General features: G+C 42.9%; 130 protein-coding genes and 1 pseudogene (1 of these 131 running past the window's edge). 16 read left to right on the top strand and 115 right to left on the bottom strand.

The annotated features are described in order from the left end of the window. Nucleotides 1-35, bottom strand: the 5' portion of a protein-coding gene (locus A6049_RS03820; RefSeq protein ID WP_063563347.1) for an AraC family transcriptional regulator. Its footprint begins 850 nt before the window's first position; only the first 35 of its 885 coding nucleotides appear in the window; it begins with the start codon at nt 33-35; its stop codon lies beyond the left edge, outside the window. 125 nt (nt 36-160) lie between these two features. On the opposite strand from A6049_RS03820, the gene A6049_RS03815 reads away from it, so the two are divergent. From A6049_RS03815 to A6049_RS03785, 7 genes are all read left to right on the top strand, one after another. Beyond that, complete coding sequence (locus A6049_RS03815; RefSeq protein WP_063563346.1) at nt 161-1,450, top strand: Gfo/Idh/MocA family protein; 1,290 nt, start codon at nt 161-163, stop codon at nt 1,448-1,450. 108 nt (nt 1,451-1,558) lie between these two features. After that, entirely contained in the window at nt 1,559-3,376 is a 1,818-nt protein-coding gene (locus tag A6049_RS03810) for a cache domain-containing sensor histidine kinase (RefSeq protein WP_063563345.1), read from the top strand. Next, the gene (locus A6049_RS03805) at nt 3,348-4,913 is read left to right on the top strand and encodes a response regulator (protein ID WP_063563344.1); all 1,566 of its coding nucleotides are present in this window, start codon (nt 3,348-3,350) and stop codon (nt 4,911-4,913) included. Before A6049_RS03810 ends, A6049_RS03805 begins: the two co-directional genes overlap by 29 nt. Before the next feature lie 123 nt (nt 4,914-5,036). Further along, on the top strand, nt 5,037-5,951 hold the full coding sequence (locus A6049_RS03800; protein ID WP_063563343.1) for a carbohydrate ABC transporter permease: 915 nt from the start codon (nt 5,037-5,039) through the stop codon (nt 5,949-5,951). A gap of 5 nt (nt 5,952-5,956) precedes the next feature. Next, nucleotides 5,957-6,796 carry a carbohydrate ABC transporter permease gene (locus A6049_RS03795; protein ID WP_063563342.1) on the top strand — a complete coding sequence of 280 codons (840 nt, stop codon included), beginning with the start codon at nt 5,957-5,959 and terminating at the stop codon, nt 6,794-6,796. A gap of 88 nt (nt 6,797-6,884) precedes the next feature. Beyond that, nucleotides 6,885-8,201 carry an ABC transporter substrate-binding protein gene (locus A6049_RS03790; protein ID WP_063563341.1) on the top strand — a complete coding sequence of 439 codons (1,317 nt, stop codon included), beginning with the start codon at nt 6,885-6,887 and terminating at the stop codon, nt 8,199-8,201. Nucleotides 8,202-8,228: 27 nt separating this feature from the next. Beyond that, nucleotides 8,229-9,875, top strand: coding sequence for an MGH1-like glycoside hydrolase domain-containing protein (locus tag A6049_RS03785; RefSeq protein ID WP_063563340.1), 1,647 nt, complete (start codon nt 8,229-8,231; stop codon nt 9,873-9,875). 119 nt (nt 9,876-9,994) lie between these two features. Here A6049_RS03785 and A6049_RS03780 read toward each other — a convergent pair whose 3' ends face one another. Next, entirely contained in the window at nt 9,995-10,339 is a 345-nt protein-coding gene (locus tag A6049_RS03780; protein ID WP_063563339.1) for a hypothetical protein, read from the bottom strand. 120 nt (nt 10,340-10,459) lie between these two features. On the opposite strand from A6049_RS03780, the gene A6049_RS03775 reads away from it, so the two are divergent. Beyond that, on the top strand, nt 10,460-10,858 hold the full coding sequence (locus tag A6049_RS03775) for a hypothetical protein (protein WP_063563338.1): 399 nt from the start codon (nt 10,460-10,462) through the stop codon (nt 10,856-10,858). 237 nt (nt 10,859-11,095) lie between these two features. On the opposite strand, the gene A6049_RS03770 is transcribed toward A6049_RS03775, so the two are convergent. From A6049_RS03770 to A6049_RS03710, 13 genes are all read right to left on the bottom strand, one after another. Continuing rightward, the gene (locus tag A6049_RS03770; RefSeq protein ID WP_063563337.1) at nt 11,096-14,269 is read right to left on the bottom strand and encodes a bifunctional cytochrome P450/NADPH--P450 reductase; all 3,174 of its coding nucleotides are present in this window, start codon (nt 14,267-14,269) and stop codon (nt 11,096-11,098) included. A 378-nt stretch (nt 14,270-14,647) separates the two neighbouring features. Further along, nucleotides 14,648-15,202 carry a glutathione peroxidase gene (locus tag A6049_RS03765; RefSeq protein ID WP_063563336.1) on the bottom strand — a complete coding sequence of 185 codons (555 nt, stop codon included), beginning with the start codon at nt 15,200-15,202 and terminating at the stop codon, nt 14,648-14,650. A 259-nt stretch (nt 15,203-15,461) separates the two neighbouring features. Continuing rightward, entirely contained in the window at nt 15,462-16,187 is a 726-nt protein-coding gene (locus tag A6049_RS03760) for a LutC/YkgG family protein (RefSeq protein WP_063563335.1), read from the bottom strand. Then, entirely contained in the window at nt 16,177-17,694 is a 1,518-nt protein-coding gene (locus A6049_RS03755) for a LutB/LldF family L-lactate oxidation iron-sulfur protein (protein WP_063563334.1), read from the bottom strand. Before A6049_RS03755 ends, A6049_RS03760 begins: the two co-directional genes overlap by 11 nt. Further along, complete coding sequence (locus tag A6049_RS03750) at nt 17,691-18,419, bottom strand: (Fe-S)-binding protein (RefSeq protein WP_063563333.1); 729 nt, start codon at nt 18,417-18,419, stop codon at nt 17,691-17,693. The genes A6049_RS03755 and A6049_RS03750 overlap by 4 nt, the downstream gene beginning before the upstream one ends. Before the next feature lie 67 nt (nt 18,420-18,486). Beyond that, the gene (locus A6049_RS03745) at nt 18,487-19,248 is read right to left on the bottom strand and encodes a DeoR/GlpR family DNA-binding transcription regulator (RefSeq protein ID WP_063563332.1); all 762 of its coding nucleotides are present in this window, start codon (nt 19,246-19,248) and stop codon (nt 18,487-18,489) included. 1 nt (nt 19,249) lies between these two features. Next, on the bottom strand, nt 19,250-20,743 hold the full coding sequence (locus tag A6049_RS03740; protein ID WP_063563331.1) for a rhamnulokinase: 1,494 nt from the start codon (nt 20,741-20,743) through the stop codon (nt 19,250-19,252). A gap of 241 nt (nt 20,744-20,984) precedes the next feature. Next, a complete protein-coding gene (locus A6049_RS03735; RefSeq protein WP_240321300.1) occupies nt 20,985-21,500 on the bottom strand; it encodes a DUF2500 domain-containing protein in 516 nt (171 codons plus the stop codon). A 108-nt stretch (nt 21,501-21,608) separates the two neighbouring features. Continuing rightward, nucleotides 21,609-23,411 (bottom strand): oligoendopeptidase F, encoded by a 1,803-nt coding sequence (gene pepF / locus A6049_RS03730; protein WP_063563330.1) that lies wholly within the window; start codon nt 23,409-23,411, stop codon nt 21,609-21,611. Between the two features lie 399 nt (nt 23,412-23,810). Then, nucleotides 23,811-24,170, bottom strand: coding sequence for a winged helix-turn-helix transcriptional regulator (locus tag A6049_RS03725; RefSeq protein WP_063563329.1), 360 nt, complete (start codon nt 24,168-24,170; stop codon nt 23,811-23,813). A gap of 474 nt (nt 24,171-24,644) precedes the next feature. After that, nucleotides 24,645-25,208, bottom strand: coding sequence for a 6-phospho-3-hexuloisomerase (gene hxlB, locus A6049_RS03720; RefSeq protein ID WP_063563328.1), 564 nt, complete (start codon nt 25,206-25,208; stop codon nt 24,645-24,647). Between the two features lie 5 nt (nt 25,209-25,213). Continuing rightward, nucleotides 25,214-25,846: a 3-hexulose-6-phosphate synthase gene (gene hxlA, locus A6049_RS03715; RefSeq protein ID WP_063563327.1), complete on the bottom strand. Its 633-nt coding sequence runs from the start codon at nt 25,844-25,846 to the stop codon at nt 25,214-25,216. Between the two features lie 406 nt (nt 25,847-26,252). Continuing rightward, nucleotides 26,253-27,335: a lactonase family protein gene (locus A6049_RS03710; RefSeq protein ID WP_063563326.1), complete on the bottom strand. Its 1,083-nt coding sequence runs from the start codon at nt 27,333-27,335 to the stop codon at nt 26,253-26,255. A gap of 215 nt (nt 27,336-27,550) precedes the next feature. Between A6049_RS03710 and A6049_RS03705 the strand changes: the two genes are divergently transcribed. Then, entirely contained in the window at nt 27,551-28,480 is a 930-nt protein-coding gene (locus tag A6049_RS03705) for an AEC family transporter (protein ID WP_063563325.1), read from the top strand. Here A6049_RS03705 and A6049_RS03700 read toward each other — a convergent pair. From A6049_RS03700 to A6049_RS03675, 6 genes are all read right to left on the bottom strand, one after another. Then, nucleotides 28,458-29,048 carry a DUF2062 domain-containing protein gene (locus A6049_RS03700; RefSeq protein WP_063563324.1) on the bottom strand — a complete coding sequence of 197 codons (591 nt, stop codon included), beginning with the start codon at nt 29,046-29,048 and terminating at the stop codon, nt 28,458-28,460. The genes A6049_RS03705 and A6049_RS03700 overlap by 23 nt on opposite strands. A gap of 58 nt (nt 29,049-29,106) precedes the next feature. Next, entirely contained in the window at nt 29,107-29,565 is a 459-nt protein-coding gene (locus A6049_RS03695; RefSeq protein ID WP_063563323.1) for an OsmC family protein, read from the bottom strand. Nucleotides 29,566-29,584: 19 nt separating this feature from the next. Further along, the gene (locus tag A6049_RS03690; protein WP_063563322.1) at nt 29,585-30,352 is read right to left on the bottom strand and encodes a DeoR/GlpR family DNA-binding transcription regulator; all 768 of its coding nucleotides are present in this window, start codon (nt 30,350-30,352) and stop codon (nt 29,585-29,587) included. A 150-nt stretch (nt 30,353-30,502) separates the two neighbouring features. Continuing rightward, entirely contained in the window at nt 30,503-31,633 is a 1,131-nt protein-coding gene (locus A6049_RS03685; RefSeq protein WP_063563321.1) for an NADH-dependent flavin oxidoreductase, read from the bottom strand. A gap of 250 nt (nt 31,634-31,883) precedes the next feature. Further along, entirely contained in the window at nt 31,884-32,561 is a 678-nt protein-coding gene (locus tag A6049_RS03680) for an SOS response-associated peptidase (protein WP_063563320.1), read from the bottom strand. Nucleotides 32,562-32,671: 110 nt separating this feature from the next. Next, nucleotides 32,672-33,511 carry a helix-turn-helix transcriptional regulator gene (locus tag A6049_RS03675; RefSeq protein WP_063563319.1) on the bottom strand — a complete coding sequence of 280 codons (840 nt, stop codon included), beginning with the start codon at nt 33,509-33,511 and terminating at the stop codon, nt 32,672-32,674. 192 nt (nt 33,512-33,703) lie between these two features. On the opposite strand from A6049_RS03675, the gene A6049_RS03670 reads away from it, so the two are divergent. Then, on the top strand, nt 33,704-35,698 hold the full coding sequence (locus A6049_RS03670) for a beta-galactosidase (protein WP_095205947.1): 1,995 nt from the start codon (nt 33,704-33,706) through the stop codon (nt 35,696-35,698). Between the two features lie 117 nt (nt 35,699-35,815). On the opposite strand, the gene A6049_RS03665 is transcribed toward A6049_RS03670, so the two are convergent. The 3 genes from A6049_RS03665 to A6049_RS03655 all read right to left on the bottom strand — a co-directional run bounded on the left by A6049_RS03665 (nt 35,816) and on the right by A6049_RS03655 (nt 40,798). Beyond that, nucleotides 35,816-38,365 carry a beta-mannosidase gene (locus tag A6049_RS03665; RefSeq protein WP_063563318.1) on the bottom strand — a complete coding sequence of 850 codons (2,550 nt, stop codon included), beginning with the start codon at nt 38,363-38,365 and terminating at the stop codon, nt 35,816-35,818. 259 nt (nt 38,366-38,624) lie between these two features. Then, nucleotides 38,625-39,650: a LacI family DNA-binding transcriptional regulator gene (locus A6049_RS03660; protein WP_063563317.1), complete on the bottom strand. Its 1,026-nt coding sequence runs from the start codon at nt 39,648-39,650 to the stop codon at nt 38,625-38,627. A gap of 200 nt (nt 39,651-39,850) precedes the next feature. Then, nucleotides 39,851-40,798 (bottom strand): DMT family transporter, encoded by a 948-nt coding sequence (locus A6049_RS03655; protein WP_063563316.1) that lies wholly within the window; start codon nt 40,796-40,798, stop codon nt 39,851-39,853. A gap of 165 nt (nt 40,799-40,963) precedes the next feature. Between A6049_RS03655 and A6049_RS03650 the strand changes: the two genes are divergently transcribed. Continuing rightward, on the top strand, nt 40,964-41,839 hold the full coding sequence (locus A6049_RS03650; RefSeq protein ID WP_063563315.1) for a LysR family transcriptional regulator: 876 nt from the start codon (nt 40,964-40,966) through the stop codon (nt 41,837-41,839). A gap of 16 nt (nt 41,840-41,855) precedes the next feature. Here A6049_RS03650 and A6049_RS03645 read toward each other — a convergent pair whose 3' ends face one another. The 7 genes from A6049_RS03645 to A6049_RS03615 all read right to left on the bottom strand — a co-directional run bounded on the left by A6049_RS03645 (nt 41,856) and on the right by A6049_RS03615 (nt 47,008). Further along, complete coding sequence (locus tag A6049_RS03645; protein WP_063563314.1) at nt 41,856-42,059, bottom strand: hypothetical protein; 204 nt, start codon at nt 42,057-42,059, stop codon at nt 41,856-41,858. A gap of 47 nt (nt 42,060-42,106) precedes the next feature. Continuing rightward, nucleotides 42,107-42,589 (bottom strand): tetratricopeptide repeat protein, encoded by a 483-nt coding sequence (locus A6049_RS03640; RefSeq protein WP_063563313.1) that lies wholly within the window; start codon nt 42,587-42,589, stop codon nt 42,107-42,109. 183 nt (nt 42,590-42,772) lie between these two features. Next, nucleotides 42,773-43,630 (bottom strand): heme o synthase, encoded by an 858-nt coding sequence (cyoE, locus tag A6049_RS03635; RefSeq protein ID WP_063563312.1) that lies wholly within the window; start codon nt 43,628-43,630, stop codon nt 42,773-42,775. A gap of 158 nt (nt 43,631-43,788) precedes the next feature. Beyond that, a complete protein-coding gene (locus A6049_RS03630; protein WP_063563311.1) occupies nt 43,789-44,352 on the bottom strand; it encodes a hypothetical protein in 564 nt (187 codons plus the stop codon). A gap of 234 nt (nt 44,353-44,586) precedes the next feature. After that, nucleotides 44,587-44,940, bottom strand: a complete 354-nt coding sequence (locus tag A6049_RS03625; protein ID WP_063563310.1) for a DUF3243 domain-containing protein — start codon at nt 44,938-44,940, stop codon at nt 44,587-44,589. 116 nt (nt 44,941-45,056) lie between these two features. Then, nucleotides 45,057-45,611 carry an MFS transporter gene (locus A6049_RS03620; protein ID WP_063563309.1) on the bottom strand — a complete coding sequence of 185 codons (555 nt, stop codon included), beginning with the start codon at nt 45,609-45,611 and terminating at the stop codon, nt 45,057-45,059. Next, on the bottom strand, nt 45,608-47,008 hold the full coding sequence (locus A6049_RS03615; RefSeq protein WP_240321299.1) for an FAD-binding oxidoreductase: 1,401 nt from the start codon (nt 47,006-47,008) through the stop codon (nt 45,608-45,610). Before A6049_RS03615 ends, A6049_RS03620 begins: the two co-directional genes overlap by 4 nt. A gap of 174 nt (nt 47,009-47,182) precedes the next feature. Between A6049_RS03615 and A6049_RS03610 the strand changes: the two genes are divergently transcribed. Then, entirely contained in the window at nt 47,183-47,371 is a 189-nt protein-coding gene (locus A6049_RS03610; RefSeq protein WP_063563307.1) for a hypothetical protein, read from the top strand. Nucleotides 47,372-47,506: 135 nt separating this feature from the next. Here A6049_RS03610 and A6049_RS03605 read toward each other — a convergent pair whose 3' ends face one another. The 22 genes from A6049_RS03605 to A6049_RS03500 all read right to left on the bottom strand — a co-directional run bounded on the left by A6049_RS03605 (nt 47,507) and on the right by A6049_RS03500 (nt 65,900). Further along, nucleotides 47,507-48,436, bottom strand: a complete 930-nt coding sequence (locus tag A6049_RS03605; protein WP_063563306.1) for an NAD(P)/FAD-dependent oxidoreductase — start codon at nt 48,434-48,436, stop codon at nt 47,507-47,509. A gap of 197 nt (nt 48,437-48,633) precedes the next feature. Next, the gene (locus A6049_RS03600) at nt 48,634-50,265 is read right to left on the bottom strand and encodes an S-layer homology domain-containing protein (RefSeq protein WP_240321298.1); all 1,632 of its coding nucleotides are present in this window, start codon (nt 50,263-50,265) and stop codon (nt 48,634-48,636) included. 148 nt (nt 50,266-50,413) lie between these two features. Next, nucleotides 50,414-51,016, bottom strand: coding sequence for a nitroreductase family protein (locus A6049_RS03595; RefSeq protein ID WP_063563305.1), 603 nt, complete (start codon nt 51,014-51,016; stop codon nt 50,414-50,416). Between the two features lie 173 nt (nt 51,017-51,189). Then, nucleotides 51,190-51,435 (bottom strand): hypothetical protein, encoded by a 246-nt coding sequence (locus tag A6049_RS03590; RefSeq protein ID WP_063563304.1) that lies wholly within the window; start codon nt 51,433-51,435, stop codon nt 51,190-51,192. A 181-nt stretch (nt 51,436-51,616) separates the two neighbouring features. Further along, nucleotides 51,617-52,387 carry an acyl-[acyl-carrier-protein] thioesterase gene (locus A6049_RS03585; RefSeq protein ID WP_063563303.1) on the bottom strand — a complete coding sequence of 257 codons (771 nt, stop codon included), beginning with the start codon at nt 52,385-52,387 and terminating at the stop codon, nt 51,617-51,619. Between the two features lie 55 nt (nt 52,388-52,442). Beyond that, a complete protein-coding gene (locus A6049_RS03580; RefSeq protein ID WP_090949281.1) occupies nt 52,443-53,303 on the bottom strand; it encodes an AraC family transcriptional regulator in 861 nt (286 codons plus the stop codon). 159 nt (nt 53,304-53,462) lie between these two features. Then, nucleotides 53,463-54,011, bottom strand: coding sequence for a glutathione peroxidase (locus tag A6049_RS03575; protein ID WP_063563302.1), 549 nt, complete (start codon nt 54,009-54,011; stop codon nt 53,463-53,465). A gap of 99 nt (nt 54,012-54,110) precedes the next feature. Then, nucleotides 54,111-54,587 (bottom strand): GyrI-like domain-containing protein, encoded by a 477-nt coding sequence (locus tag A6049_RS03570; RefSeq protein WP_063563301.1) that lies wholly within the window; start codon nt 54,585-54,587, stop codon nt 54,111-54,113. Nucleotides 54,588-54,711: 124 nt separating this feature from the next. Continuing rightward, the gene (locus A6049_RS03565) at nt 54,712-55,182 is read right to left on the bottom strand and encodes a DUF6886 family protein (protein WP_063563300.1); all 471 of its coding nucleotides are present in this window, start codon (nt 55,180-55,182) and stop codon (nt 54,712-54,714) included. A gap of 56 nt (nt 55,183-55,238) precedes the next feature. Beyond that, complete coding sequence (locus tag A6049_RS03560; RefSeq protein WP_063563299.1) at nt 55,239-55,733, bottom strand: GNAT family N-acetyltransferase; 495 nt, start codon at nt 55,731-55,733, stop codon at nt 55,239-55,241. 38 nt (nt 55,734-55,771) lie between these two features. Further along, nucleotides 55,772-56,407: a hypothetical protein gene (locus A6049_RS03555; protein WP_063563298.1), complete on the bottom strand. Its 636-nt coding sequence runs from the start codon at nt 56,405-56,407 to the stop codon at nt 55,772-55,774. Between the two features lie 53 nt (nt 56,408-56,460). After that, entirely contained in the window at nt 56,461-56,904 is a 444-nt protein-coding gene (locus tag A6049_RS03550; protein ID WP_063563297.1) for a GNAT family N-acetyltransferase, read from the bottom strand. Nucleotides 56,905-56,969: 65 nt separating this feature from the next. Beyond that, on the bottom strand, nt 56,970-57,473 hold the full coding sequence (locus A6049_RS03545; protein ID WP_063563296.1) for a DUF1648 domain-containing protein: 504 nt from the start codon (nt 57,471-57,473) through the stop codon (nt 56,970-56,972). A 147-nt stretch (nt 57,474-57,620) separates the two neighbouring features. Then, nucleotides 57,621-58,262, bottom strand: a complete 642-nt coding sequence (locus tag A6049_RS03540) for a FusB/FusC family EF-G-binding protein (protein ID WP_063563295.1) — start codon at nt 58,260-58,262, stop codon at nt 57,621-57,623. 266 nt (nt 58,263-58,528) lie between these two features. Further along, nucleotides 58,529-59,386: an MBL fold metallo-hydrolase gene (locus A6049_RS03535; RefSeq protein ID WP_063563294.1), complete on the bottom strand. Its 858-nt coding sequence runs from the start codon at nt 59,384-59,386 to the stop codon at nt 58,529-58,531. A gap of 167 nt (nt 59,387-59,553) precedes the next feature. Next, nucleotides 59,554-61,020 (bottom strand): amidase family protein, encoded by a 1,467-nt coding sequence (locus A6049_RS03530; RefSeq protein WP_063563293.1) that lies wholly within the window; start codon nt 61,018-61,020, stop codon nt 59,554-59,556. A 56-nt stretch (nt 61,021-61,076) separates the two neighbouring features. Beyond that, the gene (locus A6049_RS03525; protein ID WP_063563292.1) at nt 61,077-61,598 is read right to left on the bottom strand and encodes a DinB family protein; all 522 of its coding nucleotides are present in this window, start codon (nt 61,596-61,598) and stop codon (nt 61,077-61,079) included. A 282-nt stretch (nt 61,599-61,880) separates the two neighbouring features. Then, nucleotides 61,881-62,822: a GNAT family N-acetyltransferase gene (locus A6049_RS03520; protein ID WP_063563291.1), complete on the bottom strand. Its 942-nt coding sequence runs from the start codon at nt 62,820-62,822 to the stop codon at nt 61,881-61,883. Nucleotides 62,823-62,901: 79 nt separating this feature from the next. Continuing rightward, entirely contained in the window at nt 62,902-63,960 is a 1,059-nt protein-coding gene (locus A6049_RS03515) for an alpha/beta hydrolase (protein ID WP_063563290.1), read from the bottom strand. A gap of 73 nt (nt 63,961-64,033) precedes the next feature. Beyond that, a complete protein-coding gene (locus A6049_RS03510) occupies nt 64,034-64,501 on the bottom strand; it encodes a hypothetical protein (protein WP_063563289.1) in 468 nt (155 codons plus the stop codon). A gap of 88 nt (nt 64,502-64,589) precedes the next feature. Then, entirely contained in the window at nt 64,590-65,144 is a 555-nt protein-coding gene (locus A6049_RS03505) for a GNAT family N-acetyltransferase (protein ID WP_063563288.1), read from the bottom strand. 219 nt (nt 65,145-65,363) lie between these two features. Next, nucleotides 65,364-65,900: a GNAT family N-acetyltransferase gene (locus A6049_RS03500; RefSeq protein WP_063563287.1), complete on the bottom strand. Its 537-nt coding sequence runs from the start codon at nt 65,898-65,900 to the stop codon at nt 65,364-65,366. A 316-nt stretch (nt 65,901-66,216) separates the two neighbouring features. Here A6049_RS03500 and A6049_RS03495 point away from each other — a divergent pair, with 316 nt between their 5' ends. Further along, entirely contained in the window at nt 66,217-66,564 is a 348-nt protein-coding gene (locus A6049_RS03495) for a hypothetical protein (RefSeq protein ID WP_063563286.1), read from the top strand. Nucleotides 66,565-66,583: 19 nt separating this feature from the next. Here the strand turns inward: A6049_RS03495 and A6049_RS03490 are convergent, their stop codons facing one another. From A6049_RS03490 to A6049_RS03230, 53 genes and pseudogenes are all read right to left on the bottom strand, one after another. Then, nucleotides 66,584-67,042: a GNAT family N-acetyltransferase gene (locus A6049_RS03490; RefSeq protein WP_481852108.1), complete on the bottom strand. Its 459-nt coding sequence runs from the start codon at nt 67,040-67,042 to the stop codon at nt 66,584-66,586. A gap of 37 nt (nt 67,043-67,079) precedes the next feature. Continuing rightward, the gene (locus A6049_RS03485; RefSeq protein WP_063563284.1) at nt 67,080-67,877 is read right to left on the bottom strand and encodes an aminoglycoside phosphotransferase family protein; all 798 of its coding nucleotides are present in this window, start codon (nt 67,875-67,877) and stop codon (nt 67,080-67,082) included. Nucleotides 67,878-67,889: 12 nt separating this feature from the next. Continuing rightward, on the bottom strand, nt 67,890-68,168 hold the full coding sequence (locus A6049_RS03480) for a hypothetical protein (protein WP_063563283.1): 279 nt from the start codon (nt 68,166-68,168) through the stop codon (nt 67,890-67,892). A 27-nt stretch (nt 68,169-68,195) separates the two neighbouring features. Then, nucleotides 68,196-69,002 carry an N-acetyltransferase gene (locus tag A6049_RS03475; RefSeq protein WP_063563282.1) on the bottom strand — a complete coding sequence of 269 codons (807 nt, stop codon included), beginning with the start codon at nt 69,000-69,002 and terminating at the stop codon, nt 68,196-68,198. A gap of 46 nt (nt 69,003-69,048) precedes the next feature. Further along, nucleotides 69,049-69,933, bottom strand: coding sequence for a hypothetical protein (locus A6049_RS03470; protein ID WP_063563281.1), 885 nt, complete (start codon nt 69,931-69,933; stop codon nt 69,049-69,051). A gap of 29 nt (nt 69,934-69,962) precedes the next feature. Next, nucleotides 69,963-70,517 (bottom strand): GNAT family N-acetyltransferase, encoded by a 555-nt coding sequence (locus A6049_RS03465; RefSeq protein WP_063563280.1) that lies wholly within the window; start codon nt 70,515-70,517, stop codon nt 69,963-69,965. A 60-nt stretch (nt 70,518-70,577) separates the two neighbouring features. Then, nucleotides 70,578-71,039 carry a GNAT family N-acetyltransferase gene (locus tag A6049_RS03460; protein WP_063563279.1) on the bottom strand — a complete coding sequence of 154 codons (462 nt, stop codon included), beginning with the start codon at nt 71,037-71,039 and terminating at the stop codon, nt 70,578-70,580. Nucleotides 71,040-71,144: 105 nt separating this feature from the next. Beyond that, nucleotides 71,145-71,546, bottom strand: coding sequence for an NUDIX hydrolase (locus tag A6049_RS03455; protein WP_062324469.1), 402 nt, complete (start codon nt 71,544-71,546; stop codon nt 71,145-71,147). Between the two features lie 124 nt (nt 71,547-71,670). Beyond that, a complete protein-coding gene (locus tag A6049_RS03450; RefSeq protein WP_063563278.1) occupies nt 71,671-72,558 on the bottom strand; it encodes a class I SAM-dependent methyltransferase in 888 nt (295 codons plus the stop codon). A 13-nt stretch (nt 72,559-72,571) separates the two neighbouring features. Then, a complete protein-coding gene (locus A6049_RS03445; RefSeq protein WP_063563277.1) occupies nt 72,572-73,003 on the bottom strand; it encodes a GNAT family N-acetyltransferase in 432 nt (143 codons plus the stop codon). Between the two features lie 33 nt (nt 73,004-73,036). Continuing rightward, nucleotides 73,037-73,459 (bottom strand): DUF1801 domain-containing protein, encoded by a 423-nt coding sequence (locus tag A6049_RS03440; protein WP_063563276.1) that lies wholly within the window; start codon nt 73,457-73,459, stop codon nt 73,037-73,039. Between the two features lie 15 nt (nt 73,460-73,474). Next, on the bottom strand, nt 73,475-73,699 hold the full coding sequence (locus A6049_RS03435; protein WP_063563275.1) for a hypothetical protein: 225 nt from the start codon (nt 73,697-73,699) through the stop codon (nt 73,475-73,477). Between the two features lie 5 nt (nt 73,700-73,704). Next, on the bottom strand, nt 73,705-74,127 hold the full coding sequence (locus A6049_RS03430) for a GNAT family N-acetyltransferase (RefSeq protein ID WP_063563274.1): 423 nt from the start codon (nt 74,125-74,127) through the stop codon (nt 73,705-73,707). A 143-nt stretch (nt 74,128-74,270) separates the two neighbouring features. Beyond that, nucleotides 74,271-74,744 carry a GNAT family N-acetyltransferase gene (locus A6049_RS03425; RefSeq protein WP_063563273.1) on the bottom strand — a complete coding sequence of 158 codons (474 nt, stop codon included), beginning with the start codon at nt 74,742-74,744 and terminating at the stop codon, nt 74,271-74,273. Nucleotides 74,745-74,847: 103 nt separating this feature from the next. Further along, nucleotides 74,848-75,300, bottom strand: a complete 453-nt coding sequence (locus tag A6049_RS03420) for a GNAT family N-acetyltransferase (protein WP_240321297.1) — start codon at nt 75,298-75,300, stop codon at nt 74,848-74,850. Nucleotides 75,301-75,372: 72 nt separating this feature from the next. Next, entirely contained in the window at nt 75,373-75,882 is a 510-nt protein-coding gene (locus A6049_RS03415; RefSeq protein WP_063563271.1) for a DUF1572 family protein, read from the bottom strand. Between the two features lie 237 nt (nt 75,883-76,119). Next, on the bottom strand, nt 76,120-76,848 hold the full coding sequence (locus tag A6049_RS03410) for an alpha/beta hydrolase family protein (RefSeq protein ID WP_063563270.1): 729 nt from the start codon (nt 76,846-76,848) through the stop codon (nt 76,120-76,122). A 198-nt stretch (nt 76,849-77,046) separates the two neighbouring features. After that, a pseudogene (locus A6049_RS34335) lies at nt 77,047-77,458 on the bottom strand (NUDIX hydrolase). A 68-nt stretch (nt 77,459-77,526) separates the two neighbouring features. Continuing rightward, the gene (locus A6049_RS03400) at nt 77,527-78,366 is read right to left on the bottom strand and encodes an aminoglycoside phosphotransferase family protein (protein ID WP_063563269.1); all 840 of its coding nucleotides are present in this window, start codon (nt 78,364-78,366) and stop codon (nt 77,527-77,529) included. Between the two features lie 104 nt (nt 78,367-78,470). Next, complete coding sequence (locus A6049_RS03395; protein ID WP_063563268.1) at nt 78,471-78,995, bottom strand: P-loop nucleotide/nucleoside kinase family protein; 525 nt, start codon at nt 78,993-78,995, stop codon at nt 78,471-78,473. Continuing rightward, nucleotides 78,996-79,514: a GNAT family N-acetyltransferase gene (locus tag A6049_RS03390; protein WP_063563267.1), complete on the bottom strand. Its 519-nt coding sequence runs from the start codon at nt 79,512-79,514 to the stop codon at nt 78,996-78,998. A 25-nt stretch (nt 79,515-79,539) separates the two neighbouring features. Next, entirely contained in the window at nt 79,540-80,088 is a 549-nt protein-coding gene (locus A6049_RS03385; protein ID WP_063563266.1) for a GNAT family N-acetyltransferase, read from the bottom strand. A 241-nt stretch (nt 80,089-80,329) separates the two neighbouring features. Further along, nucleotides 80,330-80,854 carry a GNAT family N-acetyltransferase gene (locus tag A6049_RS03380; RefSeq protein ID WP_063563265.1) on the bottom strand — a complete coding sequence of 175 codons (525 nt, stop codon included), beginning with the start codon at nt 80,852-80,854 and terminating at the stop codon, nt 80,330-80,332. Nucleotides 80,855-81,010: 156 nt separating this feature from the next. Beyond that, the gene (locus tag A6049_RS03375) at nt 81,011-82,006 is read right to left on the bottom strand and encodes a serine hydrolase domain-containing protein (RefSeq protein WP_063563264.1); all 996 of its coding nucleotides are present in this window, start codon (nt 82,004-82,006) and stop codon (nt 81,011-81,013) included. Between the two features lie 59 nt (nt 82,007-82,065). Beyond that, nucleotides 82,066-82,500, bottom strand: a complete 435-nt coding sequence (locus tag A6049_RS03370) for a DUF5662 family protein (protein ID WP_063563263.1) — start codon at nt 82,498-82,500, stop codon at nt 82,066-82,068. Nucleotides 82,501-82,632: 132 nt separating this feature from the next. Continuing rightward, entirely contained in the window at nt 82,633-83,034 is a 402-nt protein-coding gene (locus A6049_RS03365) for a GNAT family N-acetyltransferase (RefSeq protein ID WP_063563262.1), read from the bottom strand. Nucleotides 83,035-83,079: 45 nt separating this feature from the next. After that, on the bottom strand, nt 83,080-83,829 hold the full coding sequence (locus A6049_RS03360) for a class I SAM-dependent methyltransferase (RefSeq protein ID WP_095205945.1): 750 nt from the start codon (nt 83,827-83,829) through the stop codon (nt 83,080-83,082). Nucleotides 83,830-84,040: 211 nt separating this feature from the next. Next, on the bottom strand, nt 84,041-84,748 hold the full coding sequence (locus A6049_RS03355) for a GNAT family N-acetyltransferase (protein WP_240321296.1): 708 nt from the start codon (nt 84,746-84,748) through the stop codon (nt 84,041-84,043). 133 nt (nt 84,749-84,881) lie between these two features. Next, a complete protein-coding gene (locus A6049_RS03350) occupies nt 84,882-85,361 on the bottom strand; it encodes a hypothetical protein (protein ID WP_063563260.1) in 480 nt (159 codons plus the stop codon). A 313-nt stretch (nt 85,362-85,674) separates the two neighbouring features. Then, a complete protein-coding gene (locus A6049_RS03345) occupies nt 85,675-86,316 on the bottom strand; it encodes a DEAD/DEAH box helicase family protein (RefSeq protein WP_063563259.1) in 642 nt (213 codons plus the stop codon). Between the two features lie 242 nt (nt 86,317-86,558). Next, on the bottom strand, nt 86,559-87,179 hold the full coding sequence (locus A6049_RS03340) for a zinc dependent phospholipase C family protein (protein WP_063563258.1): 621 nt from the start codon (nt 87,177-87,179) through the stop codon (nt 86,559-86,561). Between the two features lie 75 nt (nt 87,180-87,254). Then, nucleotides 87,255-87,770, bottom strand: a complete 516-nt coding sequence (locus tag A6049_RS03335) for a phosphotransferase-like protein (protein WP_063563257.1) — start codon at nt 87,768-87,770, stop codon at nt 87,255-87,257. 117 nt (nt 87,771-87,887) lie between these two features. Next, complete coding sequence (locus tag A6049_RS03330) at nt 87,888-88,994, bottom strand: DUF3626 domain-containing protein (protein WP_240321295.1); 1,107 nt, start codon at nt 88,992-88,994, stop codon at nt 87,888-87,890. 285 nt (nt 88,995-89,279) lie between these two features. Continuing rightward, nucleotides 89,280-89,609 carry a hypothetical protein gene (locus tag A6049_RS03325; protein ID WP_145921894.1) on the bottom strand — a complete coding sequence of 110 codons (330 nt, stop codon included), beginning with the start codon at nt 89,607-89,609 and terminating at the stop codon, nt 89,280-89,282. A gap of 295 nt (nt 89,610-89,904) precedes the next feature. Next, the gene (locus A6049_RS03320) at nt 89,905-90,471 is read right to left on the bottom strand and encodes a histidine phosphatase family protein (RefSeq protein ID WP_063563254.1); all 567 of its coding nucleotides are present in this window, start codon (nt 90,469-90,471) and stop codon (nt 89,905-89,907) included. A gap of 180 nt (nt 90,472-90,651) precedes the next feature. Then, on the bottom strand, nt 90,652-91,203 hold the full coding sequence (locus A6049_RS03315) for a 2'-5' RNA ligase family protein (protein WP_063563253.1): 552 nt from the start codon (nt 91,201-91,203) through the stop codon (nt 90,652-90,654). Between the two features lie 167 nt (nt 91,204-91,370). Beyond that, a complete protein-coding gene (locus A6049_RS03310; protein WP_095205943.1) occupies nt 91,371-92,306 on the bottom strand; it encodes an acetamidase/formamidase family protein in 936 nt (311 codons plus the stop codon). A 704-nt stretch (nt 92,307-93,010) separates the two neighbouring features. Further along, entirely contained in the window at nt 93,011-93,598 is a 588-nt protein-coding gene (locus A6049_RS03305; RefSeq protein ID WP_063563252.1) for a histidine phosphatase family protein, read from the bottom strand. A 530-nt stretch (nt 93,599-94,128) separates the two neighbouring features. Beyond that, nucleotides 94,129-94,677: an ATP-binding protein gene (locus tag A6049_RS03300; RefSeq protein ID WP_063563251.1), complete on the bottom strand. Its 549-nt coding sequence runs from the start codon at nt 94,675-94,677 to the stop codon at nt 94,129-94,131. Nucleotides 94,678-94,963: 286 nt separating this feature from the next. After that, nucleotides 94,964-95,740, bottom strand: a complete 777-nt coding sequence (locus A6049_RS03295) for an isoprenoid biosynthesis enzyme family protein (protein WP_145921893.1) — start codon at nt 95,738-95,740, stop codon at nt 94,964-94,966. Between the two features lie 55 nt (nt 95,741-95,795). Beyond that, the gene (locus A6049_RS03290) at nt 95,796-96,224 is read right to left on the bottom strand and encodes an NUDIX hydrolase (protein WP_063563249.1); all 429 of its coding nucleotides are present in this window, start codon (nt 96,222-96,224) and stop codon (nt 95,796-95,798) included. A 291-nt stretch (nt 96,225-96,515) separates the two neighbouring features. Beyond that, nucleotides 96,516-96,893: a VOC family protein gene (locus A6049_RS03285; RefSeq protein WP_063563248.1), complete on the bottom strand. Its 378-nt coding sequence runs from the start codon at nt 96,891-96,893 to the stop codon at nt 96,516-96,518. A 245-nt stretch (nt 96,894-97,138) separates the two neighbouring features. After that, entirely contained in the window at nt 97,139-97,792 is a 654-nt protein-coding gene (locus A6049_RS03280) for a lysozyme inhibitor LprI family protein (RefSeq protein WP_063563247.1), read from the bottom strand. A gap of 264 nt (nt 97,793-98,056) precedes the next feature. Next, entirely contained in the window at nt 98,057-98,839 is a 783-nt protein-coding gene (locus tag A6049_RS03275) for a nucleoside phosphorylase (RefSeq protein WP_063563246.1), read from the bottom strand. A gap of 246 nt (nt 98,840-99,085) precedes the next feature. Beyond that, nucleotides 99,086-99,562 carry a GNAT family N-acetyltransferase gene (locus A6049_RS03270; RefSeq protein ID WP_063563245.1) on the bottom strand — a complete coding sequence of 159 codons (477 nt, stop codon included), beginning with the start codon at nt 99,560-99,562 and terminating at the stop codon, nt 99,086-99,088. Nucleotides 99,563-99,751: 189 nt separating this feature from the next. Beyond that, the gene (locus A6049_RS03265) at nt 99,752-100,219 is read right to left on the bottom strand and encodes a hypothetical protein (protein ID WP_063563244.1); all 468 of its coding nucleotides are present in this window, start codon (nt 100,217-100,219) and stop codon (nt 99,752-99,754) included. 176 nt (nt 100,220-100,395) lie between these two features. Next, nucleotides 100,396-101,046 (bottom strand): DUF1643 domain-containing protein, encoded by a 651-nt coding sequence (locus tag A6049_RS03260; protein ID WP_063563243.1) that lies wholly within the window; start codon nt 101,044-101,046, stop codon nt 100,396-100,398. Between the two features lie 204 nt (nt 101,047-101,250). Continuing rightward, nucleotides 101,251-102,348, bottom strand: coding sequence for a Gfo/Idh/MocA family protein (locus A6049_RS03255; protein ID WP_063563242.1), 1,098 nt, complete (start codon nt 102,346-102,348; stop codon nt 101,251-101,253). A 94-nt stretch (nt 102,349-102,442) separates the two neighbouring features. Next, nucleotides 102,443-103,615: a Gfo/Idh/MocA family protein gene (locus A6049_RS03250; protein ID WP_063563241.1), complete on the bottom strand. Its 1,173-nt coding sequence runs from the start codon at nt 103,613-103,615 to the stop codon at nt 102,443-102,445. Continuing rightward, entirely contained in the window at nt 103,612-104,526 is a 915-nt protein-coding gene (locus A6049_RS03245; RefSeq protein WP_063563240.1) for a sugar phosphate isomerase/epimerase family protein, read from the bottom strand. Before A6049_RS03245 ends, A6049_RS03250 begins: the two co-directional genes overlap by 4 nt. Before the next feature lie 231 nt (nt 104,527-104,757). Beyond that, complete coding sequence (locus tag A6049_RS03240) at nt 104,758-105,255, bottom strand: metallophosphoesterase family protein (RefSeq protein WP_063563239.1); 498 nt, start codon at nt 105,253-105,255, stop codon at nt 104,758-104,760. Nucleotides 105,256-105,291: 36 nt separating this feature from the next. Beyond that, entirely contained in the window at nt 105,292-105,723 is a 432-nt protein-coding gene (locus tag A6049_RS03235; protein WP_063563238.1) for an Rrf2 family transcriptional regulator, read from the bottom strand. Nucleotides 105,724-105,785: 62 nt separating this feature from the next. Beyond that, complete coding sequence (locus tag A6049_RS03230; protein WP_024630343.1) at nt 105,786-106,163, bottom strand: DivIVA domain-containing protein; 378 nt, start codon at nt 106,161-106,163, stop codon at nt 105,786-105,788. Nucleotides 106,164-106,368: 205 nt separating this feature from the next. Here A6049_RS03230 and A6049_RS03225 point away from each other — a divergent pair, with 205 nt between their 5' ends. Next, a complete protein-coding gene (locus A6049_RS03225; protein ID WP_063563237.1) occupies nt 106,369-106,935 on the top strand; it encodes a TraR/DksA C4-type zinc finger protein in 567 nt (188 codons plus the stop codon). A gap of 155 nt (nt 106,936-107,090) precedes the next feature. On the opposite strand, the gene A6049_RS03220 is transcribed toward A6049_RS03225, so the two are convergent. The 7 genes from A6049_RS03220 to A6049_RS03185 form a co-directional block, all read right to left on the bottom strand. Beyond that, nucleotides 107,091-107,774: an ArsR/SmtB family transcription factor gene (locus A6049_RS03220; RefSeq protein WP_063563236.1), complete on the bottom strand. Its 684-nt coding sequence runs from the start codon at nt 107,772-107,774 to the stop codon at nt 107,091-107,093. 110 nt (nt 107,775-107,884) lie between these two features. Beyond that, nucleotides 107,885-109,171 (bottom strand): MFS transporter, encoded by a 1,287-nt coding sequence (locus A6049_RS03215; protein WP_063563235.1) that lies wholly within the window; start codon nt 109,169-109,171, stop codon nt 107,885-107,887. 189 nt (nt 109,172-109,360) lie between these two features. Continuing rightward, entirely contained in the window at nt 109,361-109,636 is a 276-nt protein-coding gene (locus tag A6049_RS03210) for a barstar family protein (protein ID WP_063563234.1), read from the bottom strand. A 12-nt stretch (nt 109,637-109,648) separates the two neighbouring features. Beyond that, the gene (locus A6049_RS03205) at nt 109,649-110,089 is read right to left on the bottom strand and encodes a ribonuclease (RefSeq protein WP_063563233.1); all 441 of its coding nucleotides are present in this window, start codon (nt 110,087-110,089) and stop codon (nt 109,649-109,651) included. A gap of 286 nt (nt 110,090-110,375) precedes the next feature. Next, the gene (locus tag A6049_RS03200; RefSeq protein WP_063563232.1) at nt 110,376-111,383 is read right to left on the bottom strand and encodes a Gfo/Idh/MocA family protein; all 1,008 of its coding nucleotides are present in this window, start codon (nt 111,381-111,383) and stop codon (nt 110,376-110,378) included. A gap of 2 nt (nt 111,384-111,385) precedes the next feature. Beyond that, a complete protein-coding gene (locus A6049_RS03195) occupies nt 111,386-111,760 on the bottom strand; it encodes a replication termination protein (RefSeq protein WP_063563231.1) in 375 nt (124 codons plus the stop codon). Nucleotides 111,761-112,095: 335 nt separating this feature from the next. Beyond that, complete coding sequence (locus A6049_RS03185; RefSeq protein WP_063563229.1) at nt 112,096-113,241, bottom strand: acyltransferase; 1,146 nt, start codon at nt 113,239-113,241, stop codon at nt 112,096-112,098. 61 nt (nt 113,242-113,302) lie between these two features. On the opposite strand from A6049_RS03185, the gene A6049_RS03180 reads away from it, so the two are divergent. Further along, a complete protein-coding gene (locus A6049_RS03180) occupies nt 113,303-113,713 on the top strand; it encodes a YidH family protein (RefSeq protein ID WP_063563228.1) in 411 nt (136 codons plus the stop codon). 140 nt (nt 113,714-113,853) lie between these two features. Here A6049_RS03180 and A6049_RS03175 read toward each other — a convergent pair whose 3' ends face one another. Then, on the bottom strand, nt 113,854-114,456 hold the full coding sequence (locus A6049_RS03175) for a general stress protein (protein WP_063563227.1): 603 nt from the start codon (nt 114,454-114,456) through the stop codon (nt 113,854-113,856). A 121-nt stretch (nt 114,457-114,577) separates the two neighbouring features. Here A6049_RS03175 and A6049_RS33165 point away from each other — a divergent pair, with 121 nt between their 5' ends. After that, nucleotides 114,578-114,730 carry a hypothetical protein gene (locus tag A6049_RS33165; RefSeq protein ID WP_161490537.1) on the top strand — a complete coding sequence of 51 codons (153 nt, stop codon included), beginning with the start codon at nt 114,578-114,580 and terminating at the stop codon, nt 114,728-114,730. On the opposite strand, the gene A6049_RS03170 is transcribed toward A6049_RS33165, so the two are convergent. Then, a partial coding sequence (locus tag A6049_RS03170) for an ATP-dependent helicase C-terminal domain-containing protein (RefSeq protein WP_275078606.1) occupies nt 114,714-115,343 on the bottom strand: 630 nt, incomplete at its 5' end. The genes A6049_RS33165 and A6049_RS03170 overlap by 17 nt on opposite strands.

The following is a 115,343-nucleotide window of genomic DNA, read 5'->3' as shown; positions in this document are numbered from 1 at the left end:
GGATCATTGTAATCCGCTTGAAATGTCTGTATCATGCAGCTGCCCCCTTTAATTGAATTATAGCAAAATAAGCGGCATTTGAAAGCGATTACGCACAAAAAGCGGCGAATGAAGTGCTTCCTTGTTATAGTCTAGAGCTATATTCAAGGAGGCGATAGACATGAGTAACAAAAAACGCTATGTATTGGTCGGAACAGGCGGCCGTGCTGAATTTTTCTATGGAGCATTAGCCCAAAATTTCAGGGAAACATCCGAACTTGCAGCTTTTTGCGATATTAACCAGACACGCATGAATTACGCCAATCAGCTGCTGAGGGAAAAATATAAATACAATGAGGTGCCAACCTATACTGCAGATCAGTTCGATCAGATGATTGAGAACGAGAAGCCGGACTTCGTCATTGTAACCAGTATCGACCGCACCCACCACAAATACATCATTCGGGCAATGGAGCTTGGCTGTGATGTTGTGACTGAGAAGCCCATGACCATCGATGAGCACAAATGTCAGGATATTCTTGATGCCGTCAAGCGGACTGGACAAAATATACGCGTCACCTTTAACTACCGCTATGCGCCGCACCATACCAAAATAAGGGAATTGATTCAGAATGACACGATCGGAAAAGTGACTTCGGTCCACTTCGAATGGCTGTTGAATACGCGCCATGGCGCAGATTACTTCCGCCGCTGGCACCGGGACAAGCGTAATAGTGGCGGACTGCTCGTACACAAATCCACGCATCACTTCGACTTGGTCAATTATTGGATCGGTTCGCAGCCTGAGACCGTCTTCGCATTCGGCGATCTCATGTATTATGGTAGAGAGAACGCAGAGGAACGAGGCGTGACCCAGTTTTACACTCGTGCAACAGGCAACCCGCTTGCGCAAGAAGATCCTTTTGCCCTGCACCTGGATTCGGATGCACATCTCAAAGCCATGTATCTGGATGCTGAGCCGGAAGACGGCTACCAGCGGGATCAAAGCGTATTCGGAGATGGCATCAACATCGAGGATACGATGGGCGTTCTTGTCCAGTATCAGAATAAAGCCATATTGACCTATTCACTGGTTGCATACCAGCCGTGGGAAGGTTATCGCATCGCCATTAACGGCACCAAAGGCCGGATCGAAATGAATATTGTGGAACAATCCTATGTTAACTCGCTGGGTGACAAAAATCTTGAAGGTGCATTGATTGGGAAAACACTGCGAGTCCTTCCCATGTTCGATGCCCCATACGAGGTTCAGGTCGAGGAAAAAGAAGGCGGCCATGGCGGAGGTGATCCTGTACTTCTGAATGATCTGTTTGGAGAGCCAGCGGATGATCCCTACCACCGCGCTGCCAACCAATTCGACGGAGCAAGATCCATCCTCACCGGAATTGCAGCCAATCGCGCTATCGCAACTGGTTTACCTGTTCGCATCAACAATCTGGTTCGTTTCTAGGAACGCAAGGCAGCTCCAACCACATTTAATTCAAAGACTGCGTATAATACGCAGTCTTTTTCCCATTTTGACGACGGTCTTGAAGTCTATTCGCTTAAGGAGGAATCCATGTTTTTCTCATTAAAAAGCCGCCTGATCGCCTTTATCGTTGTGCTCTTCGTTCTTTGTTTTGGCACACTCTCCTTCCTACTCTTTAAGGAATCACGTACCGTGATCCGCTCTTACATTGAATCCTCTGCTCTTGAGAAGATGGAGGAATACGGCTCCTATGTCGATATGGTTCAAATGCAGATCTATGATGTAGCTTCTCTTGTTTTCAACAGCGATACCGCCAAGAACTGGGATAACGCGATGAGTGACCCCAACCTTCCTGAAGGGGAAAAGATGCTTGTCAATCTGGCGATGAGCCGTTTTCTGACCCAGGCTACGAACAGCTACACCAGTATCTCCGATGTATCCATCTATCGACGAAACGGGCTGAGGATTGGCAGTGAAAATCAAGTAACGACCGACCCTCTCTTCTTGCAAGAATTATGGTACAAAAATTTCTTTATCTCAGGGAATCACTGGCTGCCTGCACATACCGATCAACATGAAAATATAAGGGATCACGGCAACCCGGTAGTTAGCCTGCTGATGCCCATTGGGACCTTTCACCATGCTACAGCCCAAAATGTGATGAAAATTAATGTCAGCGAATCTTACTTTCTGGAACCGCTTAACCGAATCCATCTGGCCGAAAGCAGCACTATTTTTCTGCTGGGCGAAAAAGGAAGCCCTATTCTTTCCCAACAGGCCAATCAGCTTGGTGCCGAAGCTTTAGCAGAAATCGATCAGATTCGGAACAACTCGCTCAAATCGGGTGTGGTGTACCTGAACAATGATGAAGGACAGCGTGACATTCTGGTATACAAAAAGCTAGGGCGTACGGGCTGGATGCTGGCGGGTCTGGCACCGGAAAAAGAGCTATATTCTTCTCTTCACAAACTTCAGAGTACCATTCTGGTGGTCACCATTGTTCTCATTCTCGTCTCTTTGTTTGCCGCTACCTGGCTCTCTTATGGCGTCACCAAACCTTTAACACGACTGGTATTGGCCATGAGACAGGTACAACGCGGCGCATTCGATCAAGCAGAGTCCCTTCTACCTCCGGACAAAAATGTAAAAAGCGAAGTCAGTTATGTCATCTCCACTTTCCGCTACATGATCAGCCGATTGCGACAGCACATCCAGAATGAATTCGAGTTGAAGCTGCTCCGCCAGCAAGCTGAGTATAAAGCGCTGCTCATGCAGATTAATCCCCATTTTATGTTTAACACGCTGGAACTGGTGAGCAGTCTCGCCATGCAGCGCCGAACAGATGATACAGTTCAGGTCATTGAGGATCTGGGCAAAATGATGCGATTCTCCATGAATACAAGTGACGACAGGGTACAGCTTGCAGAGGAACTGGCTTATATCCGGCACTATATCTCCATTCTGCAAACCCGTTTCGGTCATAAGCAGGACATTACTCTGACACAGGAAGGCAGGCTGGATTCCCTGGTCATCATCAAATTTATTCTTCAGCCGCTTATTGAGAATGCCGTCAAATACAGCTTCCAGCATCAGACGACGGCAGAAGTACACATCCGGATCTCCAGACGGAATAACCGCCTGCATTTCAACATTTCAGACAATGGGCCCGGGATTCCAGCCGAAATCATCCAGAAAATTCATGATCCTGTTGAAGCATCTCAGCTCGAACCCCTATTGCGAAGCCAAAGCTGGCACATTGGGCTCGGTAATGTGGTTGCACGCTGCCGCTTGCATTACGGAAGTCTGTTTAACATTCAGATCGAGAACGGAGAGCATAACGGCACGTCTATTGAACTGATTCTACCCGCACAGGAGGAATATGATGTACAACGTATTGATCGCAGATGACGAGATCGAGGTTCGCGAAGGACTAAAATTGAAAGTGAACTGGCAAGACATGGGCTTTATCATTTCAGGTGAAGCAGCAAACGGCATCGAAGCGGAAGAGCTTCTGAAAGCTGAACATTTTGACTTGTTAATTACAGACATGAACATGCCTGTCATGGATGGCGTCCAATTGCTGGACGTTTGCCGAAGCCTTAATCCTTCCATTCAAATTATGATCATCACTGGATATGAAGATTTCCACTATGCCAGAGCAGGTGTGCGCAGCCAGGCCATGGACTATTTGCTGAAGCCTGTAACCCGGGATGAACTGAAAACCACTTTAAATAAAATCAAAGATGAGTTGGATAAAAAGAAACAGCTTCACGGCGATTCCGAAATGATGCAATGGCGTCTCTCCCAGTATTACAAAGAAATGAAGCAACGTTTCCTGCTTGATCTTGTTAGGGGGCATCGCCTCCCACCTTCTTCACTGCCAGAGCGGATGCGGCTGTTTCATGTGGAATCCTGGCAGGATCACAGCGTCTGTTTCATCACCGCTGGCATGCGAGACTCCGGTATACAGACTGCCTCAGTGGAACGTATTCCCGAAAAGCTCTACCTTCCCTTTGAGCTGCTTTGTCACGAAATGGCCCAGTCCTATCCAGATAATGTGCAAGTGTTCCATGACGGAGCCCACCCTGGAATTATGCATTTCATAACATTGGAAGGTATTCAGCACGAATTTGCTCAGCAGATCACAGCACAGACCCGCTCTGTTTTAACGATGGATGTACAAGTTGGATTGGGATTGTCCGTGTCTGGGTTTGAGCGCTGGAAAGAAGGCTATATTCATTCCCTATTGGCATGGAACTCTGCTGGACGCAAAGGTGCACAGGACCGTGTACCCGAAGTAGATCATAGTCCATTACTGCCTGAGGAAACCAGTCGCATGCTGCATCGTTGCCTCATTCGTGGAGAGCTGGATACCTTCCGCAGCGTGATTCGAAAGGAGCTTGCTTACTCATTTCGGATATCCACTTCCCATATGATCCGAAGCCTTTTTCAAATTTCATTATTGTTCGAACAGGAATCCTCGTGGATTTCCCCGGAATGGGTGCTTTGGCTAAAGACTCCAGACCAGGCAGAACTGCTGCTGATGCATTGGGCGGAAGATTTTGTGAATCAACAGCAGCCATCCGAGGTTGGAGAAGATACGGTCATTGAATCGGCCAAACGATATATCGAGGAAAATTACATGCTGGAACTGACATTAACTTCGTTAGCTGAGCAATATAACTACAACTCTACCTATTTTTCAGAGATATTCAAAGAAGCTGCCGGCATCTCTTTTATTCAATATGTAACCGAGGTGCGAATGAAACATGCCATACGTTTACTGAAGGAAACCCAACTAACCGTTTGGGATGTTACAGAGCTGACAGGCTTCCGTTCCCCAAGCTATTTCAGTTCAAAATTCAAAAAAATGTTCAACATAAGTCCTTCGGATTATCGTTTGCTGCATTCCGAAAAAATTGATAATCATGATCCGAAGAAATGAGATTCCGGCTTCTCCCCCTCCCCGGTATGATGAATTTACCAAGAAAATCACCGTAAATATTGTAAGCGGATTCAATTCTGCGGTGATCACGAATTCACATCCAACCCTGAAGGGAGGCCTATGATGAGAAAGCTGTCCAAGCCGTTATACGGCCAGCAGAATATGACTGCCTATTTGTTTCTGCTGCCCTGGCTCATCGGACTTTTCTGTCTGACACTCGGACCGATGGTTGCGTCGCTCTACCTGTCCTTGACGAAATTTAATTTGTTAACATCACCAACGTGGACGGGGCTCAGCAACTATGTCCAGATTTTTACCGAAGACGATACCTTTCGCAGATCTTTGGGGCTAACGTTTTATTATGTATTTCTATCCGTTCCGCTAAGGCTTGCCTTCGCCCTACTTGTAGCGATGGCGCTGAACAAAGGGATTCGGGGACTCGGCTTATACCGGACCGTGTATTACATCCCTTCCCTATTGGGAGGCAGCGTCGCTATTGCGATCGTCTGGCGTCAGATTTTTGAGGGAAGTGGTTTGGTCAATCAGTTTCTGAGCTGGTTCGGAATTACCGGACCCGCCTGGATTGCCCATCCCGATTATGTGGTCTATACGATCGTCACACTCTCTGTATGGCAGTTTGGTTCGGCCATGGTTATCTTTCTGGCTGGCCTAAAGCAAATTCCAGCCGATTTATATGAAGCTTCGGACGTCGACGGGGCAGGAAAGGTACGCCAATTCTTCGGCATCACACTTCCGATGCTCTCGCCTGTTATTTTTTTCAACCTGATCATGAGCATGATCAATTCGTTTCAAGCCTTTACACCCGCTTATGTGATCGGGGATGGACGTGGAGGCCCGCTCGACGCCACAATGTTCTATACCTTGTATCTGTATCTGAAAGGCTTCTCGTTCTTTGATATGGGTTATGCTTCTGCCCTGGCGTGGATCATGCTGGTCATTATCGGGGTATTCACCGCAATCGTCTTCCTCACCTCGAAATTCTGGGTGTTCTACGGCGACAATCAGGAAGGGAGATAGTACACATGCCACTAAAGCGACGTTTGGTTCAAGCCGGGAGGCATGCAGCCATTATCCTCTTCGGTCTGTTGATGTTGTATCCGGTGTTATGGTTAATTCTCAGTTCATTTAAACCGAATCATCTCATCTTCACCAATAGCAGCCTGATTCCAACCAGCTTCACCCTCGATCATTTTGTGAATGGCTGGAAAGGATTGCAAGGGGTGTCGTTTGGCCGCTTCTTCGGCAACTCGGCGCTGATCTCAGTCATGAGTGTGTTGGGAAATGTGATTTCTTGTTCCCTTGCAGCCTACGCCTTTTCCAGATTGAAGTTCAAGTTCAAAGGCCTGTGGTTCAGCATTATGCTGGTCACCATCATGCTTCCTTACCATGTAACCCTGGTACCTCAGTACATTCTGTATAACGAGCTGCATTGGATTAATACGTATTTCCCGCTCATTCTGCCCAAGTGGCTGGCACAGGATTCCTTCTTCATTCTGCTCATGGTTCAATTCATCCGTGGAATCCCACGGGAGCTGGACGAGAGTGCAACCATTGACGGTTGCGGGCAATCTCAGATTTTTTTCAGAATCGTGGTGCCTCTTCTCGTTCCTGCACTGATCACAACAGCGATCTTCACCTTCATCTGGAGCTGGGATGACTTCTTTAGCCAGATGATCTACCTGAGCAAAATTGATCTGTTTACCGTACAGCTGGGGATTCGGTCATTGTTTGATCCATCGGGACAATCGGATTGGGGCGCACTGCTCGCCATGTCCACGCTGTCTCTGCTGCCTGTGACCATCATCTTTCTGGTATTTCAGCGTTATTTTCTAGAGGGGATTGCAACGACTGGGCTGAAGTGATTACGAAATTACGAAAATACCTGTCCAGACGCAATACGTGTACAACAGATATTATATTTTTCATTATCCATCGTCAGGGGGATTTCTCATGTTCAAACGATTAATGATCACTGTTATAGCTTCACTCCTGTTATTGGTGACTGCCTGCTCTGGAACGGATCATACCGGCGCTGATGAGCAGACAGGAACAAAGATCGCGGAAGACGGGCAAGTCGAACTGCGCATGATGTGGTGGGGCGATCAAAAACGGGCAGATATTACGAACGAAGCCCTGAAGGTTTTTCAGGAGAAACATCCGAATATTAAAATTGTAGGTGAATTTGCCCCTTCCTCCGGATATTTCGACAAGTTGAATACACAGCTGGCGTCAGGCACAGCACCGGATATTTTCTTCCTTGGGGGTAATGTGGTTGACTATGCAAAAAAGGATGTACTTTTGAACCTGGACCCTTATGTCGGTAGTGAACTGAATCTGGATGGCATGGATGCCACCATGGTTGAATATGGGCGTCTTGATGGGAAGCTGCAGCATATTTCCGCAGGTGCGAATGCACGGGGTATTGTCGTTAATCAAGCGCTATTCGATCAAGCGGGAATCCCTTTGCCAGCTTCGGATTGGACTTGGGAAGATTATGCTGCAATCAGCAAAGAGCTGTCCGACAAGCTCGGTAAGGGCTTTTATGGAACCTATAATTTCACAGTTGACGGTATGGATATCTTTTTGAAACAACGCGGCAAACAGCTATATGATATGAAGAATGGCACGCTCGGATTTGCAAAAGAAGACATTTTGGAATGGTTCATTTACTGGGAGCAGGCTTCCAAATCCGGAGGTGTGGTCACGCCTGAATTGCAGGTTTCCAACCCACCGGATGATACGAGTAAATCCTTGCTTATTACGGGCAAGGCGGCTATGAGCCTGCTTCCTTCGAATCAACTGGCTGCTTTCCAGAGTCTCACAGAAGATAAGTTAATTCTTTTGCCTGTACCACGGGGTCCAAAAGGAACTGGGGTTGTATTTGAATCCAGTCAGGGGTTGTCCGGTTATGCGAATACCAAACATGCAAAAGAAGTCGCGATCCTGATGGATTTCTGGATTAATGATCCGGACGCAGCCAAAATTCTCGGCAACGACCGCGGCGTGCCCGTTACGGAAGCCAACCGCAATCTGCTTCAGCAAGAAGCGGGACCTATTGAAGAGATTGTATATAATTACACCAGCTTTGTATCTGAAGCTACAAAAACGGAGCCTTTTGACGTGAGCTATAATCCACCGGGATTCGCTGAATTCTCCAAGCTGGCCCAGACAACCAACCAGGAAATCGGCTTTGGCCGAAAAAGTGTGGAGCAAGCCGTGACTGACTTCTATAATGGCACCGTACGAATCTTTGAATCCAATCAATAAATAACCGCTAGCTATAAGGAGGTCGACATGACAGAAGCCCTGCCGAACAAGCTGCGTCAAACTTCGATCCACGATCATGTGCAGCCAGGTAAACCGGAAGATCAAAAGTTAATACTGGAATGGCAGGCGTCGGGTGTTCGATTCGCGGCATCCGGCGGACGATTGGAAGCGACTTATTATTCCGCATTGGAGAAGTTACTGACTTGCATTGTGCCCCTGAACGGCAGTGAGCCCATTCTTCAGGAAGGTGGCATCTATCTGGGTTGTTGGCTAGAGAGTACGGGCACCATTAATGCGGAGCTGCTGTCACGTCTAATTCCTTCCGTATCGGAAACGACCTATCTTGCTTTTGCCCGACACCAAAGAGAAGATGGATTACTGCCTTATAAGCTAACGGAGAACGGTCCATCCTTTCGCCAGATTCAGCTCGTTACACCATTGGCACGAAGCGTATGGAACCACTACCAACTTCATGGAAAGAACCGTTCTTTCCTGAAGACTATGTACAAGGCCATGGTACAATACGACGAATGGATTGCAACGTATCGCAATACCCGAGGGACCGGCTGTGTGGAGGCATTTAGTACCTTTGATACCGGGCATGATCTGTCCCCACGGTTCTGGCACGTCCCGGATACACCATATATGAATGATGCTGCGTCCTACCATCCGGACTCTCCGGTCCTGCCTTTTTTGGCACCAGACTTAACCGCCAATATATATTGCCAGCGCATGTATTTATCCCAAATGGCTGAGGAACTTGGGGAGTCTGGTGGTGATTGGAAAGCAAAAGCTGAAGCCAGTCTCGAAAGTCTCTTTCGCTACTGTTATGACGAAGAGGATATGTTCTTCTACGACCGGGATCGCAATGACGAATTCGTCAGGGTACAGTCCGATGTGCTGCTGCGCGTGATGGCCTGCGAGGTGGGCGACCGTGGATTGTTTGATAACATACTGCGCCGGTATTTGCTGAACACAAGTAAGTTTTTTGCCAAATACCCGTTCACCTCCATGTCGATGGATGATCCACGGTTCGATCCGTTCTCCTCTTATAACAGCTGGGGTGGAGCATCCAACTTCCTGAGTCTGATCCGTGCACCACATGCTTTTGAATATCACCATCGCTATGTGGAATTGACCTGGGTACTGCAACCCATCTTGTCGTCCCTTTCCAAAGCAACGCGCTTTGCGCAGGCTTTAAGCCCATGGACCGGGGAGGAGGGTTTTACGGAAACCTATTCCCCCTCCATTCTTTGCCTGCTTGATTATGTGGAACGGTTATGCGGCATCATGCCGGTTGGATCGGACCAACTGTGGTTTACCGGTCTTCTCCCCATCGACATGGATCATGGCGAAGAAGTCGCTGGTCATACGGCGTACAGCCGTACGGTGAATGGGCTGCATTTTGAATTGGTGAACACGCCAGAACGGGTAACGGTATATCAGGATGGTAAGATTCTTATGGAGGGGCCAGCAGGAATTCGGTTAATTACGGATCAGGGTGGACATTTGGAAGGCGTCATCGGAATGAGCGTGCGCACGATTGAGGGTGAACTGATCTATCGAGGGAATTCCATTCCGATTCGAATCAAAGGAAATGAACTCCAGCGGTATATAGAGGGAAGCTTGAAAACAGAACGAGATATCGGCATCATCTATCCTTCCTATCGATAGTGCGTTTCCCGATGAATAGTTGCAACGCCAAAAGCGCAAGTGGCAAGGGTAGCTCCCCTGTACTTGCGCTTTTACGATTTTACTATCCTAATGGACTGTCCACGAAAATGAGCCTTCGCTTATGCTTTCCGCTCCCACGCAGGGTGGCGATAGAACTCAATCGTATCTATATAGTTCACCGTGTACTTCTGTTCAACTTCCGACAGCTCCAACAGCTTTCTGTCCATTTGTTTCAAACCCATGACCACATCATGCCGGAGAAGGTCCATTGCAATTTTGCCTACAAAGCCGCCTTCCATCTCTTTATGTTTATTACGAAATTCTTCATTATAGATCAGTTCCGGTGTAAACGATGCTTCAACAAATGCGTTGACAAGCGTAAGCTCATTACCCTCTATCTGTACCGCGATATAATAGTTGCCACGTTCATCCCGAATGAGGTCTTTATACATTTCCACGTCCATCTGAATCACTCCCTATATCTTAAGTTGTACCTTATCATGAGTAACATGGGCGCCATTTTGCTCACCTCTTGCCCTCGTCCATTCATATAGTAGGTATAAATGGCGAACGGAGGATTGCTTATGAATTGGCACCAACTTCATACAGGAAAAACACTTCAGCAGCGTCTGGCCGAGTTCCAGGGACATCTGGCAGAACTGAATGCTCCATTGTCTGGTCTGGAACCTGGAATAATTAGAAAAGTATATCCGCGCAATTTTATCAAAGTCAATCGGCAGTTATTTATTCCACTCAGTTTGTTTTCCATTCGTGTATTTGATGTACCACGAGCACGGCGAGGCATACGGGTAGGCATCCGCACGGTATTCCCATCCGGAAACGCATTTAACAATATCCGACTTGTTGGTGTTGGACTGGATTACATTGAGCTGCAGGGAAAAGGTAAATTCTCCTCACGTATTCTCTTTCCGCTAACTCAGGTCGAATCGATCTATCGTCCAACGAATAAAAAGAAGAAATAATGAGACCAGACATCGCTGAATTCATATCTGTGCCAGCAATCGCCCAATGAGAGAAACGATCCATGCCCTGGGTCAACCCCATGTCATGATATGCATATTTCTATTCCCTAGTATAACTCATACCTGCATTGGTCTGCTCGGATATTGTGCCATAGCAAAAAGCGGTGAGCACAGAACCCTTCTGTGTCTCACCGCGCAGATGCCTATCAATAATCATTGGAATCAGGAACGTATCACTCAGATGCCTGTCCACACATCCTTGGCATAACGACCTTCCTGCTGCAAACGTTCTAACCACGCATCGGCTTCCTCTGTGGAGTTGCCGCTGACATCAGCGTACGCTTTCTTGAGTGTTGCTTCAACATCAGGTGCCATCTTGCTGCCATCGCCGCAAACATACAGATGTCCACCCTGTTCGAGCAGAGGAATCAGTTTGTGGGCATCATCCCTCATTAGATGCTGCACGTAACATTTCTCTTCCCCGTCCACGCGGGAGAAGGCGGTATGAAGCTGGACAAGGCCCTCTTGCTCCGCAGTTTCGAGTTCATTTTTATATAAATAATCATGTTCAGGGTTGCGACATCCAAAATACAGATGCGCCTCGCCAACCTTCTCACCCTGTTCCTTCAGTACACGTCTTGCCTGCAGGAAACCACGGAATGGAGCTACGCCCGTCCCCGGACCAACCATAATGATCGGAGCCTCTGCAGTTTCTGGCAGTTCGAACCCGGACTCAGGCGTGCGTATGAACATGACAACCTCTTCACCCGGCTTCAAGTTCGCCAGATAGTTGGACGCTATACCTTTATATTCTCCCTGACCACTCCACGCCGGAGCACGCACTACGCTGACGGTTATGCTGGCCTGCTCAGGCTGCACTCGCGGTGAACTGGAGATTGAATAATATCGGGCTTTCAGGGAAGGCAGCAGTTCCAAAAACCGTTCGAAAGGCAGCTCACATGCTTCGTATTTCACCAAATAATCCAGCATGGATATGCGTTTCTTACGCACTTCTTCCATGTAAACAGACTCATCAAGAAGCGCTTCGAGCTCCTTCTTATGCGGTGGGCACACCGTGTACGCCGCCAGCTCCCTCAGTTGGGCCCGAGTTGCCGCTTCCTGAAGCTCCACACTGTGACTGAGCAGATCGACCAGACTAACCGGTTGGTGCAATGGAAGATGAGCTGCGCTGCGACCAGAGGCATCCAGAACCAGATGTTCCGTACCTGTGAATCCATATCGTTTCAGTACTCGTTCTACGAGCTCAGACGGGTTTTGCGGCAAAATGCCCAGGTGATCGCCTTCTTTATACGTTGCGCCTTCAGGCAGTTTAATCTCCAGATGACGTGTGCTTCGTTCACTGCCCGCATCATGAAGTTCCCGATTCTCAAGCACTTCAGCAACATGTGCATCATACGTATCCGCGAGCGGCGTTACCGCCAGTCCGCTGACAAACTGTACTGACAAGGAACTGCGCTCACTACCTGAGCTTGTGTTCAACTTGAGGCCCAGAGTTCGTGCCAAATCCGGCCATAGTTGCTCGGTCCAGTCTCCAACCTGTTTCTCAAAGTCCCCGCTGGCATCACTTTCTCCGATCGGTGATAACCGTTCTGCTCCTTTGGAAGATAACTGCTCATCAATCAAACGCGGGATACGCTGGTACGTGCTGGCCCAGTTGTGATCCCCACATCCGAGAACGGAGAATCGAACGCCTTGGAATTCCCCTGCATCCGCATGTTCAATCCAATCGACGAAATCCTTGGCATTGCTTGGTGGCTGACCATTGTAGGATGCGCTCACAATGATGACGACGCCTTCCTTCGGAAGTTTGCCTACACGATCATCCAGGGTAGCCACCTCGCTACGGAAGCCCTGGTATCTTGCGGTATCTGCGATTTCACGCGCAATGCCTTCCGCTGTCCCGAGATTGGATCCATACAGGACAAGCATCGGGGTGTGATGGGCATTTGCTGTATCCGGCTCTTGTCTTTTGGCAACCGGAGTCGGTTCCTCCACGGCAACACCCGGCACAGCCATGACCGGTTGACCCCCGCGTGCACGAACACGAATCGTGAAGTTATCGGGTTTGAGCGTCAACGTTTCTTTCACTTTCAACTGATAGTCCGCATGATCGATGAATTCAAAATGCTTCAGGACCATTCCTAGCACAAGTGTTGCTTCCTGAAGGGCGAACTGCTGACCGATGCAGGCCCGCTGGCCATTACCAAATGGTTTATAGGCGTCATGTGGTACCTTGCTCGGATCTTCGAACCGTTCCGGTCGGAATTCCTCCACATCGTCACCCCACGCGTCGCGGTCCCGATGCAGCTTGGGAATGAGTACACTGACACTATCCCCTTTTTGCAAAGGATATTTCCCGTCCAGAATAAGGTCTTTCTTCGCGTATAAGGAGAATGCCGGAGCCGTAGGCCACAACCGCAATGCTTCGTTCAGAACCATGCGAACATATTTCAGATTGCGGACCTGATTGTATGTTGGAACCGGATCTTTCAGAACCTGATCTGCTTCAGCTTGAGCCTTGGCAAGGGTATCCGGGTTTTTCATTAAATAATAGATGGCAAAGGACAACAGGCCACTCGTCGTCTCATGTCCAGCAATCAGGAAGGTGATGATCTGGTAACGGATATTTTCATCGTCCAGCGTTTCCCCGGTTTCCGGGTCCTTGCCACTAAGCATATGGGACAACAGATCGTCCGCCCCTTCCTGGGGCTGCTCCTTGCGCTCCGCAATAATATGATCCACCAGAGAGTACATCGAACGGATATCCTGCTCAAACTGTTTCTTTTTGGTGATCATCAGCTTGTCTTGCAGACGCAAACGCTGCAACGAACTCATCGATTCGTCTAGTGCTCGAACCATACTGGTAATGAAGGGATGCGGTTCTTCCCGGTAAAAGCTGTTAAATCGGTAGTTGAATCCACACAATCCAATCGTATCCAGGGTGAGACGAGTCATATCATCAGGTACGTTAACCGTCTCATCCGGATTCAATCTGGACCACTTCTGCACGAGTTGTACAGCGAGATCAATCATTTTGTTGTGATATCCCTGCATCGCACGCTGGCTGAAGCTGGGCAGCAACACATTGTGAGCTTTTTTCCAATTCGGTTCTTGAGTCCAACTCGTAAACAGGCCATCTCCGGCAAATGCACGTACCTTCTCCAGCGGTGCCCATACACGTTTATCGAATTTGGATTCGTCGGTTACCTCGGCTACCAGTTCGTGACCTGAAATATACAATTCACTTCGGCCAGGATAATCCATTCGAAAAATGGGGCCATACTCTTCAGCGAGTTTCACCAGGGATTGTACAGGCTCATCGGTATTTAACTGTGGTAAGTTTCCTAAAGGCCCAAAAGTTTTGGGTTGGGGAACTGAAATTTGCGCCATAATACTCACTCCTCTTCCAAGTGTTACGTTCGACTAAAAAATAATACCTTCGTTCAACTACGACTTCAGATCAACAGACATGACTACATTTTCTGCAAATTTTCATATTTCATCCAGATAACCTGAAATTCATACCGGAACCAACTGACCAAAATGGTATATTGGTCAGTTTAGATTAAAAAAAATGGGTTCCTTCGTTATCTTTCTTTTACCCTAACATTCCCAGTCCTAATCTTCAACAGTCTCAAAGTCGTAGGACCAATGGGTATCCATCCGAATTGGCATGAGTAAATTTCCCCTTTGGTCCCTCCATATAGAGATTATTTGGCTCTGAACGAAAACTAGAATTTCGAAGATACACAGTTCATTAAACTCAAACTAGGCCTGTTTCAGCAGGTTCCGAATCGCGGACTCCATCTCTATCGGTGCAACCGTAGTCTCATAGCGACCACTCACTTCCCCTGTTCGATCAATCAGAAACTTGGTAAAATTCCATTTGATCCCGTCTCCCCGGTATAATTCGGGATGTTTCTCCTTGAGGAATTGATCCATCCACCGGCCTTCTTCCGATTCCATATCATAACCCTCAAATGGGACTGTTTCGACCAGATCGCGAAACAAAGGATGTATGAATGGTCCGGTAACCTCGATCTTCTCAAAAATCGGAAAGGATATATGAAAATGATTCCTACAATACTGAGCTATCTCATCATTGTTGCCCGGCTCCTTCTGATTAAACTGATCACAGGGAAACGCCAGGATCTCCAGCCCTTGATCACGATACTGCTCATACAGGTGTTGAAGCTCCGTAAATTGTCGAGAGTAACTGCACTTGCTGGCTGTATTCACGATAAGTAGCACTTTCCCCTCAAAAACAAATAAATCGCCCACGTGTCCATCCATGAATGGAACCTGATAAGAAAATATACTCATTCATAACGCCTCCTTGGTCGGTTCTCACATGAACCTATCTTGGAATGGATTATACGCCGCTTCTCTTGATAGGTTAAATATATAATAATTATAATATTAATAGTTTTTATCTATAGAATATTTTTATCTACTGCCATATGATTGAATGGCTCATTATCCCTTTCATAATGGACATACTAGACATAGAAAAAACTGCCCTTCGCAGACAAAAAGCTGCTTTTGGACAGTCATTCGTGAGGTTATGCATTTAGAAATGGTGTTATCCCATAATAAGACCATATACAATCCCCGGTCCATGTACCCCAATGGTCAAATCATTTTCAATATCGGAAGAACGACTGGGACCGGAAATAAAATGAATGCCTGCTGGAAGATTCTCTCTTCCCGCTTCATCGAAGCGATCCAGCGTTTCACCAAGTCTGGTGTAGAGCCGTTCGATCGGAATAATGATGATGAGTACGGTGGGCAATAGACTAACTGAGCGTCCCTTTTCTGGCGAAGAAAGCACCGTGACGGAACCCGTATATGCTGTAGCATAATCCGCCATCACTACACCGATATCTGACTCGGCTGCCCGTGCCTTCCAGTTCTCCTCTGCTTGGCTGTTCCATACAGAAATCTGCACATCGGGAAGTTGCTCTTCCAATCCAAGATCCGTCAGCGCCTGTTCATTCTGACGTATGATATATTTCGCACTCAATTCATGAGATTTATTAGCGATAAAGTCCGAAGCTTCGCCAATGTCTCTTACCCGTGCAATATGAGCACCTACACTCACAAAATTATCGGTAAATGCCTGTATGCGCTTATCTATGTCCCAGTCCAGATCCGTCCAGAATGCGGGTGCACCACGAAAAGGTTGAGTCGGAGCATGTGTCTGCCGAGGTCTTCTCAATTTGGAGGCGATGTCATTCATAAAGTTCTCTTGCTTCGCACGAGACTTCTTCTCCAATTGCTCCAGCCATTCCTGATGTTCAGTGTTCATGTTGACCACCACCCCCCTCGCGCTCACGAAGAATCTGTTCCATTCGGTCCCGAACGGAAGAATCCATTTCTTTCTTCTCCTGATTCAGCTCCTGATCCAACTTGTTCCATTGCTGCCGGAAGGAACGCTTCGCGAGGCTTGGCGCAACCCGATAGCTGTTCCAGCCCTTGAGGGGCCCAAGTTTAAGTGAAATTCCGTTATTCCGCACAACGGCTTTCTGACCAATCTGTCCGAGACGTATAGCCGCTCCGAATCGTTTAGAATTGGATACAACCGCTGCAAAACCTTTCATACCAGCGCTCTCAAGCTTATTGCCATGGCCCTTTTCCACCTTGCGTCTGCGTAAATATACGAGCATATCATGCAGCGGAATTTTGACCGGACAGGCTTCATAACAGGCTCCGCACAGGCTGGAAGCACCCGCGATGTCGTTCCATTCATCGATATTGCCATTGAGTGCAGGTGTAAGTACCGCTCCGATCGGTCCGCTGTAGGTTCCACCATAGGCATGCCCGCCGATATGACGATACACTGGACAAGCGTTCAGACAGGCTCCGCAGCGAATACAGTTCAACAGCTCCTGAAATTCGGGATCACCCAACTGAAGTGAACGTCCATTATCCACGATAATAATGTGCATTTCATCTGGTCCGTCCCCGTCTTCTGTTCGGCGAGGGCCGGTTATACCTGACATATACATCGTCAATTTTTGACCTGTCGCGGAGCGTGGCAGTAAGGTTGCCATCACCTCGAGATCCGTCCAGGATGGAATGATACGCTCCATGCCCATTAAGGTAATCTGTGTTTTTGGCACGGTGGATACCATGCGGGCATTGCCTTCATTTTCAAATAGGACCATGGAACCCGTCTCAGCAATGGCAAAATTGCAGCCGGTCATGCCTATATCTGCTTCAAGAAACTTCTCACGCAGCTTTTTGCGTACAAATCCGGCAAGTACGGTGGTGTCCGGTTCCAGAATTTCTCCCGCTTCCTTGGACAACAGGTCCGCAATCTGGTAACGGTTTTTGTGAATAGCCGGAATGACGATATGGGATGGGGCTTCACCCGCCAATTGAATGATATATTCGCCCAGATCGGTCTCTATTGCTTCAATACCTGCGGATTCCAATACATGGTTGAGATGCACTTCCTCGGACACCATGGACTTGGATTTTACCACGGTAGAAGCCTGCTTGTGAGCCGCAATATCAAGTGCAATCGCTGCTGCCTCTACCGAAGTATCCGCAAAATGAATATGAACCCCATTGGCACGTGCATTATTGACGAATTCATTCAGGTAATAATCCAGATGTGCGATCGTATGCAGACGAATCTGACGTCCACGTTCGCGCCATTCTTCCCAGTTGCCATGTTCTTCGGATGCGGACTTCTTGCCATTACGCAATCGCTCTGTCGTAAACTTGACGGCTTTCCGCAGGAAGTCATCATTCAAAGCCAGTTCTGCACGTTCTTTGACGGTAACATCCATTACACCGGGTTGACTCATCCTGTTTGCACCCCCTCATAGAGCAGTTCGGCCAAATGCATCACACGCACTGGTTCATTCCGATACCGCAGATTACCTGCGATATTCATTAGACAGGCCATATCCAGTCCTACCAATACTTCAGCTTCCGTTTCTTTGATGTGATCTACCTTTTCTGTGACCATGGCACCAGATATATCCGGCATTTTGATGGCAAAGGTACCACCAAAGCCGCAGCAATCCTCTCCGTAAGGAAGGGGAACAAATTCCAAACCTTTTACTGCCGAAAGTAATGCCATAGGCTCATCCTTTACGCCTAACAAACGGCTGCCATGACAGGAGGGATGGTATGTAACCTTATGCGGAAAATGTGCACCCAAATCCGTGATGCCAAGCACCTGAACGAGAAACTGTGTGAACTCGTAGGCTTTGGCTTCCAAGCGTTTAGCCTTCTCCAGCCATACAGGTTCATCGACAAACAGCTCGGGATAATGATGAATCATGTACGTACAGGAGCCCGAGGGACAGACGACAAAATCACTATCATCAAAGGCTTCCAGAATCGTTTTGGCGGCTACCCGTGTCTCATCCCAATACCCGCTGTTGTAAGAAGGCTGACCGCAGCAGGTCTGCACGGGCGGGAAATCCAACCGAACGCCATGAGCGGCGAGCAATCTCACCATCGCCTCCCCCACACGGGGATATATGGCATCGCTGAGGCAGGTAATGAATAAGGAGACCTTCATGATTACACGCTCCTATAACTGATGAATTGTTGTTATAACGCATATAAGTATCAAATACCGTATTGTTTTATACCCTTGTGATTGAGATATCATAGCTGTTCAGTCGTTCTATCAAATCATCACCAAGCGACTGATCCGTGATCACCGCATGAACCGCATTTAACCCGGTTACCCGGGCAAATGCACGAACCCCAAACTTGCTCGTATCTGCAAGCAAAATGACCTGGTCGGATATGCCGACCATTTTCTGCTTCAACCGTGCCTGAAGCTCATTGGATTCACTGATTCCTCCGCCTTCCAGATGCACACCTTTACAAGACAGAAACAATTTATCGACATGATATGTCTCCAGAGAACGTTCCGCGAGCGGTCCAACAAAAGACAGAGATCGTTGGGCCAGCTGGCCTCCAGTCGAGATGACTTCAATCTTTTCCCTGCTGCTCAGTTCAGTGGCTACCTGTATGGAATTGGTTAATACAGTCAATGGCATATCCGGCATATTGGCCGCCATATACCCTGCTGTCGTGCTGGCATCCAGTAGAATTCGGTCACCCGGACGAATCATGGATAGAGCCGATTGGGCAATTCTTTTCTTTTCCTCTGCATGTGTTGTTTCCCTTACCCGGTAAGGGATCTCCGGCTGCTCTTCCTTCACGCTGACAGCGCCACCATGGGAACGGCGCAGTCGCCCTGCTTGCTCCAGCCGGTCGAGATCACGCCGAATGGTCTCTTCTGTTACCCGGCAGTGCTCACTAAGCTCGGATACACGCATGCTGCCCTTAACATTAACCATCTCCACAATCCGGTCATAGCGCTCTGCTGCCAGCATGTTACACCTCGCTCCCGGCTTGTGATTTGGGCGAAGCCGTCAACCTTAGGAATCTGCCGTAGGCCTCTTCCCAGATGGGTCTGTCCTTTGGTTCATAATCAGTAACTGGGAATGAATCGCGAATGACCTTGCGGGCTTCCCATATATCCTTAAAGGCTCCGCTTGCCATCCACTGTACAGCCATGTTCCCGATCGCACTACCTTCTGCTGGCCCCGCCCATACCGGTTTGCCAATGGAATTGGCTGTCCACTGACATAACAGGCGATTCTGAATGCCCCCACCGACCATATGCAATCCATTAAAAGACTGTCTGGACAGTTGTTCTGTCCATTCCAGCACCCTCCGATACTTCAGTGCGAGACTCTCCAGAATAGTACGGGCAATGGCCCCCTGGTCTTGCGGCTCAGCCTGCCCTGTATCACGGCAATATTGTTGTATGCGAGAGGTCATATCCCCTGCTGGCATAAACCGCTCATCATCGGGATCAAACAGACTCGCAAATGGAGGAGCAAGTTCCGCCCTGCTCAGTAACTCCGCATAGCTAATTCCCTGTCCCTTCCGTTCCCATTCACGCATGCATTCCTGCAAAATCCACAAGCCCATGATGTTCTTGAGCAAACGGAACGTACCGCCTGCCCCGCCCTCATTCGTAAAGTTGAGCGCCAGACTCTCGGAACTGATGGCGGGCTGATTAATCTCCGTGCCCATAAGTGACCAGGTTCCGCAGCTTAGGTAAGCAAATGAACGCTCTGTTGCCGGAATAGCCACAACCGCCGAACCTGTGTCATGCTCTGCAACCGCAATAACCGGAATGGCAGATAAGCCAAGATCACTGCAAATGCTGCTGCGCAGCTGCCCCACTCGAGTACCTGGCATGACTACTTCTCCGAACAGTGTCTCCGAAATACCGATATGTGCAAGCAGTTCACTGTCCCAATGCCCTATGGTTGGATTGTATAGCTGTGTTGTGGTGGCGTTGGTAAACTCATTCACCGCTTCACCGGTCAGAAAGTAACGAAGCAGATCGGGGATCATGAGGAAACGCTCCGCTTCGTTAAGCAGTGGGGAGCCTTTCCGCTTAAGCGTAGCCAACTGGTACAGTGTGTTAAAGCTAAGAAACTGGATGCCTGTGCGTTCGAAAATTCGCTGAGAGGTCAATTCCTTACGCACCTGATCCATCATGCCGTTAAATTGTGCATCACGGTAATGATATGGATTGCCCAACAATTCACCATGACTCCCAAGTAGTCCAAAATCAACCGCCCAGGAATCAATCCCCAGACTTTCAGGCTGCTCTCCCTTTTGTTTAACAAGGTTCAGCCCTTCCAGCAATTCATGGTGCAGCCTCAATATATCCCAGTGCAGCCGCTCCCCCGCTTTTACCGGTTCATTCTTGAACCGATGGATCTCCATCGTTTCCATTCCCCGATCATTCAGATGACCCAGCAGTGCTCTCCCGCTTCCAGCACCCAAATCATACGCCAGCACACTCACCGCTCTTCACCAGCCCTTCATCCCATACTATATTTTCGCTCTTGAATATTTCTTGATTTTAATCATAGCTGCTCTGCACTTTATTCTTTATTTTGTTGTTTGTTTATTTTTGTTTTATACTGTTTTGCTTTATTTTACGAGTATATCATCATTGTAAGCGTTTGAATACCCTGTGATTGGTTTCTTTTACCCATACCAAAAACGACTCTCTCCACTCGGGAGGAGCCGCCTTCCTGTTATTTTACGTATAAAAGCTGTTTTTACTAACACCGGACTGGGGCTGCACATCTCTTTCAAAATGCTTAAACCTGGTCCCCTGATATGTCAGCATGCCTCGGTCATGTTCCACAAGCATACCGTAGTCACTCCCACCTACGTTCAGTTCTACCCGTTCACCGTTGTCGAGCTCAAATGTAATGTAATAGTAAGTGGAAGCCCTGCTGTCCCCTGTTCCCCCGCTAACTCTAGTTCGCTTTGCCACAATCGTTGAATGCAAGGTTAACAGAGCTGATGCATTATTCGATGACCATGTGCGTACCCCTGAAATAATGGCATAAACAATGACACCAGCAATGATGAGAAAAACGCCACCGATAAAAATGGATCCAAACGCACTCATTGCTCCAAACTCATTGAATCCAGCAAAAAAACCACTCTGATTGCCCTCAAATCCCGGAACATCATTCATGTCATCAAAAATACCGAAGCCATCCATGCTTAACCAGCCCAGTGATGAAGATATGCTCAATGACGTCATTCATCATCGTTCCCTTCTCCCTGCAAATTAAGATGCACCGCCCCCTGCCAAGGAGACGGTGCACGCAGACAACCCTACAAGCCTTGTCCGTATACTATATGAACCTGATTACGAATACAGACGTTCAAGTTCATCGACCAGACTGCCAACATAGGCAACAGCAGCACGAATCGGCCCAGGTCCAGACATGTCCACACCCGCAAGCTTCATCAGCTCTTGCGGATCAAGGCTTCCTCCCGCTTTCAATGCATCAAGCCAGCGATCCACGGCAGGCTGCCCCTCTTCCCGAATCAGCTGTGCAGCAGCGGTAGATGCCGTCAGACCTGCTGCATAGGTATATGGATACAATCCCATATAATAATGAGGCTGTCTCATCCAGGTCAATTTCGCCCCTTCATCAATCACCAGATCAGGCCCCCAGAACTCGGAGAGAATGTTGCCTTTCAGCTGACTTAACGTCTTCGCTGTGATAGGTTCATCCTTAGTTGCAAGTGCGTACACCTGACGCTGCAATTCACCTTCAAGCAGATGCGTAACAAAGTTATGGTAATACGTATTGAGCAATTGCAAAATGACCCAACGACGCATTCTCGGATTATCAGAACGTTTCAACAAATGATCTGCCAGCAGCATTTCATTCATTGTCGAAGGCGCCTCTATGAAATAGAGGGACGGTCGTGTATTCGTAAGACGTTGGTAATGCCCGGCAAGCATGAAATGTCCAGCATGTCCCACTTCATGGGCAAGTGTAAATGCTCCGCGCATATTGTTTGCCCATGAGATCAGGATATAGGAATGAGAACCATATATGGACGAACAAAAAGCTCCTGTCGATTTGCCCGCATTATCTGCGTAATCTACCCAGCGCTCACTAAATGCACGCTCCACAATGTCGCCATATTCCGGTCCCATCACGGCAAGAGCTTCACGAATGAGCGTGCAGGCTTCCTCATATGTAATGGCAGGGCTGAATTCAGGGTCCAGTGGTGCTTTCAGATCACAGAACATCAGCTTGTCCAGACCTAACTCACGTTTCTTGAGAGCTGCCAGTCTGCGCATGTGAGGTGCGAGTTCCTGCTGGATGATGTCCAGTACATTGTTATACATCTCTTTGCTTACCTGCTGCGGGCTGAGCAGCATATCTGTAACATCATCATATCCACGCAGCCTGGACATGACGACCTGTTTCTTCACTTCGGTTGCGTAACCTTCAGCAAACGTATTTTTGTAATCATTCAGCTTGGAGCTGAATGCAGCATACGCAGAGCGGCGCAGCTTTGTATCCGATGACATTTCATAATTATTCTCATAGAATGACCAGGACAGCGGGCGGTTATTGTCATCGCCATCAAGTGCATCGTCAAACGTCATGTCTGCTAATTTACCACGCAGATAGATCCGGTATGGCGAGTCCAGCACTTCCCCGAGGGAAGCGAGTACCTTCTCCGTTTCGGGCGAAAGACGATGTGCCTTTTCCTGAATTAGACGATCCAAACTGCGGGCATACGGCTGCAAACCCGGAAGTTCTTCAATATAACGTTTAACCGTTCCATCCGGAAGATCCACGATCTCGGAATTCACAAAAGACAAGGACGACGACAAATTCGATAAGATGTCTCCCGCCTTGGCTGAATTCTCAATATTCACGGGATTGGTACTGTCCTCCGACTGTTTCAGCCGGGCATATGAAGCTGTTTTGCTAATGCGTTCCTGCAAAGCTTCGCGGGCATCCAGACAGGCCAGCAGCTGCTCAGCGCCTTCGCCCAGATGTCCTTTAAATGTTTCGATATGGGCAGCAGCTTCAGGCAGTGATCTAAGCTCCTGCTCCCACTCTGCGTCTGTCCCAAACAAGTCTCGCAAGTCCCAGGTAGTCTCTTGGTTTACTTCATCGCGTGTACGTATTTTTTCCATCGTTAAATGTCCTCCTCCTTGCATTTCCAATATCTCTCATCGTATCATATTCGGAGCATTTATGCCTTACATATCCTAAAATGAGCCTTTTGGTTCAAGGGATTATAGATTGGACTAAAAAATATTCACACTTACCACTCCGACGGAAGAATAACCTTCCGATCGCTGTTATCCCCAGATTTTTTGATCCCTTTTCTAAAGGGGAAATCCGGGGATAAGCATATGCTTCCGATGCAGCTTTCTTTCAGAAGCTTTTAGGCTAACGCTTCGCTTCTTCAGGCTATTTCTGCCTTCTACGTTTCAAGAAAACTTTTTTAAAACTGTCAGTGAATTAGAGGGAAAGAAAAACCGCCAGGTAATGGAAGTGTCCATTTACCCGGCGGTTCGTCTGACTATAACTTATTCTGATTTCCAAATTACATTTTCACCATAGTTTTTACCCCAGTTATACATCGCATGCAGCACGGGCATCAGGCTCTGTCCGTGATCCGTCATCGTATATTCCACACGAGGAGGTACTTCTGCATACACCTTGCGCTCAATTAGCTTGTCTTCCTCCAGCTCACGCAACTGGTTGGTCAGCATCTTTTGGGTAATATGAGGAATCAATCGCTTCAATTCACTGAAACGTTTGGTGCCTTCAAGACCCAGATGCCATAAAATAATCAGTTTCCATTTGCCGCCAATAACAGCAAGGGTCAATTCTTTCTCACAGTTGATCTCTTTCAAGTTGATGCGTTCCTTGACTTCGGTTGCCATGGCTCCGAGCCCCCTTTTCTTCCACTCAATATTATATCGCTAAAATGCATTTCGCATATCACAAGAACACTCCGCAACAGGAGAACTTGCCGCTCCCTTGTATCATATAACGGGTTCATTGGTTCGATACAGCTTGTATACATTCTACTACAGCAAGACTCTGATGTTAAGCAAACCCCGAATCAGACCACAAACAACGATAGCAGAAAAGACCGGAACTCCCTCTTGTTTAAGGGTATTCCGGTCTTCCATCTATAAGTTGAACTAATGAATATTTACACTAGCCACTCCGATGACAGAACAATCTTCCGATCGCTGTTATGCCCAGATTTTTTCATCCTCTTTATCAAAAGTGAAAATCTGGTCATAAAGGCGAACGCTCCGCTTCTCCAGCTTATTTCTGTCCTCTACGTTGTTGTGTAAATGTTTAGTTCAACTTATATATTCTACTTCATCAAGTTTATGACATATGGTCTATTCCAGGTTGGCATGACGCCCAAACATGTCTGCTCCAGTCATACTCTTCATTTCCATCATGGTGAGCACCAGTGCATCCATGCTCATTAGCAGCCCCTGTTCAAACAGAGAGCCCATCGGCTGAATGGTCACTTCGGTTCCGGCGGTCGCCGTATCCTCTTTGGCAGAGGCAGTAAGACGAACCACGGTATCGGACAGCTGTCCAATGGTGGACTCTGGTTTAATTGTGATCAGACCCACAGGAGCACCTGCTTTACTGGCCTTCTGAGCCATCGCTGCCAGACTGCCTGTCTCCCCTGAGCCTGAGCATAACAAGAGGAAGTCTTTCGGAGAGATCCCTGGCGTAACGGTCTCCCCAACTACATATACCCGCAGACCCATCTGCATCAATCTCATCGCAAAAGCCTTTCCCATCAGACCGGATCGGCCTGCGCCTGCCACAAAAACCTGTTCGGCAGCCAGAATATGTTCCGCCATGGCCTGCATCTCCGAGTCGTCGATCTGGCTTAGCGTACGTTCCAGCTCCTTCAAGATGTCCACTGCGTATTGTCGGCTGCTCATCTGTCTTACCCTTGTTGAACCAAACGTTGCATCTCAGCTGCAACTTTAGCTTTGTCTGCTTGTCCAGTGATACCGCCACCCACAATCACCAGATCCGGTTGTGCTTTGATCACTTCAGGCAATGTTTCCAGCTTGATGCCACCAGCTACAGCTGTTTTTGCATTTTTCACGGCTTGTTTGATCGTTTGCAGATCTTCGAACGGGCTTTGTCCTTCAGCTTGCAGGTCATAACCTGTGTGTACACAGATGTAATCTACGCCAAGCGAATCAACTTCTCGAGCACGCTGTTCAAGATTAGGCACGTTGATCATGTCCACAAGAACTTGTTTGTTTTGTTTCTTCGCTTCTGCTACTGCACCTTTGATCGTACTATCATTGGTTGCCCCAAGCACAGTGATCAGATCCGCACCAGCTTCAGCTGCTTTCATGATTTCATAACCACCAGCGTCCATAATTTTAAGGTCTGCAAGAACTTGCAGATTAGGGAATGCTTCTTTCATCGCTTTTACCGCGTGCAAACCTTCATTAATAACGATTGGCGTACCAATCTCAACGATATCGATATATTGTTCAACTTCTTTAACAAGTGCAATACCTTCAGGGATGTTTACCAAGTCCAATGCCAATTGCAATTTCACGATTCATTTCTCCTTTTGTTGTTCGAGTATGAGTATATCCTGTAAAGGATGTTAAAATATTTAGCCTGCACCGTTCAGCCAGTTCAGATGCATGCAATGTTTGTCATGGCTACTCATTCATTGTAGAACCCGACTATCCGTTAAGGAAGTACGCACTTTGAAGTCAGGTAGTTACTTGCACGATACTATTGATTAAATTACATTGTTATATGAACTTAAATTTGAAAATAAGTTATCGTTCACAATCCACATATGTGGTTATCTGCGAATTCATGTGCTCTTCTTCTCATCAAAAAAGACCCCGCCACAAGGACAGGGTCTTTCCAAAGTATCAAGTCAACAAGATTATACAAATTGATCCTGAAAACGTATTTAAACCTCTCGGTTAATCATTCAAATCTTGGATTTACAGATAAACAGGTTTCACGCATACCGGCTTGGTTACACCTGTGCTGTGGCCTGTGTATTTCAGACGCCCGCTCTCCTGATCCACTGTAAAGGAAACGATATTGTTGGTATCGCGGTTAGCTGCGATCAGCAGTTTGCCATTCGGAGTCAAAGCAAAGTGACGTGGGTGTTCACCCTCAGCAGATACATGCTCAACCAGTTTCAAATGTCCTGTTTCAGCGTCTACTGCAAATACCACGATGCTGTCATGCCCGCGGTTCGAACCGTATACGAAACGACCATCGTTTGATACGGCGATTTCAGCTGTTGTGTTTTCACTGCCGTCATAGCCGTCAGGCAATGTGGACACGGTGGAAACCTCTGTCAACGTGCCTGCTGCTGCATCATAACGGAAAGTCGTAATGGAAGAATCCACTTCGTTAATAACATAGGCGAATTGACCGTTCGGATGAAATGCCAAGTGACGAGGTCCTGCACCCGGATGTGTTTTGGTTTCACTGTGCAGTACGAGTTCATTCTTGCCTGCATCAATGGAGTAGATTGCGATTTTGTCCGCACCCAGATCCTGTACCATCATGTATTTTCCATCCGGGCTGAAGAATGCAGAATGCACATGCGGCTTGTCCTGACGTTCAGGATGCGCACCTTTGCCTTCATGTTTCTTTTCATCCAGAAGCACGCCAACTTCACCGTTATCCGTCAGGGCTTGCAGACCCACCAGACCACCGTGGTAGCTGGAAAGGATCAAGTAACGTCCGGAAGGATCACGTTGGATATGACATGGTGGAGCCGAAATGGAGTCATGACGATTCAGCAATGACAATTTTCCTGTTGAAGGATCAATGCTCAGAGCTACAGCTTCAGACATTTTATTACCTTCGGCAGACGCCGTCTCACCGATCGCATACAGTTTATTACCTTCAGCATCCACGTTTACAAACGTTGGATTTTTCACGCCCGCGATGCCGTCAAGCTTGGAGAGGTTACCTGTATCCTCATTCAATTCATATGCGTAAATGCCCTCATTTTCCGCTTCGGCATAAGAGCCGACCAATACGAGCAAGCGTTTTGATTCACTCATTACAGTTTCCTCCTCTATGTGTATGTAATCTGGTTGCACCTCTTCTATAATAAATCTGCCATATCAAAATAGCAATCCACCGCCCCTGCGCATCCCATCAAAGAAGTGGCATTCACATCGCTCATGACGTAAGACAATACCAATATCCATTCCGACAAAGGTCAACTTCTGCTATGATAAAATAGGTTTTTCATCCAGAAAGGACTGAATTTCGATTGTTTAATTCATTTCTGCTCACGTTATATCATGTATTTCTGCCCATATCGCTTCCCGTGATCGGAGGCATATTGTTAAAACGGTTCAAAAATTGGGATACTCGGCCGCTGTCGACCTTTTCCCTCTATATTTTGAGCCCTGCGCTTATCTTTGATACACTGCTACATGCTGATATTACATGGACAGACGTAACCGGCACATTCTGGTTCTCCATCATCAATCTGATCGCCCTGTGGGCACTTGCTGAACTGCTGAGCCGAATATTCCATCTTGGGGCAAGCGAAAAAGCGGGACTTACCCTTGTCTCCACGTTTACGAACTGCGTGAATTATGGGCTCCCGCTTGTGTTGCTTGCCTTTGGACAGCTTGGATTGGATAAGGCTTCGGTATATGTCATCGGACAGATGATCATTGTAAACACAGTAGGTATCTTTTTTGCCGCCAGATCTGAATTCACGGTCAAAAATGCGATTCTGTCCGTCTTCCGTATGCCTTCCATCTATGCTGCTTCGATAGCCATCATCCTGCGTGCATCCAATCTGAGCTTGCCAGTGGCACTGGATGGAGGCATCTCCATGCTCGCAGCCGGTTACTCCCCTGTCGTACTGGCCATTCTCGGTGCACAGATGCTCAGAGCGCGTGGTTCCGTCGAACCTTGGAAACCCAACGTCCGCAAAGCGTTCTGGACTGGACTTATAGTACGGCTTGCTGCAGCTCCAGTACTCTCATATCTAATCCTGACTGCACTTCAGATTGAAGGAACGTTATTCAGTGTGCTGCTGATCCTAGCGTCCATGCCGACCGCAGTGAACGCCGTAATTTTGGCCGAGCAATTCAATGCGTCTCCGCAGTTTGTGTCCCGCTGTATTCTGTGGACAACTGCTGCGTCCATGGTCATTCTGCCGATCATGATTGTGATGTCTTCCTGATCAGCACGGAAGCTGAAGTTGGAGACATCGCTGCCTGCTTGCGTTTCTCCAACCGACGTTCAAAGCGACGTTTGAGTGCTCTGACATAGAAGAACTTGACGACAAAGTAAGAAATCACACCCAGGATGACTCCAAAGACGGACATACCTGCCAGAATATCCAGGCCACCCCGCAATAGTTCACTTAGCGCGGACCAGTTGCCGCGAAACAGCTCCATAAAGGCACTCTCATGAACAAGTCCCTGCCCCATGCTGTGCGCCGGCAATATCCAGGAACCAATTTGCTTGGCAAGCGGCATCAATATGATAGGCAGGAAAGTTAGCTTGCCGACCACATTGCCCACAATAGCCGCTGGCAGTGAACCACCGGACAAACGTACAATCGGATAGAACACGAGATATACCAGTGATGCTGTGGAAATGACGATCAATTCCAGACCAAAACCCAAAGCAAATCCGGTAGATACTTTATGTGCCCCGCCGGGAGCACGTAACAATTTGAGAAAATTAAGCTTCAAAGCACGTGTTAAACGCGCAAAACGTGAGTTTTTGCTTTTCTGTAGGTTCATACCGAACTTCCCCTTATCTTACACAAATGACGGCTCAAGCCGCCTACTCTTCAGTATATCACACCGCGTTAACGCCTGCTGTTATAATCACTGGCTGTGTCTCAATGGCGACGTTACCTGCTACCGCTCTGGAGATCATGCAGGAATCTTCTGCTTTATGTGCCAAGCGCTCCGCCTTCGTTACATCAGCATCAGATGCATCCGCTTTGAGCACAATGCGAGGTCTGTGTGTGATCCGTTCGTACGTAAATACGTTATTGGTAACATCCACCGTCGCTTCAGACTCCAGTGTCAGTTCATCTGGTGTAATATCCGATCGCTCCAGCATTGCTGCCAGTGTAATCAAATAACAGGTGGACGCTGCACCCAGCAGCATTTCATCCGGATTGGTACCGGTACCCGGACCACCCATCTCCTGTGGAATCGAAATGACTGTTTTTAACCCGCCTGCATCAATATGCCCTTCACTATTACGTCCACCATTCCAAGTAGCTTTCAGGTGAAAAGGATGTTTCATTATATTCATTCCTTTCTAATTAGACACGGACACATGCTATAGATTGTTCATTCAGTGCGTTAACCTGCTCCTCATCTAAGCCCAGATCAGTTATTACTTTTGCCACACTGCTGAGTTCAGCCACTCTTGTAAAAGCCTGCACGCCAAACTTGCTCGAATCCGCCAGCAATATAACTTCATCAGCTATGCTGATCATCTTCTGCTTCACCAGCGCCTGCAATTCATTCGACTCACTGATGCCCTTGGTCAAATGTACACCTTTGCAGGATAAGAAAACTTTATCCACATGATACGCATCAAGCGACCGTTCAGCTAGCGGCCCTACAAACGATAGGGACTTCGAAGCAAGCTGCCCGCCTGTCGCGATTACACGGATCTGTTCCTTGTTACTCAGCTCCGCTGCGACCTTAATGGAGTTGGTCAACACGGTGAGTGGTATGTTCGGCAGTCCAGCCGCCATATACCACGCAGTTGTACTGGCATCCAGCGCTATCCGGTCACCGTGCTCTACCATTTTCAACGCTTCGTCCGCAATTCTGCGTTTCTCTTCTGCATGAGTTACAGCCCGCTCCGGATAAGGGATCTCCGACTGCCCCTCTTCTTTATATTTTACGCTGACAGCCCCGCCGTGGGAACGTCTGAGCCTTCCCGCCTGCTCCAGCTTGTCCAGATCACGACGGATCGTCTCTTCCGTCACACCGCAGCGCTCACTCAGCTCGGTTACGCGCATACTTCCCTGGGAATCTACCCATTCCACAATTTTCTCATAACGTTCAGCCACGAGCATCTTCATTCACTCCAAACCGTTGATTATCCAAGATGAATCCTGTTCATCCCATCATACCACAGTGCCCACGGAAGGAGAATTTCATCGAGGGCGCACAGGGTGCAAAAAAGAGGGAGCTTACGCTCCCTCCATTTCGAATGAAATTGTGTCTTATTTATCGTCAGCCATAGGGAACCAGCCCGGTGTGTGAATAATTGCATTCCACAGACCGTCAGGGATAACCAGACGTTCCTGATCCGATTTGGTGAGAATCGTCTCAATATCTTCTTCACGTCCGCTTTCGATTTTCTCAACCCAGTCAGGCTCGATAATCAGCTCACGACCGATCGCAAGCAATGGCACACCACTTTGAAGAGCTTCGGCTGCCTCATCTGCCGTATGGATGGCCCCTACACCAATGACAGGCAGTTTACCATCCACGCGGTCAAGAATAAATTCAATTCTGGAGCGAGTATCTGCTTCACCACGTCTTGGCTTGGACCAGAACTCGTTGACGGATACATGCAGGTAATCCAGATTTTTATCTTTCAGCGCATCAACCAATGCATACGTCTCTTCCATGGTCAGTCCCGGTGTTTCCGGCTCTTCTGGGGAGAAACGGTATCCAACGATAAACGGCAATTTCGTATGTGTAGCTACAGCCTTCTGGACCTCATCCACCACAGCCAGTGGGAATGTGAGACGTTTCTCGATGCTTCCACCCCAACGATCTTCACGTCGGTTGGAATGCGGAGAGAAGAACTGCTGAATCAGATAACCGTTCGCACCATGAATCTCAACACCGTCGAAGCCAGCTTCAATGGCGCGGCGGGTTGCTTCTCCAAAGTCCTTGATGATGGACGTAATTTCGTCATCAGACAACTCTCTTGGTACAGGAGATCCCGGACGCTCACTGGCAACAGCGCTTGGAGCAGCGACTTGACCCGCTGGCACCGCTTGTTCTGGCGTGAGACGACCTGCATGGAAAATTTGCAGTACGGCTTTGGAACCTTGCTGCTTAATCGTATCGGCCAGACGTTTCAGACCGGGAATAAAGCTATCGTCATAACTTCCAAATTGAGCCGGAAAACCAATTCCATTCGCAGTTACATGGGTTACCGCTGTAACAGACATACCAGCACCGCCAGTACGACGTGCATAATAAGCAAGTTCAGCGTCTGATACAGTACCATCGGGATTTGAGGACATATGAGTCATTGGAGCGAGCACGATCCGGTTTTTCAGCGTAATGCCGCTTGGCAGTGAAACTTGTTCAAACATTGGGCTATACTTTGGATTCATTCGTGGTTCCCTCCTGATTTAATATCTCTTTTAATAGATATATGAATATATGCGTTCGCTCACTGTAATGATTATAGTTACGTTTCACTCACATTGCAACTTTTCATTTTCACCCCTTATCCATTCGATGCTTAAAGCTCACTGCTCCATTCACTCTCCGCCTTTTGTCCATTACACTTTTTTCTTCTTTCTCAACCCAAAAAGACGGAGTGTCTTACAACTCTCCGCCTCATAAAACTGCTTGGTTAGCTTAGAAACTGCGTACGTATGCCAGCTTCTGGTCCATTTCTTCCACACATTCATAGCAGTCATGCTCATCATTGGCTACCATCGGAGTAACCGGATACAGATTCATCTCTGTACTGTTGTAGGATTTCAACAACGGCAGCAGCTGTGTCACGCGTGTGTTCGCCGGATCCAGCCAGGTATTGATTTCTTCTTCAGACAGAATCGCCGGCATTTTGCTTCCAAACTCCCGTGTAACCATGTTCGCTCCCGCCATCAGCATCGTGCAGGTACGCAGTGGCTGTTTGCGCGTATCTTTCCATACCTCGTATAATCCCGCTATGCCAAACAATCCGCGATCCGGCATAACCACTCGGACTGCATAGCTTTTCTTGCCTTCTTGACGCCAGTAATACAAACCATTGCATGGGATAACACAACGCTTCGTCTCTACCAGCTTGTAGTAGGCTGGATTCTCATGCACCGTCATGAGATTGGCATTGACTGCATCGCGTCCCCAGAACGGAATGAATCCCCATCGGAACTCGTCCAATACCCGCTCACCATCCTGATGCAAAATAATCGGTGTATGCTGGGTTGGGCTGATATTGTAACGGTTTTTGTAATAATACATCACCCGTTGAATCTTAAAATGATCCCTGACCTCATCCAAATCGGCTGCCAATGAAAAACGGTTACACATGCTCAGGCACTTCCTTTCCCTGCTTGAATTGAATTTGATTGTATTGTTTGTAATAGCAGGGAAATTATGCATGCTTGTATAGAAAGCATTAGTAATCGTGTGAAATCTTCCTATTTCCCAGTGCCTGAGCTATAGAGAAGCCTGAATTGCTGCGGGGTCATCCCTATATAGGTCCGAAACATGCGAATAAAATAACTGCTGTGTGTAAATCCACACTGAGAAGCAATTTGTTTCACGGATAGTTCCGAGTCTACGAGCATTTTCTTCGCGGCCAGAATGCGGCAGTCCAGCAGATACCTGCCGGGCGGAACACCCATGATACTCTTGAACATGCGATTAAAATAATACACGCTGTATCCCGCTATATCCGCCATTTCAGCAAGACTTAGCGGTTGTGTGCAGTGACGACGAATATAATCGGCTGTTGAGCGGATTGTATCCTGATGGTTCAGTAATGACGTCCCTTCTATTGACTCCGAATTTCGTGCCAATTCAACTAGCAACTCATACAGTAACGCCGACAACTTCGGTTCATGCACACTCTCATAACCTTCACCGAGCTGGCATAATTGTTCATGCAACTCCTCGAAACGTTCCTCGCCAGAGAATGAAAAGAGCCACACTTTATCCGGATTCCGCAAGCCTAGCAGCCGCTCCAGATCGTGGGCTTGCAGATGAATCCATCTGATACCCCAGGGATCAGATGGATCGGCATAATACTGTTGCGCCTGTCCCGGCGCATATAGAAAACCTTGTCCAGCCGTTAATCGAACGCTACCCTGCTCGGTTCTCACTTCACCCTGTCCGTTGAAAACCAGATGCAAATTATACTCTCGTATTCCGTGCGGACGATGTTCCTTGTGCTCTGGATCGAGATATCTTCCGTAGGCTACTGGATAACATGCATACCCTGCATGCCCGGGCTCCGGCATAAACCAATGGTTTCGCATATGTTCTTCCCCCAAAAATAGCAAGATCATGATACCCTATCGCAACATGTTATTATATTCCCCTCTCATTATCCATTATAAAATGAAATAGACTCGACACTCTTCCACAAGATGATGATAGTGGAGTCATTAAGCACTGGCTTGAGCGTGCATGAAAATCATTATGTTCCAGACCAAAGGAGATTAGCATACATGAACCAAAACCGACCTATTCAAATGGGTGTTGATTATTATCCTGAACATTGGGACCCTAATCTGTGGGAGCAGGATGCCCAATTAATGGCCGATAGTGGTGTACGTATTGTACGTGTGGGTGAATTTGCCTGGAGTCGAATGGAGCCTGCCGATGGACAATTCGATTGGACATGGCTTGATCAGGCGCTCGATACCCTTCATCGCAATGGGCTCCAGGTGGTGATCGGTACACCAACGATGACACCACCACGCTGGCTCACCAAAAAATGTCCTGATATTCTGCCGATGCTGCCAAGTGGACAGTTGTACCATGAAGGAGTCCGCGGCCACCGCTGTTATAACAGTTCGAGCATGCGGACGTACAGTGCACGAATTGTTCAGAAGCTGAGCGAGCGATATGCAGGACATCCGGCTGTAATTGGCTGGCAGACTGATAATGAATTCAGTTTCACGGATTGTCAGTGTACTGCTTGTTCAGAGGCTTTTCGCGAGTGGGTTCGAGCCCGTTACATTTCACTAGGGCAGCTCAACCAGGCTTGGGGTACTGTTGTCTGGAGTGGAGAATACAGCGATTGGGAACAGGTGACGCCACCATATGGCGGCTCTCCGTTTCAGAATCCTTCGTTCCTGCTGGACTACTCCCGTTTTCAGTCGGATTCCATTGTGGCTTTTCAAAGCATCCAAATTGAGATCATTCGGCATAACTGTCCCGATCATTTTGTCACTCATAATTTTCATAGCTATCCGCAAAAGGCAGATCAATATAAAATCGGTCAGGATCTGGATTTCGCTTCTTTTGATTACTATCCCAACCCTTCACCTAACAAAACGGACACCGCACCTTACAGTGGCGCTTTGTCGCTAGATCTAACACGTGGCATCAAACGCCGCAATTTCTGGATTATGGAGCAGCTTAGCGGACCTCCAGGATGCTGGTTTCCGATGTGGCGTACACCCCAGCCCGGCTTCTTGCGTGCTTACTCATGGCAGACTATTGCCCGTGGAGCGGATGCGGTAGTGCATTTCCGCTGGCGCAGTGCCACTATAGGAGCAGAACAGTTCTGGCACGGACTGATTGATCACAGCAATGTTCCAGGGCGACGGTTCAAGGAGTTTCAGCAACTGTGTACCGAAGTGAACAGTCTGGGTGAACGCCTGCAAGGCTCAACATTGCAGAACGAAGTCGCCATCCTGCATTCGCATGATCAGTTAAACGCTCTACGAATTCAGCCACAGGCGGAAGCACTGGAGTACTACGAAAATATAAAAGTATGGCATCGTGCCCTAACCAAATGGGGAATTAGTACAGATGTTATCCATTCCTCGGAAGCGCTCGATGGCTACAAAATCATCATCGCACCGCACTTGTATCTGCTGGACGAGAGCACCGCGGAACGTCTGCAAGCTTTTGCAGCGGATGGTGGCATATTGGTCTTAACGCATCGCACCGGTGTCAAAAACGATAACAACGTCTGTGTCATGGAGCCACTTCCAGGTATGTTATCTTCTTGCTCGGGCGTGCGTGTTACCGAATATGATCCCGTCGGTGGTGACCAAATTCAGATTCGGGATGAGAAGGGCAATACATATGCTGCTTCACAATGGGCTGATGTGTTGGAAGTGGACACGGCACAGGCGATTGCGGTTTATGCGGATCAATTTTATGCCGAAAGTGCGGCTGTCACCCAAAACAACTGGGGTAAAGGTGCTGTCTATTATGTAGCGACCCAGCCGGATGAAGCTTATCTGAGCCAGTTACTGCAAAACATCGCTGAACAATGTGGCCTATCCGGGATTCAAACCCTGCCAGACGGTGTCCAGGTGACAACCCGCTCAGGACCGAATGGAACGTTTCGTTTCATCCTGAATTTAAGTCCTGAATCTGTCTTCATTCCGTTGCAAGCATCATACAAAAGTGCATTGAATGGAACTATGAAAGGACCTCGATTGGAACTGGAGCCGTATGATATCGAAATCTTGGAGATTCAATAATATGTAACATATCTGCGCTTAAAACAAAATGAACCATGAAAAGGCCCGGGTATGCACATCAAGTGCATCCGGGCCTTAAAGAATTGGGCGTTAACAACATAAACCAATCTTACTTGATTACAATTTGATAAAGTCAGCCATGGAACGAACCTGGATGGCCCCCGCCTTGGAGACAGTACCATCAGATCCCTGTAATTCCCCTCTGGAGGTGAACTTGACCTTCACAGGAATACCCGGAATGAGGTCGAAGAAATTGTCCGAGAACACCCCTTCTGCCTCAGTAGAAATCCATACTTGTTTTGCAAGTACATCGCTTTCCAGGACCAGATGCACGCCATCATTCTCGGTAACTTCGGTTACCTTAATTTGCGCTGGTTGCAATGTAATATCCTTTGAAGGTGCAAAATAATGTTCCTGTGTGATGTCGGATGCCCCATCCTGCTTCAGATCAATACGCAGCAATGTTGTTGCAGCATCGCGACCTTCCAGCCATTCCGCCTGGCTCAATGACAGCACCTGTTGACCAGAGTTGGATGCCAGAGCGACTTCATGCTCTTCCTCACGATATACCGTGCCATCAAAGCCAATCAGGCGTATCTGGAGTTTGCCTTTCACAGGTTCAAGCTGATCCGAGATGAGGTAAATATCTGTCACATCTTCCTTCGTACCATCTACCGATACCAAGATATCGCTGAAGCTGCGTTTCGCGTAATATTGCAATGCTTTCCAACGTCCGAAGTAATCCATACCCGCCCAGGAAGCCACCGGCCAGCAATCATTCATCTGCCAGTAGAGCGTTCCCATACAGAACGGTTTGCGACGACGGTGAGCCTCAATGGCTGTTTTCATCGCCTCAGCCTGAAGCACTTGGCTCATATAGAGAAAGGATGGGAAATCCTTCGGCTCATGCATGTACATATCCATGTATTGTTTAATCAGACGATTACCTGCCCCGTTCTTCTGATGCGCCAGCATGACTTCAGACTCCAATGCCAAATCCTCTTCCTCCGCATACTTGCGAACCGAATCATACTCAGGGAAGGACTGGAAGCCATACTCACTCATGAAGCGTCCAACATGAACGTTGTAGTTCTCAAAGGGCTCCACATTATGCCACACACCCCAATAGTGGATATCCCCTTCAGATGTGGATGGGTGAGCATGCTGTTTCTCGTCTCCCGACAGTGATACCAGTGGTGAAGAAGGCCAATAATCCACACCAGGAGCATAGGCTTCAACCACTTCAGGCAAAAGATCATGGAAAATAGCTTCGTAATCCGCCCAAATGCGTTCTCTTTGCTCCGCGTTGTAATCTTTTTTCCAACCCCAGCCGCCATCCTCAATGTAATGTGCCCACGCTGAATCAATCTCGTTATTACCACACCACAGCACGATGCTTGGATGATTACGCAGACGTTTCACATTATCAATCGCCTCATGCTTCACACTATTCAGGAAAGCCTCGTCTCCAGGATACATGCTGCAAGCAAACATAAAGTCCTGCCATACGAGCAAACCATATTCGTCACACAACTCGTAGAATACGTCTTCTTCATAGAAGCCACCACCCCATACACGGAGCATATTCATGTTCGACTCGGCAGCAGATACAATCTCATGCAGATAGCGCTCACGTGTCACTTCTGTTATGAAGCTGTCGTTGGGAATGTGGTTCGCACCTTTGGCAAACACAGCAACTCCGTTTAACTCAAAATAAAAGGATGCTCCCGCTTTATCTTTGTCACGAACCAGACGAATGGACCGAATACCCGTTTTGACTGTAGACTCAGCCACAGCCTGTTCGCCCTGAATCACTTTCGTATGGAAAGAATACATATGCGCGTCACCCAATCCGCGGCTCCACCACAACTTCGGCTCAACAATAGAGATTGGAACCTCCACAGTTTGGACGCCCGGTTTCAGGGTTACAGCCTGCTCCCAACTCTGTTCATCCGTTCCTACTCGAATAACTGTTTCTATCGATTGCGTAGACTCCACTTCCACGACCGCAGTGAGCGAAGCGGAAGCAGCGGTTACTTCATTTTGTTGAATGAATACATCATTAATTCGTACGTCCGTCCAGCCTTCAAGGCGTGCTTCGCGCCAGATTCCGCTGGTTACAAAACGTGGACCCCAGTCCCAACCATAGTGGTACGGGGCTTTCCGTGCAAAAATACTCACTCTTTTATCGCCTAATCCCCCCACGTCAGATTGATCATTCGATGCAGGCAGGGCATATCCTAGTTTCTCCAGCTTCGGCAGATCTTCATTGATCGGAGAACGAAAACGTATTCGGAGTACGTTGCCACTTGCCTTTACAACAGATTTCACGTCGACTGTCCACACCCGGAACATATTGTCTGCCGACAACAGATGTTGTTCATTCACATACACATCTGCATATGTATCCAGACCATCAAAGACCAGCTCCAGATGCTGCGACGACAATAGTGCCTCATTCACATCAAATTCCGTGCGATATTCCCAGTCTTTCTTATCGACCCATTGAATTTCTTTTTCGTTAGTTCCATAGAAAGGGTCCGGTATTTTACCCAGTTTCAGCAAATCCGTATGCACACAGCCGGGTACGTGAGCCGGCATCCATTCCTGATCCTCACAAGCCTTGAACGTCCAATTCTGAAAAGTCTGCGATTGTATTTTACTCATGACAGCCTCCGTTATCATTGAAGTATTTTTTTAAAAAAAACATTTTGTTATGTTTTGTTATTATAAAAACAAATAACTTACAAAACAAAATTAACATGATATGCTCAATTCAGTCAATCTGTTTTGTGGATTATTTCAAAAAAACATATCCGATAACAAAAAAAGACATGAAGACCAATCTCTCCATGTCTTTTCACCCCAAGTTTATAGGGTCCTGGCGTGTGTTAATATTACATTTCTAAATTTACGTTCGTTAGCTTCACGTTAAACTAGCATTGTACTCATCACGAATGATTAGTTCCGAATAGATCAGCTTTCTTTCAAAAGGCCCGTCCGGATGCTCCAACCGCCATAATAACTGGTCCACCGCACGTCTGCCCAGATTCTCCTTATCGATATGCACCGTAGCAAGAATAGGCTCATCTGCACGGGTATTATCAAACCCGGTTACTGCACAGCGCTCTGGCACCTCAATGTCCCTGCTTTGGAGTGCACCAATCACAACAGCGGCCATGTGGTCGTTGGCACATACCATCACTTCGGGGATATCCTCCATCTTCATGGCGATAATCGATTCCCGAATGTGATCCAGATCAGGTCCCAGCAAATCTGCTTGCTGCGAAACTTGCAGCTGCATCTCTTCCAGTACCGAACGATAGCCGAGCCATCGTTCTCTGAAACTGGCTGCATCAGGCAATTCGCCAGCAAACTGTAGCCGTCTGTAACCCTTTCCAACGAGCATCAACACCAGTTCCTGCATACATTTCATGTTATCTGTAAACACCGTATCTCCATGAATTGCCGGGTCTTCATGATCAACCATCACAAGTGGAATATGCAGTCGATAAATCTCGAGCAATACGGATGTGGAAATGGAACCGACAGTTATAATACCGCTGATGGCTTCAGGATTCAGCACCGAAAACATGCGATCTGAGGAAGGTTCCGTCAAGGTCAGGATATCCATGCCCTTCTCATTCAGGCGTGCAGATATTCCGTCAAAGATGGGACCCCAGTACAGGGAGGATCGATTCTGCGAACGAATGTTAGGAAACAAGATCAGAATAGTCCCCTGTCTGTCTATCTTCATCTCCTGTTCAGCAGGGGTTTCCACTAGGAAACGTTTCGGTTCAGCTTTGAAATATCCGAGCTGTCCTGCCGTTCTGACAATCATCTCCCGGGTATGTTCACTGACACCGGGTTTACCGGTCAACGCACGAGAAACTGCGAATTTGGATACCCCCGCAGCATCGGCAATTTGCTGCATGGTTACTCTTTTGGCCATCCTTCTCACCCGTTTTTCCTTTATTTTTCATTTAGTGTAGCATAAAAAAAGGGATTCAACAAAACAAGTTATGAAAAGTTTCATTTTGTTAGGTTGATAATTTGCTATAGATTCTGAATCTCTGCTGGATAAATAACAAAAAAGTTCCTCCACCTGCTTCACAATGAAGTTGATGGAAGAACTCTTGCTTTATTTCAAAGTTATACGCCCGGTGCTCCCTGATCTCCCAGTTCAGTCTGTAATGCTGTCCGCTTTCTGCGCCAGAATAACGGATAAGGGACTCTGATCTCTGTAATCAGAACACCAATGAGCATAAGTGCTGCACCCGCATACCCTTGCAGAGTAAGGGACTCCCCTTGAAAGGTAAATGCAAATGCTGCTGCAAACAGTGGTTCAAGTGAAAAGATCAGACTCGTTCTCGTTGGTGAAGCATGCCGCTGGGCAAGAGTCTGTAAAATGTAGCCAATGCCGCTGCACAGTACTCCCAGACCCAGAATGGCCGCCCAAGATTGAGGTGTTTCAGGTAAACGTGGTGTCTCCAGCACAAATGTAGCAGCCAGCCCCCACAGGGCTGCAACGCCCAGTTGCACCGTTCCCAGCGTTAGTGGATCATGCTTCGGCGTATACTTGCCAGCAATCATAATGTAGATCGCGTACATTAATGCTGCGAGAATGCAAAGGATATCCCCCATATGCAGGCTAAGCTCATGTTGGAGTGTCAACAATGCGAGCCCAATTACCGCCACGAGAATACTTATCGTTAACCGCAAGTCTGGCATTCTGCGATGCAGAATTGTCGTCAGGATGGGCACAAAGATCACTGCCAAACTGATCAAAAATCCTGCCTGGGAAGCCGTTGTGCGCTGTACTCCATAAGTGATAAATACAAAGGCCGCAAATAACGCTGTTCCCATAATAGCCCCTGCTGCAAGCGTTCCTCGATCCATTCTGAACAGTCGCCGATGGAAAAGGACAGCTGCCGCGATAAAGGCAATTCCAAACCGGAAAGCGACCAGATTCAATTCCTGCATGGACTCCAGTCCTGATTTCATAAACAGATAGGATGATCCCCATATTACCGTTGCGAGCAGCATCTGTAAATCCGCTCTTCTTGATGCTTGACCTTGTGGTGCACGTACTCCGTTCATCTTGCTTCTACCTTCATTCTATGTATTATAATCTATCCGAGGCTCTATCGAACTAACTCGCCTTGGCAAGTATAAACGATCTCTTTGCATTATAAAAATGAATATTTATAATAGTTAATATGAAATAAACTCATGTATTAAATGAAGAGAGGAACGGAATCTTTCATGTCATTGGTCAAATACGAAATTTTGAATGCCGTAGTGGAATACGGCAGCCTCACCAAAGCAGCAGAAGCATTGAATATTACCCAATCAGCGGTCAGTCATGCGATCGCCAGTCTGGAGACCGAGTGTGGTTTTTCGCTGCTGAATCGAGGCCGCTCTGGTGTACGACTAACTGCCGAAGGGGAACGGATTCTGGGCTATACTCGTGAACTTCTGCGTTGGACGGAACTGATGAACCAGGAAATTTCGTTGATTCGCGGCGCCGAGATTGGAACCGTTCGTATTGGCACATTCGCTAGTGTATCCACGCAGTGGCTGCCTGGCATCCTGAAGCAATTTCGCCTCGGTCATCCCGGAATCGAAATTAAGCTGTGGGAAGGGGACTACGCAGAAATTGAAGGCTGGCTGGCTGGAGGCGCCATCGATCTTGGCTTTCTGTCCCTTGGCGATTCTTCGCCTTTTGAGACAATTCCATTACAAAAAGACAGGATGATGTGCATCCTGCCTCTTGAACATCCACTCGCTACGGAGAAGTCTGTCTCATTTGATGTATTGCTGGAACAGCCCTTTATTTTGCCTAAATGGGGTGGTGATAACGAGATCGAACGGTTGATCCGACAGCATGCGGCCAAGCTGAATGTGGTCTATGAGGTCGCCGAAGATCAGGCCATCATGGCGATGGTTCGAAACGGTCTTGGCATCAGTCTTTTGCCTGAAATGGTTCTTCAACACCATACGAACGAGCTCGCTCTTGTTCCACTCACTGGAGATCCTTATCGTACCATTGGCATCGCTTGCCCGTCTCTCACCAATCTGTCCCCCGCTTCGCGTCGTTTTATTGAAGCGGTACAGGAATGGCTAACTCCATCGTTATAATTGGTCCTCCGTTGACTCAACCGCTACTACTAAAAAATTGTATAATGCCAATGACCAGCATGAGAACAAATACAACGGCAATCACAATTGCAAAACCAATCAGAAAGCGTACACCGGGTGAGCGTCTGTTCGCCTGTTGAGCTTCTGCCAGGTAATCCAGCTTCTGCTCAAGCCGTTCAAGTCTTTCGTGCACCTGTTCTTGTTCGTGATTCGATTTCATCCAATCATCTCCTTTAGATTAGGTGTTATCGCTCGAATACGTTAGGTTTAATCCCATACCCGATCCAGCTGGTCTGCATAGAAACGGATGGCTCTGCTGTAGTCGGTTATTCCCTTATCCTTTGATGTATCAGCCAGTTGTACCAGCAACCGCTTCATTGCCTCCGCATGCTCGCCCAGATTGTAGAGCACCATGGCAAGAAAAACTTCAAATTCCCGGTTCTCCGGGAATTCACTTAATCCCTTTTCAAACCAGGCCTTCGCCTGCTCATACTGCCCCAGAGTCCGATATGTGCTGCCAAGTCCGAGTATGGCACCTGTCCTGTCCTCAACCGAAAGCCCTAGACTTAGAGCCTTCTCATAATGCGGTACCGCTGCCCGCTCCAGTCCAAGTGAATCATGAGCCCAAGCCAGCTGGTACCAAACCTGTGCATTGTCTGGTTCCTGTAACGCCAGTTCCTGCAGCAGCTCTATCGCCTCCTGCATTTTCCCCTCCGTTCTCAAGAGGATAGCCTGCTGTAAATCCTTCATCTACTCCACTTCCCATTCTTCCAAAATCATTTTCCAAAGTATAATTATAGCAAAAAAACACCCCGAGAAGTATGCCGGAACAACCACAGGTTGTCCAAGTCTATTCTACAGCGTGCTTTTTCGTAAGGTGCCAGCTAACCTGGCACCTTCATATTCGAATATTTTACAAAAGTGATGTTTCGCTCAGGACCAGGTTGTGTTTGCTACCATGACAATGAATACAACCATGAGATAATTGACGGAGATCAGAAAGTTAACTTTGGCCCATTTCTCATCATCCTGAGTTTTCAATCCGCTTAGTGTATGGACAAACCAGATCAGACCACCAATGACGGATACAAGCAGAAACACAAGCCCAACGTAGTTGTAGTAATACAACAGAAATACAGCAGGAAGCAACAGAAATACATAAGGAATCATCTGCACCTTTGTGCGCTTCACACCTTTGACTACCGGCAACAGTGGGAAACCGGCTGCACGATATTCTTCCACTCTGCGAATCCCGAGTGACCAGAAGTGAGGTGGCTGCCACAGAAATAACAGCGCAAACAGCAACCAGGCACCTGCATCAATCTGATTGGTTACCGCACAATAACCGATTACAGGCGGCATCGCCCCCGCAATTCCACCCAATGATGTACTCCAGGTCGAGCTGCGTTTGAGCCACATCGTGTAGATCACGATATAAGCAAACCATCCGAGCAGTGCCATCCAACCGGATAACGGATTGACCAGGAAGTACAGCAGCACAAAACCAACCACACCAAGAACAATTCCATACCCCAATACAAACTTGGGTTTAAGATGATTGATGTAATCAATCCGTTTTTTGGTGCGCTCCATCTTCTGATCCAACTCACGATCCCAGTAGTTGTTAATAACACATGCCGAAGCGATGACCAAGGTTGATCCAATCAACACCATGAGCAGAGATATCCACGAGATATCCCATTTTGAAGCGACCCAGAACCCTACCGCTACCGCAAACACATTCAGCCGCAAAAGTCCGGGTTTCGTTAATGCAATCATGTCTTTAAGCATGAGAAGCCTCCTGAACTATGTAAAAACACCATTCCTATAATGATACATGTACATACCATGAATTACAATCTCCTTCATGAATTTGTCATAACCAAAAAGCATCCCTGCCGGTTCAATGGAACCGGAGGAATGCTTAACCGTTGCATTTTGATCTAATTTTATGGAATGTATTGCTGTACAATTTTGATCACTTTTCCGTCCTGTACAGTGAGGTGATACGGGAATACGGACAGATCAAGAATATTGGTATTGTCATACAAAGATTCGAATTTGCTGAGCGCCACGGACTCATTCCATTGAATAGTGGTGCCCGACACTGTACCATCGCGATCATATAACTGCATCAACACTTCAGCATTAGCACTTACTTCTACCTTTTCCTGCTCTTTGCTGTCATTGACAATATAATAACCATCAGGAGCACCATCTATACCAGAGCCCGGATTGCGTTGTTCAAAAACTTTATCAGCCTCTGCACCTTGGTACCAGCCAATCTTGTCTACAATCAAGTACAATTTACCATTCTCATGCTGTATGTCTTCCACATACGCTGTAAACATCTCGGAGTTTGCAGCCTGCGCTTTGGCAGAAGCCTGTACAGAGTCCGTGCTCTCCTCAGCGTTCGCTGGTGTAAGTAAATATGTAGCAAGCACAATCATGCCAAGCAAGGCAACAGCCGCACCCAGCATTCGTAATTTCCATTGTTTCGCCGCGTTCTTCATAGGCAGCATCTCTCCTTATTATGAACGTTACTATTCCTTAACCGGAAGGCTTTCTCTTCAAACGCTCATATGAATATTTAATCTTTCTTTTACTCTCCCTATCATACTGGGTGTACACACTGCAAAAGTATCAGCCAGATGAAAAATAGTTACAATAGGTGTCATCAAAAAGAAACCCTGAATGCCATGGCATCCAGAGTCTCTATTGGCTTAGCTTTTAATTTCAGCTCAATCTTAATGATTCGGGGCTGAACCTTGTGCCAGACGCACTAGCATATGAGCCAGCATATGGCGCTCTTCCTCTTTCCCGACATTCCACAGTTCTTGCAGCAACTTCTCTTCACGGTTACGCGGCTCTTCCCGGGCTGCCAAATAGTCGGCTACTTTCTCAGCGATTTTGGCCATCTGCTCCTCACCCAGTCCAATCGATTCTCCCATTGCAATTCGTTTGCCCAGATATCCTTTAAAGGCATCAAAGTTCTGTAAAATCTGTTCCCGTTCCTCCGGCGCAATCTTATCAATCGCATTGTCTACCTTGTCGGTTGAAACTTGTCCATCTTTATGGATAACATGATTTTGTTCATTCATCTGAAAAACCTCCTTGAGAATACTCGCTTTGTGGAATGTAAGCAAAATGCTTAATCATACCAGGTTATCTATAATATAAACTTCTCGCTGGAGATTAATCAGACCATTTCTATCCTTTAGCCATCAGCTGCTTCCTCAGAAATGCTACGTAATCGCCATACTGCCAGAGCTCCCCACATATACAGCATGGCACTCAGATAAAATAATACATCGATCGTCAGCCAATCAATCAGCACACCGCCAACAATAACCGCAAATCCTGAAGCAGCAGATGTCCAGAAATGATAGTTACCTACAGCTGGGCCCCGTTGCCCAGCCACCGTATAATCGGCGAGCAGCACCCGTTCACTCATTCGCTGCATCGCATTGCATGTCCCCATCATCATTTGCAGCAGCAGCACCCAGATGTAGGAAATGACCCACGGAAATGCAATCATGGCTGCGGCCATCCCCACCGAACTTACACTGAGCCACTGCTTGGCGTGTCGATCCATCCGGAGAGCGAGCCATTGCGAAGCAGCAGCCGAACTGATTGTAAATACGGCAAAGGCAAGCCCATATTTGGAGAAGCTGTTACCCAGATTTTTGAGAAACAAAAGATAATACGGATAAATCATGCCCGAAGCGAGCGTAACGATACTTTGAGATCGAACAAGCCACTTGATATTCATGGATGATTTCCTCCATACTGCTCCATAAAATAGTTCATAAATAAATGATTCGGATCCACCTTTTCTTTGGCTGCAAAAAACTCATTCTTCCGAGGATAAGCCTGTTCGAATTGCTCTGAAGTTGCATAACCTGCATAGGGCAGATAATATGTTCCGTTATATCGAAGGACTGCATCTATCAGCTGCTGCATACTGCCCTTGAACTTCTCTTGTTCTACCTCAGACAATGAAGCGTGAAATAAACAGACAAGGCCGAACATATCCTGCGTCGCATAGGAAAGCACAGCTTCTTCATCATGTTTCACAAACCTGACTGTAATGTTGAGCAAATCCAATTGCTCCTGGGATACAATCTCTCCCATCTCCTGTACAAATGCGGGGAAGACATCCACCGGAATAAAATATTCCTGCAGCAGATCATTTTCACCCGGCTGATGATACTCCATGAAGGAAGACGCAGAAGCCATCGCATTGTTGCGGCTGAGCCTCTTGCCATCCTGTGACTCGAAATACCGCTGTTGCAGCGGCCAAAACCAGGCCCGCCCCCATTGGAATTCACGGTTCAGGTTGAACAGAAGTTTGCTGGTAAGCACGCCTCTTTCACGTTCATCCAGATGATCATAATCATCCAGTGAAGCCATTGGATCAGAGGCATAATTCAATGCGTACATCTCGCGAAAATAGCCTTCACCGGGCTGAACTGAAATTCGGGCCAGATGCATACGCATCATCGGGTCTCCCAGGACATTCTTTTGAAAATAAGTCGGGTAGTCCTCAACCTGCACCTGCTCAGTTGTGAGACGATAGACTTCGTCATCCGTTAACGTCAACGTAACGTCCAAAATCACGCCAAACAGTCCGTAACCCCCAAGCACAAGAGGGAAAAGCTCTGCATTCTCCGTGCGACTCACTTGCCGAATCTGACCATCTGCCGTCAAGAGATGAAAGGAATCGACACTTTCAATCAAGGAACCCTGATGAAGCTCCCGACCATGTGCATTTACACTGATAGATCCGCCTACGGTGAAAATATTCTGGGACTGCATATTTTTGACCGCCAGTCCATATGGGTTAATGGATCGTTGTACGTCAGCCCAGGTCGCCCCAGCCTGCACACGTACCTTTTTGGCATCGGTATTGACTTCCAGCACTTTGTTATACGAGGTCATGTCTATGACAATGCCGTCTTTATAATAAGTGTGTCCTCCCTGACTATGGCGCTGCCCAGCAATCGATATCGTCAGATTCTGCTCTCGAGCTTCTTTGAGCAGTTCAACGAGCTGCTGCTCTTCATGACCCTCGACCACACGTTCAACCTTAACCGGATGAAGGCGGCTGTAGTCGGTAATCAAATACGGATTCTGATCATCGCTATCCGTTCTCCAATATGTCCACACACATAAAATCAGAAGTAACAGGAGCATGCTCGTTTTTTTGAACAGATGAACTCCTCCTCCCCTAACACCTAGCGTTTCAATTTGATTTGATTGGTTAATCGTTTACATATACATCACAAGGATTGGATATGTTAAGGAACACCTTAAACATACCCGAATAAGGAGGAATTTTCCATGAATGAACATAAAAAAGAACGAAAAAACAAGGATCTACAGCCTGGTGTGAATACAATTATTCAACCCGACCCGAACAACCCCGGCCCAACGGACATGATTGAAGAAGCCGTAGGAGAAATCGTAGACAATATCACCCATCCTCACAAAGCCAAAACAACAGAGACCCGCAATACAAACAGCAAATAATTTCAGACCATACTTTTGTAAACAGCTTGCGTACAACGCAAAAAGTCCTCCAACCTTTGTCTTAACGGTCGGGGGACTTTAAAATTGTTTTTTTCTATGAATGGGGCTGTTCACCATCTGCGTTTTAATTTGCGTTTAGATCTGCTTCACCTTATTTTCCTTTTTCATCTGTTGCAATGCCTTGTGAATCCAGATCGCGGCAATCGAACCTTCGCCCATGGCAACCGTAGCTTGTTCCGCGTGCAAGCCCAGATCTCCGGCAATCCATACATTAGGCGCGGCCTGCATGCTTCGCGCGTTGGCTTCGACGTGTTTATTATCCGCGATGACGGCTCCAAGCTGCTCTGCCAGTTCATAATGTACACGATTGCCTCCAAACGCAACAAATCCACGCTCTGACTCAAAAATCTGTCCATCTTCCGTCAGCACACCCGTAATATGGCCATCTTCCATCTGTTGCACTTCTTGGACGGCGGCCTCAAGGTAACGAACTCCTGCCTCTTTCATACTTCGATGAAGCTCAGCGGAGATTGGCGACTGCTCATGGTTGATATACAACAACTCATTGGTACGTTGAATCAAAACCATAGCCATATTTGCACCGGCTTCGCCTGCACCCAGCAATATCGTGCGCTGATCCTGAATCTCATATCCATCGCAATCCGGGCACACATATACTGTTCTTCCCAACGTAGGCCTTAATCCCGGAATCGCCGGTATCCTGTCCGTTAGTCCAGTTGCCAGTAAGACTGTTTTCGCCATATATTCAGAGCCGGAAGAACCGAACAATTGAATCTGTTCTCCCCGGCGTCCTGCCTTAATGATACGGTCTTTCTCAAAATTTACTCCAGTCTGCTCAGCCTGCATTCTGCCTTTGGAGCGCAGCTCTTCACCGGATACTCCATCGGGGAAACCAAGAATATTATGATAGGTTCGGCATAACGTTGATCTGCCTTCTCCTGCGTCCACTACCAACACCCGATGAGAAGAGTAACGCCCCATCTGAATAGCTGCCTGAAGTCCTGCGAGTCCTCCACCTACTATAATGCAATCATACTCTCGCATGCTCCATCTCCCTCCTATGCTTCTATCTCTTATATGTTATTGGACAGTTCACTATCCTTCTATCCATTTACACCGTTCAACCAAAATCAAACGTAATCCGTTACAACTTAGCTTTTACCAAAATAAAATAACCCAAACCATCCGTCTGAATAACGGTGTGTTTGGGTCGGTTTAAGAAAGAATTATAATTTCGGAATTTAGAAAATGTATGATTCAAATCGTGAAGCGTTCGAAATGGCATTCCATACATCTGCCGTCTCTCCGCCCATATACCAGTAGGCCAATCCGGCAATATTACGCTCTCCGCTCATCATTACTTTCGCGGACAATGAACGACTGTCCTCTGCCCATATATATCTCGGCGTACCGTTACTGTTATAGCCGATGACATATTGGACCAGATCTGCATCCCATCGTCTCACGGAACCTGAAGCTCGTGCACGAGTTCCCTGTTCTGCCAGGGTGATATCCCATGAACTGGCTGCCGGATTAGCGGAAGACCAATCCCGTGTATATAAGGGTAGAGCCAGAATTGTTTTGGCGCGAACTACCTCAGCGAGCATCGTATCCAAAGCCCTTTCAACCCAAGGAAGAGATGCCACAGACCCTGCTTGCGGATCGCCGTTCCAATGTTCCTCATATCCCATCAGTACCATGTAATCCGATACAGCGCCTAATTGCGCATAATCAAATGCATCGGTCCAATCTGTCCCCAGATCGGGTGATACATCTACAGACACAACAGCGCCTAGCGCATGCAGAGCCGTTGCCAGGGAAGTAATAAATGCGGTCATTCCTTCACGATCAGCTGGCAGTACGTTCTCAAAATCCACGTTAATACCATCCAGTTTATATGTTTTCACCAAAGAGGTGACCTGTGAGATCACCGACGCCCGGTTGGCTGTACTCGATAACATCTGGTGGGTAAGGTCCGGGTTAGAACGATTGCCAAGCAACGGCCATACCTGTCTGTCCGTAGCAGATGCCCATGATAATAACGATGTGTCCGTGAGATCCGTGACTTTCATGCTGCTATTCAGGAAGAACCAACGGGGAACCAGTGTGTTGGCTTCCGATTGTTCGATCTGTTTCTTGAACTCAGCTGTAGAGGCGTTATATTGCCATCCCAGCTGAATACCGAGCTGATCCTCACCTTTCAGCTGGTCTGACCAGGTTTTCTTTTGCAAAATGGCATCCAGCATCACTGCTGCCTCTTCTCTAGTCACTTGGTCATGCGGGCGAAACTTGCCATCACTGCCGCGCATCAATCCAAGCTGATATACGGTCTGCACATAAGGACGTGCCCAGTCAGATATCTCAGCTGCATCGTCATATGTGGATGAAAGAAGGTTCGTTGATTTGGAAGATTGTTTCAGCATCCTCACCAGCAGTGCAGCCGCTTCTTCCCGAGTAATGGAGGCGTTTGGCTGGAACACGCCCTGACTCTTGCCCTCAAGAATGGAAAGATTGGTCATGGCTGCAACGTTGCCGTAATACCAAGCGTTCATGCTGACATCGTTATAGGGATTAATATTGTTTTTAACGGGCTTCAAACCTAGCAGTCTCACGGCAAATGTTGCAAATTCAGCACGAGTGACTGCCTTTTTGGGTTCAAACGTATTCTCGGAGGTTCCGGCAGCAATTCCCGCCTTTACCAGATGTGCAATGGCATCCTTGGCATAACTGGAGGTTGTATCCTTGAACACCTGCTGAGCCGATGCTGCCTGAGCTGTGGATTCACCGATGGTGATTGATCCTATCGCCAGTACGCCGCACAAAATAGCATTCCATAGCTTTCGGCGGGTACGTTTGTATATTCTATTATTCACATCAAAAAGCCTCGCTTCATTGGAGTACGATCTACATCATCGTATCAAATTGAAGCGAGGCCGTATGTGGTTAAATAATGGGAAATTCGCTGAAACGAGGCACCTCAATCTTTTCAATTAAGGTCGACTTTCGATCCAGGTAAAAGTCTTACTTGTGTACTTTTACACGTTGTTCAATCGGTTGGAATTCTTTCTCGCCTGGTGTTGCTGTTGGTTTGCCGAATGGCATTTGAGCGATCAGTCTCCAGTTCTCCGGAATGTTCCATTCCTGTTTGACTTTCTCATCAATCAGCGGGTTATAGTGCTGCAGGGAAGCGCCCAGACCCTCTTGTTCCAAAGCAGTCCAGATCACCAGTTGCAACATACCGTTAGATTGGTTCGCCCAGATCGGGAAGTTATCCGCATAAGCTGCAAAATTTTGTTGTAGCTGCGCAATCACATTGTTGTCTTCGAAAAAGAGTACTGTACCATATCCGCTGCGGAATCCAGCCATTTTTTCAGCTGTAGATTGGAAAGCTTCTGCATTGCCAACCACTTCACGCAAAATTTCTTCCGTGTGATTCCACAGTTTATCGTGTTGTTCACCGAGCAATACTACGGCACGAGATGTTTGTGAGTTGAATGAAGTCGGAGTGTATTTTACCGCTTCTTCCACGATTTCCTGGATTTTAGCATCCGAGATTGTGGATTCCTTGCTGATTCCATAATAAGATCTTCTGTTTTTCAACGCTTCAAAGAAAGATTTAGACATAAATATTCGCCTCCCAAAATGGTATTTCCTAAATTGCCAACATAGTAACTATAATATAGTAACATACATTAGTCAACAAACTATTTTATTTTCACTAAATGTACATTTAGTCATTTCCTCTTGAATAGGGGGAATTAAGTACTCATTTTTAACAGCAATTGAATTGATTCTGATCACTGCGACTCACGATAATCTGCTCGATATTTCTCTTCCGATGACGAATTGCTTTTGGTCTGATCCTTATTCTTCTCTTCCTGCTTCTCCATATTCAGATCTTCCATTGGAATGGGGTCCACCGTCTGCTCTTCTTCATGCCGGTCAAGCAAACTTTCCTGCTCTGTCGGATACTGCTCCGGATTATCATGGGAACGATCCTTATGTGCATCCTTGTTATTTTGATCCGGTGTGTGCTGTTTCATTCGTGATTCCTCCTCAGTTTTCATTTACCCTTCTTTTACCTTTTCTGTCTGGCTTCTAAACACGAGCGAATTATGAGATGAACGTAACCGGTGCATTCCATGTCTGCATCAGGAGGTAAAAATAGAAAAAAGCCAACCAGAACGGACTGGTTGACTTCATCTACTTGTATTCAGTTCCATTTTATTGATTGCTGGGCGAGTCAGTTGAGTCTCCGAGACTTAATTTGGCTTCAAAAATAATGCTCTCATTCTCTTCAGCCAATCTTCCTCGAACCCACACAGCTCCCTCTGTAACCTCTGAACGCTCAACAATCATTAACTCCTGCATACGAATCTCACGATGATATGAAATTTGCAGACGGATCATACCTGCAGCCAGTTCATCCAGTGTTAATGCATCACAACAGACGTCTGCATACCGGGCGTTGTTCATATGCCCATTACTGTCTGTGCTGCTGTATTGTACAGTTAAACGATATTGTTCCTGCAAGCTGAGTTCAGAAGGGACCGTCACTTTAGCAGGGGCTTCACCTAAGGATAAATCAGGATGCGATTTCACTTCAAAAGGTAAAGCTGATGGTCTGACGACTCTGCGTCTCTTCAGATCGACCAACGCCCAAGCTGTACGAGCCTCAGCCAGATGTGTTCCCTCTCGATCTGTAAGGATATAATCCCTTAACCATGTCACACCTTTATTTTCTTTATGCCACGTCTGCAAGGATACTTCTTCTTCCAATCGGGCTGGGCGCATGATTGTGACATCTGTCGTTAATAGCATCCAGCCCAATCCCTGATTCAGTATCTGCGATACGGTAACTCCCATACCTGCTAAATCACGGTCTGCTGCCAGCTGCATATGCTTCAGTAAAGCAGATGCACGACATTGTGATCTGTAATCGGCATCGGCTGATCCAATTCGGTAATCAAGCTTGAATGGTTGTTCTGATTGCATTGAGTAACCTCCTCAGGCTGTGCAGCATGTAAAATTTTTGATCCATAACACTACATTAATCAAACGATCGATGTAATCGACTACGGTACAGATCAGGTGCACACCCTACACTTTGTTTGAACATTCGACTGAAATGGGATAAACGTTTGAACCCGGCCAACCGGCTGGCCTCTGTCACACTGATATCCGGCTGGAACTGGAATAACAGCTTGGCCTGATTAATGCGACGGTCATACACATATTTAAATATGGTACTACCCGTCATTTCTTTAAACAATCCGGCCAGATAAGGCTTGGACAGATGAAGCTCACTTGCCAGATCATCCAGCCCAATGTCCTCCATATAATGAGTTTCGACATAAGCAATGATATGCTGTACATGCCGCTCCTTCTCGGAAGAGGGAAGGTGGTCCTCGACCCTGCCTCGGCAGATTCCAGCTATAACATACAGCAGGTCACATAAACGAACGTTCATGCGTTCCTCTTTGAAATCCCCCGGATTCACGGTAAGCTGATGCAGACTCAACAGCAAGGCTTCGAATTCGGAGCGAATATTGCCTGTCAGATTGATCCGGCAGTTTCTCAGTTCTTCGAACGGCTTTAACACTTCGCTCACCCGGTCCGGGTGCAGACTGCTGCGGATGGCCGAGGGATCAAAGTGCAGCGTCGTTCGCACATAAGGTTTGCCTGGCATTGGATGTGGCCGATGAAGGGTCATGCCATGCATCAGGACCAGGTCACCCGGTTCAAGGTTGTAGACTCGATCTCCAATCAGATAGGTGCATTCGCCATCATGAAAATAGTACACCTCATATTGTGGATGCGAATGAAATCCGTCCGATGCTCCAGGGTCGTACGTGCTGGTGGAGCGATAGCTATATTCCAATGGACCACTAAATTGCATTACACTTGGCACGTTCAAGTACCTCCTGTTCTGGAGAGGTTTCTTACCATTTTACCCGTTTCACATCATGTCGGATAGTACTGGATAGACTTTTGAAATATAGAAGGCCATGCACATATCCGTTTGTTTGCACGGTACGTGTCATGGCCTTTTAGGAATGTGAAAGATAAATTACAGTAGCTGTTCAATACTCGCCTGGATCTCGTCAATCGAATCAACAGGTTCAAAACGTTTAACCACATGCCCTTCGGCATCAATCAGAAACTTAGTAAAGTTCCACTTGATCGCATCACCATGCAACCATTCCGGTGCTTTGTCCGCCACCATCAGCTTTAGCAGTTTCGCTTGCACATCTGACTCATCAAAGCCTGCAAAAGGTCCCGACTTTTTCAAAAAGTCAAACAGCGGATGCGCCGCTTCTCCATTGACATCCATTTTGGAGAACATGGGGAATTTCACGCCATAGTTAATCTGACAAAAGGTCTCCGCCTCTTCGCTGCTTCCCGGTTCTTGCTCCGCAAACTGATTACACGGGAAACCTATGATCTGAAGCCCTTGCTCTTTATATCGATCATAAAGCTTCTGCATGTCGTCGAACTGATGTGTGTACTTACACTTGCTCGCTGTATTTACGATCAGTACAGGTTTTCCTTCGTATTGATAGAGTGGGAAACGTTCTCCACTCGTTTTGGTTACGCTAAAGTCATAGATGGTTGGCATAAGATTGGTGCACCTCGCGATGTTATGTAGTTATACAGACTCATATGAATTTCTATTATATACGAAATAGAAGATTCTGTATCGTAAAAAAGCCTATAACTACTGCAACGCTGCGAACAAATCAATCTCATTATCGGGATGTTCAGGTTGATATCGTTCATCCCAAATTTCAAAATCATAGTCCTTCAGTTCATATCCCGTTTCACCAATCCATTGAGCGTATAAATAATCATATGTAGCATCAAGCTCCGATTCAAGCCCTTTGTGTGTGCAAGTCACATATTGGCTTTCCTTGAATGCGTGAAGAATCATGTCAGGTGGGGCAGCGCTGTCTGCGAGCACCTCATGACCAATCAGATGTGTAAACACATCCTCCTTGGGATTAAAATCTGCGTCCATAGGATAAATCTGCATCAATATGACATTGTCATTTTTCCGATGCTGAATCTCCTCTTTTCTTTTGAGCAGTTGTTCATGATGGATCTTGCCAAGACCCGATTCAAATGCTTCAACCGTGGCTTCAATTTTATAACCTACCACCTGAAAAGCAGGCAAATTTACAACTTTAGCTTCCATATATAATCCCCATCCTTTTGCAACATGTCTTAAGCGCCTTATAATTTCGTACCATCACATCATACCGAAAAGTAATCGCGCTCTAAACTTTCGTTGCGTTACTGAATCTATGTATTCCAAATTCTTAGAAATCCGATGTAAGTATTGCCTCTCTCAGTAGGTACAGATTTGGAGTAAATCTGAGTTCAATTCCTTTCTCAAATAATCTCTGTATTAAACCATCCATATGATCTACATGTAGAGGCTTAGTAACCTGATAAGAAATGTAGTATCCCGCCATTGGATCAAAGCGTTCAAAATTGATGTCACTGAAATGGTACCTGTATATAACCTGATTCATAATCCTCGGATACCATGAACTTTCAACCGTAACGATGATATCCGCATTAGAATGTTTAAAAAACTTATCATTATTCTCATCACTTATCGTGTCAGTCTTCTTACAAATGATTCTTGGACAATCTCTTGGAAAGTAATATGAATATTCATGCTCTTCATCAATGGCCCACACCACTGCTGGAAATTCAGCTCTGTTTTGTTTCTCTCTTGGAATAAAAACTTGGATATCTGAGAACTCGCTAAAATGATAAAGCATACAAGCACCTCTCATCATTTAGTTACACTTATGTCCTCGAAAAATGCTATTTCATTTCAAAAAGCATTCCACTTCCCGTCACATAAAACAACAGAGGTCTCGATTTGTCTTTCGGGGACGTTCCAGTATCTAGTTAATAACTGCTTCTTCTCATCCGATGAAACTAGGGTAAAACCATTTTTCAAATAGAATTTTATAGCCCATTCTGCGGAATCCCAGGTTCCTATTAATATCGGTTTATCGGTTGATGCCACCAGATGAGCCAGCAGCTTTGTGCCTATTCCGCTCCCCCGTTGGTGAGTTCTTACATATGCGTGCCTGATTAAAGCAACATCACCTTTATCCTGAATTCCCATAACGCCCCATAATCTATTATTTTCTTCAAAGCCCCAGAATACGACGCCATCACGAATTTCCTGATTCAATTCTTGCAATGGCATATAGGGTTCATGATAGCGATCCTCAGGAATTACACCTTGGTATGCCTTTGCTGCATCATTAATGATCTCAACCATTGCATCTGCGTCCATACTGTTGCACAATCTGATCATGGAATAAACCTCCTGAAGGTTATAGTCTATTAATTGAACTACCGTAATGGATATACCAATTCAATAGGTTCATTAATTAATTCCTCTTTGAAAATATAATTATGATCTGCTCCCACAACACATAAAATTTTCTTACCCGGATTCGAATGATACGTGTTCTTCACACGTTGAATCATGATCTGATTTCGTACGATCCATCTAAAGTTATTTGCTTTTGGATTAATCTGATCCAACCATTCATATTTTTGTTTGGTCATAGTATCAAACGCAACCGAATTAAAGGGAATCGTTCCAACGTCATGTGTATTCATTTGTTTAGCAAACCATTCATCATCGATCTTCTCCAACGCTTTACGCTCCTCTTCTGAGAAGCTGTTCAATGGATCAAAATCATTCCAGACATCTAACTCAAACCAGTCAATAGGCACAAACTCTATATTCCGTTCTTCACATAATGGAAAGATAAGCTCCCAATACTCACTGGCTGGCTCACCCCAATATCCCTTATCCTGTTTATCCTTGATATACTTCATCCAACTCTGGGGATGCACTTCACCGCAGATAATATCCGGGTTGAATTCTGTAATCAGATCCTCATACAAGGTAAGAGAACTATTATATTTTTCTCTTAATTCTTGATTATGAATTGTCCCCAATATTCCAACGACCGTCATATCATTTCTCCTTTATATATGTTATATGATATTTTTGAGATTCCTATGTAAGTCTATAATCTTTTCTTCAGGAAGTACTGAATAATTCCTTCCGGGTATTCATCTATCATTCCAAACACTTCATAACCCATCTTCTTGTAAAATTCAGGAGACTGATAAGAAAATGTACTTGTATGTGAAAGTTTGCAGCCCTCACTAACAGCAATGCTTTCTGCTTGCATGATTAATGATTTCCCATACCCATTTTCTCTGTATTCTTCATCAATCCAAAAGTTATCAATATATAAAGTATAGCAGTACGTAGCACAGAAGATCCCACCTACTGCTTTGCCAGTCTTATCCCTTAGAAACAAATTGATGCTTTTGCCAGGTTTCTTTAACAGACCCTTTGTTTCTCTTAGATTGTATTGATACAGATTACTACAGACAGCATGGTAATCCTGTTCATGATCTTCAAATACAATTTTCAATTCAGCGTTAACAGCAGGGTTATTCATTTTCAACATCCTCACGATTTCATAGTATTTGTCTTCACCTCTTCAATAAGAGCCTAGCTCCAACGTTATTTGAGTTTAAATGATCTGTATATAAAGAAACCTATGGAACTAAATAAAACGATAATGAATATGACAACGGGCAACCAATTATGATGAGTGACTTTATCCGCACTTGAAAACTCAATAATCATCCAACTGATATAAATAAAAAATATAGATATCTCCGTCTTCATCAGATTAATCATGAGCCGTGCATTTTTATATTGTCTCTCCGCATTCTCCATATTCAAATTGAGGTAATTATACGTATGAGGATACTTCTCCAGTTGCGAAAGTCCAATCCATAAAATAAGCCCAATGACTAAGGGCAGCCATACTCCCCACTTTCCTCCCCAGCCATCAGGCTCCCCCTTCATATTAAAATGAATCGGTATCTGATCCGGTAAGGTCATCCATTGTTGCAAGCAGTATATAATGCCAATAATAAATAAAATGATGGTTGTGATATCTAAAGTTTTTTCCAGTAACGTTTTTGGGATTGTTATCTTCGGACGATCTTTGATTTCCAATTTCCTACCTCTTCTCCATTTACACACCGTATGATTACATGTTAACAATTATCAACCTCTTTTTCCAATGATTTCTGAGTATCCTTGAGGAATGAAAGCATAAGCAAAAAAGGCCGCCTTTGCAGGCAGCCTTTACTTAATATAACCTTATTTACGAACGGAGAGAATGAACTTCTCCAGCGATTCTGTATTGGTAATGCTGTGATTACATCCTTGGTTCTCCATGCATACGTATTGACCAATCGCAGAATAATTATCCGGTAAAGCGTTCTTGGTCTTGACCGTGAAGAATGCAAGCTCTTGATGCCGATTACAGAATAGGCAGTACCCCTTCTTGTGTGTCGGCGTTATTCTTCCCTCAATACCGATAAACTGTCCTTCGAACGGATATACAACGAATAATTTGTTCGTCGCAATATCTACCCAGCTCAGGTACGTTACATATCGAAAATCAATGGATGGTAGATCAGGCATTTTCATCTTTTTGTTCTTCGGAAATAACTTCTGAATTTGTTTCAACGTAATCGATGGATACAACTCCAGATATGGTTCCAATGCTTTCATATACCGTTGAAAATCGTCTGTTGTCTCCAGCGACGAGATTTGCTCCAGCATTTGCTGCTGGTTCTCTGTCAGATCCGTAAATGCTTCAACGATGTTTGTTGCAGCACTGTATCTAACAGTCTCCAGGACCCTGCGATCCGCGGCGGATTGCACGGTTTTGCGAACAAATTCCGCTTGTTTTTTAATCAAATTATATTGGTGGTTTCTAATAAATGGTGTACTCATAGCTTTCAGCTCCTTATTTTTCATAGAAAAAAATCAATAAGGGTAAAGCCTGTTATTAGAAACGATAAAATTAAGTATGGGCGAAAGAATCTAAGCTATCGCGCCCCACGCAAAGTATCGCCCCCGATCAGGCTTTGCATGAGTTATTTCTAGCTAACGAGCAATTCAGCATTGCCATCTGAGTAACCCCCAATCAAATATCATGCGAAAAGTATATCAGAGAACTTCACATGGATCAATTGAAATGGATTTTCATGGATCTTCTTTTATTCCGTTGCTTTTAATTGTAATATCTGATCATTCACGAATCCTTGTAAGAAGAAAAGCTCATTGTCATTGGCTGTTCGATTATTGGCTGCTTCAAAACGCTCGATTGCTTCCTCTAATGATGTGGATTTCACAACATCATTGGCTGAGATGAGCTCTCTCCAAAACGTATCCATCTCCTCCACGTCACAGATCGACTCATGACCAAGCAAGAAATGAACGGCATCATATTGCTGAATGTCCTCAATCATAGGCAATAACTTGTCTTGCTTAATATGATATAACGAATTGGTAGTTGTATTGTAAGCACTATCGCCCAGAAAAATGACCTTTTCATCCGGAATATATACAATGGTTGAATCATCGGTATGGGTGCTACGAATGGTTTCAAGCACACAAACTTTATTGCCCAAGTCCAGATGGAGTGACTTTTCAAAAATAATATCCGGAGGACATAACTGAAATGTGTCTCTCTCCGGTATTTCATTTTGTATCGTCTCCATACAATGTGAAGTCATCTTCTTGGAATCCACATACTCCTGTAGAGAGCGATCATCATAAGAATAGTTCCGCCAATCATTCATCTTTTGGCTAGTTAGACTATTCATAATAATTGTAGCTCCGTATTCATTCATTCCTAAAAAATGATCCCAATGGGCATGAGAAATGACCACATATTTAACGGGCGGAACGTTTAACTTCTCTATTTCATGTAAGAAATCCCTGGCATGTTGAACCGAATTTCCACCGTCAACGACAAGGCTATATTTATCACCGCAAACTAACCCCAATGTTGGTCTTTCTTTATCATTTTGGTTAGATAGATAATAGATCGTTTCACTTAATTGATTTAGCATGTTCATTCTCCTCTATGATAAATTCTTGATCCATAAGAGAGAAAATCTGCATGCTTATTTAAATCAACATTTAGATTTTCTCATTTTATTTGTTTACCAACGGAATCACCTCCTTTGTTTTTCACATGAACTGAATGTTCCTCATCTCATCAGACGCTCTTTCGATGTTATAAGTTCGGCTTTTTTCTATGCGCTGTTAGCTGTTCAAAGGCAAATGCAATACGAATCAGCACTGATTCACTAAAAGCTTTACCAGCAAACGTTATTCCGAATGGCCTTCCACTCTCCTTATATCCTGCAGGTACAGCAATTGATGGATACCCGGCTCTTGCACAAAGATCAGCACCAACGTAAGAGGGGAAAACAATGGCGTCCAGTCCAAAGTTATGTAAAGCATAATCAATGCCATTATTTTGCGAATGATATAGATCCGTTATTAACTCCAAGATGTAATTCGAATTATTTAATGGATTATTCAACTGTTCTCTATATTCGAGATGGTTTTGCCCATATTTTAAAGCCCTTTCTGCATTTTGCTTGTTCCATTCGATTAATTCACTGAGGGTATGAACAGGTAAATGCGATGGAAGACTTTGCAGATAATGTTCAACGCTATGCCTAAATTCATAATTCAACTTGTTCCACTCCCACTTCCGGTCAAACGATGGGATGTCTATATCTTCAATAATATTAGCCCCAGCTTCTTTGATCTGGGTTACAACGTTCTCCAATAGAACTTCATCATATTCTTCGTTATCACGATATCGTGTAAGGGGGGCTTTTCTGAAGATGCCTATGTTTGCATTTTTCAACCCATTGAGGTCTAAACATGTTGTGTAGTCTATTGTAGAATACGGATTTTTCCAAGTAGCAGGGTCAGCCTCGTCTTTTCCTGAAAGTATTCCTAGTAGGATTGCTGCATCAGTTACAGTCCTTGCCATTGGACCAGCAGTATCTTGCGAGTGTGAGAACGGTATTATTCCAGCACGACTTACTAAACCTACAGTTGGCTTGATACCAACAATAGAGTTCTGAATGGATGGACTTAATATGGAACCAGATGTTTCCGTACCTACGGCAACCATCGTAAAGTTAGCAGCTACCGCAGCAGCGGAACCCGTGCTTGAACCCCCTGCAAAAAAATCGCCATAAGGATTCAAAACTTGTCCACCTCTAGCGCTGTATCCTGCCCACATATCCGAAGACATGCCATTTGCCCATTCTGTCATATTAGTTTTTCCAAGTATGATTGCCCCAGCTTCCCTCAGTTTAGTAACAAGAAAAGAATCTTTAGAACTAATATGGGTTTCCAAAGCCAGTGCTCCAGCAGTTGTATGCATTTTGTCGTTGGTTTCTATGTTATCTTTCAACAGAACCGGGATCCCGTGTAGAAGTCCTCTGGGTCCCACTGATTTCCTTTCAGCATCCAAGGCCTCTGCAATAAAAATCGCATCCGGGTTTATTTCCAAAACAGAATTGATCTTTGGCCCATTTTGGTCATATTGAGCAATACGATATAAGTAATACAGAACCAGGTCTCTTGAGCAAAGCTCTCCCTTTTCCAGGGCAGCCTGTATTTCAAAAATCGTGTTTCCTTCAACATTAACATGGCTCAGTTCAGATAAATTTTCCATACCCTCACCTCTTCTTTGTGCCTCAACTTATCACCACAACGCTTTTTCAATGTTCTTTAGTAAGCTTCTTGATACCATCTTCGAAGTTGATTAATGTGAGCTTGATGATAACGACTGTGGTCAGCGATATGCCACATACCCCAGCGTACGGTTGCTTGCTTCTCATTTTCATGCCCAAAAGTGACAATCCTCGCTAGATCATCATCCGTTAATTGTGTACACGCGTCCTTCAACATGGTTATGACACCTTCATATGTCGACATAAGTGTACTCAAAGATATTCCTTGAACCATCGGAAGACTGCCATTTTCATCAATCATAGGGCCATGTTGCTCTTTTAAGTTTTGAGGAAGTGGTAATCCCTTTATTCGATAAGCCCAATTCAGATCGACGTAGGTGATATGTTTTATTAATTGAGCGGTACTATTGAAGTTGTTATTAGGTCCTTTATAATCTATTTCTTCTTGCGACATACCTTCCGTGATTCGTTGGAGTCGTTGGCTGTTTTCTATAACCGCAGCAAATAACAACCCAACAACAGGTGACATATTGGCTTCGCCTTTTAAATCATAAAGCACCCTAACGCCTCCTTGAGGTTGTCTTCATCGTTCTTCCCTTAGAATCTCCTTGATTTCTCTTAATTCTTGCAATATTTCTTTGGTGTACTGATTACTCTTGGAATTATCCATTCCGATTTTCACAACAAAAATACCAAAAAACAAAGACACTACCAACATTAATATAGTCCCAATAATAACCATCCTTTCCTCAAGCAACAGAAACCCGAGAGATTAGAAACAGCGATGCTGCCCCATTCCAAAAGATCCACTCGGGTTAATAGTTGATTAATTTAACTGTGACTACTCATGTACTGGAACATACATCGTTTGTATCTCTTGAACGCCAGGAACAAATCCAAGATTAAAATAAACTGATTCGGCATCATTGCCTTCCATGACATATAACCTTAGAACTGAATACTTGTCTTTAAGAGAAGTCAGTGCTCTTTGCAGCATGCGTGTAGCTAGTCCTTTTCCTCTGTAAGCAGAGTTGACTCCGATGCTATATACTGCTGCTTGATTATCCTGCAAACATAGGCGACAGTTGGCTATGAGCTGTCCAGTAACCTTATCATATACAAGCGTAGAAGCTTGAGTTAGGTTCTCATTGGTAAAATAGATTTCTTCGTTCGGGATAAAGTCTTCAAGGGATGTTTTCTTGCTGCGTAAGGCTTCAAAACCTCCTACAAAGCTGTCAAAGTCACACTGAGCGATTTCATCTTCATTAATGTATTGCTTAGCACCTGTTTCATTCTCGATAATTTCGGGGCTCTTAACTATAAAATCATGATCCCAATGCACATTGAAATGATCTGTCGGGCGCTGCATCCAGCGACATCTGAACTCATCTGGCCAGAATCCAGCCCTCGTAAATAAATGTACTTGATCGGGGAGAATTTCATATATCTTGATACGTTGCGTTGCATCAGACCATTTTATGAGTATTCTTTTAAGAAGTTTCAGTACCTCAAATGAATCATTGAATGGGGGCATAAAGAATAGATGATATAACGTATTGGGTGCCATCCTTACCCCACCGATTTTTGACTCTCCTTTATAAATCCAAAAAGAGTTATTCCGCGAAACATTGAAGTAGCCTTCCTCTCTAAAAAATCCAGTATAGGCCATATTATAATAGACTGAACAATACAGTCCCCATTCTTCGGGCTCAGCCTTTTGAATGGAATATTCATTTGATAAATCATAAGAATTAAGTTCCTCAGACCAATTATTTAATTCCATGCGTCATTCCTCCTCATCAATGCTAACTATCTACAAAATATTTAAGGCATGTGTTATCTGAACATTTCTAGTCCCCTCCTTAAATAACATGTCCTTTACTATTTACTTGATCAATTCCATCATTAATCTTATTTTTCAGCAGCTCATGAAACTTATTTTCTTCCTTCTTTAAATGCTCCTCAAGGAAAGCAGAGATATACTTATTAATAGTGGAATGCTTGTGTTCTATCCCATCTTCGTTGTAATGTATCGGGATATCGCTAAAAGTCATATGATGAGCACCGTTTAATTTAATAAATGGACTATTCAGATCACTCGAGTTAAACAAAGACTCATACCCAGTCAGCAACAAAGGCAATAGGTCTGGAGAGATTTCATTTTCCAGTTCTTCAAACGAGCATTTCTCTTGCCGAGCTACCAATAACGGAACAGATACTCCCTCTTCCTTTTTCGTCGTCATTAAATGGAAACTAGGATCTAATAGAATGCTAGCCTTAATTCTCTTTTCTCTTTTAAGCAATTCATAAGCAGCAGCCCCACCTAATGAATGACCAATGATCCCCATTTCATTCACATCGACTATGGCCCTAAGATCCTTATCTGAATCCAAGACCTTATCTACGTTTTTCATAACCAAACTCATATCTTCTACTCTAAGCTTCAATAATTGTTTCCAAGAATGAATATCTAAACTTTCTATTTCGGATATCTCTTTGGATTGCTGGACAAAACGTCTGTCAGGAAAAATGGAAAATATAGATTCATGAGTGGCTCCTATAGTAATGACAACAAATCCGCACCCCACTAAATGTTCTACACAAAAGGAATACATATCTCTAACTACACCAAAAGCCGGGGCTACAAAAATAATGGGACAGTTTTTAGCCGTAATATCAACACTCTCATCATTATGTATTTTTGTATCCAGATTACAAATATAATCCCTATCCACTCCCATACTTGAGAGCATATCAACAGCGGAAGAGATATTAGGTTCAAATAACGAAATATACTTCGACTCATGCTCCACTGGATTGGAAGGATAGTATATACTAATGAGCACTTCTCTGGTTTCCTTACTTATCGGATCAATACGTGATTCATCCTTTAAAACAAAAACCTTTTTTCCAACAGTCATTGCATTCACCCTTATAATATTTGTAGATTGACTTGAATGTATGATTCCATAACTTCATTGATTAGCCTTAAATTCATTTTATAATTAATTCTTCAGGCATTATCCAAAATTGATTTGTTTCATTATTAAGTTTTAAGTGAATTGTTTTTTGTTCACCTTTCTTCAAGCGTTTGTAGCTTGTGCCCATACTGAAGATACTTCTTCCTGGGGTCCATTGCAGTCCACTCACTTGTATATTATGATGCACTACTAAATACTCATTAGCTTCAATTTCACTTCCCTCAACAAGATTACTGGAGGTATTGTTAAATAAGATGTTTACAATTTTTATCTTGGTAGAGACTCTGTCTCCTAGTATATTTTGTTTACCTGTTCCTTCAACTAAAACTTCCACATCAGCTTGGGATGAAACGAAATCATAATTGCCTAATTCTTGACTCGTTCGATCAAGCACTATATATTGATTCAATATTAAATATACACCAATGATTCCAGATACAATGAGTGATAAAGCAACTACTATTTTCCGCTTTTTCGTCACCGAACCTACCTCCAAGACTTATCGATTTACTAGAAGCCCTACCATAATAGATTTAAGCGATTTCAAGATAATACCCAGTGGTTCTTTCTTATTGGATCTTCTTTCTCATATACAAAGCTATTTCTTCGTTTTGGCTATGATTATTTGAATATAGTGATACATCAATTCCTTCAATTTGATAACCACATTGCATGTAAAAATGAATGGCTGGAACGTTCGTATTCTGGGTTTCTAACGTGATCGCTCTGAAGCCTTGTTCCTGGGCAATCTCATTCAATTTATTGATCAACAATCTTCCATATCCTTTTCTTATGTATTTTTCATTAACCTGAAGATGCCATATCATCAGCGTATTATTCCAAGTTTGTGGTTCACAAATTGCGAGCGCTATGATTTTCCCATCTATATATATTCCATAAGAAAATCCCAGTTGTATGATTTCTTCATATCGTTCCAAATCATCTGTGCTGTTCAATTCTTCTTTTTCGTAGATGTCATCTAGATTTATTAACGTTAAAAGCATACTAAAGGAACCTTGTGTCTCCTGTTTGGTAAGCTCATATTTTTGAGTGGATTTATATCCAAAGCTTCCAAGTTGAAGCCAATCATCATTGGATAGATTCTGTACTTTTTTGATCTCCATTACTTCACCCCAGAAATAATATACTTTGCGACTTGTTTATAAGGTTATTGAATTCTTGCTTATATCTCTTCTTTCGACCTTAATTTCCATATTCCTGCATCCTTACTTATTGTTTCCTATCCACAAAATTATGGACTGTCAAAGAAAATAATAATAATCCCGACAGGACAAACCTGGCGGGATTTCGTTTGAATAGATATCGAAAGACGTTTTTAGTTATTACGTAGCAACCACATGCTTCATCTCTTCACTTGCCATAAAGTCAGAACAATTCACGTAATACAAATCATAAATTTGTTCCGTATTGTTTATCAACTTATACACTTCGTGGTATATATCAGTGGCTAATTTGACACAAGGCAATTTCCCAACCGCTTTCTTGGATCGAATGTTTTGTTTTCGAATTTTAAGAAAGACTGTTTCAATTTCACGTTGAAGAAACAACTCAGCGAAAAAGGCTTCCTTTGCTCGTTGATTGTAACCTTTTCCGAAATAAGGGGCTCCAATCCATGTCGCAAGAAAACCTGTCTTATGTTCCATGTGATATAAATCAATGGTTCCGATGGGATGTCCCAGCTCATTAAGGATCGTTCTGGAAATACATGTGTTTTGCTCTTCTTCATCAATCACCTGTTTAGTTGCAAATAAATATTCCTCATAAGATCGGCACTTATGACGAACGTATGGAAAAACAGCGGGGTCCACCATCAAATCATACAGTGAGTGGCATTCGTGCAAGTCTCGTTTTTTCAACATTTAAACGACCACCTAGTCCTTTTAGTTCGCTGAGTCAAACAAACTAAGTATATAAAAGGACGTGTGGAATTTAATGAATTCTATATTGCTTTTATGTAAAATTCATCATAGAAATGTTTTCCAGATTACTTGACTGAACGTAACGAATATCGCCTGTTTACTGTGTGATTTTTGGAATCATTGACCCATCGAAACAACCTCACTATCATCGGTTTAGCTGGTCCACTCATCTTCGCTAACATCATTTCATGCCCATGGATAAATTTTTTGGTTCGAGGAAACATTAATCATACTACTTATCCTTGGGAGTGATGTTATGCTGTACCTTATCAGCTTTGTGCTCATGTTTGCTGGCTTAGCCTGTATCAACATTATTTTTTCATATCAAAGCAAGCATATTGACACTCAGTTCTGGTCCACATTTAAATTCCATCTTTGGATGCTGCCTTTATTTCTAGCCGCTAATCTGAGCGTAGGATACGGCGTCAAGTTTGGAATGAAAGCTGTCAGTCAACTGGGCTATGTCCTGGTCATTGCCAAATGCATAGAAGTGCTCATCTCCATATGGATGGGATACTGGTTCATGAAGGAAGTTCCTTCTTGGAAAACGTGGATTGGACTTGTGGTCATCATCATCGGTGTTGTACTGGTTAAGCAGAAGTAGGAGTAAGTTAAAATGCTTTTTAAAAAACGAATCGATATACAATTTCATCATCATATACTTCTCCGGTCTCTGAAAAACCCATTTTATCATAAAGCTTCCTGGCAACTTCATTCTCTGCACATACCGTTAAATTCAAACACTTGCTATGGACATAGTTCTCTTTTATATAGCTAATTACTGCATCTATCGCTGCTCTTCCATATCCTTTACCTTGATAGCTTACATCGATCATAAAACCATTCAACCAATAGGACCAAGCTGTTGTTTCATCGACTGTGATCATGACAAAACCAACTAAGCTATCCTCCGTGTTATATATGCAAAATGGCATATACTTGTACTCATCCCCATCTGGAAGAATGTGCACCTTCGCTAGGGACACGGCTACTGATGGAACATAATGATTTTGATTGGCTTGAACTTGTAAGTTTAATGCATCTTTCCAGTTCTCTCTTGTAGTAGGTATTAATCTGATCACAATATATCACTCGTTTCGTTTCGTTTTTTTATTTCAATTAACCCCAGTCACCAAAATGTTTCTCAAGGAACCTTACTTCCTTCTCATAATGAGCCAAATGACCCTCTTCCACCATTTTGATAAAAGCTGTTTCTCCAGACACCGCCCGATCAGATAGTGTGGTACACATGAAATGAATTCGAGAAATCACCCATTCCTTCAGATCTGTCGGCACATCCATACCATAAGCGTTAAAAAATAACGCTATACGTCTTTTCCGCTCAGATGCATGATCCTGTTTATTATATGGACCAACTTCTCTTTCATCTTTACCCGGTGAAAAACCTGCTAATGGGACAGAGGTATACAAGCTGTAAACAATATCCCATAGACGCGGACCAGGCCCTGCCATGTCAAAATCAATGATTCCTACAGGAAGCCGATCTTTAAACACAACGTTATACAATGCAAAATCGTTATGGCAGACTACTTCTTCCTTTGAAGATACCTTTGGGCAGTTATTTAAAGAAACCGTAGATGAAACAAAATCCATTGTAGCATCATGATAGCTTTTTAAAAGCCTCGCTACTTTGTCTAAGGTCTCATCAGACCACATATAACTTTCAATCTCAGGATAGTCATTTCCCGAAACCACACCATTCAGGTAAGAAAGGATTTCTCTGTCCTGCTCATCTACTCCCAAATATCTAGGGGAATGCGCATAGCCCACCTTTTCAAGGTGCTTAAGCAATTCATATACATACGGATTCGGTATAGCGTCACGACGAACTGTGCTACCTACTTTTACAACCTTATTCACATTGCCTCCGTTTAGGGCTTCTTCGTACTCAGGCAAAATGAACCCCTCCTAAGATCTGTTTTGTGTGTACCTATTTGTTTTATCCTTTCTGGGATTCCCAGGGAATCCAGCAATCAATAACACAAATCCGACGAAAAATAAGAAATATACGAGAAAACCCGTGAAACCATTATCACTTGCTGGGATTATCTCGCGTGTTTTCCCACCTGAAGCGTAACCCGCTTCCACTATGGCTGTAGATATTCTCACGGAAATTCTATCTAAGGTTGAAATAAAAATACTGCTAATCATGAGAACCGCACCCAGGATTTTATTTGTATTGTTCATGAGCTGCCTCCTAATTCAAATTGATTCTTATCTTTCAGTCCATGCTGTTCGGATATATCCCAATTTCATGCCAACATGCTCCATATTTCGATGGCTTTGAGATAAAAATGAACATTGCCCTACCACCAGATTACATTCCTTATTCAAGGCTTCCGTTATTCTTCTATTCAAAAGCTGCTGATGTACACCCTGATTTCTAAACTCAGGTAATGTTGCTGCAAAGGTTAAGGATGCCTTTTGATTTTTAATAAACAGAACACTTACCGCTGCAGGGATGTCATTGACATATGCGATGTAAAATTTCCAACCTGGACGGTGATAAAGAACCTTATTATTCTGGGCGACGTAAGGGATACCGTCATCCGACAAACCGGCCCCCCTGCAATGAATGGTCGCGTATAGCTCGAATTGATCCTCTTCAAGTTCTTGAATTTGGATATGATCTGAGTGATTCTTTTTTTCTTCTGGTTTGATGATCAGAGATGAATGAAATCCCGATGTATACATGCCTAAGTCGGTTAAACGTTTCAAGAAGTTCTGATCCACCACAGATGGAATAACTTCGAACTGAACCTTTCGATCACGCTGTCTATAAAAATCAATGATTGCATCCATGTGTTCCAGATCATTATTTGTTAAGCCCTTCACCGTATTAAACGTGGGCCATGGCATGGTCTTACTGTAGAAACAGACGGCATTTCCAAACTGCTGAATATCAATTCCTTCTGGATTTTTGTCCCGACTCTGTATAGCAAGCATGCGATCTGTCATATAATCGATTTCAGAGAGTTCAATTTCTTTAATTAAATCTATGGATGGAATCAGTCGATTCATGTCTTTACCTCCAAATAAAAGTACGGGAACTCCATTTTAATTCCCATCAAAATAATTCATTACATGGCCTATACTTTACAATGGTTAGATGCTCCCACTCCCTATACAGCTGCTCTTTAGAGAGTATCTTCCACGGGTTGAATATCGTTTGCCCATCTTTATTGAAATATAGTTCTTCTCCCAGATGATATGCTGCATGTTGAATGATCCCATTCTCATCTGTCCATAGGACAACGTCCCCATGATGTAGTTCGTCAGTTAATAACTCCTCGTATTGATACTGTTTTAATTTCTCAAGAAACGTTTTTTGATGTACCCATTCATAGATAAACCACTCCTGTTTCCCTTTGGAGATTGCAAACAAAACTGCTGCGAGGCAATTTGCACCTTGGAAACTAGCAAACGAATTGGCATATGGTTTTAGAAAATCAGGTAGCGACTCAGGTGGCTTCTCACATTCCCCTTTATCCCACCATTCGTAAACCAATGTCGTAAGTATCTGTTCTTTATATGATTTGTTCAGCTTCTCCCACATGAAGCGCTGAAGGATAACATGTCCATCAATCAAATAGCTTGCAGGTATTTCCGTCAAATCATGTACAAATGTAACAGGGAAAACAAGCCCTCTTCCACTTTGCACTTGTGCATTTAATAAAAATCGTTTCTTATCTTCAGGAATGGTTTCTATCCATTCTTTATCCGCAATGATTACATAATCAACGTTCTTAATATTCCAGTACTCATAACCATTCACATAATTCACTTGCCTATAAGTGCTGTGGTTATAGAACTCCTCTTTTGGCATTAATAGTACATCGGTAAAGTCAAATTCATAATCAAGATGTTCTTTTGATAGGAAAAACAAATCTTTTTCCGGTACATAACAATCCATCCATGAAAGTAAAACTTTTTTACCCGGTTTAATTATCATTATGTATTCCTCCGCGTTGGGTTTGAATTTTATATTTCCACTTTATTTCTCACTACTCCGTAGTAAATCAGATCCTCATACCGGTCTTCTTTCTTGACATGATCCACCAGTACTCCTTCTTTTATCATGCCAATCTTCTGTATAACTTGTCCGGATGCCGGGTTAGAAGCAAAGTGTCGCGCATATACCTTATGATATTTTTTCACATCAAAAGCGAAGTCTAACATGGCTTTAGCTGCTTCCGTTGCATAACCTTTTCCCCAAAACGGCTGACCTACCCAATAAGATAACTCCCCGTTATCGTAACGTTGTTGATTAGATAATGCTATTGCCCCGTATAAATCACCTGTTTCCCTATCACAAATAGCAAATTCATATAATTTATCCGCATTAAAATTTTCGTTATGTTGCTCTATCCAAGACACTGCACAATCTAATGTATATGGGTAGGGTAATGTGAGTGTGCTCTTATAAATGTTGTAGTCATTACATAGTCTGGTAACGGTTTCAGCATCTGATTTCGTAAATAATCTTAACAGCAGCCTTTCTGTGGTCATCGTTTTAGTGAGATCGTTGTACACCATACTATCCCCGCCTTTTACATGAAAATGGATCATTGCACCTTCAAAATGACCGATTTCTGTTTATTTCAATTTCATTTTATATACGACTTCACCATTCTGATTTTCCAATTCCTGATTAATAAATCCTATCTTCTCATATAAGGCTCTTGCACGTGCATTACTTTTTTCTACGGTTAGTGAGATGATTTGACATTGTGGATGCTTTTCCTGAATACTTTCCAGTATCATATAAAGTGATTGACTTCCTAATCCTTTTCCTTGATAGTCCTTATCTATTTGAAATCCTCCAATCCAATAATTATCCGTACTTGCTGGTGTGTACGATAAATAGAAAAAACCGAAAGCTTTATCGCCTTCACGCAAAAGATATGGATCAAAAGCTGCATCCCACGGCTTCACGTAGGCATATGCTAAAGATTCGATGACCGTCGGTACAAGATTTACTTGCATTTCAAGTAAAGATATCGCGATCGCCTCTTCCCAATTCGTTTTATCGATTGGTTCTATAGTAATTGGGTTCATTCAAATATCCCTTTCGTTTGCCGAATTATATTTCGTTGGAGTAGATTATTGACTTACTTGAATCCATATTGTTTAGCTATGATTCAAGATACCTTCATCCATATGTTATTCAGAGAACTCAACTAAAATGGGATGAGTGCTCTCATCCAATGCTTTGTGAATTCTCTCCTTGAAATTCCCCCAGGTTATCATTTCATTGGCTTGTTCTAATGTAAAGAAACCAACCTCATCACTTTCAATACTTGTAGTTAGAGTTCCTCCAATTGGTTTTCCAGTGAATATATTGTTACATACTCCCCGCGTAGTATTCTGATATAGGCCACAAAACTTAATAAGTTCAATATCAATGCCAGTCTCTTCCTTCACCTCTCGAATAGCAGCTTGTGTGATGGTCTCGCCTTCTTCCACACAGCCTTGAGGCATTTCCCAGCCTCTCCGTCCCTTCATAAGTAAGATTTCATCGTTCTCATTAAGGACAATCACACTTGCAGACACAATAAATTTCATTTAAAGCCCCCCTTTTTATGTTCTAGATTCAATGCTTCCGAGTAAAAGTAATAAGCTCCTTTAATCTAAAGGTCCTCTGCAATTCGATTAGCAATAATAAAGTGCAATCCGTGAACCACAGTTCTTAACTCCCATCTCTACGGACCGTTCCAAATGAAATCTTCATGCTGGCTGCATAAGTCAACCAAGATTCATTAACAAATACTTTGGAAAATGTTAATTCCGCTTCATACTGCGCCTTTGCTTCATTTTGGGTTAAGCCCCGAGTTGATAATCGTTTGGTTACCTCTACTGAATCGCCAGGATCCTGTCCTATACCATCTTCTTTAATTGAGTGATAGAGAATGTTTTTTTGGGTAGAGTCCATGTTTTGATCTAGAAAGTTGACCTTATCACTCATTCTACATTCCACATTCGTTAATCCCAATTGACTCATTAATATAGGTAACCGCATTCCAATATTTCCATCTTTACCTGTACGTATATGATCTTGTTCAAATAATCTCTGTAAAACGCCTAGTTTAATGATTTCACTTTGTTCAACGCCCTCCACATGATAGTTCGCCATACTCCCAATCCAATGAGGTTCAAAACAGATGATTCTTCCACCCTCCAGTACACTTTCAATCATCTTTTGGAGTATTTTCACAGAGTCATCCATATGTAATAAAAAAGCATGACTCAATGCAATGTCATACTTCCTCTTCAAAACAACGTCTTCTATATCCCAAGTAATAAACTCTGTTTCATAGGGAAGTTGGGAGAAGATCGTCTTAGCTTCATTGATTAATGTTTCGCCCTTATCTACTCCAGTGTAGGTTGACCCTTTTGGTAACAAAGGCAGCAGTTTAAGACCCAAATAACCAAACCCACACCCATAATCGATAACGCTTACAGGTTTATCTATCTTCCAAACAAAATGCACTAAAAATTGCAGGTAGTCGTCATTGTAATAAAGCCATCTCGTATTTCTTAGGTATTCAATTTTATTATCCCAATAATATTCAGACATTGGATTATGCTCCTTATAGTTTCTTTTGTAGCAATACTTCTTCCGTTCTCGCATAGTTTGATTTTTCGTATGTCTTTATAGCCATTTCATTTCTTGGGCCTGTCAGGATCTTTACACTGGTAACACCTCGTGCTTTGAGCTCCTCCTCTATAATAGCAATTAACAACGTAGCCAATCCTCTTCTCCGGGCAACTTCGGCAATATACATTTCTGTGATCTCTCCCTGGAGTCCACGATAACAAAAGGATTTAAAATATTGAGCACAAGCGAACCCAACTGCCTGGCCGTCAATTACAGCTAGAGCAATCAACTCATTAGATAAAGCAAGGCTCTCTTTTACTTCCTCCATGTTTGTACCAACGCCATTAAAAGCATCATTGAGCTTAAGAAGGTCCTCTGCATCATTTTCGTTCGCCCATCGTATGTGAATGTTCTCTTCTTTCATCACGTGACCTCCAATAATAACAGTGTACAGAAATTAATGATCCTGATAGGTTTCTTTCAAAAACCTAATGGATTGGTTGATCAATGCTTGTAATACATCTAGATTGATATCTGCAACTTTATTGACGTATACACATGCTTTTCCTGTCGTATGTTTTCCAAAGTCTTTTAATAGATTCTCTCGCTCGGCATCACCTGTCGCAAAATACAAACTGATTTTTGCTTTTCGAGGAGAAAAGCCCACCAGTGGTGCATCACCTTCATGACCAGATTCATATTTATAATGATAGGCGCCGAATCCAATAATACTCGGTCCCCACATCTTTGCTTTATACCCTGTTGTTTCAGAGAAAATATCTAATAGCTGATACGCGTCTTCACGTTTTTTGGGACTATCAACACTTTCAATAAATTCAATGACGCTGTTGTCTGTTTCTTTTGTTTTAAGTTTGTACATTGATAAAATCTCCCTTCATGTCTTCCGTAGCTTTAACGCAGGGAACAGACTTAATATCAGACCAACAATCAGAAACAATATCCATTGTTCGTAACTAATGATTAGAATCAGTTCCCAAAAACTTGCCGGCCCGGAGTTTGGTTCATCATTGTATGGATGGTCAAAAATAGCTGGTAGGACCCCAAGGGCTATAAAAACGATTCCAATGATCAAAGAAAGAAAATAAATAGCTTTCTTCATAGTCATCACATCCTCAAATAATCAGGAAGTCTTATCATGAAGCGTTCACTATTTCTATTAAATTGATATTGTTCATATAATTCATGTGCATCTAATGTTCCGAGTAACCCCATTAAATCTTTAAAGCGATCCGATTGTGTAATCACTTCAATTAGTTTCTTACCAAGTCCTTGGCCCCTAAATTCCTCATGAATAAATACATCACAAAGCCAATACATTGTCGCATCGTCTGTGACAACCCTTGCAAAACCAACTTGAACTTCTTCTTTATAAATTCCAAAACATATTGAAGAATGGATGGACTTTTCAATTTTTTCATCGGATCTCTTATTGGCCCAATAGCTTCTAGATAAGAAACCCTTTACCGCATGAATGTCCATAAGTTCTTTGTTATCACTGATAAGATATTCTCCATATATAAAATCCATCAATCCCAGCTCCTCTCAAAATCCTTGATGATTCAAGCAATACTTAATTCCAGCACGATCAACATCGGAAAAATCTAATGGATTCTCCATAAATAAATCTCAACTGCTCATCAGTTTCAATGTTTTGACCTTTTTTTGATAACCTAAGTCAAGCGTTTTTCATAAATCACAATTGTCATCTTGTCGTTAATTTGTTTCGTATCTCCCTTCTGTCTATATCCTAATTTCTCATAAAGATAACAATTCCTCTGCTCTTCTGAGATTGTAGCCAACTCCCATATTCTCGCAGCGCTATACCTATCTTCAATTATTGAAAATACTTTTTGTGCAATCCCTCTCCCTTGATAGTCGGGTAAAATAAATATAGGGCTTACTCGATAGATTTTATTCTCTTTTTTTACTATTCTAATGGCCCCCACAGGAATATTTGCTTCTCTTATTAGGTAATAATCTGTATAGCTTTGATTTATTCGATCTTCTATTTGTTCTACCGTTTGATTTGCTGGGCTTGTTTCATAGTCTTTATATTTATTTAATAGAGGCATGAATGCTTTTATTTGCATTTCGTGAATGATTGAAGCTTCTTTAAGTCCTGCTTTGGATAATGAGATTTCCATTTCATATCATCCTCCGTTATTAAAGCTAATTTAGTGTTTTGCTTCTATGTTAGTTCCCAACAATACACGTATAATATGCGGTTTCGTTCTTCTTGAATGCATTCTAAATCTTTAACTTCATTTGTATAGTTATTATTTTTTGTTCATCTAAATTCGTTATTCGCATATCAATGGGTTTAAATCCATGCTTGTGATAAAATGCGAGTCCTCTTGAATTCGTGCTATGACATGATAATAATAAGTGTTTAACTTTATAAATCGATTTTGCCTTCATTATCATCGTTTCCAACAAATAATTAGCAGCACCTTTTCCTCTAAAATCCTTCGATACAATAACGTTGCCTAACCAACATACATCATCTTTATAGTCATATAAATTGGCATAAGCTACAACTTGACCTGACTCCTCATTAACAATAACTGTTGGTTCGTATCGATTCTCAAGAAGCTTTAATATCTGATCTGGTGTTAAAGGATATTTAAACCGAGGACTAGTATAAAACAATTCTTCCTTTGACTGAGGAAAAGAACTTATATTTTTCAAATCTTCGTTCATTAGAGATCTATAAGAATAGATAGGTCCCATCTCCTTTTTAGGTCAGACATTTGCTATTACATTCTGTTAATATCAATCGTATTGCCAAATCAGCTGTCCTCTCCTTGTTTTGGCTGCATATATGATTTGACCCGTGTGATAGTGAATTTCTCTTACCATTGCGATCATTAGATTCAAAACCGTTGTTTCATTATTTACTTGACTGAATGTGAGAGGGGGACGATTAATGAAAGGTTGAGACAACAACAAATTTGGGTTGAAACTGAGGTGTTCGAGATATTGAATGATAATATCGAATGATTCCTTGGTCATGTTATAGGCTTCTTCTATCGACATTTTAAGTCCTAATTCAAATTCCTTATCCCTGTCTCTTGAATCAGCAATATCATAAAATATCGTTTCAATTCTTGAGTGAACACAACCTCTTATATGTGCAACGAGATTTGCAATACTATTACTTTCTTGATTTGGTGACCAAGTGATATCTTCTTCTGATAATTGTGAGATCGCTTGGAGAATCCATTTTCTTTCAGATATAAATTTCACTAACATACTTTGAATTACTTCTAATTCAATTTCCATGAGCACACTCCAGTCTATAATTTTTCAGCTAATCTACTAAACAACCGAAAAAGTATTTCCTTTAATTCATTACATCCTTGCGCTGATTTCCTATAATGTTGTTGTTCAGCAAACGGATCAATTGCAACCTCTGCCAATTAGTTCTTCTAATACTCCTCGAACTCCTGCCAGACCTGGATGTGCAAATGCCCTGATATGGGACTATTTGTTATAAGTAGCTACTACTATCTTCAGGATTTAATTATGTGTCCGCTCATCTAACCATCTCTTAGATTCTTCTAACATGCCTAAAGTAATTTGATGATTTACTTTGGAGTACTCAAAAAATTGCACTGAATTATTTAGTTTATTGTTCTGTTCAATGACTTTCATAAAATACTTCTGACTATCAATTGGAATAGTTGTATCTTCTGTTCCATGTAAAATAAGCATCTCTTTATTCTTCATATTCCTTAATTTAGCCGGATCTAGCTTTAAGATTGTATCCTTATCTATTGAAGTCCAAGGTGTTCTTCTATCTCTTTCACAAATAAGTTCTTCAAATCTTTCCCAAGCGCATGAACCATTCATTATTATTGCAGATTTGATACTTATGTTATTTGCATAAACACCTGCAGCTGCAAAACCGCCAGTAGAATTACCGACTACTCCCACTATCTTGTCATGTAAGGTTAATTCAGAAATAAGATCTCCAGCCTCTTCAACCGTCTGAATAACGACCTTCCAAAAATGTTTTTGTATTTCTTTAGGATCAAAATAGTTAAGCTCCCCTCTGGTACCGTGATATGGAATTTCAGGTATGATAACCGTGTATCCCCAACCAGAAATCAATGAACCAAAGAAAATGTAATCCTTAATGTTTGAAACCCATCCATGATATAAAATGAGTATCCCTTTAGATTGACAGTTGGGCTTAATCCATATACAAGGGATCCCCGCAATTAGTTGTTCATAATAATTATCCATTAGCTCTCCACTATTCTTTATGTAATTATATATTGAAGAATTCTGTATAAGGAATCCGAGAAGTTAGGTGAGAGCACACGGTCGTGACTTATGATCGCAGAGTATAAAGCGACTGAACCAAGTACCTCACATTTTTTCTCCGGGCGATCCCATAAACTAAAATTCTAGCCGCCCCCAGCATGAATTAATTAAATCCCTTTAGAAATCAATATAAAATGGTTGTAAATCTGGCCTTAAACAATATTCAATTCGTTGTTTAAAGTTCTTCCAAGTCAACTTATTTAATGCTTCTTCTATTGGAAAATATCCTGCCTGTTTCTAGGCTTTCACTAGTTACTATGGGTTCTCCCCCAATCGGTCTTGCTAAAAATAATGTATTCACGATTGAACCCTTCACATTCTGGAATATTCCACAAAATCGAATAATCTCTATATCAATCCCTGATTCTTCTTTTGTCTCCCTGACTGCGGCATCCTGTAAGGTTTCTCCTTCTTCCACTTGCCCTCCAGGCATTTCCCATCCTCTTCTAGGTCCCCGGACTAGTAAAATTTCATTGTTCTCATTCATTACAATCGCTGCCGCTGAAACGATATGCTTAGGTGGATTCATAGATATATCTAGTCCTCTCAGGGGGGATTAGTTTTAAAATGTTATGTAAGGGGTGCCTCATCCACAAATCATCCTACAAAATTGGTTTCCAATGTCCATTCCAATCTTCGTAGCCATTCATTTTTCACTTCTTCATTTGTGTACTTTATCCGATCTAAAACATTAATTACTCTTGAAACTGAGTATACCTTCACTAATTCATTGGTAATCTTAAGATCTGAAAATTTACTATACGCATTAATAAAAATCTCAGACAACTCCCGAGAGAAGTTTGGATAATGTAAATGTACAAACCATATTACCCATGCGACATCTTGCAGTGGATTCCCCCAGCCTGCCCACTCCCAATCAATAATAGATATTAATTTATTAGATAAAATTGCATTATGCGGTCCATAATCTCCATGGATTAAGGTTTTCTCCCCTATAACTGATACATTAAGTATCTGTTTTACTTTTCCCTTTTGATTATTCGGTACATAGTTAAGATCATCAATATCAATATTTATCAGTTCTATGATTGGCAGGTCAGGGTCACCATCTCTCCATTTTAATGAGTGAATATCTTTTGCAAGATGATTTCCAAGCAACTCGTAGATTTCCTTAGCTCTATGAATGTCTCCATCATCAAGAAATCTCTGGCTGTTAATTCCGTGCACATAGTCCATAATAATGTACTGTGAACCGTTGTCTTCAAAATAGTCATGAATCTTTGGCGACACACCTGAATTATTCAATAGGGTTAAACAGTTAATTTCTGTTATCGCATCACGATTAAGACCATTGAAAATCTTTGCTACGACCAGAGGATCTGATCCCTCAAGTAAAATACTGCTGTTGGTGTAACCTCCGGTAAGCTCAGTCAGTGTACTATATTTAAATTTATGTAATAAGATGTCATGCACCACCAAATTCAGCCTTCTTTCTTTATTCTTAGAATCATGACTTTCGGAAAATGTTTTAAAGCGTTTGCATTTTTTCTCATTAGATCTTCGATTTCACGACACATCACTTATTCTTCATCAATATAATTTAAAACATTATTTAAATACATCTCTATAGGTTGTGACGAATCAACAAGCAAACATTGAATATCATTAGGTCTCTTACTTTCATTAATATTTTTTCTAAACTCTTCTTCAGATGTGCCCGAAATCTGACTTATCATCCGTTCTCGATGTTGTAATCTTTTACTTATTTCCTGATAGTCATTCAGGTAACATTCAACGTACTTATAATTAGCATTATACTTCTTACTTAATGACGAACCTCTTTCAATCATCTCAGAATAAAAGCATGGACTATCGAATATTACGTCATAGCCTTGGGAGAGATAAAACTCTATCAGGGCCCAATCAATATTATATGAAGTCATACCTAAAACTTTTAATTCTAAATTACTATCCCCAATGGATTTTAATATGGAAGACTTTGAGATATCATGATCAATAATTATGGCACCTGTTATTTTAGCTATCCGTCTTGAAAGAGTTGACTTACCAGAACCAGGAAATCCCGACATTTGAAGAAAAAACATCTATGAAACCACCTTTCCCTTGGAGATTTCCAATTCATATTTAACTTGCGTTTTACTGTGCCCTTCTATGGTTTCAATCATTTCTTCTATTTCTTTAAATCCACTTTTCTCATAAAATGCCCTTCCTCTATGATTCTCTTTTCCTACCCAGGCAAACAGTTTATTTATTGGGTTTAAAACTTGAATGAATCTCTTAATGAACTCTTTACCTATTCCCATTTTGTGATATTCAGGTCGTATATAGATTCTTAGCAATTCGTATTCTTCTTCATTCACTTGTCTTGTTTGAGCATATCCAACGACTTCGCCATTATATTCAGCTATTAAAAAACTCCGTTTGGCACTTTGAAGCTCTCTCTCGACTGTTCGACTTAAATTCTCAATTGAATATGCTCTACTTAGAAAGTTTTGAATGTAAGCTTCAGAGTATATGCCTTTATAAGTATAATTCCATGTTTCATGAGCTATGGATTGAATGTGTGGGATATCCTCATTTGAAACAAATCTAATTGTAATCATCTGGTTATCCTTCTTTCGATATTAATTAATGAACTTTAAAATCTTGCTTAAGAAATGCATAAATGGCATTATCAACAAATCGATTCTTCCAATAATAATTCCCCTTCAATATGCCTTCTTCTTTGAAGCCGATTTTCTCAAGAACCTTTCTTGATCCCACATTCTCTGGTTCTACAAATGCTTCAATTCGGTTTAAGCCAAGCTTATTGAAGCCATATTCAATTACCTTTTCAACCACCTCAGTCATATAACCTTGATGCCAATATTCTGGTGTTAGTTCATATCCAATGACAGCTTTATAATGATTTTTCATCCATCCATGAAAGCCACATGTTCCAATTACTTTGTTTTCCGACTTCAAAGTGATTCCCCAACGAATAGCTTGACCTGATTCAAATCTTTCATTCCAACTTTGAATTAATTCTTCTGCTTGTTTAATGGTTGTAAAACTCTCCACATCATAAAACTTCGTAACTTCATCCAATGAAAAAGATTGAAATATATCTCTGGAATCATTCTGTGTTAGTTCTCTTAATACAAGCCTTTTTGTTTCTAACTTGGGAAACTGCGACATTTAGTTCTCCTTAATGGTTTAAGTAGTTCACTCAGCATCTCTAGGATTCAAATAAATATAATCCATAGAAACTAGGCATCCATCATGTCCTTTAATCAGCAAATTATATGCACTAAGTACTAACCATATTATTACATATATGAAGTAAATCAAGCAAAAAAAAGCAGATGGTCTCTCATCTGCCCTGAAATATGGAGAAAGCCATGCAGCTGATTTAAAATCCCCCTCCATGCTCTTGATCTTAATTTTCCTCGACTGCCAATCTCCAGTCATTACATCGTATGGTAGTCCCAATAGGGTATTCAAAATCACACTCGCCAATATACGAAAAGCCCAGCTTGTGACAAATGGCATTTGAAGCGGGATTCTTGGTTTTAGGAAAAGCGTGAATGAATTTATGTTTCTTCTTTTCAGAACGGATAGAAGCTATGGCCTTCGCTGTTGCTTCTGTCGCTATTCCTCTACCTTGATATTCCGATAAAACACTCCAGCCTATCTCGTAAATAGATTCTTCTTTCCAGGTCTGATCCCAATACCCTACACTACCCACGACTTCAAGATGCGGAAGCAAGAGGATCTTAAACATTTTCCCTGTTCCATTTTGTGCGATTTCATAATAGCGCTTATGACGAGCTAGGATTTTCTCCTCAGTCTCTGGTCCTCCGAAGTGTACTGTCATCTCAGGCGAATTTAATTGGCGAAGCAAATCTAAATCTCCTTCGTCCCATAGTTCAATTCTTACCTCTGGCGCATTCCTTTGTTCCATCTCACTCACCTCACTGTTTTTATTTGTAACCAAATTTAGAGGAAGAGATTTACTATTCTCAGTTCAATTATACCAGAACATATATTCTTATCCAGTAAAAATTTATCATTATCTTTTAAATGGAATGCCTGATATCTTTTAAGCCAAGTTCACGGTTTATAGATCTTCTATGTACTTACAGACCAAATTTCCAAATGTTTTGATATCCTCAAGATAATCGTACCCCAACGGATTTTGTTCAGTCTGATTATACATTCTTACCGCTACAGCTTTACACTTAGGAATGACAAGACAGGCACATCCAGTGGCACCCAGAGACTGGAAAGAACCGTGTGGAAGTTTATCACCTAATTCTGTAAAAGACCGCGGTTCATCTTGCACAAACCAAAAAAAACCGTTTCTCGGCAATTGTTGTTCCAGATCAGGAGGACTAATTATAGTGGTTGTCTGCTCAAATATTTCTTTAGGAAGTATCTGATTCCCGTTTATAGCTCCCTTATTCAAATGCAGATAACCCCAATATGCTAGTTCCTTTGTGCTCATAAATAAGTTGGCCAGGTTACCTTGATCATCCTTATATTGTTCATTAAGCCATACTAATTTTTCATTATTCTCCTTCCTCCATCCTGTTTGGTTAAAGCCCATAGGTGAGAATAAACGCTCTTCGAGTAATTGTGATACAGGGATTTTATATAATTTCCGAATAATCTCGATTAGCAGATTAACACCAGTATTATTGTACTTCCAGTCGGTTCCTTGAAGAAACAATCTATTATGCAGATCACCTAAACCATGAGTGTGGGTTAACAAATGTCGTATTGTTATATGCCTTAGTACTTCCCTATCTAACTCATTCAAGTAGTCCACAACAAGATCATCTATACTTCTGACCTTACCTTCATGTAATGCAAGACTAATAGCAAATCCTAAAAATGTTTTTCGAACTGAAGCAACATTAAATTGTGATTCCTCATCAACTAATCGACTATGTTTAGAATTGTCATGTACTCCTGAGTACCATTCATTCACGATACGATCATTATGAATAATATATGTCGCAGCAGCGGTAGCAGATATTTTATTCTTTACCTGTAAGACATAATCATTCAGTTCAATGAATGCTTTATTATTTGATATTTTTAGGTTAAGCAATGAAAGGTGCACCCTTCACTGTGTTATTGTTGTTGTTTTTTCTTCATGAAATTTTCAAGTTATTCCCTCGTCTTTGGGTGTAATATTATACTTTCAGATGTCATCATTCTTTCTGGTAAATTAGTTTCTTTAACTTTACGCCCCCATTTTCTTGAGAAAGACCGCCAGTCACATACCATTTCTACTAAATATTTCTTTGGCATTGGTAAGGCTTCTCTAGTATTTTTATTTACTATCCAATACTCCCAGTGGTGTTTATTATGATTTTGATGGTGCAGCCACGCATTCTTCCATCTCAGCTCGGTATCCTCGTCCTTCTGATTTGAATAGAATTTACGTGCATAAGGAAAAAATTCGTGAGGAGAGAATTTAGACATGTCATGGATTACCCCTTGAAGATATAATCCTTCTTGCCAACATTCGATTAGAACGTTTAATTTATGATCCATAACATAAAGAAAATACCGCCAATATACTAGGAGTATAGTTACCATCTCCTTCGGTTTTAAAGTTTCTTACTCAATTTCAAACAATTCTTACAACGTTCTCATATTCAATAATGCTCCTTTTTTATGATTTTACATTTCTTTCACATAACGTTCCCGTATACACCACGTGAGCCGACCTTAAATTCCTTGATTCTTATAATGCATTACAATTTGCTTTGTCCGTTTAAAACCTGACAATTCGTAAAAACCACCCAAATCCTCTGTACAAAACAAACTAATAACGTCAATATCTTTTAACTCATCTAAAAGTCTTTTGACCATTAGTTCTCCTATTCCTTTATTTCTGTACATACTTAATACAACAACATCTTCTACATAAGCCCGATATATTCCGTCTGAAATAGACCTACAGAAACCAACTAATATATCATCTTTCCAAGCTCCTACTGCAACACCACTAACAAGTAGCTGTAATATTCCATTCTCATCTCGGTTAGGCCACCAACCAGCATCTTGATAAAGACCCATTAGTTCAGATTGTAGAATCGGTTTCTCTGTATGTAATTTTAACGTTACCATGAATAACCCCCATAGATAATATTTTTTTGGATCTATTCAGTAATTTCAAAGTTTTCTTGCTTTGATAACGAAGGTTACAGGAAACATCTTCGCTCTTTTTACGAGATCATTATTTTCATCATGCAATTGGATTATTTCCTGATCGGTTTCTTCAATCATTTGTTCAATACCAAACCCTGCTCTCGCTAACGCATTTATATAGGTTGATAGTTTACGATCAGACAAAGTTAGCTCGCCTTGACAAAAATCAGGAGATACCGAATACCAAGATTCATCAAAATAAGACTTGTTAAAAGCCAATCTATTATTCTCTTCAACAACACATTTGTGAATTGGATGAGACCAACTAAAAATAAATATGCCATCTTTTTTTAAATATGAAGCGATCCGACAAAAGGTACCTTCAAGGTCTGTTGTCCAGCCTATGGCGTAAATCGAATAAACAAAATCAAAATAATCCACAGGGATGTTAGATTCTTCTTCCATAGGAGAACAGATCAATTTTGCTGAAAGACCACACGTTGTCAGATGTTGCTTCGCCTTTTCAATTTGATTTTCTGATATATCCATCCCCCATAGCTCAGCTGCTTTACGCTCTCCCTGATATTGCAAAGATTGACCATCTCCACAGCCGATCTCTAACATCTTTTTTCCTGAGACATCGCCAAAAAGTTGGCATTTTTCCTCTGTTACAAATGCTCCATAAAAAGGAAGCACGATTGCTCTTAAAAAGTCATTTCCTTTCGTATCCCAATAGGAGCTGTTTGTTTCATAAACACTATGTTTATTCACCATGATAACCCCCTCAATATAATTTTGTTCGCAGCTCCATTCGTTTACTTAATGCCTCTTCGTAATTGATCTTGCAGCCCCCTGAACTTTTCCGATTAGTTCTGTTATTTCAATTGGGAGGTCCTGAATATTCATGCATTCATCCTTTCTCACAATTCTTCCCCTTTTAAATAGCGTTTCCTACATTTACGAACCCGAGAGGCTTGAGTAAATTTCAAATGTTATGCCAATAGAAAGTATAATGAGAATGCTGTTGAAAGCCTAATGATTTATAAAAAGAACTATCCGAAATAACATATGCTTTTTCAGCACCTAAGGACCGACCTCTTTTCAAGGCTTCTAATACCACTGCTTTTCCAAGCCCCTTCTGCCGATACTCCGGAATTGTACATACAGGTTCAACATAAACATAATCCGTTTTTTGACTGTACCATAAGCCACAATAAGCAACGTATGCCCCGTCTTCATTTTCAGCAACAATATGTAGGAATGAATTCATATTTCTTGCTGACAACATTATTTTTTTCTTATCAATGGTAATTTCATCTTCAGGCACAGGACCTTCGTGATTAAAACCTTTCCATAATAATTTCTGATACTTAAACAAATCATTATTAACATCCATATTCTTTAAAATTACGCCTTTAGGATTTACATAATCAAGGCTAACATTCTGTAGTGTAAGTTCAAGTATGTTTTCAGTCAGATCATTCTCCACAAACTTCTTACTGCGTAATAAATCTAGAGTGTGAGTATCTTTGTCATTCACCACAATCCCAAGGCCATTTTCATTACTGAAAGTAGTAGTGGTATATTCTAATATATCTTTTTCCAATTCTTCAAACCCTGGTTTAGTAGCAAAAAATGCTTCACCAAAATAGTGGTCATAGGTTGCTATCCCTAAAAACAATCTCCATTTCAATCCCCCATAAAATATAAATTTTCCAGTGCAGAATAAAACACTAATGCGCCTTAAACACGTTAAATAAACTATATCTCTTGCTCCCCAAGTTCGGTGGTAAAGATCAATTCGTAACTGAAGGGGACTACTCCGTTTACTTCTTGTAAATTTCTTTACCGTTATTATCGAAAATTGCTAAGTTTTCTACTTCATTAATTTGAGTATTAGGAATCAGATAACCCTTCTTTTCCGTAATCCCTCTTGAATAGGACTTACCATCAGTATAAGTAATAAAAATACGAGCAGCTCCAGAACTTAACATCTTGTTATTAATTATGACTGCTATATATGGATTTCCGTTTCCTACAGTCACAGGATCTGAATAATTTATTCCCCATGATAATTTTTGGTCATATACCTTCCCATGTTGATCTGTATAAAGGGTAATTAATGAGTTTTCGAACAAAATGATTGCTGAGTCCTTAATCCATATACTATCTTGTAAATCTAAACGATGACTATTTACATAATCAGTGATTTGTTCATTGGTTGGGGCGTTATATATTATCTCGTTCTTATTACATCCCATTAATAAGGCTGAAATGAATAATATAAACACTATACATTTTTTCATTTTTCGCTCCTTGTATATATATCCGGCATCTCACATAACGCTCCTGTATTAACGATGTCCGACGAAGTCGAATGTTTTACTGAGCCAGCTTCCCTGAAATTCATTCTGCAGACCAAGGTTCCGTAAGAAGCCGCTGCGTAAACATATTGTTATCTGATTTCGGCTCATATCCTTGACTACAGACAGGACGTCAGGAGGTGCATGATTTTATAATTCACTATAAACAAACTAACATGTCCCGTTATTTAAACAGGCTACCTTATATCGGTAGCCTGACCCGTATTACATATAAAATTAACAAAGGATGCTCATATCATAATTCAAAATGCTCACAAACTAATCTGAATTGTTCTTCTATACCCAAGTCAGGTGTTCTTTCAAGTGTTTTGATATTGTTATTAACGCAGGCATTTCTAATTTCATTGGAGAATTTCACCATTGTTTTGTTGCCATGTTTAATCGTTTCCGCTGGATCTGATGTAAGGTTAATAACATCCAAAATCATCTTATGGTCTTCTCTAAAGTAATATAGCTTTTCTATTTCATCATCAGATGTATAAAGACACATCATTTTTTCTTTAGGAATAAAGGGTAAAATGTGTTCAGGCATTATTCCTAAATCGATAATGATTGGTTTATCCGTTGGCATCTTTAATAAATCAATAACGAAAAATTCCATCATTTCTACAACAATTTCACAAAGCCATGGAAAAGACACATCAGTAGGCCTATTAAACCACTCTTCCCAGTTTAAACCAGGATGGGGATATTGAAGAGCAGGATATTCAGTCGGATTAGTGAATGGTCTATACTTCAAGACATTATCGCTCAATGTTTGAAATCCTAACTCTGCAACAAGTTTCTTTGTCATCGTTGTCTTTCCCGCGCAACAACCACCATTTAACCAATACACATGCTTTAATTGTTCTTTTAAATAATTGTTATTTATTCTCATTTTATTCCTCCTCAATTTTTAATATTGAGGGTGATTACGGATTCTTATCGGTTTTTTATACACACAACAAAACCACATAATATAATCCTCCTTTTCTTATTTATACCTAAATAGTATTCGGCGAATTATAGTTCACTCCTTCATTTACCATTAATCTGTCCGTTAGAGCCACATGACATTGCGGATTGACTTGCTCTCATATCTTTAGACCGTGCAGCTACCATGCGACTTCATAGAATTATTTACAAATTGTACTTTACTTTTATATACTTCATATTCAATATTCCCATATCGACTGATGTCTCTAAGTAACCAATGATCTGCTCAAAAGTAAAAACATTAAGGGCTTCTATCAAAATTTCTTTGTCATAATCCAAATCGTCAAATATATATGGCACAAACTTTTTGACATCTGTAGATTTAACTTCCTCTAAATCCGGTATTGTTGGAATGTGATTAAGCCTGTTTCTTAATTCCTCTTTATATCCATAATGTTCAAGCAACTTCCCATTCAATAATCTAAAGTCGTTATGATACTGATTATATAGTTCCTCATTAGCTTCCATTCTGTTCCTTAACCAAGGTAAATTAAAACCTTTTAACCATATATCATCCGCAATTAAATGTGTGAAATAACCCAAAACATAAAGGTCTTCTGCCTGTGATCGATACTTATGTAAGAATCCTTTATAGTCTACGTTCCTTGAATAATCCTGAATTTCACCAGCAAAAAAATGTGATGAATCTTTTGTTATAACTGTGTCCGGTGCAATATTTCCAAGTAAAAAAGGCGTTTTATCTACAATAGATAAGGAATCTGCAATTCTATTCGCCACAATCAGATGCATTATTCTTGAACCCATACTTCTTCCTCCCCTTAATGAAAGTTTGAAGTCTGTTTACCTGATTCTGATTCCTTAAACTGATATTTCAAATCATTATTTCTTGAATAGTGATGTGATAATCATTTCTGCACATTCTTCCGGCGTATTCAAACTCGTATCGACTGAAAAGCTATAGCGAATGTGTTGCGACATTATTTTATTTTGCTCATCGGATTGATCCTCTCTTCTGTCACCACGTTCTATATTTCGCTTACGACAAAGATCTAACGGGCAGTACACCTCAACGATATCCAAAGGATATCCATCAAATATATCTTGGACTTTATCATAATGTGGCTTTAATTCCGGTCTTTCAACAAGTACCCCATCGATTAAAACATTCTTTCCATGATCGGAAAATAATTTTGCTGTATGATACATTAGAATGATGGCTTCACTTGAATACTTCCAGTAGTCTGTTTGCAAATGTTTATCACCAATCGTATTTTCAAAAAGATCATTGGCCACAACATAAAAAAAGGGTTCATCGTAATTTTGCATCGCTTCTACGATTGAAGTTTTACCAGAACTGGTTACCCCATTCAGAAATATAATTTTCCCTTTATCCATTTTCTCATCTTCCTTTGCACGAGTTATATTTAAAGTGTCTATGATTCTTATGATCTCCACTAAAAATGTACTTCCGAACCCCGCCTTCACTGATTCAACCAGTATTTCCAGTAAAAATTAATTACTCTGGTCAGCAATCGATTTACCATATCGAACGAGTATATGCCACATGTATTTTAATTCCTGAAGCACTTCTTCGTAATTACCTCTGTCAGACCAAAGATCAGGATTGCGTTTCAAATCGTTGACAGCATTCCCGATCACACTTGCGTCGATGTGACCATTCCTTGCAATTCGCTTCGCTAATGATGGCATGGTTGGGCCCCTAAAATCAGAGGGCACTTCCTCTACACGCATCGCAAATCCCATATGCCAAAATAGTTCAATGGAATATTTGATGCAGATTTGCTCTAAATAATTCCCTATTTCCGTTCCTTTGAACGATGGGTCAGCCACTAAAATTTCCACATCATCTTCAAGATATATATCTCCATGAATTTGAGTTTCGATAAAATGGTTAAGATTCCGATGTGGGGCCAGTTTTGACGGATCCTCTAACGGACGTTCCAGATTGTACAATAGCTGATCTATCAATTTTTTAGGAGTAAGATCTTTTTCTCCAATAGCATAATCCCGAAAGAAAGCATCCGTAAAAAGCGCAGATAAAATATCGTCTAATTCCTCATATGTCCCCTTTTCCTTTGGAGCATCTTGAGAGCCACCGTAAGTGAACGTACAGCGATATGAAGCATTCGGTTTTAAAAGAAAATAACAAGAGCCGAATCGTGGAGACGGTCCATCCGGATGTAACAACAAATGAAGAGCACCATACTTTGGCCGTTCAAAGTTGGTTGCACCTTCTAACTGATATGCTCCACCAAATAGTTTTTCCTCCCAAAGATCTCTTGCACCACCTACGTATGCAGATACGCTCCCATTGGATATGAATGTCTCGAACTGACTTTTATAGATTCCCTGCTCTAATAAAGATTGAGCAACACTTTTCATATCTAAAACCGGACGATCCGGATGAAAATGCAAAGCCACCCTTGCATGGGATTTAATCTTATGAACTGCTTCTTCATAGGTATTCCAAGGAATATTCGAAAAATGAAAAATTTCTTTGAGTGATGCTTGAGCTTCTCTTTTTTGGGATCTTGCGTCATTACTTATATATTCAATCGCTGCGTTCTGAGATCTTGTAAGTTGTCTGTTGTTCGACACAAGAAACACCATCCTTTTCTAAAATTGAGACCTCAACCTACTTTTAAAAACAAGGCTATTAGGAGCATCATCATTCCCTGCAGTAACGCATAATTTCATAGCCTTTATGTAAGCGTTCGCAGTTTTTTTAAGTCGCAATGTTTAAGTGGCTTTAGGAAATTAGTGACAGGTGGCTTTGCCAATTAGCAGGTTGAAAGTGTCCGGTGAATCTGCTCTTCCGGACCACGAACCCTGCTGCCCATTAGATGATGTCACTCATTTCTTCGAGTTACATTCAGAGTAATTTTATTCTTGTCTCCATTTATGTAATTCGAGTAGTTTTCCGGTTTCATAAAAATACCGTATTACTTCAAGCATGGGAATTAATTCTATACAAATGTTATCACAATAATTGCCTAACTGACCACCAACAACCAGGGGAATTTCACAGTTATCCTGTTTATCGTTCATAAGAGTATATATAGTATCATCAATTGTAATAGACACAATGAAATATTCAGGTCCGCCCCCAACTAATGCTGAATCGGTGTCTGATACCTCAAAAAATACTAATGTAAATTTATCTCCATCGAGTTTTCTTAAAAAACTTAAAGTGTCCATCCATGTAGGATTCACAATGACTTCTTCCTTAAATGTGGTCCCATTCCATGCATCAATACTAATAGATTTTATCATTTTTTCTTTTTACTCTTCTTAGATGTTTTTATTTTATTTGGATGCTTTCATCTAACGTTCCTGTACTCACGACGCCGAGAAGTCTAAGAACCAAAAAATCCGGCTGCGCTTGCTCAGTTTGCCTCTCAGTGTTGTCTTCCTGCTCACACTTCACCGAATTGCTTCCAGCAAGACCAAGGCAGCGTGAATACTCTTTCAAGTAAGATCACAGTTTTCTTTCTATACCTTAGGAAATTTAATCATTCCACATTCTTGTTACTTTCTTTAATTCTAAGTCCTCGAATTGCATTTTATAAATATCTGGTTTCTTTAATTGATTCAAAAACTCCAAACCAAAAGCTGAATCAAAATGATTCATCATCAAAGTCATCACAAGACCATGAGTCCCGATTGCTATTTTCTTCCCTCTGTTCTCTTTTAGTAAGGGTTTTAGAACTGAGAGTGCTCTTTTCTGACAATCAGCATTGGACTCTCCACCCGGCAAGGTATAATCAAAATCATTAAAACTCTCTCTGATACTAGACATTAACTCTGCATTTTCAATATTATAAGATGCAAAATGTCGTTCTCTAAGATCTTCAAATGCTTTAATATCTAACTTTAAGTGCTTGGCCAATCCTTCAACACTCAGAATTGCTCGAGTATAAGGACTTGATATAATCATGTCTATTCCTTCACCTATAAGTAACTTCGTTACTTTTTCAATATCGATCTTTCCTTTTGGGGTAAGCCCTCTTGTTCTTTCATTTCCTTCGTTGTATGGTGATTCTCCATGCCTAACCATATAGATAATTGTCTTCATACAAGCCTCCTTTAGATGCTTTCATGAATGTCACACTATGATTTCACATAAAGTTGATATATTCGCGACGTCCATTCCCTTGTGTTTTACTACCCAGCGTATGCTCCGACTCCTTTCGGAACCAGGGCGAATACCCGCAGCGTGAATATAATGTTATACGCAGTAACTGACCTCTTTGAATTAACTTTCAAAAGATTGTTCAAATATGGTTATATTCCTGTTCCCTTCTTCTGACAGCTCAATCTTCACTAAACTCATTCTTTCTATGATCCCATCCATAGGTTCAAATTCCTTTACTACATCATGAATTCCCTTAGCTATCGCTTCTCTACTTAATTGTGTTCCCAGGGTACAATGTGGATTCCATTGATCTGGACTATAATATATACTCGCTTGATTATTATATTTGTCTAACTTATTATAATAATCCTTATGTAAACGTTGAAGTTCCTCCGTCATGGTTGGAGCTAAAAATATCGTTCCCGAGGTCGGAAAGGTAGCTACGATATCAAATCGTAAACGAAGAGGAGAAACATTATCAAAATAGATTTCCAGTTGTTCTTTAAATCCTTTCAAATCGGAAATATCCGTATATACGGCAAGTGTTATATGAGGACTTAAGTTCTCAAATCTATTCATAAAATGACTGATCCCAACTTTGTCAAAGTGCATCCATACTTTTCTGACGTACTCATCGAATTCTTTGTTGAAGAGTAATTCTATAGCATACAAGCGAACCCCCACCTTTCTTTTTTATCCCTATTCATCATGAAATCGTATGACTAATCGTACGTTTTTGCCTGGTTCTCCTTAATGATTAGTTGAGACCACTAAACATTAAAATCATGAAAGATATTCATATGTGTTTTCTTTATTTCAGGTACTGAGTTACATTCGAATCACTTCAAAATTCCATGTGGTAGACAGGCATGTACCCCTTTAACCCCATTTACAATTTGCGTTATACGTAGATCAACAACTGAACTCCCTAAAGCAATAGCTTCAACACGATTTAAACCATACAACTCACCCATCAAGGTAAGCATTCCATCTAAAGCTTGAACGGTTGCTTCATTAAGATCTTCATGAAACCCAAAAGTAATCCACCCTGCGGGAGTATTAGCTCGGGGGTTTAACAAATCTATGCCTTCAATCAAATTTACAGTTATATCAACAACTTCCATCGGACATTCAATAGCCTGGCAACTGATTTCTCCATCCCCTTGCAAAGCATGACCATCTCCAATAGCAAGGTAACCCCCATCGACAGAAATAGGAAGATACAATTTGCTGCCTTTCACAAGCTCTTTACAATCAATATTTCCACCACAATATCGTGGCGGCCAAGTAGAGTGAATTCCTATGTCATCTGGAGGCATTCCAATAACGCCCATGAAAGGTCGTAATGAAACCGAGAAGGAGTTGCCGTTGATTTCACATACTCCCACCATGGATTTATTATCGAGTTTCCAATCAAGGCTAATTTCCTTAAATTCGGTCAAATGTAACTTCTGGTTTTGCCAATTAGGATATTGACCTGCAGCAGTAAAACCATATTGCCCAGGTATAATATCATTAAACTCAATCTCTAAAGTCATGCCTTTCTTAGCACCTTCAATATAAATAGGTCCCACCAAGGCGTGGCCTCCATCAATTTTTTCTTTTCTTGAAAATGGTTTCCTTCTCTCACTATTACTTCTCCCAGTACCCCAACCTGCGTCTAATGTTTCAAAACATATGGAATCACCAGATGACACTGAAATGATTGGAGTTACTTCTTTAGTAAATGAACCAATTAATATTTCTTGGGATAATTCAATTTTGTGTACCACCATAATATCGCCTCCAATGCGGTATTATCTTAATGCCAATTTTGTATAACGTTTCGTATTCGCGACGTCACCGACTTAAGTCTCCGTCAGGAGCTGGCCGCGATGCAGTTAGTCGGTGAAGATTTGTCCGACTGCTTTCATATCCCCGAAAAGCATCTGCCGGACCAAAGGCCGAATGGCGCGAAGCTTTAATATTTTGTTATACGAAGCACTTCTCATCATTGAATTAGATTCAGAATCTCAATTACTAAAATTGCTTCTTCTTTATATCCTTCAAGATCGTTTAGATTAATCCATTCAGGTTCATTATCCCTAGATTGATAGAATCTAATTACCACATCTTCTCCTTCGATTGTAGAACTTAGAATCAAGATACAATTATCCTATTCAATAAAATTGGGATTTAATAAATCCGAATTTATGAATTTATTTGATTGAGATAACTCATCCAATAAATTCTTCATTGCCTTATTTGTTTTCATGTTTTTCTCGCTTTCGAAGTGTTTCGTATAACGTTCGGGTATTCACGACGTCCTATCGACTTTAGGCAGGAAGCTGCCGGGTACACATCAACGCACTTAATCGATTGGATGTGTCCGGCTGATTCCACTTCCTCGCTACTGAAAATCTAGCCCCGAATATTCCTCTAACTTCTGCCGGACCGAGGGCAAATGCCCCGAAGCTTGAATATGGTGTTATTAGATGGATTAGCCTTCTTTGATATTACCCTCTAGATGTTTTGTACAGTTATGCAGTTCACATGTCCATTGATTATCTATTTTCTTTAAAATAGTTATTGATGTATTGCCAAAATCTTTTGTAGGAAAATCAGGAACTAAATTGATAAAGTTAAATTGAATTAAGGCACCATGAGAAACCACCAGCACCTTTTCACCTTGGTGCTTCATCATTATTTCTTCTAAAAACTCTCCACCCCTCTTTTGGACGATCTCAATTGGCTCAAGTCCAAGATCTAATTCTATCCAACCTGTTCCCCACTTTTCTATTCGTTCCTCTTCAGTAGTACCTTCAATCAATCCTCCGGACCTTTCCCGAAGACGATCATCAAAGTGAATATCTACTCCGATAGCACTCCCTACAATAAGAGCAGTTTGCTTTGCTCTTGCTAAAGTACTTGAATAAATATGATTCCAGTCTTCTGATCTTAATCTCGTTGCTAAAAGTTCTGCTTGATTAATCCCATCCTGATCCAGCGAAATATCAGAGTTACCCTGTGCTCGTCCTTCTTTATTCCAACTCGTGCTACCATGCCTTATCAGTGCTATAGTCGCCATTTAGTTCTCCTTCAATGTTTAAATTATAGATTTGCGTATCTTTCCAATAATTGAAATATTCGCGACGTCCATTCCCTATTTATAGCTCTTATCTTAGGAGAATGGGTACCAGCCTGATTACTCTTCTCAAATATACTTCAGGTAGATCAAGGGCCCTATGATCTTTCACTTAGTTTATCTATAATCGTTTCACATTCATTGTGGTTTCTCATTCTAGTACTTGCTTTTGCTTCTCTGACCATATCCAAAAGTCGTCTACTATCTCGTCATTTTTTTTTGTGAATATCTTAAGATGGGTTATGTTTTAAAAGATATAGGTCTTCCATCTTTGTTTTCCCTATCTGACCTGCTTTACGGTAATTTCACCTAACGTTATTGTATTCACGACGCGAGCCGGCCTTAGATAGCTCCTATCTTAGGTCGGCTCGTGTGTCGTCCGATTTCTACCATGATTATACATCGGGACGAACAAGGGGCGTAAACCTCACAGCGTGGATATAATGTTATCTGAAGGATCAGCCTTCATCGAATCATCTAGTACCCGTGATTGCTATTATTTGTTGAATAACTTCCGCTGTATTATTTGGGTCCTTAATGATAAATATATAATTTGCTTCATCTTTACTAGGTTGTATTTCTAACAAATTTTCTTGTCTCTCCAATACTTCCAAAAAGCTTGAAGCACTTCTAAATATAGCTTTGCTTCTTTGCGTGCGTATAACGCGATCTTTCAATATATCATCGGGTAAATCAAAATACACAATGATACTTTTAAATTCTTTGTTATGAAAATATCGGAGAACTTTTGCTCTTCCTGATTTATTCAAATTAGAGTTACTTAAGATAATGTGGAAATTGCTTTGCTCCGTAGCATAGTTAACAATTGCGTCAGTTACAGAGAATTTTAAAGTGTTTGGGCCTTCTATAGGGCGAAGTTTCTTGTAATGCTCATTAATAAATTCAGCATGATTATCTTGATCAATTACAATAGCTTGTTGTAATACGGATTCTAATTCTTTGGCAAAGGTGGTTTTGCCACTATGAGTTTTCCCTACCGTCATGACTACCAAGCGTTCCATAAGAATCTCTCCTATTTCTATTATGGTTTTTACCGGTCTCTCACTTAAAGTTCTCGTATCCACAACGTCTCATCGCCCGGTCGGAACGAGGGCCCTATGCATGAATATAGTGTGATGTGATGCTTAAGACTTCATTTGAATTTCTCTCGAATTCCTATTCCTATATCTGTATAGTCATTACCAATCTTCAAGTTCTGAAAGTAATACACCTTTTTTGGTAAGTTTAAGACTTTTATTGCTTGTAAAACCTTCAAAACTCTGAATTTGCTTATGGATAAATGAGAATTCAAATATTCTTTGTAAAATCTCCATTCAAAGTAAAATGAACTTTACTTTCTTCTGGAACAAATATAAGCGAAATTTGGGTTGGATAATCCCCACTTTGCTGAGTAGTACCCTTAAGCAAGTTAAGGCCTGTTTCAATATTAAATGTTTCTTTGTTATTTGTAATGACTTCATAGGCCTTTATATATCTATCCTTTCCTGGTCCTTCAACATTCTTATATTCATTATTGAAATTATCCGATACTGGAAAATTAGTTAGTACCATGAAGTCCCTATCGGAAGAGTTAATATCAATGTTCTGTCTTCCAGGCTCAACAATATATGTCTTCCGATTTCTCCCGGCTATCAAACTGTGGACACTATGACTCGGGACATTAACAATTACGTTATTTGTTAAATATTCACTTAATTGAGATAACTCGATCCGTCCTGAAAGAATTTCATCAAACAATTTCATAATATGTACGCAATTCTTGCCACGTCTATATTTGCCTTCTTCAATTGGATCGACCATTAATAAATTCATGAATGTACCAGTACTATTCAAACCGAAGGCTGGATAAAATTGTCCATCATCATTCTGAAGAACTAATAGTTGATCTTCACCAATCATAATAATTTTGATTGGTCTTCGAGAAATATCGAAGTTCATACCAATAAATGTCTTGTCTAAATGAACAGCGAAACTAGTACACATTGAGGTAATCTCCTTTATTGTTTTTTCTTTTTTCCGCCATTCCAAAGTTTCAAATAACGTTTCTGTATTCGCCAGGTCCATTCCCCTTAGAGAGCTCGTATCTTAGGGAAATGGACCTCGCGAACAACTAACAAAATTACTTATTGCCTTCGTTAAAATATGTTATTTCATATCCATCTATTAATCTTCTTACTCCCTCTTTATAATAAGGCATTAATTGTTCAGCCTTCTCTATATCAATCCAAGCTATCTCAGAAATTTCATTAGGTCTAACTATTTCTTCATTCCCACCAATTACCTCACCTTTAAATGTTATAAATATTACATGTTCTTCTTTTTCCGGAAATTTACATTCATTTACTGCCACTATTCCATGAACTTTAATATCTAGTCCAGTTTCTTCTTTAGCTTCCCTTATTGCTGCTTGGTCTAATGCTTCTTCTCTTTCAACAGCGCCGCCTGGAAGTGACCATCGGTCACTAGAATCATCTACATTCCTTACCATTAATATTTTGGAATTGGTTGGGTCAGTAATTAAGGAATAAGCTACATCAACTCTGATCATTATGTTTGGCTTCCCTTCTGATTTAGATCTGATTATCTTTTATATAACTTTACTTCATTCACGAATCCTCACCACCTTAAGTAAATCTGAAAGCATTAGATAGATCTTATCTTAGCCTCCCAGATCATAAGGCCGCGATGCGGTTAGGTGGTGCTGGGTTATCCGACTGACTCCACCTCTTTGAAAATCCTCGGGCGGACCAAGGGGCGCGATACGACCCACCGCGTGAATGCGGTGTTATATAATGCTGGCTCTTTCTTGATATATTTACAGATTCTCTTTATATTGCGGTCATTTCTTTGGTTGATATGCTCCTAACTCATTTCCAAATGGGTCTGTAAACTTAATTACCCATCCAAACCCATGATCTTCATATAGTCTTATCTTTACATCATGTGTTTGTAACGTTGTGTGTAATAATTCAATGTCCTTTGTTAGAAACATAAATGATGGCATAGGAAAACCATCATTGGATAACCATAATGTCTTATCATTTTTCGAACTGAAGTGAAGCATCAGTACAGGGCCTGAATTGAATTTCAGCCATGCTGCATGAGGATAAACTCTCAGTAGTTCTAATCCTAACACTTCACTATACCATCCTAAAGCCTGATCAACGTCTTTAACAGGTATTTGAATATGATCAACATTCTCAATCAAGTTATTCAAAAAAATTTCCTCCTGGGTTTTGTGTTTTTTCAGGGTTTAACCAGTTTCATATACATTCTCGTATTCACGAAACGAGCCAGCCTTAGATAGCAATTATCTTAGACTGGCTCGTTTGTTGTCTGAGTGTTGTTCCATGATTATACATCTGACAACCAACGGGTGCTAGCCCACAACATGAATACATTGTTATGCGCCGTTACTGTCTTCGAAGCATCACCTAGAAACCTTTGATCAAGATTCCAACTCTATTTTTTACTTTGGTATAAAAACTCAACTTCACCATCTAGCAAATGTCGATATTCAAATAATTGCATTGTTCTTTCCCTAATTCTCTCCCGTATAACCGTGCCTAGGCTTACCGATCCTTTTGATCCAAGGTAACCATTATTAATAAATGTCTTCTCTACAAATTTTGTTTCCCTTAAGTGATACTGTAACCATTCTTTCTGCGATTCGATTAGTGCTTCTCTTGATTCTCTATCCAACTTAGAAAGAAGCTTTTTATATATTTGATTCAACTCTTCATCCCAAATTTCTGTATATTTACTTTCCAACGCTCCCCATCCCATTGTTGTAATAATCTCTTTGGAATTTTGAAATTCATTAAATTCTAATTCATAATCATGATCTATAGGATTTCGAAGCATTTCATCATAAAATTCTCCTTTCAAATCGTAGTTCCCAATTCTCATGGATAACACTTCATTGTTAGAAGGCTCTGATCGACCTTCAGTTATTTCTTTCGATTCTGTTCCATTACCTTTACTCTCTACATCAGGAGGCAGTTCAGAATTCATTATTGATTTAGTTTCGCTATTCAAAGTAGTCGATTGACTAATATTTTGACAAGATGAAAACATTATCGTAATAAAAAATAAGAAGAGTAGCTTACCTTTCATAAATTATCTCCTTAAAGATTATCTTTAATATTTACCGGTAATGGCGCATAACGTTGTTGTATTCACGAACCCGAGAGGCTTAAGGTCCGCTAAGATCCCGTGGCTCAGCCACTTAGCCTCGCAGGGTTGTCTGCTGAATCCACTTCTCCGAAATGCGCCTTGCAGACCAAAGACCCATCAGGGGCCGCAGCGTGAATACGGTGTTGTCTATTTAGCATTTCCCTTTTAATAAATGCATTAATAAATGGATTATAGCTATTTCAGTTATAAAGAACTGCATATCCGCATTGATATTTGAACAAGGTTTTCTCTTATTTCTGATCTGCTATTCCAACTTCGACTATCCCATTCGACACCACTTAAATCATCACCGCCATACAAGATAACACCTAATTTTACATTTCTAAATTGTGAAACAGCCATAAATGCTGCTGCTTCCATTTCTACAGTTACACACCCTTCTGCTTTCCGCAACTCAACCTTTTCTTTAGTCTCTCTATAAAATGAATCTGTCGTCCAAGTTTTGGCCTTAATATACCTTATATTATGTATATTAAAATCGTCCTCTATGAATTTTAATACCTCTAGATTACATTCAACTTCTCTTGATGGCTTAATGTAATGGTATGATACTCCTTCATCTCTCACTGCCGAAACTGGTACTATTACATGTCCAACAGCAATGTCTTTCTGTAATACACCTGCACCACCACATACTATAAATTTCTGAAAACCATAGGCTATCAGTTCTTCTAAGAATCCTGCTGAACCTGCAGCTCCTAAATACCCCAAAGTAATATGTACTTTTTTTCCTTGATAATATGTTTCATATATTGGCAAATCTACAGTCTCGCAATGTAGAGATGCAACTTCTTTCAACTTTCCCTCCGTTTTCATTTTTTCAATTACATCTCGAAAAAATGTTATTACACAGTATTCAAATTCTTCTTTTGGCTTGATAAAATTAGTTGCCTCTATTATTGCAACTCGCGATTCATCAAATTCCAATATCGGGAATTCATTACTATCGATTTTTCTGCTTTCCATCTCGACTTACCTCCAAAGTAATTTAAATTTTTTTTATTATTTCTTTGCAGCTATTACATATAACGTTCGCGTATTACGGACGTTCAATCGGCTTAAGGGCCGTAGGTCCGGGTGGCTCTGCCACTTAGCCGATTGGATGTGTCTGTGTCACCTGATTCAGCTTCTACGAAACTCTTCTTGGTGACCAAGGGAGCGTAGCGACCGATGTGTGATGCAATGTTATCAGATGTAACATGATCCCTTGAATCAACTAATAAAATTCTGTATTCTTCTTCCATTCTCTATCCGCTCTTTAAATTGCCCTTTTGTATATTCATCAATGGTTTTATTCCAGAATATCTGAGCCGATTTGTTTCCTTCGATCTGATAGACTTCCCATTGTCCTTTATATAAATCAAAAATACGAGCAGCTACAGCTTTGCCAATCCCTTCTCGTCTATATTTCTTTAATATAAAAAATTCAGCAATTGAATAGTAATCACGTTCAGCCGTTTCAATTAATCTTACCAATACAAAACCCACATACTTATTATTTTGTTTAATTAGATATGGAAATCTATGATTCTTTTCTATCCAGTAATCTTCTAATGGATAAGCTCCGTATAGCCCATCTTCTTCAACATCGCATTTTATAAATTCTGAAAAGTCATAAATATAAAACTGCATCAAATTCGCCAAAACTTCCTTACATTCTTTGTTTGCTTGAATTATTTCAAATTTCATTTGATGTTCTCCGCTCTAATTTATATATTCATGTTATTTCCGATAACGTTCCTATATTCACGACTTAGCGTATGCTGAGTGTCCGGCGCATGCCGGACCAAGGACAAATGTCCTCAGTGTGAATATTATGTTATAGGATGTCAGCGGCTTCTTCGAATCACCAATCCCTCTTGTACCATTCTCTTAATATCAACTATATTTTTCTTTTAATAATTCTATATATTTGAGTGGAATTCCTGTGATTTTCATAATGTCTGATAGTTCAAGTCCTAGTTTTAGAGCGCTTTTTGCAGTCTTCAAATTATGCTTTACTTTAATAATCCTATCTTTAAATAATACGTTTCCAAAATCGAGATAATCATCAGCGATCTCACCGTTCAAAAAGAACTCTATATCATAGGTTCCTATATGCTCTTCTATGTAAAAGATATTAATCGAGCAAAATACCACAGCTTCTGTTGTGTTAAAACTATATTTTAGGTATATGGCACGCTCTTCAAGACTTATAAATTCATCATATAATTTGCCCTTAAAAGTATCATGATAATCGCCTTTGTTTTCATCACGCCACTTCCTATAGGTCTTCCAGTAATGTTCTTTCGTGCGTTTCATTGCACTATGCTTACTATCCCATTCAAGTAGAATGTCTTTATTCACTCAATCACTTCCTCACAAAAAAATATGTTAGATAAAATAAATTTTCTTTATGTGTTTGCTAATTTCCTATAACGTTCCTGTATTCATGAACCCCGAAGGGGTTGTCGGCTGAAATCCCTTTTCGAAATCCATCTTGCAGACCACGCCTCCATCGGAGCCGCTGCTTGAATATTATGTTATAAGATGTTGGCATCTTCTGCGATTAATCTAACATTCAATTTGTTCTTTGACGCCTCTAAAAAATATTCCGTATTCATGTATAAGGGATGTACTGGATAGTTCACATCCATTAGAGTGCCTTTATAATTCAATCTATTTACGACTATTGCTTGAGGATATTTATCAAATAAATTCTTTTGCCGTTCTAAGGCTATATCTAACTTGCCCCAAGCAAAAAATACGAAATCATAGTTATTTAATAATTCTCTACATTTAAACATTAAATGATCTATTCCATTTATACTTTTTGCATATCTTTTTGCCATATCACTTTCTTTCTCACGAATGTTAAATATGTTTTCAATATGCATTGAATATTGATTTGGAAATGTAATCCCATTATTTTTGTAAGCTTTTTGAATCATACTCATAACCTTTTTCATTGTATTATCCGGCATTGTGAGAACCTGCTCTTCAGTTTCATATTCAGAATTTTCGAGCCTATCAAAAAGAACGTCATCAACAGGTCTCGCGTTCCCTGGATTCATCATTACAATCAAACCTATTACCTTCCCAGAACCGTTCGTAGACCGAAATTCTGTATGGTGTCTGAATATTTTTATCCCTTGATCGGTTTGCTTTGATACAAAGTGAGCATAGGTTTCCATTGAATCTCTTCTCTCTATGCCAATTTCTTATAACATCTAATTTATGTACTTCATAAACAACACACAATCAAGCCAATTTCTGAACTACATACATAATAAACCATATTGTTCCATTTGCGAAGGTACTACAACAAACAAAAGAGCGGCCTTTACATCAGGCCGCTCTCCACCTACATATTCTATTACTATCTTAAATAAAACCCTTTACTTCCCACCACTGCTCCTTACCACTCTCTCACTCATTGCCTTATGCTGTGCAATTAAGCAGAGTTCTGCCGCTTTAAACGCATGCTCCTGTGTCATCGCATTCTCTGTTCGATCCAGACAATCCCGGATCAGTTCACCGAAGAATGGATAACCAACCTTTCCTTTGACGCTATAATGGTATTCCCCTTCATGGTTAACCAGGTACACCTGATCACCCTCAGGCTCTCTGGCCACGTCGATATACTTACGCAGCTCAATGTATCCGTCCGTTCCCAAAATAACCGTTCGCCCATCGCCCCATGTACCCAGACCATCCGGTGTAAACCAGTCTACGCGGAAGTAACCGGAAGCCCCGTTGTTGCCGATAAGTGATGCTTCGCCAAAGTCCTCTAGTTCTGGGAATTGTGGATGATTGAAATTGTTCACCCGACTGAAGGCCACTTCTGCATCGGTACATGAAGCAAAGGTCAGAAACTGCTCGATCTGATGACTTCCAATATCACAGAGGATGCCGCCATACTTTTCATGCTGGAAGAACCATTCAGGCCGACCACCCGCATTCAATCGATGCGGTCCTGTCCCCATAACCTGTACAACCTTGCCGATCGCTCCCTGTTCGATCAGTTGTCCGGCATAGATCGCACTTTCCACGTGCAGACGCTCACTGTAATAGACCATATACTTCTTCCCAGTGCATTTAACCTCTTCACGCGCAAGGGCCAGTTGATCCAGTGTAGTAAAAGGAGCTTTGTCCGTAAAATAATCTTTGCCTGCGGCCATGACTCTCATGCCGAGTGGCGCACGCTCCGATGTAATGGCTGCTCCGGCTACGAGCTGCACTTCATCATCAGCAAGTACCTCCGCTTCAGATGCCGCGATCTGTGCCTGCGGGAACTGTTTCCGAAAAGCCTCGACTTTAGCTGGGTCAGGATCATATACCCATTTGAGCGTTGCCCCAGCCTCCACCAGCCCGCCAACCATACCGTAGATATGTCCATGGTCCAACGCTACAGCAGCAATGGTAAACTCACCTGGACCGCATACGATCTCTTTTTTCAGACTCTTTGGTGCATAAAACATGCCGTCTTTAGCCATACCTTCTCCACCTTTCCAATTCAATTGGATTTTCCGTTTATCGGTTCAGTTATCCTGTACACGCCTTAAGTTCAGCCTGGTGTATAAGTTCCACTTACTTAAATGTCTTTGACAGATCAGCAGGTTGACTACCACTCTCTGCCTTGTCTTTCTTTGTATTTGAACTGGCAATCCGCTGCTGCAAATGCTCATAGAACAAATTCTCATCGATCGGCAGATCTACCCAGTTATCCGTCCAGGTTGACAGCAGCATAGCATTAGACAAAGTCAAACCATGGATACCCTCTTCACCGGGAGCAATGAGCGGTGTCCCGTTCAAGATAGCATCGATCCAGTTGCGAATCAGGCCAGGATGTCCGGTTTCCACACCGGTAATCGGCACCTCGCATTTCCAGCATTCCGGCTGTCCAAATCCTCCGGTAAATCTCTGATTGAATTCAGGCTCGGGTTCACGAAGACGCCAAAAGGTCAACTGACCATCTTCAATGACAATTTTCCCACGATCTCCATTGACCTCGAATCGGTTGGTGCCTGGTGCTTCCCCCGTTGTGGTCACGAATACACCTGTTGCTCCATTTTCATACTCGACATATGCCGTTACATCATCTTCTACTTCAATGTTCCGGTATTTGCCGAATGAACAGAAGGCACGCATACGCACCGGCATCATGCCAATGGTCCATTGCCACAGGTCCAGTTGATGAGGGTCTTGGTTGATCAGGACACCGCCCCCTTCACCAGCCCACGTTGCCCGCCAACCGCCTGAATCATAATAACTCTGGGAGCGATACCAGTTCGTAATAATCCAGTTGGTGCGACGTATCTCACCCAGTTCTCCCGAGGCAATTAGATCTTTTAGTTTGATATATAAAGGGTTGGTTCGCTGGTTATACATCATGGAAAACACTTTGCCGCTGGTAGCCGCGGCTTCATTCATCTTGCGTACCTGTTTGGTGTACACTCCGGCAGGTTTCTCAATCATGACATGCAAACCATTCTGAAAAGCCTGAATGGCCTTTTCGGGATGGTCATAATGCGGGGTTGCTATAATTACCGCATCAATCGTCCCTGATGACATCATCTGCTCCGCATCCTGCCAATAGGTGACTGAAGCCGGAAGGTTGCTGGATACCCAGCTCTCCATTTCTTGTCTCACATCACACACAGCCACCAGTTCTGCACCAGGTACCTCTCCTGCTACCAACGTTCTGGCATGGGCTGCACCCATATTCCCAATTCCAATAACGGCTACTCGAACCAAACTCATACCTGTACCTCCTCTTCCACACGACGTTCAATTTCGGCAAAAACATCTGCAAAATGCTGTAACATCGCCTTCGATTGCCAGACCCCGCTAAAATCCTCAATCCCGTAATATCCATCATACCCAACGGATTTAAGGTCACGGAATACTTGCAACCAGTTCACCACGCCATCAGTCAAGGGGGCCCACTGACAATGCCAGTTTGATGTTAGCAAGATTTCTGTATTTTGTTCATTCACACTGGAATTCGAATTCTTGTTTGATTCATCCTTGAACCAAGCCGCATTCTTCACATGCACATGTGCCAGATAAGGTCCCAGTAATTCCAGTCCCATACGATGGTTCTCATATCCTTCATGCACCATGTTGCCTGGATCGTACAACACCCCTACATGCTGTGAATCCAGCGATTGCACGAGCCGATAAGCTAGTGATGCAGTGGGGGCAATCGTTTGATGATGGGTTTCTACTACAGCTTTTACCTTATACTGTTGGGCCATCTCTTGAACCTCGTTCAGATAATGCACAGCTTGTTTGTATAATTCAGGATAGCTGGTTTTGCGATCATAACCGGGAACCCCAACACGCATTATGGATGCTCCTAAGGCTTGTGCAGTTTGAAATGCTTGCTCCGTGGCAAGCAGATCTCCACAGCTCAGATATGGCACCAATGCAATCGACTGTCTGCCATGCTTTTTTGCCGCTTCACGAAATTCCGGTACCTGTTCCTCCCATTGATCCGGATCTATCGAGCAACGATTATGTCTCCAATAAGAAGGTTCTTCGGACAAAGCATCCGCCGGTATTCCACGATATCTCCATTCGATCCCTTCAATGCCTGCTGCGGCTGCAGCAGAAGCCAATTCTTCTGCGGTCAAGTCCGGTGTGGCAACAGTGAATACAGACAATTTCATCAACATTCATCTCCTTATGTAAACGTATTCAATTTATTGTTGTAAACGCATTGTATCATTCATACGAAGGCCACCATAGGGGGCAACGAGAAGAGATGAATGACAGATAAACAGCGGACCATATTCCCCATTCAGAGATAACTTGCAAGTTCCCTTTTGAATGCATACATAACAAAAAGCACCCCGAATAACAGAAGATCCTTCTGATTCGAGATGCCTGGTTTGCAACTTCTATTTTACATCATAAAAAACATGTTCCGCCTGCAATTTCCCTAAATTTGTAGTCATGATACCAAAAGAATATTGGGGCTGAAAGCGCCGATCCGTAGGAGAGCCCGGATTAAATATCAGCACATCATTGACCGTATGCATCACTGGAATGTGCGAATGTCCAAAAATCACAGCATCCACCTGCTGTCCTGCAAAAGTGTGAATCGCATTCTGCTCTGTAGACTTCGATCCCAGATGACCATGTACAAGACCAAGACGCAAACCGTCCGCTTCAACGATGCGGGAGAACCCGAGTTTTTGACCTATTTCAGGCGGGTCCGTATTGCCTGCAACACCTTCAATGGGGGCGTAAGCGCTGAGCAGCTTGTGTACACTCCAGTCCGACCAATCCCCGGCATGGAGAATCAGATCAGCATCTGATAGCGCCTCAACCAAGGGATCGGGTAACTTACGTGCTCTTCGAGGTAAATGAGTGTCCGAGATGACAATAATTTTCATAGTACAGCACACCTTCCCTTTCCCTTACATTACGCTTTATTCGGCATGTGATGGAACTTCAAGCTGGGAACAGGAACGCTCCATATCTTCAAGAGTAATGGATGCGAAGAACTGTTCCACCTTTGCTTCGGCAACCTGATACAGATTGGTCAGAAGGCTGTCAATACGAAGGCCAACATCACAATTCGGATTACAGTTACCATGAATCGGAAACAATGGCCCTTCATCCTTGGCAGCCTGATAGATCATGGCTAATGTGATTTCGCTTGAGGGTTTGGCGAGGTAAAATCCTCTTGTTCCTGGTGAGGAGTCCACAAGTCCTGCCTTTTTCAACCCACCGAGAATACGTCTGACCACGACAGGGTTGGTATTCACACTACCTGCAATCAGTGCCGAAGTGATTCGTTCAGGCGCGCTGAAAGACAACAACAACAAACAATGCACACTGACCGAAAAATGAGTACTCATGATTAACCACCTTTTATTCCAGCATTATAATGCTAATTTTATATCATCCCGGATGTGTAGACTTACTCGGAGAACAGGTCCTGTTCAGGGCGTGCCCGGATTTTTAATTGCCGAACGCTGTACTCCAATTGTTTCACAATATCATCCAGTTGTTTGCGATCAATCTTCGTTGGATCTTCCACTGGCTTCGCCGACGACTTCAGATCCCGAATCGTTAACTGCTGCTCTTGCCACTTGTCCATCAGATCCGCTATATTGGCATAGAAACGTTCGTAATCTTTAATAACCAAATCAAGATAGGCATCCACCTCATCCGGATCATAACCACGAAGTTTATAGTTGAATTGTTTTTCATGAATCGATAAAGCGTCGAGCTGCACGCCCAATTGCTTGAACAATTGTCTTTGTTTGTCCAATCTTCGTTTCATATGCTCATCCATATTGACAACCCTCCATTATCAAACGCGCCGCGGTAAGCACAAGAAGATCTTCGATACCGCCGCATTTTCTCTCTATATTTTTTATAACACATTATCCGTCAGATATAAAATCGAACGAACCTCTTTACACACGAAACTGATTGCTTCTTATGAAATTCGGGTAAGGACTGACTACAACCCCATTGCGGGAAAGGAGCATGTCCTTATGAGTACATTAACCAAAGATCAACTTCAAGAGCTGAAAAACGCTCTCTTGGAACAACGTGAAAACCTACAGCGCCATTTTGAATCCAGCATGGAAGACGGTGCTCCAGCCGAGTCCCTGAAAGATTCAACTGGTGAGCTGTCATCATACGATAATCACCCGGCAGATGCTGGTACGGAGACGTTTGAGCGAAGCCGTGACTTAGCGATAGATGATACGTTGACCGACGAGTTCAATCAGGTGAACGAAGCGTTGGAGCGAATCGAACAAGGAACGTATGGCTCCTGTGTGACCTGTGGTAAGGATATTCCCTTTGAACGACTCGAAGCGATCCCTTACACAGCCTACTGTATCGATGATACGCCTAACCGCGAGTTAAGCAACGAACGGCCTGTTGAGGAGCAAGTCATGACGATGCCGCCGAGCGGTGCCGGAGAAGTAAGACAGCGCAATGCTGGCAAGTTCGATAACGCTGATGCCTGGGAAGCCGTCGAGGAATATGGCACATCGAACTCCCCCGCAACCGCAGCCAAACGTGACGTGAAAGATTATGATGAAAACATGTAGTTTATGAACGAATTAAGGTCATTTTCGCAATAATAGGTACATGTTTTCCATCATGCCAAATTACGCATGAAAAAGCCGCCAATGGCGGCTTTTTTCTTGGTGGCATATCATCTTTACACAGATGAAACTTCAATATGACGATGAATATGCTTCGATTACTCTTCCGCCTGACCACCAGACGAGGATTCCTTCTGCTTTTTAGCAGGTCTTGACGTTTTCGCAACAGACTTGCCCTTATCGGGTGAAGCCTTCTTTTTCAATTTTCCAGCGGTTTCCGAAACGGGCTTATTCACCGTATCTTTGGATAGGGAACTGAATAAATGAAAGACCTCTTGGTCCGCATCATGCCTGTCTTTCGTTAAATAGGGTTCACACATCTTCGTAATGTTGTTGTACAACTGCTCTACTTCTTCCCGGCTAGCATACAACGTCATATCTGAGATAAACATACGGTCCCCGTTTTCCGCCTGATTCATAAATCTCCGACGGCTCTGCTCAAACATTTCATTTAATAATTTGAAGGTTTCGGAACGAAATACCTCCTTCAAAGGTGAGTTCTCTTCATCTTCGTTACGGAGCTGGATTTCTCCCTTGAAGGGCTCATAATATTTGGCGATGATTCCATTAATTTCACGAGTGGATACGATGGTAAGCAGACCGATTTTCTCCAGTTTCTTCACATGATAATGTACCTTGGCTGGCACTTCGCCCATCTGGTCTGCGATCTCTTTAACCGTAGAGGGTCTGCCCTGTTTATTAAACATATTCAAGATCTGTATCCGATACGGATCGGAGTAGACCTTGATTTCTTCAATCGTTGAAAGTACTTTGCGCTGCATACCTGTATCCTCATTTCCGGGGTACCTGTTGCCCATCATGTGTATATTATACCGTCCGGACAGGGTTTCGGTCAAAACAGGCTAGCGATAACACGTTTGAGGAAGCCTTTTTATAGAACGGTGCGGAAAGTCTTGCTTAGAAGCACCAAAACGGCTGACATGGCAAGCAAAACACCAAACACGATAAATAGAATCGGCAATGCCACCCAATCGGCAAGGGCTCCTGAAACCAAGCTACCTAATGGAGCAACACTCACGACGAGCATAGTTTGAAGGGCATACACTCTGCCCAGCATCTCGGAAGGCGTAACTTCCATGAGATAGGACGCAAGGGGTGTTGTAGCGAGTGGAATCCCCATACCCATCATCAGACAAAAGACAGCAGCAACAGGCAGTTGGTAGGACGTCATGTAAGCCGGGAGTGCAGTCATGGCATAACTGAGCCCCAACATGACAATGCCTACAATGACCAGCACACTTTTACGGTAATTCGATCCTCGATGAGACAGCCACAAGCCACTCAGTACCATGCCTGCCACAATCAACCCACTGAGTAGACTTAATCCTCCCGCTCCGGCGTGCAACGTTTCAATGACATATGGCGTGCGAAGAACATTGAATGGCATCAGACAAAAGTTAACAAAGGCAAACAGAATGGAGACGATCAGTAACAACACATGTTTACGCATAAAATGAAAGGCTTCTGTCATTTCAGAGAATATACTTTTTCTTGCTGGAGGAGAATCAGATGAATCAAATGACGTATTATCATTGTTAGATGATGTTGAAGTTTTCGGGTACCCCACACGGCTCATCAGGAGTGCACTTAAGGCAAACAAGCCCGCATCGATCAATATCGTCCACGTGATCCCTGCCGTTGCAATTAACGTTCCCGCCACTGCAAGTCCTGCGAGTTCTGCAACCCGGGTTGCAGATGATGCCATGGCATTACCAGACAGCAGCATTGATTTGGGAAGTAATCGCGGTACAGTGGATACCTCAGCGGGTGACGCGAAACATTCCAGAAGGGAATTCAGAATGGTGATGACGAACAGATGCCAGACTTGCAGCTCACCCAGACCAAATAATAGTGCTGTAATGCCAACAAATAATCCTCGACCAGTATTCGTGAGCACAATCACCTTTTTGGGCGACATGCGATCAACCAGTGCTCCGACAAACAGCCCCAGAAAGATACTTGGCAAAAAGTTAACTGCCAGCAGTGTTCCCATCAGCAGCTTTGAACCTGTCAAAATGTACACCATCCAGCTATAGGCAATGGAATCAATCGAATCGCCGAATCTGGATACTACCTTGCTCACCATAAACTGCACATACGGTTTAATCCGAATTAATTCCCCGATCCCTTGTTTGCGTGCGACTGTACCTTCGCTCATGATTACTCCGCCTCTCAACGTGAAAATATTTTTAATGTTAATTTTATTTTAACGTATGATATGCGAAAATCAACCCTTTCGTGAAAATATTTTTAACGTTGTGTATATCCCTATAAAACACAAAAAAACAGACCGAAGGGTCTGTTCTCTTTGCACCAAAATTTGCTGCTATGATTCGTAGTTCATGTACTAGTCCTCAGTCTTGAATTGAAATCCGATACTCTCTTCTTCTGCCTCCAGCATCAACTTGTATACCATCTCTGCCTCACTACCCAGCCGTTCCTTGCTGATCTGGTAGTTCGTCCAGGTTAATTCAAGCGGCAGCTCAATCATGCCTGTAAGGCAGTCCCACAAGGCGTCCAGATTTGCACCGTAAAAGTCTGGCAGTTCAAGCTTTTGCTTCAATAGCTCATGCAGTTCTGTTGTGCTGTAAAAGTCCTCACCGTTAAGTACTACCCTCTTCATGTCTGTCCTTCCTTATTTCAAGCGAGTAAAGGATGCGTAGTGGTCTGTCGTTTTGTAAATCAAGCCGTCACTGGAATACAGGATGCGGTCCGAATTACGGAAACCGGAAGTGTAGTTGATATCCGCTTCACGCCAAGTACGGCCACTCGCTGCTGGAAGCAAGCCTTCCCGGTTGCTAAACACGTCTCCACCGATACTTTTGCCCGGAGCAACCGTAGCGAGGTTGCCTTGAGAAGAAACCCAGCCTAGTGCCGTTGCCTGTGCTTTGGTAATGTAGTTGCATGGCAGTTGCCCGTTGGCGCTGAGATAGTTGGCCACACCAGTAAACGTATTGATAATGGTACACGTTGCAGCTGAAGCCTTCTGCTGTTCAACCGGAGCGATCTGTGAACCTGTGAAGAAAACAATCGTCAACATAACCGCAAGCAGAGCCGTAGACAAAAACTTTTTCATAAATTCGCCTCCCAATGACTTAAAATGGATGAACGTTGCTACTATGTAAGTGATATGAGATGTAAATTCTGCCAGGATGTACGTTCTGCTAGATTATAGTGAACAAGCCATCTATTTACTATTTATATCACATCATTTTGGAGGAAAGATCAAATTCAACTGCTATTTTTGTGAAAATATATAAATATAACATTTAAATATAAAAAAAGACTCACATCCCGGGGGATGGAGTCTGCCATTTCGATCATTTCCTATCATCTAACATGCTAGCATGTTAGCTCCTGCTTTAATCCACTAACTGCACCCGTTGACGGGTTCGCGCCGATTCTAGGCATGCATCAATGACACGCATATTCTGAATGGTATTTTGCGGACTGAACGGTAGCGCTTTTCCTTCAAGCACTGCGGCTGCAAAAGTCTCCACCTGCAAAACATAGGAGTTGGATACCGATACACGTTCCTCACGGCTGACGGAATCGGTGTGCACGATAATCTGTGGTGGAATATCACTATTCTCCCAGCCGAACACCTTAGGAAGTTCAATCCGCCCATCGGTACCGAGAATCTCCATCTCGGCTCTTCCAGAGGCCCACATGCCGCAGTCAAACGTTAATGCTACTGAATTGGGAAACTCCACAAGTCCTGAAGCCATCATATCGACGCCATCATGTTCTTCCGAAAATAGAGCGTGTACCGTTACCGCTTCCGGCTCCTGCCCCAGATACATGCGGGCTGCCGAGATTGGATATACGCCAAGATCAAATAATGATCCTCCGCCCATCTCCCTTTTGAACCTTACATTGTCTTTATCCTCAGCGGTATTGCAGGTGAAATTGCCATGGAGGGCTCTGACCGTACCAATCTCTCCACTGGCTATTATCTCTTGCACACGTCTGTGCTTTGGATGGTATCGATACATAATGGCTTCTGCAAATAGTACGCCGTGCTGTTGACATACCTCAATCATTTCCGCCGCTTCATCTGAATTCAGAGCAGCCGGTTTCTCACATAATACATGTTTTCCAGCCTGAGCAGCCTTAATCGTCCACTCCTTATGCATATGGTTCGGCAGAGGAATATACACAGCTTCAATATCCGGGTCCGCAATGAGTTCATCATAGCTGCCATACGCTCTGGCAATGTCGAGTTCATTCGCAAGAGCTTCCGCCTTCTCCTTGCTGCGGCTGGCTATCGCCAAGACCTCACCACGTTCGGATTGTTGAATCGCCGGAATGACTGCATTTTTCGCGATTGTGGATGTACCAAGTACTCCCCACTGTAAGTGTCTGTCCATGCTTATCTTCCTTTCACTCCGTAATTGTCCTCTTCTGCCTTGTGTAACATGCCGAGACAACGATCGAGATCGGCCTTAACCTGTTTTTTATATAATTCAGCTTTCTCCGCACCATCATCCGTGAAGTGATATAAAACGATTTCCTGAAAATCGACTTTGGGATCACTGCCCTTCAGCTTCTTTGTCCGATAAAAGACACCCTGTTGAACCAATTCATGCAGCGCCCGGTATATCTCGCTCTGGGGTGGTACATAACCGTAGGCTTTGAATTCCTGCTTCATTGCCTCCAGCATTTCATAGCCGTATCCCCTATGCTGTTCAACCATCGTAATCAGATACAGCTTAATAAATGCCCGCTGCGCAATCATAAAAGCCACGTTCATTTCCCTCCTGTCAGCTCTATATATCTAGTATTATAAAACTTATGTTCCCCTTCTGCCATCTTTATCCGTCCTTCTCCCTTTAATCCATGGGCGTTGGAAGGCAAGAAGGAGAAATGATGGATAGGCAGAAACGTAAGGTAGAGCGAGATTTGAAGTTTTCTGTTATGAATTTTTCAGGTAATGAAATTTTAAAATTTATTTCAAAAGTGTTCGTCGTGGTATTGGCGTCACTTTTTTTTCAGGTTACTGCCTTCATTTTTATCGGTCCTCTTTATCGGCCTTCAACTCACTGTTGTTCTGAATTTTTCATATAATGATGTATTCACCTGTTAATCAGGTTTGGACTTCGGTACAGTTCCCACAATCCACTTGCCCCAGCTTACGCGAGAGATGAGCCATGTGAGTACGCAGGATAACGTAAGCGCCAGCAGCCAGGTGATGATCATGCGCACTACGGGGTTTAAACCCAATGCCACATAAAACTGTTCATCCGGAATGTAGCTGTAGCGCAACATCAGCATGTGCATCAGGTAGCCCCCGTACGAAACCCCGCCAATCCACGCCAGCAATCGTGTTACTCTGATATTGTGGAGCTTGCCAGCCAGCTGGTACATCACCATGATGGAAGCAATGAGGAATAAGATCATATCCGGCCGGATGAGACTGACGGTATAGAATGTAATCTGTATGCCCTCCGGCTTCTGGAACTCTTGCATTAACTTATATATAAACCGAAGACCAAGGACTATAAACACGGTCCAATATCCCCAGCGCAAACGTTGAATCCACTCATTCCAGCGTTGAACCGATAGCCCGGCTGCCGCACCAAGCACAAAATAAAAAAAGAAATACAGAAAATTTCGATCGGCATAGGTTGTAAAGGCATCGGTCAGCACCGGGACATTCAACCATTCCATGAACCTGGCGATATTTCGCAATTGATCCGCGAGCACAAGGTACACCACACCGGAAATCAGAAGAGCTATTGTGCGCCCCTTCGCCTCATATCGGTTATAGACATAACGGATTGCCCGCAAAAACAGGGGAAACAACAGATAAAACTGAATAAGCATAATAATGTACCAAAAATGCGAGGTCGTCTTACCCGTGATTAATTTTAAACCAAGGTCAGGAATATCCTGCCAACCAAATCCGTTCCAGCCGCGAGGCGCGAGTGTGAAGTAGATCAGTGACCAAATAATATAGGGGACGATTACATCGGTTAATCGCTTTTGCATGAAACGTCCATAATGCAACTTGTCTCCTGTATTATAGAAAAGCACCATGCCTGTGATAAAAATAAATAGAGGTACTGCAAATTTGGACAGCATCAGCAGGATGGCGAGCAATACGCCATCTTCCAGTCCCGCTTCTGGGACCAGTGAATAATGTGCTATGGAATGCTGAAGGACGACCGCCGCAAAAGCAATTCCCCTCAGACTCTCGATTTCTGTAATTCGTTCTTTACGAGGCATAACAGACAGCCTCCTTTCTTGGTTTTGCCATGAAAACGACGTACAATGAATCCATATATTGATGAACGGGGTGATTCACATCTCAGATACAGACCAAGACATAACTACCATTGACTCCAAATATGTACAACAGCATCTGGCTAACGAGCGGACCTTTCTGGCCTGGGTTCGTACAGGCATTGCCATGGTTGGCATTGGCTTTCTCGCAGCTGGCTTCGGCTTCAGTTCAACGGCCTATGATCGGATGGCCCATATCGCAGCAATCATCATTGGTATTACTTCCTTAGTCAGCGGCATTCTGATCATCCTGTGTTCTGCAGCCGCTTACCACCGAAAACGCAATCAGATTAATTCACAAACATTCCAGGCATCCACGAAATTAATTCGGTTCCTGACACTGATGTTGCTGGTGATTGGACTGGCCCTGGCCGTATTACTGTATGTATTGTTATTCCCTGCTTGGCAGGTTTAACACCTGAACCTCTGACGTTCATTTATGCATCATACACAGGAACAAAAGCCGGCTTCCTCTAAGGAAACCGGCTGATGACCACCTGATGGTTCACATATATCATTCCAGTTGAAGAATCCTGTCTTTGGTGATCCGATTTATTATAGAAAAGTATTGTTGCCAAGTCGAGCGGCCTTATCCCGAGCTTCCAATCTTTGATTTTCCATATCGAGATCCGTGCGCTCAACCGTAACATCATCCCGATTGACATCGATTCTGTCCCGGTTCACATAACTGTTACTGCTGAACACGTCATAAACATCCGTGTCCCGATCCGTAGAGTCCACGAGTAGCAGGATTTTACCACTTTGCACGTATTCCTCATACTGCCTTGCATCCTCTTCCGGAATGCCGAGACCCACGAGTCCACCTACAAGTCCGCCTGCTCCTGCACCTACAGCTGCACCCGTAAAGGCTGCGGCAATAGGGCCTGCCGCCAGAATAGGACCGATGCCCGGAATCGCCAATGCTCCAATGCCAGCGAGCAATCCAGCTACTCCACCTAGCACTCCGCCTGTTGCCGCACCTGCAGCTACACCTTCGGGTGCTTTTGTACCCGTCTCTTCGCGAATGGCCTTCAGTTCATCCCGATCCTGTGTAACTACCGAGATTTCATCTGAAGTAAATCCTTGCGCTTTCAGTCCCTCGATTGCGGATGATGCCTCACGTTCTGTATTAAACACACCTACGATTTTCTTCTGCATAGTGAATCCCTCCTCATCTAATTGAGTGGTTCGCTATGTTATTACCCGCTTTGTTTTCTTTCAAACGCTTCCACCACAATATCTTATCCTTGAAGGCCTAGGAGGATGGCCGACCATTGATATGCGGCGAGTCACCGCGCTAGGGCCTGCACGTGGTTCGTTAGTGCTCAAGACGCCTAATCTGCCGATCGCATACTCGCCCATTCAGAGCACGTTCAGACCCAACTTCCAGACCGAGGCTGGCAAACACATTCTAGCTAAACTCGTGGTTTAGCTCGGTTAGTAGCAATCGCTTCCAGCGGGTCATCCGGCCAATAATGCTTGGGATAACGACCTTTCAAGTCTTTCTTCACCTCAAAATAAGTCTCCCGCCAAAAGTTCGCCAGATCTCGTGTGACCTGTACAGGCCGCTGCGCCGGGGAAAGCAAGTGTATGGTCAGTGGTACTCGACCACCGCCAATACGCGGGGTCTCCTGCTGTCCAAACATCTCCTGCAGTCTCACCGCGAGCGTAGGATCTTCAGGTCGGCTGTAGTCCACCGGAATACGTGAACCACTAGGCACCTGAATATGTGTAGGCGCTTCACGATCCAATTGCTGTCGCTGTTCCCAGCTCAGTCCGCCGAGCAGCACATCCTGCATCGACAATCTCTTGAGATCCGCAGCAGATCGCATGCCTGTTAGAAAAGGGCTGAGATGTTCTGCCAGTTCTTCGGTCAGATGATCTTCGATGAGATCAGGCCATTCTGGCAAATGATGATGTAAAAAGCGCATCCTGTCCGCCAGCTGTCGTGATGATTTTGTCCAAGGCAAACAATCCAGCCCTTCGATACGTATTCCCGAGAGTAATGCTTCGAGCACCTGATCTTCGGGTGGCTGTGCAATGCC

Source organism: Paenibacillus sp. O199, from assembly GCF_001636635.1.
Taxonomy (GTDB): domain Bacteria; phylum Bacillota; class Bacilli; order Paenibacillales; family Paenibacillaceae; genus Paenibacillus; species Paenibacillus marchantiae.
The sequence above is the reverse complement of the archived record's forward strand: the minus strand, read 5'-3'. Positions and strand labels throughout refer to the sequence as shown.

Coding starts and splice junctions, on each gene's coding strand:
- A6049_RS03815 (WP_063563346.1), top strand. CDS start 161: ATGAGTAACAAAAAACGCTATGTATTGGTCGGAACAGGCGGCCGTGCT.
- A6049_RS03810 (WP_063563345.1), top strand. CDS start 1,559: ATGTTTTTCTCATTAAAAAGCCGCCTGATCGCCTTTATCGTTGTGCTC.
- A6049_RS03805 (WP_063563344.1), top strand. CDS start 3,348: ATGATGTACAACGTATTGATCGCAGATGACGAGATCGAGGTTCGCGAA.
- A6049_RS03800 (WP_063563343.1), top strand. CDS start 5,037: ATGAGAAAGCTGTCCAAGCCGTTATACGGCCAGCAGAATATGACTGCC.
- A6049_RS03795 (WP_063563342.1), top strand. CDS start 5,957: ATGCCACTAAAGCGACGTTTGGTTCAAGCCGGGAGGCATGCAGCCATT.
- A6049_RS03790 (WP_063563341.1), top strand. CDS start 6,885: ATGTTCAAACGATTAATGATCACTGTTATAGCTTCACTCCTGTTATTG.
- A6049_RS03785 (WP_063563340.1), top strand. CDS start 8,229: ATGACAGAAGCCCTGCCGAACAAGCTGCGTCAAACTTCGATCCACGAT.
- A6049_RS03780 (WP_063563339.1), bottom strand. CDS start 10,339: ATGGACGTGGAAATGTATAAAGACCTCATTCGGGATGAACGTGGCAAC.
- A6049_RS03775 (WP_063563338.1), top strand. CDS start 10,460: ATGAATTGGCACCAACTTCATACAGGAAAAACACTTCAGCAGCGTCTG.
- A6049_RS03770 (WP_063563337.1), bottom strand. CDS start 14,269: ATGGCGCAAATTTCAGTTCCCCAACCCAAAACTTTTGGGCCTTTAGGA.
- A6049_RS03765 (WP_063563336.1), bottom strand. CDS start 15,202: ATGAGTATATTTTCTTATCAGGTTCCATTCATGGATGGACACGTGGGC.
- A6049_RS03760 (WP_063563335.1), bottom strand. CDS start 16,187: ATGAACACTGAACATCAGGAATGGCTGGAGCAATTGGAGAAGAAGTCT.
- A6049_RS03755 (WP_063563334.1), bottom strand. CDS start 17,694: ATGAGTCAACCCGGTGTAATGGATGTTACCGTCAAAGAACGTGCAGAA.
- A6049_RS03750 (WP_063563333.1), bottom strand. CDS start 18,419: ATGAAGGTCTCCTTATTCATTACCTGCCTCAGCGATGCCATATATCCC.
- A6049_RS03745 (WP_063563332.1), bottom strand. CDS start 19,248: ATGCTGGCAGCAGAGCGCTATGACCGGATTGTGGAGATGGTTAATGTT.
- A6049_RS03735 (WP_240321300.1), bottom strand. CDS start 21,500: ATGACGTCATTGAGCATATCTTCATCACTGGGCTGGTTAAGCATGGAT.
- pepF (WP_063563330.1), bottom strand. CDS start 23,411: ATGGAAAAAATACGTACACGCGATGAAGTAAACCAAGAGACTACCTGG.
- A6049_RS03725 (WP_063563329.1), bottom strand. CDS start 24,170: ATGGCAACCGAAGTCAAGGAACGCATCAACTTGAAAGAGATCAACTGT.
- hxlB (WP_063563328.1), bottom strand. CDS start 25,208: ATGAGCAGCCGACAATACGCAGTGGACATCTTGAAGGAGCTGGAACGT.
- A6049_RS03710 (WP_063563326.1), bottom strand. CDS start 27,335: ATGAGTGAATCAAAACGCTTGCTCGTATTGGTCGGCTCTTATGCCGAA.
- A6049_RS03700 (WP_063563324.1), bottom strand. CDS start 29,048: ATGAACCTACAGAAAAGCAAAAACTCACGTTTTGCGCGTTTAACACGT.
- A6049_RS03695 (WP_063563323.1), bottom strand. CDS start 29,565: ATGAAACATCCTTTTCACCTGAAAGCTACTTGGAATGGTGGACGTAAT.
- A6049_RS03690 (WP_063563322.1), bottom strand. CDS start 30,352: ATGCTCGTGGCTGAACGTTATGAGAAAATTGTGGAATGGGTAGATTCC.
- A6049_RS03685 (WP_063563321.1), bottom strand. CDS start 31,633: ATGAATCCAAAGTATAGCCCAATGTTTGAACAAGTTTCACTGCCAAGC.
- A6049_RS03680 (WP_063563320.1), bottom strand. CDS start 32,561: ATGTGTAACCGTTTTTCATTGGCAGCCGATTTGGATGAGGTCAGGGAT.
- A6049_RS03675 (WP_063563319.1), bottom strand. CDS start 33,511: ATGCGAAACCATTGGTTTATGCCGGAGCCCGGGCATGCAGGGTATGCA.
- A6049_RS03670 (WP_095205947.1), top strand. CDS start 33,704: ATGAACCAAAACCGACCTATTCAAATGGGTGTTGATTATTATCCTGAA.
- A6049_RS03665 (WP_063563318.1), bottom strand. CDS start 38,365: ATGAGTAAAATACAATCGCAGACTTTTCAGAATTGGACGTTCAAGGCT.
- A6049_RS03660 (WP_063563317.1), bottom strand. CDS start 39,650: ATGGCCAAAAGAGTAACCATGCAGCAAATTGCCGATGCTGCGGGGGTA.
- A6049_RS03655 (WP_063563316.1), bottom strand. CDS start 40,798: ATGAACGGAGTACGTGCACCACAAGGTCAAGCATCAAGAAGAGCGGAT.
- A6049_RS03650 (WP_063563315.1), top strand. CDS start 40,964: ATGTCATTGGTCAAATACGAAATTTTGAATGCCGTAGTGGAATACGGC.
- A6049_RS03645 (WP_063563314.1), bottom strand. CDS start 42,059: ATGAAATCGAATCACGAACAAGAACAGGTGCACGAAAGACTTGAACGG.
- A6049_RS03640 (WP_063563313.1), bottom strand. CDS start 42,589: ATGAAGGATTTACAGCAGGCTATCCTCTTGAGAACGGAGGGGAAAATG.
- cyoE (WP_063563312.1), bottom strand. CDS start 43,630: ATGCTTAAAGACATGATTGCATTAACGAAACCCGGACTTTTGCGGCTG.
- A6049_RS03630 (WP_063563311.1), bottom strand. CDS start 44,352: ATGAAGAACGCGGCGAAACAATGGAAATTACGAATGCTGGGTGCGGCT.
- A6049_RS03625 (WP_063563310.1), bottom strand. CDS start 44,940: ATGAATGAACAAAATCATGTTATCCATAAAGATGGACAAGTTTCAACC.
- A6049_RS03620 (WP_063563309.1), bottom strand. CDS start 45,611: ATGAATATCAAGTGGCTTGTTCGATCTCAAAGTATCGTTACGCTCGCT.
- A6049_RS03610 (WP_063563307.1), top strand. CDS start 47,183: ATGAATGAACATAAAAAAGAACGAAAAAACAAGGATCTACAGCCTGGT.
- A6049_RS03605 (WP_063563306.1), bottom strand. CDS start 48,436: ATGCGAGAGTATGATTGCATTATAGTAGGTGGAGGACTCGCAGGACTT.
- A6049_RS03595 (WP_063563305.1), bottom strand. CDS start 51,016: ATGTCTAAATCTTTCTTTGAAGCGTTGAAAAACAGAAGATCTTATTAT.
- A6049_RS03590 (WP_063563304.1), bottom strand. CDS start 51,435: ATGAAACAGCACACACCGGATCAAAATAACAAGGATGCACATAAGGAT.
- A6049_RS03585 (WP_063563303.1), bottom strand. CDS start 52,387: ATGCAATCAGAACAACCATTCAAGCTTGATTACCGAATTGGATCAGCC.
- A6049_RS03575 (WP_063563302.1), bottom strand. CDS start 54,011: ATGCCAACCATCTATGACTTTAGCGTAACCAAAACGAGTGGAGAACGT.
- A6049_RS03570 (WP_063563301.1), bottom strand. CDS start 54,587: ATGGAAGCTAAAGTTGTAAATTTGCCTGCTTTTCAGGTGGTAGGTTAT.
- A6049_RS03565 (WP_063563300.1), bottom strand. CDS start 55,182: ATGCTTTATCATTTTAGCGAGTTCTCAGATATCCAAGTTTTTATTCCA.
- A6049_RS03560 (WP_063563299.1), bottom strand. CDS start 55,733: ATGATCAGATTGTGCAACAGTATGGACGCAGATGCAATGGTTGAGATC.
- A6049_RS03555 (WP_063563298.1), bottom strand. CDS start 56,407: ATGACGGTCGTTGGAATATTGGGGACAATTCATAATCAAGAATTAAGA.
- A6049_RS03550 (WP_063563297.1), bottom strand. CDS start 56,904: ATGAATAACCCTGCTGTTAACGCTGAATTGAAAATTGTATTTGAAGAT.
- A6049_RS03540 (WP_063563295.1), bottom strand. CDS start 58,262: ATGAGTACACCATTTATTAGAAACCACCAATATAATTTGATTAAAAAA.
- A6049_RS03535 (WP_063563294.1), bottom strand. CDS start 59,386: ATGCTAAATCAATTAAGTGAAACGATCTATTATCTATCTAACCAAAAT.
- A6049_RS03530 (WP_063563293.1), bottom strand. CDS start 61,020: ATGGAAAATTTATCTGAACTGAGCCATGTTAATGTTGAAGGAAACACG.
- A6049_RS03520 (WP_063563291.1), bottom strand. CDS start 62,822: ATGGAATTAAATAATTGGTCTGAGGAACTTAATTCTTATGATTTATCA.
- A6049_RS03515 (WP_063563290.1), bottom strand. CDS start 63,960: ATGACTGTTGGAAAAAAGGTTTTTGTTTTAAAGGATGAATCACGTATT.
- A6049_RS03505 (WP_063563288.1), bottom strand. CDS start 65,144: ATGGAGATCAAAAAAGTACAGAATCTATCCAATGATGATTGGCTTCAA.
- A6049_RS03500 (WP_063563287.1), bottom strand. CDS start 65,900: ATGTTGAAAAAACGAGACTTGCACGAATGCCACTCACTGTATGATTTG.
- A6049_RS03495 (WP_063563286.1), top strand. CDS start 66,217: ATGCTGTACCTTATCAGCTTTGTGCTCATGTTTGCTGGCTTAGCCTGT.
- A6049_RS03480 (WP_063563283.1), bottom strand. CDS start 68,168: ATGAACAATACAAATAAAATCCTGGGTGCGGTTCTCATGATTAGCAGT.
- A6049_RS03475 (WP_063563282.1), bottom strand. CDS start 69,002: ATGAATCGACTGATTCCATCCATAGATTTAATTAAAGAAATTGAACTC.
- A6049_RS03470 (WP_063563281.1), bottom strand. CDS start 69,933: ATGATAATTAAACCGGGTAAAAAAGTTTTACTTTCATGGATGGATTGT.
- A6049_RS03465 (WP_063563280.1), bottom strand. CDS start 70,517: ATGGTGTACAACGATCTCACTAAAACGATGACCACAGAAAGGCTGCTG.
- A6049_RS03460 (WP_063563279.1), bottom strand. CDS start 71,039: ATGAACCCAATTACTATAGAACCAATCGATAAAACGAATTGGGAAGAG.
- A6049_RS03455 (WP_062324469.1), bottom strand. CDS start 71,546: ATGAAATTTATTGTGTCTGCAAGTGTGATTGTCCTTAATGAGAACGAT.
- A6049_RS03450 (WP_063563278.1), bottom strand. CDS start 72,558: ATGTCTGAATATTATTGGGATAATAAAATTGAATACCTAAGAAATACG.
- A6049_RS03445 (WP_063563277.1), bottom strand. CDS start 73,003: ATGAAAGAAGAGAACATTCACATACGATGGGCGAACGAAAATGATGCA.
- A6049_RS03440 (WP_063563276.1), bottom strand. CDS start 73,459: ATGTACAAACTTAAAACAAAAGAAACAGACAACAGCGTCATTGAATTT.
- A6049_RS03435 (WP_063563275.1), bottom strand. CDS start 73,699: ATGAAGAAAGCTATTTATTTTCTTTCTTTGATCATTGGAATCGTTTTT.
- A6049_RS03430 (WP_063563274.1), bottom strand. CDS start 74,127: ATGGATTTTATATATGGAGAATATCTTATCAGTGATAACAAAGAACTT.
- A6049_RS03425 (WP_063563273.1), bottom strand. CDS start 74,744: ATGGAAATCTCATTATCCAAAGCAGGACTTAAAGAAGCTTCAATCATT.
- A6049_RS03420 (WP_240321297.1), bottom strand. CDS start 75,300: ATGAACGAAGATTTGAAAAATATAAGTTCTTTTCCTCAGTCAAAGGAA.
- A6049_RS03415 (WP_063563271.1), bottom strand. CDS start 75,882: ATGGAAATTGAATTAGAAGTAATTCAAAGTATGTTAGTGAAATTTATA.
- A6049_RS03410 (WP_063563270.1), bottom strand. CDS start 76,848: ATGGATAATTATTATGAACAACTAATTGCGGGGATCCCTTGTATATGG.
- A6049_RS03395 (WP_063563268.1), bottom strand. CDS start 78,995: ATGTTTTTTCTTCAAATGTCGGGATTTCCTGGTTCTGGTAAGTCAACT.
- A6049_RS03390 (WP_063563267.1), bottom strand. CDS start 79,514: ATGATTACAATTAGATTTGTTTCAAATGAGGATATCCCACACATTCAA.
- A6049_RS03385 (WP_063563266.1), bottom strand. CDS start 80,088: ATGTCGCAGTTTCCCAAGTTAGAAACAAAAAGGCTTGTATTAAGAGAA.
- A6049_RS03380 (WP_063563265.1), bottom strand. CDS start 80,854: ATGGAACAAAGGAATGCGCCAGAGGTAAGAATTGAACTATGGGACGAA.
- A6049_RS03370 (WP_063563263.1), bottom strand. CDS start 82,500: ATGGTAACTATACTCCTAGTATATTGGCGGTATTTTCTTTATGTTATG.
- A6049_RS03365 (WP_063563262.1), bottom strand. CDS start 83,034: ATGGTAACGTTAAAATTACATACAGAGAAACCGATTCTACAATCTGAA.
- A6049_RS03360 (WP_095205945.1), bottom strand. CDS start 83,829: ATGGTGAATAAACATAGTGTTTATGAAACAAACAGCTCCTATTGGGAT.
- A6049_RS03350 (WP_063563260.1), bottom strand. CDS start 85,361: ATGAAAAAATGTATAGTGTTTATATTATTCATTTCAGCCTTATTAATG.
- A6049_RS03345 (WP_063563259.1), bottom strand. CDS start 86,316: ATGAGAATAAATAACAATTATTTAAAAGAACAATTAAAGCATGTGTAT.
- A6049_RS03340 (WP_063563258.1), bottom strand. CDS start 87,179: ATGGGTTCAAGAATAATGCATCTGATTGTGGCGAATAGAATTGCAGAT.
- A6049_RS03335 (WP_063563257.1), bottom strand. CDS start 87,770: ATGGATAAAGGGAAAATTATATTTCTGAATGGGGTAACCAGTTCTGGT.
- A6049_RS03320 (WP_063563254.1), bottom strand. CDS start 90,471: ATGAAGACAATTATCTATATGGTTAGGCATGGAGAATCACCATACAAC.
- A6049_RS03310 (WP_095205943.1), bottom strand. CDS start 92,306: ATGGTGGTACACAAAATTGAATTATCCCAAGAAATATTAATTGGTTCA.
- A6049_RS03305 (WP_063563252.1), bottom strand. CDS start 93,598: ATGGCGACTATAGCACTGATAAGGCATGGTAGCACGAGTTGGAATAAA.
- A6049_RS03300 (WP_063563251.1), bottom strand. CDS start 94,677: ATGGAACGCTTGGTAGTCATGACGGTAGGGAAAACTCATAGTGGCAAA.
- A6049_RS03295 (WP_145921893.1), bottom strand. CDS start 95,740: ATGGACCTGGCGAATACAGAAACGTTATTTGAAACTTTGGAATGGCGG.
- A6049_RS03290 (WP_063563249.1), bottom strand. CDS start 96,224: ATGATCAGAGTTGATGTAGCTTATTCCTTAATTACTGACCCAACCAAT.
- A6049_RS03280 (WP_063563247.1), bottom strand. CDS start 97,792: ATGAAAGGTAAGCTACTCTTCTTATTTTTTATTACGATAATGTTTTCA.
- A6049_RS03275 (WP_063563246.1), bottom strand. CDS start 98,839: ATGGAAAGCAGAAAAATCGATAGTAATGAATTCCCGATATTGGAATTT.
- A6049_RS03270 (WP_063563245.1), bottom strand. CDS start 99,562: ATGAAATTTGAAATAATTCAAGCAAACAAAGAATGTAAGGAAGTTTTG.
- A6049_RS03260 (WP_063563243.1), bottom strand. CDS start 101,046: ATGGAAACCTATGCTCACTTTGTATCAAAGCAAACCGATCAAGGGATA.
- A6049_RS03255 (WP_063563242.1), bottom strand. CDS start 102,348: ATGGCTAAAGACGGCATGTTTTATGCACCAAAGAGTCTGAAAAAAGAG.
- A6049_RS03250 (WP_063563241.1), bottom strand. CDS start 103,615: ATGAGTTTGGTTCGAGTAGCCGTTATTGGAATTGGGAATATGGGTGCA.
- A6049_RS03245 (WP_063563240.1), bottom strand. CDS start 104,526: ATGAAATTGTCTGTATTCACTGTTGCCACACCGGACTTGACCGCAGAA.
- A6049_RS03240 (WP_063563239.1), bottom strand. CDS start 105,255: ATGAAAATTATTGTCATCTCGGACACTCATTTACCTCGAAGAGCACGT.
- A6049_RS03235 (WP_063563238.1), bottom strand. CDS start 105,723: ATGAGTACTCATTTTTCGGTCAGTGTGCATTGTTTGTTGTTGTTGTCT.
- A6049_RS03230 (WP_024630343.1), bottom strand. CDS start 106,163: ATGGATGAGCATATGAAACGAAGATTGGACAAACAAAGACAATTGTTC.
- A6049_RS03225 (WP_063563237.1), top strand. CDS start 106,369: ATGAGTACATTAACCAAAGATCAACTTCAAGAGCTGAAAAACGCTCTC.
- A6049_RS03220 (WP_063563236.1), bottom strand. CDS start 107,774: ATGCAGCGCAAAGTACTTTCAACGATTGAAGAAATCAAGGTCTACTCC.
- A6049_RS03215 (WP_063563235.1), bottom strand. CDS start 109,171: ATGAGCGAAGGTACAGTCGCACGCAAACAAGGGATCGGGGAATTAATT.
- A6049_RS03210 (WP_063563234.1), bottom strand. CDS start 109,636: ATGAAGAGGGTAGTACTTAACGGTGAGGACTTTTACAGCACAACAGAA.
- A6049_RS03205 (WP_063563233.1), bottom strand. CDS start 110,089: ATGAAAAAGTTTTTGTCTACGGCTCTGCTTGCGGTTATGTTGACGATT.
- A6049_RS03200 (WP_063563232.1), bottom strand. CDS start 111,383: ATGGACAGACACTTACAGTGGGGAGTACTTGGTACATCCACAATCGCG.
- A6049_RS03185 (WP_063563229.1), bottom strand. CDS start 113,241: ATGCCTCGTAAAGAACGAATTACAGAAATCGAGAGTCTGAGGGGAATT.
- A6049_RS03180 (WP_063563228.1), top strand. CDS start 113,303: ATGAACGGGGTGATTCACATCTCAGATACAGACCAAGACATAACTACC.
- A6049_RS03175 (WP_063563227.1), bottom strand. CDS start 114,456: ATGCAGAAGAAAATCGTAGGTGTGTTTAATACAGAACGTGAGGCATCA.
- A6049_RS33165 (WP_161490537.1), top strand. CDS start 114,578: ATGCGGCGAGTCACCGCGCTAGGGCCTGCACGTGGTTCGTTAGTGCTC.